The following is a 114274-nucleotide window of genomic DNA, read 5'->3' on the forward strand; positions in this document are numbered from 1 at the left end:
GGGTGGGGCGGGGGCGGGGGCGGGGGGAGGTACGAGGCCCTGACTGGGGAGGGCCGGGGCAGAGCCCTTGGGGTCGCCGCTGCCGTGTCGGTGGCCGGGGTGGGGATTCGCGGGGCTACCCGGGCTGCGAGGGCTGCCGGGCCGGGGCTCTTGCCCATGCTCGACATCCCACCCATGCCCGGCATCCCCTCCATGCCCGGCATCCCTCCGCTGTCGCCGGTGCCAGGGCGTTCGTCGGCGCCCGTGCCGGGGCGGGGGCGGTCGGCGGGATGGAGGCCGGGGGCGACCGGGCCTGCCGCGCGGCCGACCGCGTACGAGAGGGCGAACAGCACGGCCAGGAGCGCGACGAAGCCGAGGACCGGGCGGGACGGCTTCAGTCGCCGGAGCGGGAGGAGGTGGGTCGAGGCACGGGGGCGCGCTGCGCGTTCGGGGGGAGAAGCGGAGATCGCGGGCGTGGTCATCGCGTCATCGTGGCAGGTGGGGAAGGGGGTGAAGGACCGATCAGGGGCCGTGGGGCGCGTGAGGTTTGTCCCGTCCGGCCGGCGGAACTGGGCGCGGTCTCGGACCGACTAACTGGGTTTGCTCGGGCGCCGGTTACCCTTCGGGCATTGTCGGCTCGATGGCCTGCCGTGCCGCAGTGTCGACACTTCCGTCCGCGCCAAGCACCGTTGGCGCTTCCGCGTCCGGCGCCGCCAGGCACCGCCGGTCGTTTGCCGGACCACTGTCGGCGGTGGTTCTCCGTCCCGCGCTGTCGGCGGAGGGAAATTTCTCGCGGCCCGGCGGGAACTGGCGGCATGGTTCGCCCGACCTCTCAGAGACCGTGCTGGACCGGTGCGGTGTGCCGAGGAGAGGAATGGCCGATGCCACGGGACCTGGCGGGGGCGCGCGAGGAGCGGTGGGGGCTGGTGGCCGTCGCCGGGATCTGTTCGTTCCTGGCCATGTTCGACATGAGCGTGGTGACGGTGGCGGCGCCCGGCATCGCTTCCGGTTTCGGCGTCCCGGTGTCCGTCGCGCAATGGGCGGTGCTGGGCTACCAGTTGCCGGTGGTCGCCCTGCTGTTGCCGGCCGGGCGGTGGCTCGACCGGGCCCCGCTGCGGCCGGTGGTGCTCGGGGCGCTGGCCGGTTTCGGGCTGTGTGGAGCGGTCGCGGCCGCTGCCCCGGCCGCGGCCGCGCTGATCGCCGCGCGGCTGTTCCAAGGGGTCTGCGGTGCGGCGCTGTTCGTGCTGATGCCGCTGCTGGCGGTCCGTTCGGTGCGCCCGGAGCACCGAGGGCGGGCGATGAGCGTACCGGCCACGCTGGGGCCGCTCGGGGCCGTCACCGGGCCGGCGTTGGGCGGTGTGCTGCTGGACCAGTGGGGGTGGCGTGCGGTCCTGCTGGTGAAGCTGCCGCTGTGTGCACTCGCCTGGTGGCTGGCCCGGCGCGGGCTCCCTCCCGGCGGTCGGCTGACCGGCGGTCGGCTGACCGCGCCCGGACGGGCGGAGGTCCGGGATGCCGCGCTGGTCGGTACGGCGGTGGCGGCACTGCTGCTGGGCCTGACGTTCGCGGCCGGCGGCTGGGCTGACGGGGTCGTCGGCCCGGTGCTGTGCGGGATCGCGCTGATACCGGGGGCGTTGTGGGCGCGGGGCGCGGGCGGGCGGCGGGTCCGTGCGGCGTTGCGGACGGCGCGGACGGGCGCGGCCCATGGTGCTGTGTTCGCGCTCGCCGCCGCGTTCGCCGCGGTGCATTTGCTGCTGGCGGTCCATCTCCAGCGTGTGGAGGGCGTTTCGGCGTCGGCCACCGGGTTGGCACTGCTCGCCTTCCCTGCCGCGATGGCGGTCGCCGGGCCGGTCGGCGGTCGGCTCGCCGACCGCTTCGGGGCCCGGCCGATAGCGGTGACCGGCGCGGCGCTGGTCGTGCTGGGCTTCGGTCTGCTCGCCATCGCCGGCTCCTGGCCGCCGGTGCAAGTGAGTTGGCGGCTGGCGGTGGCGGGCCTCGGCATGGGCCTGTACGGCGGGCCCGTCCAGCTGATGGTGCTCAACGCGGCGGGGCCGGAGCGGATGGCCACCGCCGGTTCGACCGTGCAGCTCGCCCGGAGTGCCGGGTTCACGTTGGGCCCGGCGGTGGCCACCACCGTGGGAAGCCTGGTCGGCCTGCGCATGGGGCAGGGGTTGGCGGCCGGGGCGGCGCTGCTGGCGGTGCTCCTGCTCCTGGGCCGGCGGCGGCAGCCAGGAGAACGGCAACCGGGAAGGGCACGGCCACCGGCATCGGCACCCCAACCGGCAGGGACACGGCCACCGGCAGGGACACGGCCGCCGGCGTGGTCATGGGCGCGGCCACGGGCACGGGCACGGGCGCGGCGTGTGGAGGTGCCCACGGCGGGGGCGCCGAAGCCGCGGCCCTCAGTTCCGGAGCCGACGCCGTGGGCGAAGCCGGGGGTGTGCGCCCCTCTGCCGGCGTCGCCGCCGCCCCCGGTGACGGCATCGGAGGCTACGGGGGACGTCCCTCCCCCTTCGTCCACGGAGGGTACTCGTCCGGCAGCGCCGCCACCGTCGTCACCACCCGCGACACCGCCGCGCCCGCCACGGGTCGTGCCCTGAAGGGGGGTGGGGCGGCGGTGCTGAGTGAGGCGTTGGGTGAGGCGTGGGCGGCCGGTTGAGTGGTGCGGTGGGGAGCGGCCCGGGTGGCGTCGGGCCCGTTGGGCGACCCATCGAGGGGCCCGTCATCCGACACCCGTCCCCCATCGCCCGACGCCCGTCCCCTCGGTGGGCTCGTCGCCTCCGCCCCGCCGATGCTCTCGGCGCCCGTTTCTCCGCGCGACGCCCGCCCTGTGCCATGGCGACGGCCTGGCCTGGCGGAGCGGCCGGGCCGCCTCCCGCCCTTCCACCGACGCCCCCGAACTCCCTTCCCCCACCACCCCGTTCGGCTACGCATGGCGCCTCCCGAAACTCCACAGCTTAGAGCCCTCACCCCCTCACCCCCTCACTTCCTCCCCTCACCCCTTCCTCACCCCCGAAAGGCAGGCAGCAGATGTGCGGTATCACCGGATGGATCTCGTTCGGCGAGGATCCGGGGCTGCGGCCCCGTGTCATCGAGCGGATGACCGCCGCGCTCGCTCCACGCGGGCCGGACGCCTCGGGCATCTGGTGCGGTCCGCACGCGGCGATCGGGCACCGGCGGCTGACCGTGCTCGATCCGGACGGCGGGGCGCAGCCCATGACGGCGCGCCGCGGTGGCGGGCCGGGCCGCAGACCGGAGCCCTCGGAGGGCTGGTCCCCCGGCCGTCTCCAGACCGCCTCCGAAGGCCCCGGCCACGCCGCCCCACACAGCCCCGCACCCGGCGGCGCACCCGGCCGGGGCCCCCTCCCCGCCCCCACCGACACCGTGCTCACCTACAGCGGCGAGGTCTACAACCACCATCAGCTGCGGGCCGAACTCCGCTCCCGGGGCCACGAGTTCGGGACCCGTAGCGACACCGAGGTGGTGCTGCGGGCCTACCAGGAGTGGGGTGCCGGGCTCGCCGGGCGGCTGGAGGGCATGTACGCGTTCGCCGTGTGGGACGCGGAGGCCCGGCGGCTGCTGCTCGTACGGGACCGGATGGGCGTCAAGCCGCTGTACTACGCGCGGACGCGCGAGGGCGGTCTGGTCTTCGGTTCGGAGCCCAAGGCACTGTTCGCGCACCCGGACTGCGCGCCGCGGGTGGACGCGCAGGGGCTCCGGGAGGCGTACGGCCTGGTGTTCGGGACGGGGGCGACGCTGTGGGCGGGCGTCCGGGAGGTGCCGCCGGGCGGGCTGCTGGTGTTCGACCGCGACGGGCTGACCGAACGGCACTACTGGAAGCTGACGGCTCGTCCGCACGAGGACCACGATGTCGCGGCGGCCACCGAAGAGGTGCGCCACCGTCTGGAGCGCGCGGTCCGCTCCCAGGTGGAGGCGGATGTGCCGCTGTGCAGTCTGCTGTCCGGCGGCCTCGATTCGACGGTCGTCACGGCGCTGCTCGCGGATGAACTCCGGGCCCGCGAGGGGGACGGGGCGCGGCTGCGTTCCTACGCGGTCGACTACAGCGATCAGGCCGAGCGCTTCACCGGTGATGTGTTGCGTACCGGGCATGATGCGCCGTACGCCGTGGAGGCGGGCGCGTACATCGGCACGGAGCACCGGACCGTCGTGCTGGATCCGCGGGCGCTGCTGGATCCCGGGCACCGGGCGGCCGTGGTCGCCGCGCGGGACTCGCCGATCGGCGTCGGTGACATGGACACCTCGCTCTTTCTGCTGTTCGGCCGGATCAAGGAGCAGGCGACGGTGGCGGTGTCGGGGGAGGCCGCGGACGAGGTGTTCGGGGGCTACCCGTGGTTCCACAACCCGGCGGCGCTGGCCGCACCGACCTTCCCCTGGCTGCTGGTGACCAGCGACGAGGCGGCCGTACCGCTCCATCCGGACCTGGCCGGCACGCTGCGGATCGGCGAGTTCCAGCGTGACACGTACCGCGCCGCGCTGGCCGCCGTACCGCGTCTGGACGGTGAGGGTCCGGCGCGGCGCCGGCAGCGGGAGATGCAGCACCTGTCGCTGACCCGCTGGCTGCGGCAGCTGCTGCACCGCAAGGACCGGCTGAGCATGGCGCGGGGCCTGGAGGTGCGGGTGCCGTACTGCGACCACCGGCTGGTCGAGTACGCCTTCAACGCGCCGTGGGAGGTGCAGTGCCACGACGGGCGGGAGAAGAGCCTGCTGCGGGCCGCGGGCGCCCGGCTCGCCCCGCACTCGGTGCTGTGGCGGGCCAAGAACCACTATCCGGCCACCCATCACCCGGATTACAACCGCGGGTTGCAGAAGCTCGCGCGGGAGGCGCTGGGGGCGGCCGGCGGGCGGGTGCGGGACCTGGTCGACGAGCGGGTCATCGGGTCCGTCCTGCGGACCGAGCCGGAGCGGCTGGAGTGGGGCCACCGGCTGCGCCTGGAACGGGTCGTGGACCTGGCGCTGTGGCTCGAACAGTACCGGCCGGAGATCACGGTGTGAGCCGGCCCGCACCCCCGGGCCCTCAGGCCCCTCTGACCCCTGATCCGTGATCCCTGGCCCGTGCTCCCTGGACCCCGATCCCTGACCTCTGGCCCCGGACCCCTGACCCCTGACTCCTGACCGCTGACACCGAGACCCTGCCCCCGGAACCCCCCTGCCCTCTGCACCACTGGCACCGGCCCAAGAGGAGACGACGTGAACCACCTCACCTCACCGCACACCCCCGACGCGTCACCCCACACGCCCGACCGGCCCTGCTCTCAGGCGCCGGCCGGCCCGGAAGGCAGCACGTGCCCGAGAGACGCCGGGCGCCTCAGAGAGGCCGGTGACCCGGTGGAGCTGTACGGCGCGGACTACAAGCGCGACCCCTACCCCCTCTATGACGAACTGCGGGAGCGCGGTCCCGTTCACCGCGTCCGCTTCCCCAGTGGTGTGCTCGCCTGGCTCGTGACGGGCTACGACGCGGCGCAGCAGGCGCTGACCGACCCGCGCCTGGGCAAGCACCACTCGCGCGGCAACGCGGCCTGGCGGGCCCGGGCGTCGATCATGCCCGAACCGCAGCACTCCCAGCTCCAGGTCCATCTGCTGCACCAGGATCCGCCCCGGCACACCGCGATGCGCCGGATGATCACCGAGGCGTTCGCGCCGCAGCGCGTCGAGGCGCTCCGCCCCCGCTTCCAGGAGATGGCCGACGCGCTGGTGGACCGGTTCCCGGGGGCGGGGCGGACCGGGGATGCCGACGGGTCCGGCAGCGCGGGGCCGTCCGGGGGCGTCGGGCGGGCCGACCTGGTGGCGGACTTCGCCGCCCGCTTCCCGTTCCGGGTGCTGGCCGAAGTGATCGGGCTGCCCGAGGAGTTCGCGGTGCGCTTCGACCGCGACTGGGGGAAGGTGGTGCAGCCGGTGGGGCCCGCGGACCCGGGCCGTCCGGCGTACGAGGCGCGGCTGCGCGGGCTCCAGCAGTACATCGCCGATCTGGTCGTCCACAAACGCCGGGTAGCGGATGAGGGCCCGGGTGAGGGCCCGGGTGAGGACCTGCTGGCCCGGTTGGTGGCCGCCCGGGACGCGGGCGAGCTGTCGCCGGCGGAGCTGGACTCGATGATCTTCCAGCTGCTGGTGGCCGGGCAGGAACCGGTCACCAACCAGATCACCACGGCGGTGCTCGCCTTGCTGCGCCACCCCGAGCGGCTCGCCGAGCTGGCCGCCCGTCCCGGGCTGCTGCCGCGCGCGGTGGAGGAACTGCTGCGCCACGACGCCGCGTTCGAGCTGACGACCTGGCGGTTCTTCGCCGAGGACAGTGAGCTGGTGGGGACCCGGATCCCGGCCGGGGACTCGGTGATCGTCTCGCTGTGTGCCGCCAACCGCGACCCGCGGCGGTTCGCCGACGCCGACGCGCTCGACTTCGACCGCTCCCCCAATCCGCACCTCGCGTTCGGCCAGGGCATCCACTTCTGCCCGGGGGCGGCGCTGGCCCGTGTCGAGTTGCAGGTCGCGCTGGGCACCCTGGTGCGGCGGCTGCCCGGCCTCCGCCTGGCCGTCCCGGAGGACGCGCTCCAGTGGATCCCGGCGGTGCTGGCCCGGGGGGTCAACCACGTGCCGGTGGCGTACGGGGCGGACGCCACGGCTCGCTCCCGTTGCCCCATGGCCCCGGTCGCGGATCAGGGCACGGGCCCGGACCCGGTCTCGGCCCCGGGCCCGGCCTCGGTCCCGTCCCCCACCCCGACTACCTCGCCCGAAACCTCCACCCCTCCCCCACCGAACTCACCACCCGCACCCAACGCACCCACCACCACCGCCACGCCCACCACCGCCACGCCCACCACCCCCGACGCACCCACCACCCCCACCACCTCCCCCCGCATACCGGGCGCGGCATGCTGACCCCGCCCGCCGCCACGGGAAGCCGCCCCGGACACCGCGTCCCCGCCCCGCCCCCCGAGGGGGCGGACGTCCCCCTCGGGCCCGCGACGCGCGCCCTGTGCGAGGCGATCCTCCGGGTCCTCCTGCCCTACCGGCGGACCCTGGACGACACCACCCGCAGGGACCGCCCCGATGCGTTCCCCCACCAGGTGCGGCAGGTGGCGCGCTGGGTCGGGGCGGGTGAGCCGGTCCGGTTCACCCTGCCGGGTTTCCCCTGCAAATCCCCCAATCCGGCGAAGGTGCTGGGCCCCCTCCCCGACGAGGGCGAACGGCTCTCGCTGCACTTCCTGCACGGGCTGTGCACCCGGATCGCGGACGTGTACCCGCCGGGCGCCCGGGTGGTCATCTGCTCGGACGGCCATGTCTTCAGCGACCTGATCCGGGTGCCGGACGCCGCCATCGACGCGTACGGGGACGGGTTGCGGGCGCTGATCCGGCAGGAGCGGCTCGGGGACCGGCTGACGGTCTTCGACCTCCGCGCGGCGTACGGGGAGAGGTCGTACGAGGAGAAGCGGGCCGCGGTGGAGGCGGAGTACGCGCCGGCGCTGGAGGTGCTGCGGGCGGAGACCCGGGCGGATGCGTCGGCCCGGCGGCTGTACCAGGGCATCACCCGGTTCCTGTTCGAGGACACCGACACCGGCGCGTACACCGGGACCCGCTCGGCGCTCCAGCGCGAGTGCCGGTCCCGCGCGTACGGCGTGATCCGGCGGAGCCGGGCGTGGGGCGAACTGGTCGGCGTGTACCACCCCGGGGCGGTCCGGCTGTCCATCCATCCGCAGCCCAGGGGTTCGGCGAAGTTCGGCATCCGGCTGCTGGAGACCCCGGACGTGTGGATGACGCCGTGGCACGCCTGCGTACTGGAACGCGCGGGCGGCCGACGGGAGTTGATGCGCCGGGCGGACGCCGAACGGCTCGGCCGGCTGGTGGTGCGCCACGGCAGGCCGAGCCACTTCACCACCCTCGGGGGGTGAGGGTCACCGGGGCGGGGAGGGGCCGGGACGGACCGCCACCCACCCCGCCCCGGCCCCCGGACGGGCACGCCCCTCGGACCGTCCCGGGACACGCCTGCCCCAGGCACGTCCCTCGGACCGTCCCGGGACACGCCTGCCTCAGGCACGTCCCTCGCACGGCCCCCGGACACCCGCCCTCAGGTGCGTCCCCCAGGCAGGCGCAGGCGCCCCCGGTGGTCGAAGGCGATCAGCGGGTCGCCGGTGAGGGGGTGTTCGGTGACCGCGGCGCGGACGCCGAAGACCTCCGCCAGCAGTTCCGGCGTCAGCACCGTGCGGGGCGGGCCGGAGGCGACCAGGTGGCCGGCGTGCAGGACGTGCAGCCGGTCGCAGAGCGAGGCCGCCGCGTTGAGGTCGTGCAGCGAGATCAGCGTGGTGCGGGCCCGGTCGCGGAGCAGGGCGAGCAGCTCGACCTGGTGGCGGACGTCGAGGTGGTTGGTGGGTTCGTCCAGTACCAGCACGTCCGGGTCCTGGGCGAACGCCCGGGCCAGCAGGACGCGTTGCCGCTCCCCTCCGGACAGGGCGGAGAACCGGCGGCCCGCCGCGCCCCTCATGCCGACCGCGGCCAGGGCCCGGGCCACCGTCTCCCGGTCGGCGCGGTCCTCGCCCGCGAAGGCCCGCTTGTACGGGGTGCGGCCCATCGCCACCACCTCGCGGACGGTCAGTTCGAAGGCGGCGGTGCGTTCCTGCGGCAGGGCCGCGATGTGGCGGGCGGTGCGCGCCAGGGGCAGGGTGCGCAGGTCGGTTCCGTCCAGCAGGACCCGGCCGGCGGTGGGCCGCAGATGGCGGTAGACGGTCCGCAGGACGGTGGACTTGCCGCTCCCGTTGGGGCCGACGAGACCGACGATCTCCCCGGCCGCCGCCATCAGGTGGACGCCGGAGACCACCTCGCGCCCGGAGTAGCCGACCCGCAGGTCCTCGATGGCGATCCTCATCGTGCGGCCCCCAGTCGCCGGTCCAGGATGAACAGCAGCGCCGGTGCGCCGATCATGGCCGTGACGACCCCTACGGGAAGTTCCTGACCGTCCATGGCGGTCCGGCAGACAACGTCGACGACGACCAGGAGCAGCGCCCCGGTGAGTGCCGCCACCGGCAGCAGCCGGCGGTGGTCGCCGCCCAGCACCAGGCGGCACAGGTGCGGCACCATGAGGCCGACGAAGGCGATCGCGCCGGAGACCGCGACCAGGACGCCGGTGAGCAGGCTGGTCACCACGAACAGTTCGCGGCGCAGCCGGGTGACGTCCACGCCGAGCCCGGCGGCCGTCTCGTCGCCCATCAGCAGCGCGTTCATGGCGCGGGCCCGGGCCTGGAGCACCAGCAGACCCGCGGCCACCGCGAGCACCGGCAGCCACAGCGTTGCCCAGGTGGCGCCGCTCAGGCTGCCCATGAGCCAGAAGAGCACCCCGCGGGTCTGCTGTTCGTCGCCGGCCTGGAGGACGAGGTAGCTGGTGAAGCCGGAGAGGAACTGGCCGATGCCGACCCCGGCGAGGACCAGCCGCAGGGGCGAGAAGCCGCCGCCGCGGCGGGCCATGCACCACACCAGGGCGAAGGCGAGCAGCGCCCCGGCGAAGGCCGCCGCCGACAGGCCGAGTCCGAGCGCCCCGCCGGCGCCCGCGCCCAGCACGATCGCGGCGACCGCGCCGAGCGAGGCGCCGTTGGAGATGCCCAGGAGGTAGGGGTCGGCGAGCGGGTTGCGGACCAGGGCCTGGGTCGCGGTGCCCACCAGGCCCAGTCCGGCGCCGACCGCGGCCGCCAGCAGGGCTCTGGGGACGCGGAGTTGCCAGACGATGAGGTCGTCGGTCCCGGGCCGGGGCGGCGCCCCGCCGAGCCGGTCCAGGACCACCGACCAGACGTGGCCGGGCGCGATGTCGGTGGCGCCCAGCGCGACCGCGGCGGTCAGGGCCGCCAGCAGCGCGGCGGCGAGCACGAGGGCCGGCGGCCCGGCGCGGACGGCACGCGGACGGCGCCCGGCGGCCGCGGATGCGTCATCGGCCGCAGCTGCGGGGGCGTCCGACGACGTGGAATCGGCCACAGACACCGGGTCAGCCGCAGACGCGGAAACGGCCGCGGCTGCGGAACCGGCCAGGACCGCAGACCCACCCGGAACACCGGTCCCACCCGGGACGCCAGCCTCATCCGCCTCACCGGCCCCACTCGGACCCCCCTCCCCCGCCGGCACACCCCGGCCAACCCCCGTCCCCGCACCCGTCCCCACATCCGCCCCCGCATCCGCATACTCGTCCGCATCCGCATCCGCCCCCCGCACTACCGCGCCCCCTTGAAGCGCGCCGGGTAGAGGGCGTGGGCGATCTCCGCGACGGTGTCGGCGGTGCGGGTGCCGGCGATGGTGGTGCGTTCCGAACCGATCCGCAGGAACTTTCCGTTGCGCACCGCCGCCAGCCCCTTGGTGGCGGGGAAGGTCCGCAGGAACGCGGCGGCCTGGTCGTAGGCCCTGGCGTTGGCCGCCGCGTCGCCGCGGTCGCGGATGCCCAGCTGGATCCAGTCGGGGTTGCGGGCCACCACGTCCTCCCACGAGACGGGTTCGAAGTCGCCGTCGCAGTCGCCGAAGACGTTGCGGGCGCCGGCCTGGGTGAGTACGGCGTTGGCGACCTGCCGGTTGCAGACGGCCATCGGCTGCTTGGTCCCGGCGTCGAAGTCGAAGAAGAAGTAGCCCGGCCGCTGCCCGGCCGGGACGTCCCCGATCGCCTTGCGGACGGCCCCGACCTTGGCCCGCATGTCCGCGACGAGTTCCCGGGCGCGCGGCGCGGTGCCGGTGACGGCGCCCAGCCGGATGAGGTCCCCCTCGACGGCGGACAGGTCCCGCTGCGGGGTCTTGGCCGTCGGGGCGCAGGCGGTGGAGGCCAGGTAGACGTGGCGGATGCCCGCGGCCTTGAACTCCTCGTCGGTGGGGGCGTCGCCCGCGCCGCCCATCGAGCCCATGGCGGCGAAGGTGTCGAGGTAGAGGTCCGCGCCCGAGCCGAGCAGCTTCTCCTTGGGGATGACGGCCGTGCCGAGCACCGGGATCTCGGCGGCGCGCGCGCCCAGCTCTCCGGGGAGCGTGCCCTTGCCGGGCGGGAAGCCGGTGCCGATGACGCGGTCGCCGGCGCCCAGCCGGAGCAGCATCTCCAGTGCCGCCGCGTTGCTGGTCACGATCCTGCGCGGCGGTGCCGTGAACGTGGTCTCCGTGCCCTTGCAGTCGGCGACCCGTACGGGGAAGCCGTCGCGGCCCGGGGGCCCGCCGTCCGCACCCGTGCCGCGCTCACCGCTGCTTCCTCCGCACGCCGTGGCGGTCAGCGCGACGGCCATCGCGAGTCCGCACCACTTCACTGGGCGCATGGGTCTTCTCCCCTACCGCTGGGACGTTCCGGCCGGTCCGCCGGCCGCGGGCCACCCTCGTGGCCCGGCACAGGTAGTCGTGCGGATTCCGCTTGTGGTTCCCGCGGCCGGGCGGTCCGTGGTCACCGGATCGCGGCGCCGTCCGGCGGCCCCGCTTCCGGGCCGCACACCAAACTTTCACGAACATCTCTGTTCGCGGAACGTCCGGCGGCGCTACGTTGGCGTCGCACCGGCACGAACTCCCGTTTCTGCCAAGCCAATTGGAGACGAGGTGCACATGCGAAAGGCCCGATCGGCCCTGGCGTTACTGGTCGCGCTGCCCGTCCTCGGCGTGAGCGCGCCGCCGGCCCTCGCAGCCGCGCCGCAGCCGCCGACCCGGGCCGGCTGCCCGCAGACCATGCTCTTCGAGGTGGGCGGCCACCTCGATCGCGACGCCGGGATCTACGACGCCGCCAACGCCCGGCTCCCGGCGGGCGTGTCGTTCACGAAGATCCACTACTCGGCGTCCATCGCCCCGTACCCCGGCGACACCAAGACGCTGGACGACTCCGTGGCCGAGGGCATCGCGACCCTCGACAAGGCGGTGCGGGACTTCCACCGGGCCTGTGCCGCCAGCCACCTGACGCTCGCCGGCTACTCGCAGGGCGCGCTCGTGGCCGGCGACGAGCTGGCCGCCCTGTCCGCGGGCGACGCCGTCCCGCACGACCGGATCAGCGGTGTGCTCTACGGCGATCCGCGGCGCCCCGGTACGCACGGCGGCCCGGGCGGCATCGAGACGAACCTGCCGACGGTCCTGCCGGGCATGACCATGAAGGGCCCGCGCGGCTTCGGCGACCTGACCGTCAAGGAGATCTGCAACACCAACGACGGCATCTGCTACTCCGAGAACGTGCTCGCCAACCTGGCCTGCTTCGCCAACGGCGTGGTCGGTTACTTCAGCGGCGACCACGGCTACGCCATCGACCCGTACGCCGTCCGGGGCGGCGGCGAGCAGCTCAACCGGCAGCCGCCGAAGCTCCCGGTCTGCGGTCCGGGGCTGCCGCTGCCCGGCACGAAGGCGGCCGGCTGAGGTCCGGGGGCCGGCCGGCGGCGGGGGCCGGCCGGTCAGCCCAGGAGCCGTACCGCGAGGCGGACGAGCGGATCCTCCAGCGCCCGCAGGCCCGCCAGGTCGTCCGCGACCAGGCGCACCGTCACCAGGTGCGCGGCGGCGGCGACCACGGCCTCGCAGGCGAAGCGCCGCTCCTCGGCGCCGTCGCCGGACCCGGACCCGGACCCGGACCCGGACCCGGCCGGGAAGATCTCCGCGATGCCGTCCGCGAACCATCCCTGCCAGCGCATCCGCCGGGCCATCGCCTCGGAGCCCGCGGCATACACCTCGACGAGGAACAGCCGGGCGAACGCGGAGTGTTCGGCGAGGGCGTGGAGGTAGCGGCGGAGCAGGCGACGGAAGGTCTCCTCCGGGCCGGCCGGTCCCGGGGAGCCGTCCGGTGGCTGCCGGGCCGCCGCCAGCAGTGCGGCGAGCTGGTCGGTGGCGGCGTCCAGGGCCTGGACGAAGCAGTCCTCCTTGGAGCGGAACTGCTGGTAGAAGGTCTCGCGCGAGACCCCCGCCCGCCGGATGATGTCGGCGACGGACGTCCCCGCGTAGCCCTTGGCCCGCATCGCGTCCGCGGTGGCGGTCAGCATCCGCAGCCGCTGGGAGGCCACGACCTCTTCCCGGCTGAGGCGGTGCCGCCCGCTGGGCAGCGGCCCGGACCGGGCGGCTCCGGGCTGGGTCCCGGTCACTGTTCCCTCCCCACTCACCGGCGGCAGCCGCCGGCCGCGGCCTGCTGCCGGTCACGACATCGCTCCACTTACGGCATACCGGTGGCCGGTACGGGCCCGGTGCGGGATCGTTGCGCTGCACAGGGTCCGGCAGTTGACCGGGGATCGGGCACCAGGAAACCGACGTTCCATTACTAGCAGCCGCGGGGGGCGGAGATGTACGGGGGAGCACCGGGCACGGGCGGGGAGCGCGGGGACGGGCAGCAGGAGCCGTGGAGCGGGGCCGCGCCGGCGCCGTACGACCCGTGGGCGGCGCCCGCGGCGGGCCCGCAGGCGCCGCCCGCGCCGCCGGCGCCGAAGAGCTGGTGGCGGCGGCCGCCGTGGCTGCTGGCCGCGGGGGCCTGCGTCCTGGTCCTCGCACTCGTCACCGGGACGCTGCTGTGGCGTGCGGCCGGGCCCGAGGAGGACCCCGAGGGCGACCGCGCCCCGTTCTACCTCGCGCTCTACAACCTCGCCGGGGAGCCGATGGCGCACTACACCGGCTCCGCCCCCGGCGGAACGGCGTGGGACGTGACCGTCACCGACGGGGGTGAGGCGCGCGGCCGACTCACCGTGGACGGGCGGCAGTTCGGCGTCCTGCGGGTCGGCGGCAAGACCTACGCCAAGCCGCCGAAGGACCTGCTGACCGACCTCCCGGGCGGCGTGGCGGCGTCGGCGCTGGAGGGCAAGTGGGTCACCGGGGACAGCCGGCTGGCCCGCCACCTCGCGGACGTCCCCGGGTCGCCCGCCGAGCTGGCGTCCCGGCTGTGGACCGGGCTCGACCGGATCAGGACCTTCCCGCAGACACCGGCCGCCCCGGTGCGGCCCGGCGGGCCGATGGCCCGGTCCGTGGTGACGCCGGAGGGGCGGCTGTACGTCTCGGCGGCCGCGCCCTACCGGGTGCTGCGCCTGGAGCCCTTCGGCACCGCGGGCGGCACCGCGCCCGGGGGCGGCACGGCCGGGAGCGGCTCCCCGGTGCGGACGGCGGCCGCCGCACTGCGCCCGGCCGGTGGCGCGGCCGCCGCGCTCCCGGTGGCCGCCGGGACGGGGAGCGGCGGGACGGACCTCACACCGATGTCCGCGGACCAGGTCGGCAGGGCGTACGACGACCTGATCGGCCAGACCCGGACGCTGGGCGGCGCCGTCGACCTCGGGATCCGCTTCTCCTTCAACCAGACCGGCAATCTGAGCTGCGCGCAGTCCTGCACGGTCACCGAGAACGTGGTCACCTCCACCACCGCCGCCCCCGGCGCGCGGCTGTCCGGGACGGTCAACGCGTCCATGACGGCGCAGGTGACCGTCAACGGCGAGTCCGGCGGCGGGTGTTCGGCGACGGCGACCCTGCCGGTCAACGGCGGCGGCACGATGCGCTGCGTCGCCGCGGGGACGGCGCCGATCGTCCAGCGCATCAAGGCGCAGAAGCAGCGGGAGGCGGAGGCCCAGGCCCGGGCGACCCGCCGGCCGGTCCGGATCCCCTACACGATCAGCTTCCGGGCCCAGGTGCAGATCATGGCCATGGCCTTCGCCCTGGCCGAGATCGAACAGCGGGTCAAGGAGCAGCAGGCCGACCGGCGGAGGGCCGTCGAGACCGCGAAGGAGAACGCCGGCCCCTCGCCGGACTGCGCCCGGGACAGCTTCGTGGCCGGGACGCCGGTGCTCACGGCCGGTTCCGGTGCCGCGCCCATCGAACGCCTCCGGGCCGGCGACGGGATCCGCAACGCCGCCCCGGGCAGCGGCGCCCTCCAGCGGCACGGCGTCGCCTCGGTCATCGTCACCGACACCGACCGCGACTTCGTCCGGCTCACCATCGCCGGCCCGCACGGCACCGGCACGATCCGCGCCACCGCGCACCACCTGTTCTACGACGCCGCGGCCGGCAGCTGGCGGCAGGCCGGCGCCCTGCGGCCCGGCGACCGGCTCCAGACGACCGGGCGGGGCACCGCGACCGTCCGGGAGGTGCGCCCGTACCGCGCGGCCGCCCGCACCTACAACCTCAGCGTCGAGGGTGTGCACACCTATTTCGTCCTGGCCGGCGACACCCCGGTCCTGGTGCACAACTGCGCGATGAAGCGCGACGCCAAGAGCCTGAAGGGCGTGCGCGTCCCCCGGCAGTACGAGGGGCTGGACACCGCGCACGTGCGCAGCAACCACTTCCCCGGCGGGGCGGGGGTGACGTCGCGGAAGGACCTCTGGCCGGCGAAGATGACCGACGCTCAGCTGGCGGCGATCGCCCGGCAGGCGCTGGGGAACAACCCGCGGGTGATCGGGTACGACCCGGGGACGGGGATGATCCAGGCGGTGGCGACGGTGCAGGGCAAGATGGTGCAGTTCCAGATCCCGCGCGGTGGTGGCGCCATGCGGTCGATCTACCCGCTCGTCCCCTGGAGTGACTGACATGGCCGCGCTGACCATGACCCTGGCCGGTCCTGAGGTGGCCGCGGGTGAGCCGCGGCAGCTGTCGGGCCGGATCTGGTTCACCCTGGCGGGCACGGACTTCCCCGAGGCGGGCTGGAGCGACGCCCCCCTGCCGGTGCTCGGCTCGCTGTGCGAGGCCGTGGCACGCGCCGGGCGGGGCGAGCCCGGCGAGGTGTACTTCTGCGAGGGGCCGTACTACGTGCGGCTGGTGCCGGCGCCGGCGGGCGGTCCGGACCGGGTCGAGGCCCTGGGGGTCTGCGACCGGGCGGGGCTGGTCTCCGGCACCGGGGAGGGCGCCGTCGAGGCCCGCAGCGGCGGGGTTCCGCTGGCCGCGGTCCGGGCGGAGTGCGCGCGGCTGCTCGGCGAGCTGGCGGACTGGGCGCGGCGGCACGGCCATCCGGACGTGGCCGGGCAGGCGGCCGGGTTGGCGTCCGCGGTGACCGGGCCGGCGGAGGGGGGCCGGTAGGCGGCCGGGGCAGCGCGGCGGGGTGCGGGCGGGCCGGGGCTCAGACGTCGTCGCCGCCGGCTTCCTCGCCGCTGCCCTGGGGGCCGTAGAGGTCGAGGAGGCGGGTGCGGGTGAGGTGCAGGCGTTCGGCGACGGTTTCGGCGACGTAGCGGTAGACGGCGCGGCCCAGGACGGGGTCGTCCTCGCAGAGGGCGCGGACGAGGCCGGCGTCGAACTCCAGGGCCTCCACCGGGCCGACGGTCCGGGCGCCGAGGTGCCAGATGTGCGGCGGGAAGAGCCAGGACCAGCCCAGGACCTCGTCGCGGCCGAGGGTTTCCACGACGACCGCGCGGCGGCCGGGGACGTGCTGGTCCAGGGTGACCTGGCCGGAGCGGATGATCCAGAAGCGGTCGGCCCGGCGGCCTTCCTCGAAGACCCGGGTGGCGCGGGGCAGCGTCACCTCGCGGGCCAGTTCGGCCAGCCGGCGGCGCCGGTCGGGGGGCAGCGCGTCGAACAGGTGCTTGACCGTGGCCATCTCGTCCTCCATCCGGCAGTGCGCGGTGGTCCGTACCTTATGCGGCACAAGGGACGAGGGGCGCAAGGGCCGGTCCGGCCGGGCGGGCTCAGACCCTCTGCCGGCGTACCAGGTCGTGCAGCCGGCCGCCGGTGTCGGCGAGGAGTTCGGCCGGGGTGCCCTGTTCCACGATCCGGCCCTCGGCCATCACGAGGACCCGGTCGGCGTCCAGCACCGTGGACAGGCGGTGCGCGATGACCACCCGGCTGGCGCTGAGCGCGCGGGTGCTGTCGATGACGATCCGCTGGGTCTCGTTGTCCAGGGCGCTGGTGGCCTCGTCGAAGAAGAGGATGCGGGGGCGGCGGACCAGCGCCTGGGCGATCATCAGGCGCTGGCGCTGGCCCCCGGAGATCGCCCCGCCGCCGGCGATCATGGTGTGCAGCCCCATCGGCATCCGCTTGATGTCCTCGGCCAGTCCGGCCATCTCGGCGGCCGCCCAGACCTCTTCCTGGGTGAACTCCGCGGCGCCGCAGATGCACTCCAGGAGGGAGCCGGTGAGCGGCTGGGCGTTCTGGAGCACCACCCCGCACTGGCGGCGGACGGCGGCCTGGTCGAGGGCGGCGAGGTCCTGGCCGTCGTAGAGGACGCTGCCGGAGGTCGGCCGGTCGAAGCCGATGAGCAGGCGGAGCAGGGTGGACTTGCCGCAGCCGCTGGGGCCGACCACGGCCACGAACTCACCGGGCCGGACCTGGAGGGTGACGTCGTCGAGGACGAGCGGGCCGTCCTCGCTGTAGCGGAAGGAGAGTTTGCGGGCCTCGATGGCGCCGGTGAGGACGCCGGGCTGGGAGCTGCCGCCGCGCACCTCGGGCGCCTCCTCCAGCACCGGCTTGATCTGTTCGAACATCGGCAGGGCCGCGGCGGCCGTGACGAAGGCGCCGGTGATCTGGGTGACCGAGGTGAGCAGCATGGTCACCGAGGTGTTGAAGGTCAGGAAGGAGCCGGCGGACATGCTGCCGCGGGCCGGGCCGGCCAGCAGCATGAACAGCGCGAGGGAGCAGAGCGGGAGGTAGACCGCGTTGAGGACGGTGGTGAGATTCTTGATCCGGCCGGCCTTCTGCTGGAGTTCGCGAGAGCGGGCGAACTCCCGGGCCCAGGCCGCGTAGGCGAAGGACTCGGCGGCCGCGACGCGCAGTTTCGGCAGTCCGCGCAGGGTCTGGAACGCCTGGTTGTTGAGCTTGTTGCCGAGCGTCACCAGCCGGCGCTGCCAGCGCAGTTCCCACAGGCCCATGATGAGGAAGACCGCGCCGATGACGAGCAGCATGGCCAGGGCGGCCAGCGCCAGCGGCACGCTGTAGACGAGCAGCAGGACGAGGTTGACCGCGCCGACCGTGGCGGCCTGGACGGCGACCGGTCCGACGCCGGCCAGTACGCGGCGGATGGCGCTGATGCCCATGGCGGCGCCGGCCAGTTCGCCGGTGGAGCGGGCGGCGAAGAACGTGGTGGGCAGGCGCAGCAGCCGGTCCCAGACGGCGGGCTGGAGGGTGCTCTCGATGCGGCCCTCGATGCGCAGCACGGTCAGGTTCTGGAGCAGGGTGAACGCGGCGGCGACCACCCCGGAGATGATCACGGCCAGGGAGACCTGCACGATCGGGCCGCGGGCGGCGGCCGGGACGTAGACGCCGAGGACCTTGCCGGTGGCGATCGGGACGAGTGCGCCCAGGGCGACCGTGACCAGGCCGCTCAGGGCGAGGTTGCGCAGGTCGGTGCGGGTGCCGCGGAGGCTGAAGCGCATCAGCCGCCAGAGGTTCGGCGGGCGTTCCGGCAGCGGCCGGTAGAACATCACGGCCTGTGGTTCGAATTCCCCGGCGTTGTCCTTGCCGATCCGGATCCGCAGCCCGGAGACCGGGTTGACCGCCTCGTAGCGGCCGCGGCGCCAGAGCAGGGCCACCGGGGCGCCGGACTTGGCGCGGTGGCCGACCAGGGGGCCGGCGTCGGTGCGCCACCAGGGGCCGTCGAGGCGGACCGCGCGGGTGCGGATCCGGGAGGCCAGGGCGATCCGTTCGACCGGGCTGACCCGGTCGCCGGCGGCGCCCTTGGGGGGTTCGGTGAGGGTGATGCCGGCGGCCGCGGCGACCTTGCGGCAGACCGCAAAGGTGAGGTCGTCGCCGGCCCGGTCGCGGCCGGCCGCGGTGCGCTGGCCGCGGTCCTTGCCGATGGCGGCCAGCAGGGCCCGGTCGGCGCGTTCCCGGACGGCCTCGCCGGCCTTGATGCCGGCCGCCGCGCGGTCCTCGTGGGCGCGTTCGAGCTGCTCGATCCAGCGGTCGACGGCGGACAGCAGCCGGTACTGCTGGTTGACCATCCGCTGCCACAGGGCCGGGTCGATGAGCAGGTCGGCGGCGGCCTCGGCGCTGTAGGAGGCGCCGTAGCGGACGGTGCCGGGCGGTACCGGCATCCACAGGACGTCGTCGTCGGCCACCGCCTCGTCGGCGGGCCGGCCGTCCAGCGGCGCCTCGAACAGCACGCCCAGGCCGCGGGCGGTGCCGAGGGCGAAGGCGTGCTCCAGCGGGCCGGGCGCGGCGGTGCCGTAGGGGTCGTCGTGGCCGGGGGCGGGCGGGGGGAGTTCGCGCAGCGGGATGCGGCGCAGTCCGCAGTCGGGCGAGGGGCGGCCGACGAGGGTGTGCTGGGGGCCCTGGACGGGGCCGAGCAGCAGGGTGCCGGCTTCGAGGCGGCCGAGGAAGTGCCAGTGGCCTTCCTGGGCGGCGTCCACCGCGAAGAGGTCGAGGGTGCCGCCGGTGACGAGCCAGACGACGTGCGGGCCTTCGAGGGGGAGGTTGCGGTGCCCGGTGGGGTCGGCGGGGGCGCCGAGGCCGCCCAGGGCGTGGGTGACCGGGTCGCCGGGGGGCGGGGCGGGCGCGGCCGGTCCGGTGGCTCCGGTGGCTCCGGCGTCCGGGGACGGGTGTACGGATGCCACGTCAGTGCTCCTTGACCAGCTCGGCGTAGGCGCCCCCGGCGGCGACCAGGTCCGCGTGCCGGCCGCGTTCGACGACCGTGCCGTGGTCCAGGACCACGATCTCGTCGCTGTCGCGGACGGTGCTCAGCCGGTGGGCGATGATGACGCAGGCGCAGCCGCGGCGGCGCAGGTTGTCCATGATGGCGGCCTCGGTCTCGGCGTCCAGGGCGCTGGTGACCTCGTCCAGGACGAGGATGCTGGGGCGCCGGACGAGGGCCCGGGCGATCTCCAGGCGCTGCCGCTGGCCGCCGGAGAAGTTGCGGCCGTCCTGCTCGACGCGGCTGTGGATGCCGTCGGGGCGGCGGGCGATGACGTCGTCGTAGAGGGCGGCGTCCTGGAGGGCGGCGATCACCGCGTCGTCCGGTATGGAGGGGTCCCACAGGGCGACGTTGTCCCGGACGGTGCCCTCGAAGAGGAAGATGTCCTGGTCGACGAAGGAGACCGAGGCGGCGAGCACGCTGCGCGGGATGTCGGCGAGCGGCCGGCCGTCGATCCGGATGGTGCCTTCCCAGGGCGTGTAGAGGCCGGAGAGGAGGCGGGAGACGGTGGACTTGCCGCTGCCGGAGCCGCCGACCAGGGCCACTTGGCGGCCGGGGCCGACGGCCAGGGAGAAGCCGGTGAGCAGGGGCTTGTCGAGCGGGCTGTAGCCGAACGTGACGTGGTCGAGGGTGACGTGGCCCTTGAGGCGGCGGGTGCCGGCGTCCGCGTCCGGGCGGGAGTAGTGGGTGTCGGCGGGGAAGCTCTCGACGTCCTTGAGGCGGGCGACGTCGGCGGCGAAGTCCTGGATCCGGCCGGCGACGCCGTTGAGCCGGGTGATCGGGGCGGTGAAGCGGGTGACCAGGGCCTGGAAGGCGACCAGCAGGCCGATGGAGAGGTGGCCCTCGACGGCGCGCAGCCCGCCGATCCAGAGGATCAGGGCGCTGTTGAGGGTGGCGAGGGTGGGCGCGACGACGGCGAGCCAGGCGGTGGGGATGCCCAGGCGCTGCTGCTCCTCCAGGGTGGTGGCGTGCTGGCCGGCCCAGCGGCGGAAGTAGCCGTTCTCGCCGCCGGTGGCCTTCATGGTCTCGATGAGCGTCAGGCCGGTGTAGGAGGTGTTGGTGAGGCGGGCGGTGTCGGCGCGCAGTTTCTGGGTGTGGGTGGCGCGCAGCCGGACGACGATGCGCATGGCGACGACGTTGAGCAGGGCGATCAGCACGCCGATGACGGTGAGTTGGGGGTCGTAGGTCCACAGCAGCACCGCGTAGAGGACGACGACGACGCCGTCGACGGCGGCCGCGGCCAGGTCGCGGGCGAGGGTTTCGGCGACCGCGTCGTTGGACTGGAGGCGCTGGACGAGGTCGGCGGGTGAGCGCTGGGCGAAGAAGGTGACCGGCAGGCGCAGCAGGTGGCGCAGGAAGCGGGCGCTGCTGAGGGTCGAGGAGATGATCCGGCCGCGCAGCAGGTTGGCCTGCTGGAGGCCGGTGAGGACGGCGGTGAGGGCGACCATCGCGGTCATCGCGGCGAACAGCGGCCCCAGCAGCGAGGTCTGGTTGCCGATCAGGAACATGTCGATGTAGGTGCGGCTGAGCGCGGGCAGCGCGGCGCCGACGCCGACCAGCAGCAGGCTGGCGAGCAGCGCGGCCAGCAGGGTGCCGGTGGTGCCGCGGAGCCGGGCGGGCAGGGCGGCCAGGACGCTGGGCCGGCGTCCGCCCCGGCTGAAGGCTTCGGTGGGTTCGAAGACCAGGACGACGCCGGTGAAGCTGGTGTCGAAGTCCTCCATGGGCACGAACCGGCGGCCCTTGTCGGGGTCGTTGAGGTGGACGCCGCGGCGGCCGAGGCGGCGGCCCATGCCGTCGTAGACGACGTAGTGGTTGAACTCCCAGAAGAGGATGGCCGGGGCCTGGACCTCGGCGAGCGCGGCCGGTTCCATCTGCATGCCCTTGGCCGCCAGGCCGTAACTGCGGGCGGCCTTGAGGAGGTTGCTGGCGCGGGAGCCGTCGCGGGAGACGCCGCAGGCGATCCGGAGTTCCTCCAGCGGGACGTGCCGCCCGTGGTGGGCGAGGACCATCGCCAGGGAGGCGGCGCCGCACTCGACCGCTTCCATCTGGAGGACGGTGGGGGTCCGGACGGCCTTCTTCGCCTTGGGGGCGGGGACCGGCGTCCTCCGTCGGCGGGCGGGCGGTGCGCCGTCGGGGCGGTGGCGGCCGCGGCCGGCGGGCGGGAGGTGCTGCGGGGGCGCGGCGGAGGTGTCGGGGGCGGTCACGAGAGCAGCCAATCGATCGGGTGCTGCGCGGCCAGGCGGACGGTGGCGGTGGCCTGGGTCATGGAGTCCAGGGCGAACGGCGGGCCGTTGGAGGTGGACCAGGCGTAGCCGGAGGCGGTGGGCGCGGGGTCGAGCCGGACCAGTACGGCGACGGGCCGGCCGGCCCGGGAGAACTGCTCGCCGAGTTGGGCGCTGCCGAGGAACGCGGAGATCCGCTGCCGGGACTGGGCGGCGCGGCCGATGGCCGCGACGTGGCCGCGCAGCACGCCGAACCGCTGGGTGGGGGCGGAGGCGACGGTGAGGTCGACGGCGGCGCCGGGCGGGATGGTGGCGGCGCTGTCGGCGGGGACGTAGAGGGTGGCGGTCAGCGGGTCGCGGCGGCCGGTGGTCCGCTCGACGGAGGCGAGGTCGGTGCCGGTGGTGACGACCGAGCCGATGGTGGCGTCCAGTGCGGTGAGCCGGCCGTCGGCGAGCGCGCGCACGACGGTGGTGGTGCCCTGGGCGGTGCGTATCCTCACCAGGGGCGCGTTGGCGGCGACCTGCTTGCCCTCGTCGGCGAGGACCGCGGTCACCTGGCCGGCGACCGGGCTCTGGAGGACGTAGCTGCCGTGGCCGTGGGTGAGGATGCCGGGGGCGGTGAGGGTCGAGGTGACCGTGCCGGTGACCGCCCAGACGGTCGCGGCGACCATGACGAGGACGGTGACGGCGAGCACCAGCCAGCCCTGGGGGCGGGCGAAGCGCACCGGGAGGTCGAGTTCCTCGGGCGATTGCAGCTTGGATAGGGCCTGTTGGCGGAACTGCACGGGGACTCGTCCTCAACTGCACGGGCTGGTACGGGGACACGGCGGAACGCCGCCGGCGCGGGTGTCCGGCGGTGGGTCCCGACGAGGGTACCGGCGGCGGACAGCCGGGTGCCCCGGGGTCCGGTGAAGGAACCGGACACTCCGGGGCACTCGGTGCGGCAGGCCGGCAGGGAGGGGGCGCCGGCTGCCGCTGCGACCGCTCGGTACCGGCGGTGCCGCGCGGCGGCACCGGACCGGTCCGGGTCAGAGACCGGCGGTGAGGTTGCCCGCGACGCCCTGGACGTTCAGGCCGGTGGTCTGCTGGACCAGGCCGGTGGCGGTGTTGAGGACGCCCGAGACCGGGGCGACGGAGTCAACGGTGGTGGTGACGGTGCTGAGCACGCCGCCCACGAGGCCACCGGACACGTTGTCCAGGTCGGCGTCGGAGATTTCCTGGGTCTGCACCTGGGCGTTGTTCATGATGGTTCCTTTCGGATCAATATCAAGAAAAAGCTGCGGTGGGCCGTCCGGTGGGTGACCCGGCCGCGGCCACGGTAGTCGGGCCCCCGATATCGGCAACCCCGGCGACTCCCGCGGTGCGATGGATCAAAGCATGCGGGCGGGTTGCCCTGCTAATCGGATCGGCGTCGATCCGGACGCCGCCGCGCCCCGGAATTACCGGACGTGTACATGCGTCCATCACATGGTCGAAGGTTCTTCACACCTCCCCCGGTTTCCTTTTCGTCGGACCGTCGTTACGGCACCAGCGGAATGGGACATTCCGGCACCAAGTCGCTGCTCAGCGGGGTGCGACCGGAGTGCCAAACCCCACCCCGCGAGGCGGCTGCGCATGCGGTGTGCAGATTTCCTGAAGGCCGCGGGGCTTTCGGTTGCGGGCGGTCGGCCGGCGGACCGGGAAGTCCGGTTCGCGTTTCCGCTGCACAGCCGCGATGTTGCGGACGTTTTAACCGCACATGATTTCCCATGGCGTCCCGTGCGGTAATGACCGGAATTCTCACCACCCGCCCACCGCTATTCCACTGGAAACGGATTCACCGGGCAGAGAACGGACATATTCGCATAACTGCGGTAAGGGCGGTGGCCGGGGCGGCCGGGGTGGCAGCCGGCCGCCGTCCGGTGCACGGTGGTCAGGTGGATCCCGTGGCGGCGCTGGACCGGATCGCGTTCCTGCTGGAGCGGCAGGGGGCGGTGACGTACCGGGTGCAGGCGTTCCGCACGGCCGCGGCGGTGCTCGCCGGACTGCCGGCCGACGAACTGCGCGAGCGGGCCGGGAACGGCACGCTGGGCCGCCTCAAGGGGCTGGGCCCGAAAACCGTCCGGGTCGCCGAGGAGGCGCTGGCCGGGGACCGCCCCGCCTATCTGGCGCGGCTGGAGGAGGAGGCCGCCGCCCCGCTGGTCGGGGACGGGCGCGGCCAGGCCCTGCGGCGGGCGGTGCGCGGCGACTGCCATACGCACTCGGACTGGTCGGACGGCGGCAGCCCGGTGGAGGCGATGGCGCTGGCCGCCCGCGACCTCGGCCACGCCTGGTGCGCGCTGACCGACCACTCCCCCCGGCTCACCATCGCCCGCGGGCTGACCGCCGAGCGGCTGCGCCGGCAGCTGGAGCTGGTCGCGGAGGTCAACGCCCGGCTGGCGCCGTTCCGGCTGCTGACCGGCATCGAGTGCGACATCCTCGACGACGGCGCGCTCGACCAGGAACCGGAGCTGCTGGACGAGCTGGACGTGGTGGTCGCCTCGGTGCACTCCGCACTGCGGATGGACAAGGGGCCGATGACCCGGCGGATGGTGGCCGCGGCGAGCAATCCGCTGGTGGACGTGCTCGGCCACTGCACCGGGCGGCTGGTCGCCGGGCGGGGCCGCCCGGAGTCGGCGTTCGACGCCGCCGAGGTGTTCGCGGCCTGCGCCGAGCACCGCACCGCGGTCGAGATCAACTCCCGGCCGGACCGCCTCGACCCGCCGCGCCGGCTGCTCGGCCAGGCACTGGCGGCCGGCACCCTCTTCGCGATCGACAGCGACGCACACGCGCCCGGCCAGCTGGACTGGCTGGACTACGGCTGCGCCCGGGCGGAGGAGTGCGGCGTCCCGGCGGAGCGGATCATCACCACCTGGACGGCGCGCCAGCTGGCGACCTGGACGCGGACCGGGCGCACCCCCCGCCCGGCCGGCCGCGCAACCGTCACCGGCTGACGGGCCGCCGGCCGGGCGGGCGGCTCACCCCTGGGCGGCCGCCGCCGTACGCAGTGCGGCCAGCACCGGGCGGAACAGCGGGTGGTCCTCCGACCCGCGCCGGACCGCCGCGAAGACCCGGCGGGTGGGCGCCGCCCCGTCCACCGGCCGGACCACCACCCCGCCCAGATCCATCCCGCGCAGCGCCGAGCGCGGCACCAGCGCCACCCCCGCGCCCGCCGAGGCCAGCGCCACCACCGCCCGGAAGTCGTCCGAGGAGTGCGTCAGCCGGGGCCGGAACCCGGCGTGCTCGCAGGCCAGCACCACCACGTCGTGGCAGGGGTTGCCGGAGTAGGGACCGATCCAGTCGTCCTTGGCGAGCCCGGCCAGCGGCACCGCCGCCGCCCCGGCCAGCGGGTGGCGCGGCGGCAGCACCGCGTCGAACGGCTCGGCGTAGAGCGGGACGCGGGTCAGCCTGGGGTCGTCCGCGTCCGGTGCGCCGCGGTACTCGACCGCGACCGCCACGTCGACCTGCCGGTCCAGGACCATCGGCAGGCTCGCGTCGCCCTCGGCGTCCTGGACCCGGACGCGGATCCCGGGCGCGGAGCGGGCGAGTTCGGCCAGGGCCGGGGCGAGCACCAGCCCGATGCCGGTCGCGAAGGCGGCGACGGTCACCGTGCCCGCCTCGCCCTGGTCATAGGCGGCCAGCTCCGCCTCGGCGCGCTCCAGCTGGGCCAGCACCGCGTGGGTGTGGCCGAGCAGGATGTCGCCGGCCGGCGTCAGCCGGACCCCGCGGGCGCCGCGCTCGACGAGCCGGTGGCCGGTCTCCTGCTCCAGCGCGGCGAGCTGCTGGGAGACGGCCGAGGGCGTGAGGTAGAGGGCGGCGGCCGCGGCGGTCACCGTGCGGTGGTCGGCCAGCGCACGGAGGATGTGCAGCCGGCGTGCTTCGATCATGGTTCCAGTTTCGCAGGGTCCGCCCGCTTCCTCCCCGGGGGTGCCCGGTCAGCCGGCCAGCGCGGCCCGGGCCGCCACGAAGGCGTCCACCGCACGGTGCACGTCCTCGGTGGAGTGCGCGGCGGACAGCTGGACGCGGATCCGCGCCTGCCCCTGGGGCACGACCGGGTACGAGAAGCCGATGACGTACACCCCGCGCTCCAGCAGCAGTTCGGCCATCCGGCCCGCCTCGGCGGCGTCGCCGATCATCACCGGTGCGATGGGGTGCTCGCCGGGCAGGATCGCGAAGCCCTCCTCCGTCATCCGGGAGCGGAACAGCGCGGTGTTGGCGTGCAGCCGCTCGCGCAGCTCGCCGGCGGACTCCAGCAGGTCCAGGACTTTCAGCGAGGCGGCGGCGATCACCGGGGCGAGGGAGTTGGAGAAGAGGTAGGGGCGGGAGCGCTGGCGGAGCAGCGCGACGATCTCGGCGCGGGCCGCGACATAGCCGCCGGAGGCGCCGCCGAGTGCCTTGCCGAGCGTGCCGGTGAGGATGTCCACGCGGTCCATCACCCCGCACAGCTCCGGGGTGCCCCGGCCGCCGGGGCCGACGAAGCCGACCGCGTGCGAGTCGTCGACCATGACCAGCGCGCCGTAGCGGTCGGCCAGGTCGCAGATCTCGCGGAGCGGCGCGAGGTAGCCGTCCATGGAGAACACCCCGTCGGTGACGATCAGGGTGCGCCGGGCGCCGGCGGCCTCCTTCAACTGGCGCTCCAGGTCGGCCAGGTCGCGGTTGGCGTAGCGGAACCGGCGGGCCTTGCTCAGCCGGATGCCGTCGATGATGGAGGCGTGGTTGAGGGCGTCGGAGATGACCGCGTCCTCCGGGCCGAGCAGGGTCTCGAAGACACCGCCGTTGGCGTCGAAGCAGGAGGAGTAGAGGATGGTGTCCTCCTGGCCGAGGAATCCGGAGATCCGGCGCTCCAGTTCCTTGTGGACCTCCTGGGTGCCGCAGATGAAGCGGACCGAGGCCAGGCCGTAGCCCCAGCGGTCCAGCGCCTCGTGGGCGGCGGCGACGACCTCGGGGTGGTCGGCCAGGCCCAGGTAGTTGTTGGCGCAGAAGTTGAGGACCTCGCCGGGGCGGCCTCCGGCGGTGACCGCGACGGTCGCGGACTGCGGGGTGCCGATGACCCGCTCGGGCTTGTGCAGTCCGGCCTCGCGGATGCCGTCGAGGGTGGCGCGCAGGTCGTCGCGTACGGCGTCGAGCATCAGGGGTGTCTCCTAGGGGCGGGGCGGTGGGGTGGCGGGGGTCAGGCGGTCCAGTCGAGGATGACCTTGCCGCCCTGGCCGGCGGCCGCGTCGGCGAAGGCTGCGTCGAACTCCCGGTACGGGTAGCGGCCGGTGATCACGGGCGCGAGGTCGAGGCCGCCTTCCAGCAGGACGGACATCGCGTACCAGGTCTCGAACATCTCCCGGCCGTAGATGCCCTTGATCGTGATCATGGAGGTGACGATCCGGGACCAGTCGACCGGGAACTCCTCGGCGGGCAGGCCCAGGACGGCGATCCGGCCGCCGTGCGTCATGTTGCCGATCATGTCGCGCAGCGCCTCGGGGCGGCCGGACATCTCCAGGCCGATGTCGAAGCCCTCGCGCAGGCCCAGTTCGCGCTGGCCGGCCTCGATGGAGGTGCGGGCGACGTTGAGGGCGAGGCTGACGCCGACCTTGCGGGCGAGCTCCAGGCGCTGCTCGCTGACGTCGGTGATCATCACGTTGCGGGCGCCGGCGTGCCGGGCGACCGCCGCCGCCATGATCCCGATCGGCCCGGCGCCGGTGATCAGCACGTCCTCGCCGACCAGCGGGAAGGACAGCGCGGTGTGCACCGCGTTGCCGAACGGGTCGAAGACCGCGGCGATGTCGAGGTCGACCGGGACCCGGTGCACCCAGACGTTGCCGGCCGGCAGCGCGACGTACTCGGCGAACGCGCCGTCCCGGCCGACGCCCAGGCCGACCGTGGCCCGGCACAGGTGGCGGCGGCCGGCCAGGCAGTTGCGGCAGCTGCCGCAGACCAGGTGGCCCTCGCCGCTGACCAGGTCGCCGGCGCTGATGCCGACCACGTCCCGGCCGGTCTCGACGACCTCGCCGACGAATTCGTGACCGACCGTCAGCGGCGCGCTGACCGCCTGCTGCGCCCAGCCGTCCCAGGCGCGGATGTGCAGATCGGTGCCGCAGATCCCGGTGCGCAGCACCTTGATCAGCACATCGCCGGGGCCGGTCACCGGCTCCGGCACGTCCGTCAGCCAGAGTCCCGGCTCCGCCTTCTGCTTGACCAGTGCCTTCACCGCAACGGCTCCCGTGGTGCGTCGAGTGCTGTGACGTACCGGCGGCCGGATGCGGCCCGCCGGTCTCCGGCCAGCAATCTTCCGTACGGCGGGCCCGCGGTCCATCGAGGTTTTCTTAACCGCGCCCTCAGCTCCCCTTTACGCCCCGGGACGCGCGGGCGCGCGGGGCCGGGCGCCGGACGGGAAAGCGGCAGCGGCAGCGGCTCCGGCGGCAGTGCCGCCGGCTGCCGCTGGGCAGGAGGCCGCCGGGTACCGCTGGTCAGGACACCGTTCCGTGCCGACGCATCGGCAGCACCGGCCGTCGGTGCGCGGCCGGGGCCCGGTCCGTTCCGCTCAGGACGGCGGGCCCGGCGCGGTGACGGTGAACAGCCCGCCGTCCGGATCCCGCACCAGGGCCTGGCTACCCTTGCCGTCCTGGGTCGCGGTGACCGGCGTGACGGTCCCCCCGGCGTCCACCGCGGCCTCGGTCACCGCGGCGATGTCCCGCACCCGGAAGTGCACGTGCCACTGCGGCCGCACCCGCGGATCCGGCGCGGCCTCCACCCCGCCGCCGCGCAGCGCCGCCACCACGTGCGTCCCGTCGTGCACGATCACCTGGTCGTGCTCGTACGTCACCTCGCAGCCACCGGGCCGTTCCGACGCCCAGTCGAAGATCCCGGCGTAGAAGATGGCCGCGGCGAACGCGTCCCGGGTGCGCAGTTCCAGGATCGCCGGGGCGCTGCCGGCCCCCACCGACCAGGACGCGGTCCGCCCCTCCCAGAAGCCGAAGGTGGCGCCGTCCGGGTCCGCGGCCAGCGCGGCCCGTCCGGGGCCCAGTTTCAGCGGGCCGACCGCGACGGTGGCGCCGCGCTCCCGGATCCGGGCGGCGGTGTCGTCGGCGTCCGCCACCGCGAAGTACGCCATCCAGGCCACCGGCACCTGGAAGCTGGGTGCCAGCGCGCCGATCCCGGCGACCGGTTCGCCGTCCATCAGCGCGACCGAGAACTCCTCGCCCAGGCTGGCCTGCCGGAACCGCCAGCCCAGCACGGCCCCGTAGAACTTCTGCGCGGACGGCAGGTCGCGGGCCATCAGGCTCACCCAGCAGGGCGCGCCGAGCGCGGGAGCGGGGCGTGGGGACGGCATGGGCATCTGCCTCCTGTTGCTCGGACCGGTCGGGCGGGTGAGCGTGGATCGGCCCGCGCGGGTCGGCGTGGACGCGGCCGGGTCCTCGGCGCCCCCTCCACTGTGCCAGCGACCGCGCGCGCCCGCACGCGCCGCCGGTCCCCCGCTCGGGGCAGGGCCGGTTGTGCCGCCGGTGACCGGGTTCGATGCTGGAGGTACCGATCCGGGCTGGGCTGGGCTGATGCCATGAACGCATGGAACGCGGCGAAGAGCGCCGACTTCCGTGGTCCCCTCGACGTCACCAGGGCGGCCACCGCGGTGCTGGACGCCCGGGGCCTGGTGATCGGCTGGAGCGCGGCGGCCCGGCGGCTGCTGGGGTACGCCGCGGGGGACATCGTCGGGCGGCCGGTCGGCACGTTCCTGCCCGGCGCGGACGGCGAGCGTTCCGCGGACGGCGGGCCGCCGGCGGGCGACCCGGCCACCATCGAGACCCGGACGGCCCGGCACGCGGACGGGCGCACGTTCCCGGTGGCGATCACGATGTGCCCGCTCGCCGACGCGCTGCCCGGCACCGGGGCGGCCCCGGCCCGGGTGCTGGTCGCCACGGCCCTGGGCGAGCTGCGGCACTGGGAGTCCCGGCAGGCGATGCTGCACGGGCTGGCCACCCAGTCGCCGGTCGGCCTGGCCATCTACGACAACCAGTTGCGGCTGAGCTGGTTCAACGCCTCGTACGGGCGGGAGATCGGGCTGCCGCTGCCGGAGCTGATCGGCAAGCGGGCGGACGAGCTGTATCCGGGCACGTTCGTGACGGAGGGCTACCCCCGGTCCCTGGACGCGGTGCTGGGCCACGTGCTGGCGACCGGCGAGCCCTTCGTCGACCTGCACTTCCTGGGCGAACAGCCCACCGACCCCGGTACCGAGCACATCTGGTCCTGCTCGTACTACCGGCTCCAGGACCCGGACGGGCGGGTGCTGGGGGTGTGCGAGGACTCCTTCGACATCACCGACCGCTACCGGACGCAGCGCCGGCTGAACCTCCTGGTGGAGGCCGGCCGGCGGGTCGGCACCACGCTCGACCTCGTCGCCACCGCCCGGGAGGTGACCGAGGTCGCGGTGCCGGACTTCGCGGACACGGTGACCGTCGACCTGCTGCGGCCGGTGCTGGAGGGCGGCGACCCCGGCCCCGGGGAGGGCGCGGTGCCGGAGCTGGTGCGGGTCGCCACCCGGACCGCCGACGGGGCACCGGACCGGCCGCCGCACCCGCCGTACCCGGTGGCGTACCGGCCGGGCACGCTCCAGTACCGGAGCCTGTCGTCGGGCGGGATGATCCGGGCGGAGCGGGCGATGGTGGTGCCGCTGCGGGCCGGCGGTACGCCGCTGGGGCTGGTCACCTTCGAGCGCGGGAACGATCCGGCGGCCTTCGACAGCGGGGAGATCGACCTGGCCGACGAGCTGGTGCTGCGGACCGCGGTGTCGATGGACAACGCCCGCCGGTTCGCCCGGGAGCACGCCGCGGCCCTCACCCTCCAGCGCAATCTGCTGCCCCAGCACCTTCCGCCGCAGTCGGCGCTGGACATGGCCTACCGCTACCTGCCCAGCGACGACCGGGCCGGGGTGGGCGGCGACTGGTTCGACGTGATCGGGCTGTCCTCGACGCGGGTCGGGCTGGTGGTCGGCGATGTCGTCGGGCACGGCCTCCAGGCGGCGGCCACCATGGGCCGGCTGCGGACCACCGTACGGGCCCTGGCCCGGCTGGACCTGGCCCCCGACGAACTGCTGAGCCGGCTCGACGACCTGGTGGGGCAGACCCCGGAGGAGCGGGCGGCGGGCTCCGCCGCCGAGGCCGCGCCGGACGACGTCGCGGCCGGGGTGACCTGCCTGTACGCGGTCTACGACCCGGTCTCGCGGCGTTGCACGATGGCCCGGGCCGGGCATCCGCCGCCCGCGATCGTGGACCCGTGGGGCGGGGTGACGTTCCCGGACCTGCCGGCCGGTCCGCCGCTGGGGCTGGGCGGGCTGCCGTTCGAGTCGTGGGAGACCGTGCTGCCGGCCGGCAGTCTGCTGGCCCTGTTCACCGACGGGCTGCTCCGCGACCGGGACCGCGATGTGGACACCGGCCTGGCCGTCCTGGCCGGGGTGCTGCGGGAGAACCGCCGGCCGCTGGAGGAGCTGTGCGACCGGGCGATGACGGAGCTGCTGCCGCACGGGGCGGCGCCCGACGACGCCGCGCTGCTGCTGGTGCGGACCCGGGAGCTGGACACCCGGCAGATCGCCGCCTGGGAGCTGCCGGCCGAACCGGCCGCGGTGGCCACCGCCCGGGAGCTGGCCACCGGGCAGCTGGCCGCATGGGGCCTGGCCGAGCTGGCGTACGCCGCCGAGCTGGTGGTCAGCGAACTGGTCACCAACGCCGTCCGGCACGCCTCGGGGCCGGTGCACCTGCGGCTGCTGCGGGACCTGGCGCTGGTGACGGAGGTGTCGGACACCGGGCACACCTCGCCGCACCTGCGGCACAGCGCCTCGGACGACGAGGGCGGGCGCGGGCTGTTCATCGTCGCGCAGCTGGTGGAGCGCTGGGGGACGCGCTACACGCCGTCCGGGAAGACGATCTGGACGGAGCAGGAGTTCCCGCCCGACTACCCGGGGGCGCCGCGGCCGGTGGGCTGAGCGGGCGGCGCGGTGTACGCCGTGCGGGTCGCCGGGGCCGGTCCCATGATGGAACCAGCGAGGACCCGGCACTCGGCGGGCGCGGACAGAGGAGGTCCTGTGACGACCAATGGCGCAAAGACCCCGGCCGAGCGGCGGCCGGCGGAGCTGTACACGGGCAGCGAACGGCCCTTCGATCCGGAAGACCTGGTCAAGGCGTCCGGGCGGGAACCCACGCCGGAGAGCCTGGCGTGGGCCAAGCGCCTGATCGAGGAGAAGGGGCGCGCCGCGATCGAGCGGTACCTGCCGTAGCGGGGGCACGCCGGCGCACGCCGGTGCGGTCCGGGTGCGTGGGCGCCCGGACCGCACCGCGCCGTCGCGGCGCCCGCCCCGCACGGCGCCGCCCCGCACGGCGCCCACTAGCCTCTCCGTACATGACAATCGAACGGTTCGATCCGCCCCGGCGCGCCGGGGAGCGCGAGACCCTGCGGGCCTACCTCGACTTCCACCGGGCCACCCTGGCGCTGAAGGCGGAGGGCCTCACCGACGAGCAGCTGCGGCGGCGCTCGATGCCGCCGTCCACGCTGTCGCTGCTCGGCCTGGTCCGGCACCTGGCCGAGGTGGAGCGGGCGTGGTTCCGCCGCACGGTGGCCGGCGAGGACCTGCCGCTGGTCTGGTCCGACGCGGGCGACTTCCAGGCCGCGTTCGACAACGGCGCGGGGACCGGCGCCTCGGCCTTCGCCACCTGGCAGGCGGAGGTGGCGCACGCCCGCCGCATCGAGCGGGCGGCCGCTTCCCTGGACGACACCGTCGACGCACCGCGCTGGGGCGAGCGGGTCTCGCTCCGGGTGGTGATGCTGCACGTGATCCTGGAGTACGCGCGGCACAACGGCCACGCCGACCTGCTCCGCGAGGGGATCGACGGCGCCGTCGGTCCGTGAGTCCCTTCCCGGGCCCGCGCGGGCCCGGGAAGGGGGCGCCTCACTGGTACAGCACGATCGAGTTGACCGGTGTGAGGTCGGTCCACCAGCCGTTCTGCGGGGCCATGTCGTGGTGGCAGGTGCCGGTGCCGTTGTAGCCCGAGCACAGCTTGGCGTGCGCGCCGCCGTATTGGTTGTTGAGCACCCAGTGGAAGCCGTACTGCCCGCTGAGGTTGTGGGCGCCGTAGCTCCAGAAGGTCAGGCTCGGTGTGGCGGCCGGGTTCTGGCCCTCCGGGTAGACGCAGACCGCGCCGTCCGGGCACCCGGCCCAGGGACTGGCGGGTGCGGCGGTGGCGGTGCCGACCGTGAGCACGGCGGCCGCGGCGGTGCCGGCCACCAGCGCGGCGGCCCGGCGGAGCTTCGTTCGCATGAGGTCCCCTCCCCTGATTCGCCGGCCGGACTCGGCCGCCCGGCCGGCACCTCAGCATCGGGGAGCGGGCCCGCCTCCCCCCAGTGCGGAATCAGACATTATTCCGCCAAGTCCGGGCTTCTCCCCTGACATCCGATGCCGCCCGGCCTGCCCTGGTTGACACCCCCGGGGACCAGCGGTGTACGGAAACGCCCGCCCGCCCGGCCGCGCGCCGGCACCGGCGCGGGCGGCCGCGGCATCCGGCCACCGGACCGCGGCCGGGGTCGCGTCCCTGCGCGGACACACGGACCTCGCCCCTGCCCCGCCTGGCCGAAATGCGGCGCGGCGGCCGCGCCCCGCCCGCCCACGCGAACAACGAAAAGCCCCACGAAGCTTCCAGCCGCCTGCTTCTGACGACCAGTCAGCAAACTGCTACCGCTCGGCCCACTGCTGCGCCGTCATCCGCCGGATGACGTCGATGCCGTTCCCGCCGGGGGCCGCGGGGCCGGTATCGGGGGACGGACGGCGCTCGGCCTCGGTGAAGCCGAGGCGGCGGGCGACGGCGCCGCCGGCGGTGTTGGCGGCGTCGTGGTGGATCTCCACCCGGTCCGGGCCGGCCAGGTGGAACGCCTGGTCCACGAGGCCGGCGGCGGTCATGGTCGCCAGTCCCCGGCCCGTCCACCCGGGGTGCAGCCAGTAGCCGGCCTCCAGGCCGCCGGGGCCGATCCGGCGCATGAGCCCGCAACTGCCGATCACCGACCCGGCGGTGGTGACGGCGTAGGAACGGGGGCACCACCGGATGACGCCGGCTGCGGGCGGCGCCCCGCCCGGCCGGGTGGTGCGCCGGGGCCGGGCGGGGTGCGGGCGGTCAGCCGAGTTCGAGGCTGGTCACTCCGAAGGTGCGGTCCGGGTCCGCGGGCGGGACCGGGCCGGTGTACATCCGGACGGTGTGCGAACGCGGGGTCAGGCCCCGGGCGGTGGCGAGGGTGCGGGCCGCCGCCTGGGGCTCGGGGATGTCCAGGCTGACCTCGTCGGCCGGGTCGAGCTGGGCGGTGAGGGCGTCGAAGAGGGCCTCGGCGGTCCCGGGGGTGTCGGCGAAGAGCGGGCCGATGCGGTAGCCGGAGTGCGCCGGGCGGATCACGCCGTAGCCGGTGACCTCACCGTCGCGCAGGTGGACGCGGGCGGTGTGGCCGGGCGCGGTCAGCCAGCGGGCGACGAACTCCCGCCGGTCCGCCGGGAAGCAGCGGCGGTCGTAGGCGGCGATCGCGTCGAGGTGCGCCGCGGTGACCGGGTGGGTGTCCGGGGCGGGCGGGCGGCCGGGGGTCGGGCGGCCGGTGTAGCGGAGCGTGTCGTGGGCGGGCAGGAAGCCCGCGCGCCGGTAGGTGGCCTCCTGCGCCGGGACGGCGTCCAGGCCGATGGTGCGCGCGCCGGCGTGCGGCACGGCGGCGCGCCAGGTGGCCAGGCCCAGACCCTGGCCGCGCAGACCGGGCGCGACGAGGTAGAAGCCCAGGAAGGCGTAGTCGGCGGAGTAGTTGACGACGGAGACGGCCGAGACGGTGCGGTCGCCGAGGCGGCCCGCGAAGAAGCCGGCGGGGTCGGTGGCGTGGAAGCTGGTGATGTCGCCGTCGCCGGGGTTCCAGCCTTCGTCGGCGGTCCAGCCGACGATTTCGTGCCAGTGGTCCAACGGGGCCGCGCTGACCTTCAGTTGGCCCGCCGTGGCGGTGGTGGGGGTCGGTCGCATGGGGGTGGGGCGTCCTTTCCGGTGGGCGGGGGTCAGATCAGGTCCATCGCGGCGACCTCGTCGGGGCTGCCGTAGCTGACCGGCCCCTGGAAGCGGCGGCGGGCGGTGGCGAACCACCAGACCGTGGCGATCACCAGGACCACCGCCAGGGCGATCGGTGCGTAGTTGAAGGACTCCGGGGTGACCGGGTACTGCTGCGGCAGCATGAACAGGACGTTGCTCACGACGATCCACAGCACCGCGACCGCGGCGACCGGCTTGCCGTAGCGGCCGAGGTTCCACGGTCCGGCCCGGAAGTCGTCCAGCCGCAGCCGGAGGAAGATCGGCACACCGTAGGAGAGGAAGAGGCCGACGACGTTGACGCTGACGACGGCGGTGAAGGCGGTGTGCGACCACCAGCCGGGCACGACCAGCACGAACGAGCAGGCGGCGGCCAGCCAGACGGCCTTGACGGGGGTGCGGGTGCGGTCGGAGACCGAGTGCCACCAGCGGGAGCCGGGCATCGCGCCGTCGCGGGAGAAGGCGAAGATCTGCCGGGTGTTGCTGGTCATGTTGGCCAGTCCGCAGAAGAGCATGGCGCCGATGACGATCAGCAGCAGGAACTTCGCGGTGGGCACCCCGAGTGCGTCGATGAGGATCCGCACCGGCGGCGCGTCGGCCTTCGCGGTGGCGCCGTAGTCGCGGACCGCGTAGACCAGGGCGAGCATGAGGACCAGTCCGGCGAGTGCGGAGCAGCCGATCGCCCGCATGATCCCGCGCGGGGCGTTGACCGTCGCCTTGACCGTTTCCTCGGACATGTGGAATGAGCCGTCGAATCCGGTGAACGTCCAGCTGGTCACGAGCAGGCCGAGCATTCCTGCGTAAAGGGCGCTGGTGAAGCCGGTGTTGTTGGCGAAGTGCGTGGCGAACGACGGGGGTTGGTGGTGTGCCGGAATCAGGGTGAGCGCGGCGACGATGACCACCAGGCCGACCAGCAGCCACCACACGGAAATCCGGTTGAGCACCGCGACCAGCCGGACGGTGTAGGTGTTCGCCAGCGCTTGCACCAGCAAAATGGCCGCGGTGATGCCGACGGTCTGCGGCGCGGTGGGGTGGTAGGCGGGCCATTGCATGGCGAGGAACGCCTGGATGAAGGTGGCGGCCGCGAAGTTGGTGGCCGCGGTGCCGCCGACCTGGCCCACGAAGTTCAACCAGCCGGTGTACCACGACCAGGCGCCCTGGTGGCGCTTGGCGAGCTTGCCGGCGGAGAAGTAGAGGGCGCCGCTGGTCGGGTACGCGGAGGCGATCTCGCCCATCGCGGCGCCGACGAACAGCACCATGAGGGAGACCGCGATCCAGCCGAATATCAGGATGCGCGGGCCGCCGGCATTCAGCCCGAAACCGAAGGACGAGAAAATACCGGAAATGATGTTGATGATGGTGAAGGAAATAGCGAAATTGTCGAAGGCGCGGAACCGCCGGGTGAGTTTCCGCGGATAGCCCATCGCATGGAGAGTCGCATCATCATCGAGGGCGTCCGGACCGGGGCCCTCGGAGTTTTCCGACCGGGTCTTCGCGCGAGTGGGGGACGACGTACGCTCGGACACTGCCACAACCTTTCTGTGGGTGGGGGTCAACGGCGGCGGCGGTATCGCGGCCGGGGTCACGGATCGTGCGGCACGGGGAGGCCGCAGGCCCTGCGGGCCTTCGTGAGCTGCTCCTCGGGGTCACCGAAGGCGCTCCACGGCATCCGCGAGGCGTAAGGGCCCATGGCCGTGAGGACCTCGCGGGCCTCGAATTCCTGCCGGGCCATGAACAGTGCGTGGGCGAGGTAGGCGAGGTCGACGACCGGGGTGAAGCGGTAGGCCGCCACGGTCGGGAACCAGGAGCGGTACACACCGGTCGCGGCGGTGACCCACTGGGGCTGCTCCCAGGTGCGGTCGGCCAGCGGCGCACCGGGGTTGTAGTCGTCCACCAGGGCCACCAGGGGGAGCAGCCGGAGCGGTGAGGCGGCCGGGGCACGCTGGCTCAGGAAGGCGGCGACGTCCCAGCTGGCGCTGGCGGAACCGCCGTGGCGGGTGAAGAAGAAGGCCAGGAAGCGGTGGTGCGCCTCGCGGTGCCAGGGGGCGGTCCGCAGGATGTGCGCGAAGAGGTACCAGGGCCCCGTGGGCGCGGTCAGCAGCCCCTGGGGGGCGGGGTCCGCGGGACGGTCGAGGCGGGACAGGGCGAGCTGGGCGACCCAGGGGGTGGGGTCCTCGGGCGCCAGCTTCGCGGCCCGTTCGCAGGCCGTGCGGGCTATCCGCTCCAGGGCGCCGGCCCGCCGGTCGCCGGCGTCGGCCATGCGCAGCGCCCGCAGCATCGCGACCCTGGCCCACAGCAGGGCGGCCTCCGGGCCTGGTTCCTCGTCGAGCCAGCGTTCGGCCAGATCGGTGCCGCCCGCTTCCGAGGCGAGGACCAGGGAGCGGTGCGCGCGCAGTTCGAAATCCCCGCGGGTCTGCGCCAGCACCTCGTGGGCGCTGCGGTAGCGCCCGGCCCGGACGTCCATACAGGCGCGCGCCAGCGCCCGGTCATCGGCTGCTGGACTCCATACGTACTGTCCCTCGAAAGAGCCGGCCGGCATGTTCCCCTCCCGGTGCACGCGGGTGCCGTGCGGCGCCCGCGCATTCCGTCCATGCCGAATTCGGCTGGACCGCCGCCGCTGGTCAGTCGGCAGCGGGCCACACCCTACTCATTTCCTCCGCTTTTCGAAAACAGTCGTCTGGAATATCTGGTTCCGCACCTTTTCACCGGAACGCGGGGGAAAGCCGAACGACCGGGACAGGACATTTCAATGGCATATTCAGCCCTTCTCGCGCGCACCGGCGGGCCGGCGGCCCCCTCCCGGCCGCGGCCGGCACCCGCGCCGTACGGCCGGCCGTCCCCGCCGCCGAAGCCCGCGGGGACCCCGTCCGCAGCCGGGCCACGGACGTCGATTCCCGGCCAGTTGGCGTACGCCGGGCCCCGGCCGCGGCCGGCCGGCATCCCCTCCGCCACCGCGGGGACGCGCACGGACCGGCCGGGCTGCGACCGGAGCACCGGAGGCCGGTCGAACTCGCTTGCGCCTGGCGCGACTTCGGGGGGACGGCCGGCGGCGGCACCGGTCCCCCGGGCGCGGCACGGGAACCCGCGGCACCCGTAAAGAATGCATAAGAAAACGGATGCCGTTTCCCCCCGCCGCACGGCACCGGACCGAGCGGCCCGCGGGCGCCCCACCTGCCCCGGAACACGGCAAACATGAAATCGGCTCAAGAGCAACCGTAATTAGCGGAAGCTACTATCCGGAAGCGCGCGATCACATGTAGCGTTCGTTCCGACCGGTGACGTGACGGTTGTTCACGTCACGGTTGCGTCGGACCTGGGCGCGACCGCCCTCCCGCACAGGGGTGGGAGGGCGATTGCCCCGCCGGCCGCACCCGCACCACCCATGCCGGTGCACCGGTCCGGCTCCGCACCGGTCTGCGCAGCGAATGCGGCGCGGTGAACAGCGCGCCGCACGTCGAGCACCGCCATGTCTGTCCGAACACGCCTGCTTTGCAAGAGGAATGGGCCCAGATCATGTTTATGAACGCGTCGACGACCCCCCTTGCGTTGCGACCGGAGGCCGATTTCGGCCGGCCGGCCCTGGCCGGCCCCGGCGAAGGACCACCCCTGGCGGTCGACCGGCTCCCCGACGGCAAGTGGCAACTCACCCTGCACGATCTGGAGCCGGTCTCGGTGCGCCGGCTGACCTCCGACAAGGTGCACATCATCCTCGCCCCGCCGCACGCGGCCGCGCCGCCCGTGCCCGCCGCGGCCACCGCCGCCCCGCACGCCCCGGCCGGTCCCCCGCCGCCGGCCGGGGAGAGCGCGCCGGCCCCGATCCAGATCGACACCGCGGCCCGCACCGTCACCGTCGACGGCCGCCAGATCGACGTCCCCCGGCTGGAGTTCGACCTGCTCGCCCACCTGGTGCTCAACCCCCGGCGGGCGTTCACCCGGCAGCAGCTGATGGCCGCGGTGTGGCCGGACTGCCGCTCCAGCGCCCGTACGGTCGACGTGCACATCGCCCGGCTGCGCCGGCGGCTGGGGCCGGGCCTGCGGAATTCCATCAGCACGGTCTTCGGCGTCGGGTACAAGTACCTCCCGACGCCGTGAAACGCACCCCGTAGCGGGGCTGGAGAAACGGTCCGGCAGCAGGCACGCCGACAGCAGGCCGCCGGACCGTCCTTCAGCTCCGTCTCACGGGGCCCTTCGGGTTGAGGTGGTCCGGGGTGCCGGCCGGCGGCTCCTTGCGGACGAAGGCCCGGCGCAGCGCGTGGTACGGCGCGGCCGGGTCGAAGAACGTGCGCCGCATACGGGCGAGTTCGTCCGCCCGGTAGGCGGCGAGCGGCCGGTGGGCCTCGTCGCCGTCCCGGCGGGCCTTCTTGGCGGCGATCCGGGCCTGGATCCCGGGCGAGGCGGCGAGCCGGCGGGCCAGTTCACCGGTGCGGCCGCCGAACTCCCCCGCGGCGCAGTCGATGACCCGGTCGACCAGCCCCAGCCGCTGCGCGCTCGCCGCGGTGACCGGCAGCGCGCGGTCCATCAGGTGCGCGGCGGTCTCCGCGCCGACCCGGCGGGGCAGGGTGTACGTCCAGTATTCCGAGCCGTGGAGCCCCATGAGCCGGTAGTGCGGGTTGAGCACGGCGGCCGAGCGGCACCAGACCTCGTCGGCGGCCAGCGCCAGCATCGCGCCGCCGGCCGCCGCGTTCCCGCCGAGCGCGGCGACCACCAGCCGGTCGGTGGTGGTGAGCACCTCGTGCACCAGGTCGTCGATGGCGTTGATGTTGGCCCAGGACTCCGCGGCGGGGTCGGCGGCGGCCTCGATGACGTTGAGGTGGATGCCGTTGGAGAAGAAGTCCCGCTGTCCGCCGAGGACCAGGACCGAGGTGGGCCGGGTGCGGGCGTGGCGGAAGGCGGCGAGCAGCCGCCGGCACTGGTCGGTGCTCATCGCGCCGCCGGGGAAGGAGAAGCGGAGGAATCCGGCCGGTCCGTCCTCGTGGTAGCGGATGTCCGCCCAGGTGCGGGGGGCGTCGCCGGGCTCCAGGGGGGCGGGCAGTTCGGGCAGGGCGGGGAGCCGGTCGCCCAGGGCGAGGGTGGCGGGGAGCTTGACGGGGGTGGGGCCGCCGGGGGTGCGCGCCGCGCGGAGTTCGGGGATCCACACGGCGCCGTCCGCGGTGGCCCGGCAGATCGCGCCGTGGCGGGTGGCCAGGAGCGCGCCGGGGCGGCCGGTGAGGGTGTCCTCGGGGTGGCCGCCGTGCAGGAACCACGTGCCGCCCAGGAGTCGGTCCCGTACGCCGGGGCGGGAGTCGGCGGCGCGGAGGCTGCGCAGCACGGAGTCGGTCGTGGCGGTGGCCCAGTCGATGCGGCGGTCGTCCTGGCGCAGCGGCGGCCGGGGGCGGCCCAGGAGCCGGGCGGCGGGCAGGGTGTGCTGCGGCTCGGGGCGGTAGGTGCCGGAGGCGAAGCGGTCCACGGCGGTGAGCACCGCCTCGATGGCGGCGTCGGCGATCTCGTTGCGGTACAGGTCGCTCTTGCCGATCTCCGGGACGGGGCACTCGGCGGTCGCCCAGATGTCGCCGGCGTCCATCTCGTCGTTCGCCTGGAGGACGGTGACGCCCCAGCGGTCGGCGCCCGTGTGGAGCGCCCAGTCCACCGAGGAGGGGCCGCGGTCGCCGAGCGGGCCGGGGTGGACGATCAGGCAGGGCCGGGCGGACCAGACCTCGCGGGGGACGGCGGTGGTGAGCATCGGCGCCAGGATCAGGTCGGGCGCGTGCCGGGGCACCAGCGCGGCCAGCGGGGCGTCGCGGGTGACCAGTTCGACGCCGAGCTGGTGTCCGCGGTCGGAGAGTTCGGCGTGGACGCGCTGGGTGAGGCTGTTGAACGCGCCGGCGATGAGCAGGATGCGCACAGCGGACTCCCTGGGGTACTGGAACCGATGGACGAGGGGTGATCGTCACCTGTGTGCGGTCGCCGGGCGGCGGACCCGCTGGTGAGGTCACCCGATCGCGGCCGGCGGGGCGGCCGGGCGGCGGACTCCACCCTCATCCGCCCGGTGCCGCGGCGGCTGCCTGATACGCCGTCAGGAAGTTCCGGTCCAGGGCATTCCGGCGGGATCCCGCCAAAGTTGGCGCGCCGGACCGCGTTACCGGCGGCCGGACATTGCCATTCATTGACAGTCGCTTGGCGAGCCTTTTACCTTCGGTGGAGTCGGCATCGGCGCAGCTCAGCCGCGCCTGTCCGGGTGCCGCGCCCCTTCACCCCACTTCGGAGGTCCCCGTGGAGCAGCTCATCAAGAAGATGGCCCAGGACGACGTCTGGCGCAGCTGGGTGGCCGCCAACTCCGCCGGGCAGGACCCGCGGACGGCCAAGAGCGGCTGCATCAGCGCCGCCCCGAAGTCCGGCTGCATCAGCGCCGCGCCCAAGGCCGGCTGCATCTCCTGACGTCCGGCCCCTGACGCCGGAGGGCCGGCGGCGCCGCACCCCGCCGCCGGCCCTCCGGTACGGCACACCCCGCGCCCGGACGGCGCCGCCCGTCCGCGCCCACACCCCGAGGGATTCCATGGAAGGTCAGCCGACCGCCGAGATCATCGAGCAGATCCGCGACATCCCGCTCTACCGCGAGTCGCTGGCGAAGGGCCACTTCCCGGTGCTCGACAAGCCGGATCTCGCCCGCGGCTTCCCGGACAACTGGATGACGCCCCGGCTGGCCGCCGCACTGGAGTCCGGCGAGGCCGAGTTCGTGCTGTCCACCGGCACCAACCACGCCCGGATGCAGCTCATCCGGCCCCCGTACTTCCTGCTGCGCTCCTACTACCGGCTGTGGAGCGAGCACCCGGACATCGCGGCCACCTGGGAGGCCGGGTGCCGCCGGGTCTCCCTGACGACCGTACTGGCCACCGAGCACGTCGCCCGGGTCAACGCCGCCCGGCGCGGCACTCCGCCCGCGCCCGTGCCGGGGCCCGACGAGCGCCGGCTCGACGACCGCACCAGCTACCTCAACCTCCGGCTGGACCCCGCCCTGTGGGACCGCGACGACATCGTCCGGATGCTCGCCGAGATCCGCGCCGCCCAGGAGGCCCACCCGCAGGGCTGGTACCACCTCGACTGCTCCGGCTACCACCTCGCCCACCTGGTGCGCCGGGTCGGCCAGGAGGGGCTGTGGGACGACTTCCCGCCACCCGCCAGCATCATCCACGCCTACGAGTACACGCCGGTGAACGTACGCCGCTTCCTGCACCAGCACTTCGCCTGCCCGATCATCGACCTCTTCGGCAGCACCGAACTGGGCTATCTCTACTCCAGCGACCGCCGCGGCACCTACCGGCCCCATCTGGACGGGATGAGCGTGGAACTCCACCCCGTCGCCCCGGGCAGCACCCTCTACCACCTCATCGTCTCCAGCGTCCGCAACCCGTACATGCCACTGATCCGCTACCGCTCGGGCGACTGCGTCCGCACCACCGACGGCTCCCCCGACCCGGCCGGGATCGCCCAGTTCGCCGGGCGCCACAAGGAGTTGCTGGACACCCGGCACGGCCCGGTGGCCCAGGGCGACCTCGACCGGTGCGTCAGCGCGGCCACCCCGCACGTCTTCGTCCAGCAGCTGCGGCCGGCCGGCCCCACCGAGGCGATCCTGGCGTACACCACCTTCAGCGGCGCGCCGCTGGGACGGGCGGAGACCACCGCCCTGGAAGCGGCCGTCTCCGACCTCACCGGCCGGCACTGCCGCGCCGATCACCGCCCCCACATCCCCATCGGCCGGTCCGGGAAGTACTCCTGGCTCGCGGGAGGAACGGCATGACCACCCGACGGACCGCGCCGGCCCCCGCGGACCGGCCGATATCGGCCGGCGCCCTCCGGGAGCTGCTCGGCGCCCGCCTGCACACCGAAGTGGTCCGCCACGCCGCCGAACGGACCGGCGTGCCGGAGGAGTTCGCGGCCCGCCAGGTCACCGAGTGCCTGCGCTACCTCTACCTCGTCTCCCGCCACCGCGACCGGCTCAGCGGGCTGTTCCTCCCCGTCGAGCAGGACATCGACGAGATCTGGCACTACCTCATCCTCCAGACCCGCGCCTACCGCGCCCTGTGCGCCCGGCTCCCGGGCGGCTTCTTCATCGAGCACCGCAGCATCGGCTACGAGGAATACCAGCGGGAGCCGGGCCGGGAGCAGGCCATCGAAGAGGCGCTGCGCTGGATCCCGCTGTACTGCCGGGAGTTCGGCCCGTTCGACGAGGGCGCGCTGCCGCACTGGACCATCGTGCGCTTCCTGCACCAGCGGATGGGCATGTCGCTGGCGGAGATCGCGGCGCTGGGGCCGCCGGCCGCATGAGCGTCACCGCACCGCGGCGGCTGCTGGCCGTCCTGGTCTTCTCCCAGGTCCTCAGCGGCGCGGGCCTGGCGGCCGGGATCACGGTCGGCGCGCTGCTCGCCGAGGACCTGCTCGGCTCCACCGGCCTGGCCGGGGTGCCCAGCGCCCTCTTCACCGCCGGCTCGGCGCTGGGTGCCGTGGCCATCGGCCGGCTCTCCCGGCGCCGCGGCCGCCGTCCGGGGCTCGCCCTGGGGTACGCCGCCGGGGCGCTCGGCAGCCTGGGCGTGGTGGCCGCCGCCGCGCTGGGCAGTGTCCCGCTGCTCCTCCCGTCCCTGCTGGTCTACGGGGCCGGTACCGCGACGAACCTGATGGCGCGGTACGCGGGCGCCGACCTCGTCCCGCCGGAGCGGCGCGGGCGGGCGGTGAGCACCGTGCTGTTCGCGACCACGCTCGGCGCGGTGGCCGGCCCCAACCTCGTGACGGCGACGGGCGGGCTCGCGGCGGCCTGGGGCCTGCCCCGGCTCACCGGGCCGTTCCTGCTGGCCACCGCGGCGTTCGGGGCGGCGGCCGCCGTCCTGGGGTGCCTGCTGCGGCCGGACCCGCTGCGGCCCGGGGCCGGCGGGCCGCCGCCGCACGGCACCGCGGCCGGCTCCGGCGCGCGGCCTGTGCACCGTCGCCAACTGGGCGCCGGGACCGCGGTGATGGTCCTCACCCAGCTGGTGATGATCGCGCTGATGACCATGACCCCGGTGCACCTGCGGGCCCACGGGCACGGCACCCAGGTGGCCGGAGTGGTGATCGCGCTGCACGTCGGCGCGATGTTCCTGCCGTCGCCGCTGACCGGGCTGCTGGTCGACCGGGCCGGGCCGCACGCGGTGGCCGCGGCCTCCGGGGTGGTGCTGGCGGCGGCGGGGCTGCTCGCCACCACCGCCCCGTCGCACGCGGTGCCGGCGCTCGCGGCGGCGCTCGCACTGCTCGGCCTGGGCTGGAACTTCGGGCTGGTCAGCGGCACCACCCTGGTCACCGGCGCACTGCCGCCGGAGCGCCGCGCCGCCGCGCAGGGGCTGGTGGACACCGGCATCGCGCTGGCCGGTGCGGTGGGCGGGACGGTGTCGGGGCCGGTGCTGGCGGCGGCCGGATTCCCGGTGCTGGCGCTGGTCTGCGGGGCGCTCGCGGCGGCCGTGGTCCCGGTGGCCCTGCTCGCCGCACGGGGTGGCGGCGACGCCCGTTATCCCTGAGAAAGCCCGCAACATGGCGTCATTTCTCGTTTTCATACTGGAAACCTGGATGCTGGACTATGAGAGCGCGGCCCCAGGGGACGCGGCCGGCGCCGAGCGCCCGCGGCCGGGACCGCGTCGCCCCACCCCGACCGTGCGACGGTGCGGCCCGCCGGGCGTGTCCCGGGCGGCGGGCCGGCCCTTTCTGCCGCGTTGCTGCCGAATTCCTGCCGAACGACGGAACGGCCCCGGAGGACCCGGGGCGAAGCGGAGGACGACCATGCGCAAGGACACCGGCATACCGGGGCGCCGCCCCCGGATACCGGCCCTGGGCCGGCTGCCGCTGACCGTGCTCGCCGTCGTCCTGGCGTTCCTGCTCGGCGCGGCGGCGCCCACGGCCGCGGTCAAGCCGGTCCGCGCCGCCGCCTCCGCCGCCACCGGTGCCGCCGGGGCGCCCGCCGCCACCGCCGGCTCGGAGGAGGAGAAGCACTCCAAGCGCGAGACCGAACGCAGCCGTCCCCGGCGCGTGGCCCCGGCCGCGGAGGCGGTGCCGCCCACCGGGCGGCCGCGGCCCGCGGCACCGGGCGCGGCGGCCGACGGCCTCGCCGCGGGGCGGATTCCGGCCGCCTACGGGATGCCCCCGGCCGCCGGGCCCGCCGAACTCCCCGTTCTCCACTGCGTGTTCCGCTGCTGACCGGCCCCGTGGCCCGCGGCCCCGCGCCGCACCACCCGAGCGCCGGACGTTCCCGCCACCCCTCGGTGGCCCACCTTCAGCAGGAGACCTCCTCGTGGAGACCTTCATCCAGCATGCCCGCGGCCTGACGGCCCGTATTGCCCAGCGCAGGGAAGAACAGGAGAGCTACGGCCGGCTCGCGGCCGGCCAGTCGCCCCTCGCCCTGTTCATCACCTGCTCCGACTCCCGCGTCGTCCCGTCCCTGATCACCGGGGCCCGGCCCGGCGACCTCTTCGAACTCCGCACGGCCGGCAACGCCGTGCCCGTCCACCGGGACGGCATGGCCAGCGCCGAGGCCGCCACCATCGAGTACGCCATGCGGGTCCTGCGGGTCGGCGACATCGTCGTCTGCGGCCACTCGCACTGCGGCGCGGTCGGCGCCCGGGCCCGCGGCGAGGACCTGACCGGGGCGCCCGCCGTGCGCGACTGGCTGGCGCTCCAGCTCTCCGACGAACTGCCCGGCGACGACGGGCCGGCCGTCACCGCGGCGGTGCAGCACCACGTGTGCCGGCAACTGGACCGGCTCCGCGGCTACCCGTGCGTCCGGGAACGGCTGGCGGCCGGCGAGGTCCGGCTGCACGGCTGGTTCTACGAGGTGCACACCGGCGCGGTGTCCGTGCACCGGCCGGCCGCCGACGCGTTCCTCCCTCTGTGAAGGCGGGCTGTCCGACATGAAGCGATTCCCTTTCCTCCGGGCGGACTTCACCGCCTCCCTCGTGGTCTTCCTGGTCGCCGTCCCGCTGTGTGTCGGGGTGGCGGTGGCCTCCGGTGTACCGGCCGAACTGGGCCTGGTCACCGGTATCGTCGGCGGGCTGGTCACCGGGCTGCTGCCCGGCAGCAGCCTCCAGGTCAGCGGCCCGGCCGCCGGGCTGACGGTACTGGTCTTCGAGGCCGTCAAGGCGTACGGCCTGGGGGCGCTCGGCGCGCTGGTGCTGACCGCGGGCCTGCTGCAACTGGCCATGGGCGCCCTGAAGCTGGGGCGCTGGTTCCGGGCGATCTCGGTCGCCGTGGTGCAGGGCATGCTGGCCGGCATCGGCCTGGTCCTGATCGCCGGGCAGCTCTACGCGCTGGCGGACGCCAAGGCGCCGGGCAGCGGGCTGGCGAACCTCGGGTCGCTGCCGCGGCTGGTGCTGGACACCGCGCGGTCCGGCACCGCGCTCGCCGCGTTCGCGGTCGGCGCCGGCACCATCGCCGTCCTGGTGCTGTGGCCCCGGTGGCGGCGCGCCGCACGGGTCCTGCCGGCGCCGCTGGCGGCCGTCGCGCTGGCCACCACCGCGGTCTGGGCGCTCGACCTGCCGGTGGCCCGGGTCCGGGTCAGCGGGCTGCTGGACGCGATCCAGCCGCCCGGGCTGGCCGACATCGGCCGGCTGACCGAACTGGGCGTGCTGGGCACGGTGCTGGCGTTCACCCTGATCGCGTCGGCTGAGTCGCTGTTCAGCGCGGCGGCGGTGGACCGGCTGCACGACGGGCCGCGGACCGACTACGACAAGGAGCTGATGGCCCAGGGTGCCGGGAACACGGTGTGCGGGGTGCTCGGCGCGCTGCCGATGACCGCGGTGATCGTGCGCAGTGCCGCCAATGTCCAGGCGGGCGCGCGGACGAAGGCGTCCCGGGTGCTGCACGGGGTGTGGCTGCTGCTGTTCGCGGCGGCCTTCCCGGCGGCGCTGGGCGTGGTGCCGGTCGCCGCGCTGGCCGGGGTGCTGGTGCACGCGGGCTGGAAGCTGATCCCGCTGCGGGAGCTGGGGCCGCTGTGGCGGACGCACCGCGGTGAGGCGGTGGTGCTGTGCGTCACCGCGCTGGCCATCGTGACGGTGAACATGTTCGAGGGCGTGCTGATCGGCCTGCTGCTGGCGGTGGCCAAGACCGCCTGGGAGACCTCGCAGGCCCATCTGGAGGTGCACGTGCCCAGCGTCCCCGGGCCGGTGCGGGTCCGGGCGGTCGGCAACGCCACGTTCCTGCGGCTGCCCAAGCTGCTGGACCAGTTGGAGGCGCTGCCCGCCGACCGGGACGTGGAACTGGACCTGAGCGGCCTGCGCCACGTCGACCACGCCTGCGAGGCGGCGCTGGCGAACTGGGCCGAGCAGCACCGCCGCGGCCGGAGCCGGGCGGTGGAACTGGTCTCCTGAGCCGCGGCCCGGGCCACCGCCGCCACCGTCGCGGGGCGGGGCGGGGCGGCCCGGGCGGCGGGCCCGGCGAACCGGTGCGGCGGAGCCGGAATGATTCCGGCGGCCGGGTCGTTGAACGGATACGAAGAGTGACGACGGATGGCCGGGAGCGAGGAAAGGACGGACGCCATGCCACTGCGGGGAGAGTACGAGCCGAGCCCGACCCAGTGGGTCCGCGAGCAGGTCGCGCTGTACGAGGGATCCGGCGGCACGGAGGGCACCACCCTGCGCGGGCTGCCGGTGATCGTGCTGACCACGCGCGGTGCGCGGACCGGCAAGCTCCGCAAGAGCCCGCTGATGCGGGTCGAGCACGAGGGGAGCTACGCCGCGGTGGCCTCGGTGGGCGGTGCGCCCAGCAATCCGGTCTGGTATCACAACCTGCGCGCCGATCCGCGGGCGGAGCTCCAGGACGGCCCGGTCCGGCAGGACATGACGGCCCGTGAGGTCACTGGCGAGGAGAAGGCGCGGTGGTGGGCGCGGGCGGTCGACGCGTTTCCCGACTACGCCGCGTACCAGGAGCGGACGGACCGCGAGATACCGGTCTTCGTGCTGGAGCCGGCGGCCGCCCCGCACTGAGGCGGCGCCGACGTCCGGTCCGCGGGCTCAGAGCGGCACCAGGGTGACCTCGGTGGCCTTGACACCGGTCCAGACGGGGACGCCGTCGGTCAGGCCGAGTTCCAGGGCCGCCGCCGGCGTGATCTCGGCGACGAGATCGGGGGTCTCGGGCGAGGTGACCAGGACCCGCAGCCGGCTGCCGGCGGCGGTGATCTCCCGTACGGTGCCGGGCCAGGCGTTGCGCGCACTGCCCGCGGGCCGGTCGAGGTGCAGCGAGACCGCCTCGGGCGCGATGATCGCCAACGCCCGCGTGCCGAGGGGCAGTTGGTCGGCGGCGATCAGTCGGCCGCCGTCGGCGAGCACCAGCCCGTCGCCGTCCGCCGTGCCCGGCCAGGCGTTGCGGCCGAGCATCCGGGCCACCCACGGTGAGCGCGGGTGGCGGGTGACCTCGGCCGGCGGGGCGTCCTGCACCGCCCGGCCGTCGTCGAGGACGAGCACCCGGTCGGCCAGCGACACCGCTTCGACCGGGTCGTGGGTGACGATCAGGCACACTCCGCCGAAGCCCGCCAGGTGGGTGCGCAGGGTGTGCCGGACGTGGGCGCGGGTGGTCTGGTCGAGGGCGGCCAGCGGTTCGTCGAGCAGCAGCAGCCGGGGCCGGGCGGCCAGCGCCCGGGCCAGGGCGACGCGCTGCGCCTGGCCGCCGGAGAGCTGGGCGGGCCGGCGGTGGGCGAGGTGCCCGACGCCGAGCCGGTCCAGCCACTGCTGGGCGGCGCGCCGGGCCGCGGCGCGCGGGACGCCCTGGGCGCGCAGTCCGTAGGCGGTGTTGGCCAGCGCCGTCAGGTGCGGGAAGAGCGCCCCGTCCTGGGGCACCCAGGCGACGCCCCGGCGGTGCGGGGGCAGCGCGGTGGCGTCGGTCTCCCCCAGGCGCAAGGCGGCGCGGGCCCTCGGGGTGAGACCGAGCAGTGCGCGCAGCAGGGTGGTCTTCCCCGCGCCGTTGGGACCCACGACGGCGATGGTCGTGCCCGGCCCGGCCCGCAGACCGAGTTCGGTGAATCCGGTGACATCCGCGCACAACGGCCACCGCGCCCCGCCCCCCGCGGTCTCCCCCACCACACCGGAACCACCGGCCGCCGGACCGACAACAACGCCCGCCTCCCCCGCCGGGGGCTCCCCGGAGACGGCCCCCTTACCCACGGCGGACCGGTCGCCCGCGGTGAGCTGTCCGCCGTGGGTGAGCTGTTCACCGTCGGCGGGCAGGTCGCTCCTCAGCCGCCCACCAACGGCATCCGCCTGACCTGGCGCAGCGGGCCTCCGAGCGGTGGACACGTCGTCGGCGGAGGCGTCATCGGCGGTAGGCGCCTCATCGGCAGCGCGGGCCCCACCGGCGGCAAGCAGTTCACCGGCAGTGGGCAACTCACCCCCCACGAGCCCCCCAACAGCAACCGACCCACCAGCGGCAGCCGACCGGGCGGCCGGGGCGGGCCCCCCGGCGGCAGCCGACTCGCCCACCGCAGCGGGCCCCCCGGCGGCGGGGGACACCTCGCCGCCCGCGGACACGCCACCGCCAGCAGGCAGTTGATCGCCGACAGGCAGTTCACCGCCGACAGGCGGTTCACCAGCGGCAGGGGCCCCGGCGGCGGGGACCTCGGCGGCGGCGGAAAGCCCGCCGGTGGCGTCCGTCTTTCCAGCAAGGGGCTCGCCAGCGGCGAGCGGCTCCCCGGCGGCGGTCGCCTCACCAGCCGTGGCCAACCGCCCGGCGCCGGAAGCCCCGTTGGTGGGCGGCGCGTCCTCGCCGGCCGCCCGGTCCGCCGGTCGTCCGGCCCGGCCCGGCCGACCGCTGAGGACCCGCCAACCGGCCCGGTCCGGGCGGCCGGGCCCGCCGGACCGGCCCGGGCGGCGGGGGCCGTCCGCGGGGCCGCCCAGCCACCGCCCGCGCAGGCCGACCAGGACGGCCATGGCGATGACCAGGAGCAGCAGGGAGACCGAGGTGGCGGCCTCCGGGGAGTCCTGGAGGAGCAGGTAGACCTGGAGCGGAAGGGTCTGGGTGGTGCCGGGCAGATTGCCGGCGAAGGTGATCGTCGCGCCGAATTCGCCGAGCGCGCGGGCCCAGGTCAGCGCGGCGCCGGCGGCCAGGCCGGGGGCGACCATGGGCAGGGTGACGGTGGCGAAGACCCGGAAGGGCGAGGCGCCGAGGGAGGCCGCGGTCTCCTCGTAGCTGGGGCGGAGGCCGGCCAGCGTGCCCTCCAGGCTGATGACCAGGAAGGGCATCGCCACGAAGGTGGCCGCGACCACCGCACCGGAGGTGTGGAACGGCAGCACGATGCCGAAGGTGTTCTCCAGCCACGGGCCGAGCAGGCCGCGGCGGCCGAAGCCGAGCAGCAGGGCGACACCGCCGACGGTCGGCGGCAGCACCATCGGCAGCAGCACCAGCGAGCGCACCAGCGCCTTGCCGGGGAAGTCGACCCGGGCCAGCAGCCAGGCCAGCGGAACGCCGAGCAGCAGCGACAGGCCCAGCGCCCAGCAGGACACCAGCAGCGACAGCCGGAGCGCCTGGAGCACTCCGGGGCTGGTCAGGTGGGTGCCGAGCGCGGACCAGTCGGTGCGGGCGAGGATGCCGAGCAGCGGCATCAGCAGGAACGCGACGGCCAGCAGCGCGGGGACGGCCAGTGCGGCGGGGGTGCGGGCACCGGGCGTGCGGTGCCGGCCGGGGCGGGCCGGGGCGGGGGTGCTGGTGCGGCTCATCGGGAGTCCTGGGATCGGGGCGGGGTGCGGGGCCGGGCGGGCCGGGGACGGTGGCGGGGTGCGGGGCTGTCCGCTCCCCGAGCCGGACAGTCCCGCACCCCGCTGCGGTCACGGCTTCTGGAAGCCCGCGTCCTGGAGCAGCTTCTGCGCCTCCGGGGTGCTCAGCCACTTCACGAACGCGGCGGCCGCGGCGGAGTGCTGGGAGGACTTCAGCGTGGCCGCCGGGTAGGAGGCGACCGCGTTCTGGGCGTCGGGGATGTCGATGGCGTCGACCTTGGTGGGCGCGGTGGCGGCGTCCGTCTTGTAGACGAGGCCGGCGTCCGCCTCGCCCAGTTCGACCTTGCTCAGCACCGCACGGACGTTGGGCTCCTGCGAGACCGGCTTGACGGTGAGCTGCTGGGCGTCCAGGACCTTCTTGCTGTAGCGGCCGACCGGCACCTCGGGGGCGGCCAGCACTACCTTGAGCTTGCTGTCGGCGAGGTCCTTCAGCGCGCCGATCTTCTTGGGGTTGCCCTTGCCGGTGGCGATGACCAGGCGGTTCTTGGCGATGACGGTGGGCGTGCCGGTGTCCGCCTGGAGGCCGTCCATGGTCTTGGTGTCGGCGGTGACCAGGGCGTCGGCGGGGGCGCCCTGCTTGACCTGGGCGGCGAGTTCCTGGGAGCCGGCGAAGGAGAAGGTGACCTTGGTGCCCGGGTGCTCCTTCTCGTAGAGTGCGCCGGCCTTCTTGAAGACGTCGGTGAGCGAGGAGGCGGCGAGCACCGTGAGGTCGGCCGCGTCGGCGGAGGCGCCGCCGTCCTTCTTCTTGGCGCCGTCGCCGCTGTCACCGCTGCCGCCGGAGCAGGCGGCGAGCGGGACGAGGAGCGCGGCGGTGACGAGCGCGGCGGCGGCGCGGCGGCGGGTGAGGAAGGGGGACATGGTGCGGGACTCCTTGGTACGCGGGCGAGCGGTCGCCGGGGCGGAGGGGGACACAGCCGCGCCGTGGACGGGCGACGCCGCTGGAGGGGCGGGTCCGGTGGGGACGTGGGGTCGGACCGCCGGGGTCGCGTGGGGGGAGCGGGTCAGGTGCGGTCGATGTGCACGCTGGTGGATTTCACCCGTGCGACGGCCTGCATCCCGACCTCCAGTCCGAGCTCTTCCACCGCTTCGCGGGTGAGCAGGGACACCAGGCGGTGCGGGCCGGCCTGGATCTCGACCTGGGCGGCGACGTCGCCGAGTGTGACGGCGGTGACGATGCCCGGGAAGGCGTTGCGGACGGAGGTGTAGGCGTCGTCCTCCTCGCCGCCGGCGGACTGGCCGACCTCGATCGAGAAGGCGGCGAGGTCCCGGCCGTCGATGAGGCGGCGGCCGCTCTCGTCGCGGTGGGTGGCGACCCGTCCGGCGTCCGCCCAGCGGCGGGCGGTGTCCGGGCTGACGCCCAGCAGACGTGCTGCCTGGCCGATTGTGTACGACTGCATGTGCCACAAGGTATGGGGCGACCCCTCGCATTTACAAGCCTTTTGGCTTTTCTCTCCAGCAGATGCGAGGGCGGTTGGAGGAAGTGCCAAGCGCTGGTTCCGGCCACCGCCCTCGGGGCCCAGGCGCCGGGGCCGCTACCCGAGGGGCGGTATCCGGCGAGGAGTCCGCGGCCCGACGCCCTTACAGTGCGAAGACCGGCCGGCGCCCCGGGCCCGACGGCCGGCCGTTCGCCGCCCGCCGGACGACCCCGGCCGCCCGCCCCGTCGCCTCCCCACCCGAGGAGTGGTCTCCATGAGCCTGAGCATCCGCAACCAGCTGCCCGGGACGGTGCTCGCCGTCACCTCGGGGGAGGTGATGTCGACGGTGGTGGTGCGGCTGGACGGCGGCCGGGAGCTCACCGCCGCGATCACCGTGGACGCCGTCAACGACCTGGGGCTGACGGCTGGTTCACCGGTGCGCGCCCTGGTGAAGTCCACCGAGGTGGCGCTGGCCACCGGCCCGGTCGACGGGCTGAGCATCCGCAACCGGCTCCCGGGGACGGTGGTGGACGTGGCCACCGGCGGCGCGATGGCCGGGGTCCGGGTGGCGGTGGCCGGCGGCGAGCTGACCGCCGCGATCACCAAGGACGCGGCGGCCGACCTGGGCCTCTCCGCGGGCACCGAGGTGACCGCGCTGATCAAGTCCACCGAGGTCGCGCTGGCCGCCGCCGACTGAGCCGCAGGGCGGGTCGCCGGACCGCGGGCACCGGCGGGCGTCCGCGACGTCCCGTCCGCCGTCCGGCACTCCCCCAGCTGCCGCGCGGAGGTGCACCCGGGCACGCACTCCCGCCACACCGGCCACCGCCCCGCCCGCCGGGCGGACGGCGGGACTGTGCGGGCGCCCCTAGCGGCTGCCCCCGGGCGGCGGGCAGGTGCCCACCCAGATCCCGGTGATGGCGCTGATGTAGCGGGCGCCGCAGCGGTCGGAGGGCACCACCAGCTGACTGCCGTCGGTGTCCAGCGGCCGGCCGTCCATGGCGGTGGCCAGCAGGATCGGGGCATCGCCGAAGTCGGCGTCGATCTCCGCCCAGGACAGCACGGCGTGGTGCCCGTCCCCGCCGGAGACGGAGAGCAGGTAGCGGGAGCGGTCCTTGCGCCGCCGGACGTCGAAGGCCGGGCCGGCCTCGTCGAGCACCTCCCGGAGCAGCGGGCCGTCGAAGGTGTGGTGCTGCGGGCCGTTGGTGGCGCAGTCGAAGACCACCGGGGCGTGCCGCTGCGGCCAGCGCCGCCGCAGGTCGGCGACGGTCAGCGCGAGGGGGCGGCGCAGCTGGCCGCTGATCAGGAAGCGCGGGGGCGCGGCGGAGGTGTCCGGGGACGTCCCGCGGACGGCGGTCGGGCGGAGCGGCGGGCTGAGTGGGCTCATGGGTGTCTCCCGGAGACGATGCGCGCGGCGGCTGCCTCCCTGTGATGCCCCGGCGCCGTATGGCTCAATCACATATGCCACCCGACTGCGGAGATTTCCCTCGCGTAAGTGAGGTAAAAGGGGTCAAGAGGGTAGCGGGTCCGGGTCCGTACCCCGCGCGGTCCCGGACCCGCCGGCCTCATACCGACCCCTCCCGCGACGGGTGCGCCCGGGCCGGCCGGCCGTCTTCGGCACCCGCGGCGCGGTGCTCCTCCAGGGCCAGCCACACCGTGTCGCGCAGGAACGGCACCTCGGTGAAGCGGATCCCGGTGGCGTCCCGCAGGGCGTTGCCGAAGGCGGGGGCGACCGGGTTGAACGGGCTCTCGCTCATCGACTTGGCGCCCAGCGGGCCGATGGCGTCCGAGGTCTCCATGAAGTGCACCTCGGTGCGCGGGACGTCGGCGTGGGCGGGCAGCCGGTAGCGGCGGAAGGCGGGGGTGAGCACCTTGCCGCCGGCGTCGATCAGGATCTGTTCGAAGAGGGTGGCGCCGAGCGCCTGGGCCACCCCGCCCTCGACCTGGCCGCGGCACTGCATCGGGTTCATGACCTTGCCCGCGTCGGCGGCGTGGACGCTGCGCAGGATCCGGATCTCGCCGGTGCCGGGGTCGACGGCGATCCGGAACCACTGGGCGTTGAAGGCCACCGAGCGCGGCGAGCCGCCCCAGTGCCCGTCCGCGGCCAGCTCCACGCCGTGTTCGCGGGCGGCCTCGTGCAGTTCCTTGAGGGACACCGTCCGCCCGGCGCACTCCACCGCGTCGGCCAGCAGACGGCACTGGCTCCGCGGGGTGCGGGCGTATTCGGCGGCGAACGACAGGATCCGCTCGGCCAGTCCGTCGGCGGCCCGCATCACGGCCTTGCCGGCGACGACGGTGCCGGCCGAGCCGAAGGCGCCGGTGTCGTGGCGGACCACGTCGGTGTCGGACTGCCGGATGGCGATCCGGTCGACGGTGGTGCCCAGCGCCCCGGCGGTGATCTGCTGGTGGACGGTGGTGGTGCCGTTGCCGAACTCCGCGGTGCCGACGGCGATGTCGTAGCGGCCGTCCTCCAGCAGGGTCACCGTGGCGTCGGCGTAGTGGCCGCCGGGCGGGCCGGTGGCGATCATCGACATCGCGGTGCCCTGGCCGACCAGCCAGCCCTCGGGGGCGTCCGCGGCGCTGCGGTCCTCGGCGATGGCGTCGCGGACGGCCTTCAGGCACCGGTCCAGGCCGTAGCTGGCGATGTGCAGGTCCTCCTCCTCCCCGCCGGGGCTGAGCATGGGCTCGCCGGGGCCGATGATGTTGCGTTCCCGGAAGACCAGCGGATCGATGCCCAGGCGGCGGGCCAGTTCGTCCATCACCGACTCGACGGCGAAGGTCACCTGGCCCAGGCCGTAACCGCGGAAGGCGCCGGCCGGGACGCAATTGGTGTAGACGGAGTAGGCGTTGACCTTCTTGTGCGGGGCGCGGTAGACGGCCATCGACTCGCCGACGCTGTGGAACATCACGGCCGGGCCGTGGTTGCCGTACGCGCCGGTGTTGGCGACGACCCTCAGCTGGAGGGCGGTCAGGGTGCCGTCCCGGGTGGCGCCGGCCTTGACGCCGATGCTGAACGGGTGCCGGGTGGTGGCGCCGAAGAACTGCTCGGCGCGGGTGAACTCCAGCTTCACCGGCCGGTGCAGCCGCATCGCGGCGAGCACCACGATGTCCTCGGTCAGCATCTCCTGCTTGCCGCCGAAGCCGCCGCCGACCCGGCCGGCGACCACCCGGACCCCGTCCTCCGGCAGGTCGTGGAGGGCGCACAGCGCGCGCCGGGTCAGGAACGGGACCTGGGTGCTGGAGCGGACCACGATCCGCTCGCCGTCGCCGTCCTCCTTCTCCTCGAAGTAGGCCAGGGCGCCGTGGGTCTCCAGGCTGGCGTGCTGGACGCGCTGGGTGCGGAAGGTCTCCTCGTAGACCAGGTCGGCCTCGGCGAAGCCCTGCTCGACGCTGCCGATCTCGCCGTGCACCTCGCCGACGACGTTGTCCTGCGGGCGGGCGATGCGGGAGGTGGCGGGGTCCTTGGGGTGCAGCACCGGGGCGCCGGGCCGCATCGCCTCCTCGGCGTCGAGGACGTACGGCAGCACCTCGTACTCCACGGCGATCCGGCGGCAGCCCTCCTCGGCGGCGCCCTCGCTGTCGGCGACCACGGCCGCCACCCGCTGGCCGGCGAAGCGCACCACGTCGTCCAGCACCCGGGTGTCGTCGGGGTCCTCGGTGGGGTGCTCGTGGCGGGCGGAGGAGAACAGCCGCTCGGGGGCGTCGTGGTGGGTGAGGACGAGGCGGACGCCGGGCACCCGCAGCGCTTCGGAGGTGTCGAGGGAGACGATCCGGGCGTGCGGGTGGGGGGAGCGCAGCAGCTTCATGTGCAGCAGGCCGGGGACGTCGATGTCGAAGGTGTAGCGGGCGGTGCCGGTGACCACCTGGGGGCCGGCCGGGGCGCCGAGGCTGCGGCCGACGGATTCGCCGGGCCGGGGCTCCTCGACATGGGTGACGCCGCGGATCGCGTCCTCGATGGCGCGGTAGCCGGTGCAGCGGCAGAGGTTGCCCTTCAACGCCCTTGGCAGGTCGGAGAGTTGGCCCTCGCCGAGCGTTGCGGTGGTCATCAGGAAGCCGGCGGTGCAGAAGCCGCACTGGAAGCCCTGGGCGGCGAGGAACTTCTTCTGGACGGGGTGGAGTTCCCCGTCCGGTTCGGCCAGGCCCTCGACGGTGGTGACCCGGCGGCCGTCGGCGCGGACGGCCGGGTAGAGGCAGCTGTGCACCGGCTCGCCGTCGACGTGGACGGTGCAGGCGCCGCAGTCGCCGGCGTCGCAGCCCTTCTTCACCCCGAACCAGCCGCGCTCGCGCAGGTAGGTGCGCAGGCACTGGCCGGGCCGCGGTGCGGCGTCGAAGTCCCGGCCGTTGACGTGGAGGGCGTAGCTCATCGGGTGGCCTCCTTCGGGGACGGCGGGCGGGTGGTGAGTTCGGTGCGGATCTCCTCGGCGAGGCGGAGCGCCATGTGCCGCCGCCAGGCGGGGAGGCCGTGGATGTCGTCGAACCACTCGTGGTCGGCGACGGCCCCGTCGAGCGCGCTGCGCAGGGTGTCGGCGCCGGGCGGCAGGGGGAACCACAGGCGGAACGGGCGGACGGTGGCGGCGGTGACGGTGACGGCCAGGGAGCCGTCCAGCGGATCGAGGGCGCCGATGACCAGGGCGCCGGACCGGCCGAGTCCGTAGAGGGAGACCTGGCGGAAGGCGGTGCGGCAGGTCAGCGCGCGGGCGGACAGGGTGACCGAGCGCAGCAGTTCGCCCTCGCCGAGGTCCTTGCGGCCGGCGCCGGTGATGAAGTCGGTGACCTTGACCCGGCGCCGGGAGCCGTCCTGGGCCTGGAGCAGGCAGCTGCCGTCGAGGGCGGCGATGAGCGAGATCATCGGGCCGGCGGGCAGCCCGTTGCAGAGGTTGCCGCCGACGGTGGCCATGTTCCAGATCTTGAACGAGGCCAGGAAGGCGCGGCAGCACTGCTCGAAGAGCGGTGCGGCCGGGGCGGAGTGGTCGGCCGCGAAGCGGGAGAGCTGGGCGATGGTGCAGGTGGCGGCGATCTCCAGGGAGCCGTCCGGCAGCCGGGTGACCGGTTCCCAGCCCATCCGGCCGAGGTCCACCAGGCGGCGCAGGTGCGGCTGGGGTTCGGAGAAGAGGTAGGTGCCGCCGCCCAGGTAGGCGTCGCCGGTCTGCCAGGGGACGCGCTGCCGGGCGTCGCGCACCTCCAGCACGGTGTTCAGGTCCATGCCGCCGAGTGAAGCAACCGGGCGGCACCGGGCACGACTGGTCCGCAGCATGGAAAACGCACCAAGGCCCGGGCCCGGGACTGGATGATCAACCAAGAGGGATATCCGGGGGAACGGCTGGCATTTACGATGCCAGGACCCACATTCGCCTGGTGAATGTGAGATGCCGGGCCGTCCGCTCGGCAGCCGTCCAAGGAGCCACCACATGCACGTCCACGACCTCCTCCAGCTCGATGCGCTCGACCTGACCCTCCTGTGGGGCGAGGACCCCCTGCTCGGCCGAGAGGTCAGCGGGGTCACCGCCACCGACCTGGAGGACCCGGCGCGGTTCCTCCAGCCGGGGGAGCTGGTGCTGAGCGGGCTGGTGTGGTGGGCCCCGGACGACGGCCGGGAGAAGGTGGACCGCTTCGTGGCGGCGCTGGCGGACGCCGGGGCGGCCGCCCTGCTGGCCGGCGAGGAGACCCACGGCGCCATCCCGGAGGTACTGGTCGAGTCCTGCCGGGCGCACCGCGTCGCGCTGCTCGCGGTCCCCGCGCACACCTCCTTCCGGGCCATCACCGAGGCGGTGTACCTGCGCCGCTGGGGGGATCTCAGCCGCCGCCCCACCGGCCACTTCGCGCTGCCGGAGAACGTCCGCGCCGAACTGACCGCCCTGCTGGCCGCGGACGCCGGGCCGGACGCCCTGCTGGACCGGGCGTTCGCGCACCTGGGCGGCCCGGCCTGCGCGCTGCTGACCGCCGCCGGCCGGATGGTGGCCCGCACGCCCGGCACCCCACACCTGACGCCCCGTCAGGCCAGGGCGGCACTCGCCGCGGGCACCGGCAGCACCCTGCGGATCGAGGGCGAGCCCGGACCGTACGACGCGTGGTTCCTGCACCTGCGCGGTGCCGACGACGCCCCGCCGCGGGTGCTGCACGAGATCGCCGAGGTCGTCGCGCAGTACCGGCATCTGCACGAGGCGCGGGAGCGGGCGGCGCGGCGGGCGGCGGACGAGCTGCTGGCGCTGGCCGCCGCGGGCCCCGCCGAGGGGCCGGCGCTGGACGCGGCGCTGCACGCCTGCGGGCTGCCCGCGCAGGGGCCGTTTCGGGTGGTGGTGGCGACGCTGGACGGCGGCGAGCCCGGAGCGGCGGTGCGGGCGCTGGCCGAGGGGCTGCGGCACTCCCCCGGCACGCCCTTCGCGGCCGGGCTGCTGCCGGGCGGGGAGGCGGCCGCGGTGGTCGCCGCCGGGTCCGGCGGGGAGACGGCCGCGCCGCTGGCCGCCGTCTGGCCGGCGCTGCACGCGTGCCGTCCGCAGGCGCCGCTGCACGCCGGGGTGAGCGGTCCGGCGGCCACCGCGCAGGGCCTGGAACCGGCGCTGGACCAGGCGCGGTACGCCCTGGCCGCGGCCCGTTCGGCGACGCCGGAGGGCGCCGGGGTGACCTCCGTGGACGACCTGAGCACGCTGGGCGCGCTGCTGTCCGGGGTGCCGGCGGAGGTGCGGGCGGCGTTCAGCAGCCGGGTGCTCGGGCCGCTGGCGCGGGGCGGCAGCGCCTCGCACCGGATGCTGCTGGAGACCCTGGAGATCTTCCTCGCCCAGCACGGTTCCTGGGCCCGGACCGCCGAGGCCCTGCACCTGCACGTCAACACCGTGCACTACCGCATCCAGCGGATAGAGACCCTCACCGGCCGCGATCTGTCCCGGCTCGACCACAAGCTCGATCTGCACGCGGCGCTGCTCTGCCGCTGACGGCGCCGGCCCCGCCCGGGCCGCCGGTGCGGGGCGGGCGTCAGCCGCGTTCGTCGGGCCGGTCGACGTGCACGTGGGTGGACTTGATCCGGGCGGTGGCCTCCACGCCGACCTCGATGCCCAGTTCGTCGACGGCCTCCCGGCTGACCACCGCCACCACCCGGTGCGGTCCGGACTGGATCTCGACCTGGGCGATGACGTCGTCGAGGGTGACGGCGGTGACGATCCCGGCGAAGGCGTTGCGGACCGAGGTGCGGGCCTCCCCCGGCACCGGGTGCAGGCCCGCGGCCCGCTCCTTGGCGAACGCGGCCAGACCCACCCCGTCGATCGCGCGGTTGCCGGCGCCGTCCCGGTCCATCCGCAACTGCCCGCCGTCGGCCCAGCGACGGACGGTCTCCGAACTCACACCCAGCAGCCGGGCTGCCTGGCCAATGCTGTACGAGGGCACGTGCGCACTCTAGGGCCTGACCCGCGGGTCGGTTCCGGAGCCCCTCCGCGCGGCCCGACCGGGTGAACGCCACCGATCGGAGCAGCCCCCGCGCGCACCGGCCGCACCGGGCCCGCACCGGGCCCGTACCGGACGTACGGGGACCGGTCACGCTCCACGGCGCCGACCAACTCCGGCCCACATACGGCAACTTGGCGCGGGTGGGGCCGGAGGGCGGGGCAACGGCGCCCCGACGGGGCGCCGGCGACGGTCACTCACCATCGGTTTAGTCCGGATTGCGGCGGTTTGTGCCGAATGTAAGCCTGGTACCCCATTCGTCGAAGGAGTTGATCGCATGATTACGGATCGCACAGCGCCGGTCGAGACGGCTGCCCTCGCCGCCGAGGTCGAGGGTCTGCTCACCCCCGCCGAGCCCGACGGTGTCTACCGCGATACCCGCGAGTGCGGGGGCGGGCTGCTGCTGCTCGGCCTGCTGCTGATCTCGCCCCCCACCCCTCGCCCGAAGACCGGCCTTCGCTGAGGGGATTCGCGTTGGCTGAACAGACGCAGGGAGCAGTCCCGCTCAGCGCTGTGATCGCCGATGCCGCAACCGGGGTCGCCCTCGCCCTCCAGGGTGGGGGCGACCCCTATGCCCTCTCCCGGATCCTGCGCCAGGGCGACCCGCTCGCCGCGGCCGCGGTCCGGGTGCTGGGCGCCGACGCGCTGGCGCCGTACGCGCTGGAGCACCGGGCGGTGCCGGCGGGCGCGGACGACGAAGCGGTGGTGCGGCAGACGCTGGCGGCCTACCCCCCGGGCGCGGACGCCTCCGCGGTGTCGGCCTGGAGCTACCGGGGCCTGGTGGAGGCCACCCACGCCTACCTCCCCTCCGGGGCGCAGCCCTGGCCGCGGCCGCCCGAGGCCGCTGCCGAGTGGACCGGCACCGACCCCTGGCCCCGGCTCGCGCACCGGGTCTCCCAGCTCGCGGCGCTGGCCCTGCCGGACCTGGCCGGCGAGCTGGCGGAGCAACTGGGCGCGCGCACCGACGACCTGGCCCGCGGCTTCGTCCGGGCGGTGCGCCGCCGGGACTGGCTCCAGGCCGCCGGGGTGGGCCGCTGGCTGGCCCGGCTCCCCGGGGTACCGGCCACCCTGGGGCTGGACGCCGGGCTGGCGTTCGTCCGCCAGATGGGCGGCGGGGACCCCCGGGTGGCGCTGCACGTGGTGGCCGCCCAGCGGTTCTTCGGGCGGGGCTGGTGAGCGCCGGCCGGGGCGACCCGGAGCTGCTGGACCGGCTGGTCGGGGGCAGCCTCGGCTGGCTGGAAAAGCGGCGGGACCACTTCCGCCTCCCCCCGGACGCCACCACCGACGCCGACCCCAACCTCACCCTCAAACCCCTCGGCGAACTGGCCGAACTCACCCAGTTCATCGGCTCCGCGCACCCGCTGCCCGAGGTGCGGGCCACCGCGGCGGCGCTGTTCGCGTTCGCCTGGCGGGAGGCGCGCGAGGGCGAACTGTTCGCCGAGCTGATCCGCGGCGAGCCGTACGCCACCTACCCGGTGGAGATCTACGGCGCGTTCGCGCAGGCCGGGCTGCGGCACCCGGCCGTCGAGGAGCTGGTGCTGACCACCACCGGCCTGCGCGGCTGGCGGGTGGCCCGCGAGGACCACACCCGCACGCTGGGGGTGCTCAACGCCGAGCGGCGGATCGGGCTGGCCCAGCACGCCGACTTCGACGCCGCGTTCGCGCGGACCGGGCTCGGGCTGCGGCCCGAGCCCTGGGCGCTGGACCGCAGGGCGGCGTACGGGCTGACCCACGACGTCTTCCACCTCACCGACTGGGGCCGCAATCCGCGCCGGCTGTCCCCCGAGGCGGCCGGCTACCTGCGGCTGTGGCTGCCCTCCTGGCTGGAGAACTGGCTGGAGGAGCAACTGTGGGACCTGGTCGGGGAGTTGCTGGCGGTCGCCGCCTGCCTGCCCGGCGCCCCGTACGACGCGGCGGCCTGGCAGCGGCTGGCCGCGGCGCAGGCCGCCGACGGCGGCGTACCGGAGACCGGTGCGGTGCCGCGGCCCGCCGACCCGGCCGAGGACTTCCTGGCCTGCTACCACTCCACCCTGGTGACCGCGTTCGCCGGCACCCTCGCCCGTATCGCCTCGGACGAGGCGGGGGCCGGGACCGGCCCGGTGCCGGCCGGCGACGCGGCGGTGGCCGGGCGGACCCCCTGCGAAAGCGAGGCTGCGCTGTGACCGTGACGGCTGCGTCCCTGGCCTCCCCGGCCTCCCCGGCACTGCTGCACCGGGTCGGCGACCGGGCCCTGAGCTGGCTCGACGCACACCGCGACCACTTCCGGCTGACGGCGGAGGACCGGGCCACCGGCAGCGCGCTGATCGAACGGCTCAAGCCGATCGGCGAGCTGGCGATCAACATGCAGGTGCTGTTCCGGGAGGGCGTGGCCGGCTCCCGGCAGCGCACCCGGGCCGGTGCGCTGCTGGACTTCGCCTGGCGGGAGCTGCTGGACGGCGGCAATGTGCTGGCCGCCCTCCAGCAGGACGAACCGCTCTCCCCCGTGCCGCTGGAGGTCTACGCCCCGTTCCACGAGCTGGGCCGCCGCCACCCGGGCCTGGAGGCGCTGCTGTCGGTGTGCCGGCGGACCGGCACCTGGACGGCGCTGGAGATGGTGCCCAACCGGCGGCTCGGCGTGCTCAACGCCGAACGCAAGATCGGGCTGGCGCCCAGCGCCGACTTCGGGCAGGCGGTGGCCCGCACCTGGCTGGGCCGGCTGCCCGAGCCCTGGACGGTGCAGCTGCACATCGCCTACGACGTCACCCACACCGTCTTCCACCTCACCAACTGGGGCGAGGACCCCGGCCGCATCCCGCCGGAGATCGCCGACTACCTCACCCGCTACCTGCCGGCCTGGCTGGATGACTGGGCGGACCTGGAGCACTGGGACCTGCTCGGCGAACTCCTCGTCGTGGACGCCTGCCTGCCCCGCCCCACCCTGGACGCCCGGCTGTGGGAGCGGTACGCCGCCGCGCAGGCCGAGTCCGGCGCGATGCCGATCCAGCGCGCGATGCCCGAGGGCACCGCGGACGCGGTCTTCGACCAGGTCCACCACCCCACCCTGGTGGCGGCGTTCGCCTCCGCGATGGCCACGTCCCGCGCGCTGACCACCGACGCCGGCTGATGCGGACGGCACCCGGCGGACCGGCGCTCGCGGACCGGCTGGCGGACGCGCTCACCAGGATCGACGCGCCGGACGCGGTCCTCGCCGTCACCCGGCAGGGCCACCGGACCGTGGTCACCGGCGGCAGCGCGCTGGCACCGCCCACCCCCCGCCGGGAGCTGCGCTACGAACTGGGCTCGCTGTCCAAGACGTTCACCGTGCTGCTGCTGGCGGACCTCGCGGTGAACGGGGTGCTCTCCCTGGACGACCCGCTCACCGCCCGGCTGCCCCGGCTGCCGCTGCGCCACCCGCGCTCCGGCCGGATCACCCTGCGCCACCTGGCCACCCACACCTCCGGGCTGCCGCGGATCCCCACCGACCTGCTGGCCGGCGCGCTGGTGCGCCCGTACGACAACGGCTACGCCGGCTATGACACCGGGCGGCTGCTGGACACCTTCGCCCGGACCCGGCCGCGGCACCGCCCCGGGACCCGCTGGCACTACTCCAACTTCGGGCTGGCGCTGCTCGGCCCGGCGATGAGCCACACCACCGGCACGCCCTTCCCGCGGCTGCTCGCCGACCGGGTGCTGACCCCGCTCGGCCTGACCGGCACCACCCTGGCGCCCGGGGCGACCGGCACCGACGCGGTCGGCCACCGGACCAACGGCACCACCCCGGTGCGCAGCGCCGACATGGGGGCGTTCGCCGCGGCCGGGGCGGTCCGCGCCACCCCGGACGACCTGCTCGGCTACGTCGAGGCGCACCTGCACCCGGAGGGCAGCCCGCTGGCCGCCGCGCTGCGCGAGGTGCGGGTCCCGCTGCTGCGGCGCGGCTGGCGGCACCGCAACACCCACACCCTGACGTGGTACCAGCACCCGGCGGCGCGCGGGCCGCTGCTCTTCCACGTCGGGGCGACGTTCGGGCAGCAGGCGTTCGTCGGCTACCACCCGGCGTCCGGGACCGGGCTGGTGGCGCTGGCCACCCGCCGCGGCCGGCACTGCGGGATGGTGACCACCGCCTACGAGCTGCTGTACCGGCTGGCCGGCGAGGACTGAGCCGGGCCGGGCGCCGGCCGCCTCACAGCTCTCCGGCCAGGATGCGGGCGAGCAGCGGCCCGGGGTCCTGCTCGGCGGCCCGGTCGAAGGCCGCGGTGTACGCCCGGTCGCCGATCGCCGCCCGGGCCCGCCGCTCGCACTCCTCGCGGACCGCGCGGAGTTCGGGGGTGCCGCGCTGCGGGTGGCCGACCGTGCGCCAGATGGCCTGCCCGCCGCCGTAGACCTGGGCGGCGGCCGCGCCCCGGCCCTGGGCGGCGACCGCGGCGGCGAGCAGGTCCAGGCCGAGCGCGATGCCGAAGTTGTCGCCGATCCGCCGCTTGGCGGCGAGCATCGCACGGGCGTGTTCCGCGGACTCCTCGGCCCTCCCCTGGAAGAGGGACACCAGGGCGAGCTGGTAGTCGGTGTAGGAGCGGGACCAGTACTCGCCGCGCCGCACGCAGCCCAGCCGCAGCGCGGTGGCGTTGTCCCGGGCCTCCTCGAAGCGGCCCAGGGCGGTGAGCGCGAAGAGCCGGACGAGGTGGCAGCGGAGCCGGGCGGCGGAGCCGAAGGGGTCGTCCGGCGGTGGGCCGAGCACCTGGCCGGCGACGGTGTGGGCGGTCAGCGGGCGGCCGGCCATGAGGTGGGTGAGGCCGATGAGGTAGCCGGCGGCGAGTACCGCGTCCTGGTCGCCGGCCTCCCGGGCGGCCCGCGCGCACTGCCGGCCCAGGGACTCGGCGGTGTGCAGTTCGCCCTGGAGGAGGATCGCCACGCCGAGCGCCCACAGCGCCCGGGTGCGGGCCGGGCCGGGGCCCTCGTGGGCGGCCAGGGCGCGGTCGAGGTAGTCCCGGGCCTCGTGCAGGTGGCCGCAGCAGGTCCAGAAGAAGCCGATGGCCGCGGCGAGTTCCTGGGCGCGGGCCGGGTCGGTGCCCAGCAGGTGGTCCAGCGCGGTGCACAGGTCGACGTACGCCTCGGCGACCCGGCCGTACCAGGTGACCTGCTCCGGACCGAGCCAGCCCAGCTCGGCGCGGCGGCCGAAGCCGACGAAGTGGTCGGCGTGCCGGTCGGCGACCACGGCCGTCTCGTCGAGTTCGGCCAGCCACATCCGGCCGTACTCGCGCAGGGTGTCCAGCATCCGGAAGCGGGTGCCCTCGCGGGCGACGACGGATTTGGCGGCCAGGCCGGCCAGCGCGGTGCGCACGCCGTCGGCGGAGAGCGGGCCGCCGGCGCAGACCGCGGCCGCCGACCCGGGGTCGAAGGTGCCGCGGAAGACCGAGAGCCGGGCCCACAGCAGCCGCTCCAGCGGTGCGCACAGCTCGTGGCTCCAGCCGATGGCGGTGCGCAGGGTGCGGTGGCGCGGGGTCCAGGGCAGGCCGGTGCCGTCGAGGGCGTCGAGGCGGGAGCCGAGCCGTTCGGCGACCTGGGCGAGCGGGCGGTGGGCCAGCTGGGCGCCGGCCAGCTCCAGGGCGAGCGGGATGCCTTCCAGGCGGCGGCAGATGAGGTCGGCGGCGGCGGCGTTGGCCGGTTCGGTGAGCCGGAGGCCGGGGGCGGCGGCGCCGGCCCGGTCGGTGAACAGCGCCAGCGCGTCGTTGTCGCCGGTGCACGGCAGCGGCCCGATCTCGGTGACCCGCTCGCCGGGGACCTCCAGCGGCTGCCGGCTGGTGACCAGGACGGTGACGCCGGGCGCGGCGGCCAGCAGTGCGCCGACCAGCTCCCGGCAGGCCGCGACGAGGTGTTCGCAGGAGTCCAGCACCAGCAGCAGCCGTTTGCCGGCGAGCCATTCGCAGAGCGCGGCCACGGGGGTGCGGGCGGAGTGGTCGGCGAGTCCGGCGGCGTCGCAGACCGTGGCGACCAGCAGCTGGTCGCCCTGCAACGGCCACAGCGGGGCCCAGCGGACCCCGTCGGGGAAGCGGGCGGCGGCGGCCTGCGCGGCCCGTACCGCGATCCGGGTCTTGCCCACCCCGCCGGGGCCGGTCAGGGTGATCAGCCGGTGCCGGTCCAACTCGGCGTCCAGCTGCCGGAGTTCGGACCGGCGGCCGATGAAGCTCGTCGACTCCTCGGGAATGTTGCTCGCCACCGGCCCAGTTTGCCCCACGCCGGAGGGCGCCGGAGTCCGCCGCGGGCACCGCCGGTCAGGGGGTGACGATGGAGAAGTTGGGGTCCGGGGTGCTGAGCAGGCCGAGGAGTTCGCGGAGGGCCGCACCGGGCTCACCCTCCTGAGTGACGGCGGTCGGGACGCGGCCGGCCAGCACCTCGCGGAGCTGGGGTTTGGTGAGGGTGAGGGTCAGGTCCGGCCGGCTGTCGGCGGTGGGGGCGCCGCGGGTGCTGAGGTGGGTGAGCGCCCCGTGCGAGAGGGTCAGGTGCCAGGTGCGGTCCTCGTCGGCGAAGTAGAGGTCGAGGGTGAGGTGCTTGTGCCAGGCACGGGGCCCGTCGACGCGGATGGCGAGCGAGTCCAGCAGCTGGTCAACGGAGCGGGCCCGGACCACGTCGGGGGCGGGGGCGTCCGGGCCGGTGGTGTCGGCGCGGGCGGCGGCCGGGGTACCGCGCAGTTCCATGGCGGCGGTGAGGTAGTAGTTGCGCCAGGTGCCGTTCTCGCAGCCGTGGCCGAGCCGTTCGTAGACCGCGGCCAGCTGACGGCGGGCGCGCGGGTCGCCGGGGGCGGCGAAGACCGCGTGGTTGAGGAGGGTGGCGGCGAACCGCAGGTCCCCGGCGGCGGCGTAGCGCTTGCCGGCGTCCACCGTGGCCGCCAGGCCGCCCAGGGCCTCCACGTAGCGGCGGGCCTCTTCGGCGGGCGGGTGCTCCCACAGGTGGGCCGGGTTGCCGTCGAACCATCCGAGGTAGCGCTGGTAGATCGCCTTGACGTTGTGGCTCAGCGAACCGTAGTAGCCGTGGTGCGCCCACAGGCGGGCCAGGCCCGGCGGCAGCCGCAGTTCCTCGGCGATCTCGGGGCCGGTGCGGCCCTCGTTGAGCAGCCGCAGGGTCTGGTCGTGGAGGTAGGCGTACAGGTCGCGCTGGTTGGCCAGCAGGCGGCGGATCCGGGCGTTGCCCCAGGTGGGCCAGTGGTGGGAGGCGAACGCGACCTCGGTGCCGTCGCCGAAGAGGGCGAGCGCCTCGTTGAGGTAGTGGGCCCAGCGGCGGGTGTCGCGGACCACCGCGCCGCGCAGGGTGAGGACGCTGTGCATGGTGTGCACGGCGTTCTCGGCGGTGCACAGGGCCCGGTGGGTGGGGGCGGCGAAGTTCATCGCGGCGGGGGCGTCGGCGCCGGGGGTGAGCTGGAAGACCAGGCGGACCCCGTCGACGATCTCCTCCTGGCCGGTGCGGGTGATGTCGACGGTCGGCGGGACGAAACTGCGGGTGCCGGTGGACGGCAGGGTGCCCAGGCCGCAGCCGATCTGGCCCTCCGGGCCGGCGGGCAGCTGCGTGCCGTACATGTAGACGGCGCGCCGGGCCATCGCCGGGCCGGTGTAGAGCTGCTCGCCGACCACGCTCTCCCGGAAGCCGGCGGGCGCCAGCACCGGTACGGGGTGGTGGCCGGCGGGCAGGACGCCGCGGGCGCCGCCGAAGTGGTCGGGGTGGGCGTGGGTGTAGATCAGGCCGGTGACCGGCCGGTCGCCGCGGTGCGTGCGGTAGAGCTCCAGCCCGGCGGCGGCGGTCTCGGTGGACAGCAGCGGGTCGATGACGAGGACCCCGTGGTCGCCCTCGACGAGCGTCATGTTGGCCAGGTCCAGGCCGCGGGCCTGGTAGATGCCGTCGGTGACCTCGTACAGGCCGTGGCGGCTGACCAGGCGGCCCTGGCGCCACAGGCTGGGGTGGGCGGTGTCCGGGCAGTTGCCGGCCAGGAAGGCGTGGCGGTCGGCGTCCCAGACCACCCGGCCGTCCGGCGCGGTGATCCGGGGCGGGTCGAGGGCGGCGATGAAGCCGCGGTCGGCGTCGGCGAAGTCCTCGTGGTCGTCGGCGGGCCGGGCGTCCTCCGCGGGCACAGCGGTCACGGCGTGCCACCTCTCCGGGACGGCGGGCCATCACGGGCGGGAGGCCCACACGTTCGATTTAACCGAAGATGCCCGGCTGCCGCACGTGTGGGCCGCGCGCCGCGCGCCGGTGCGCCGGCGGGAGCCGCCCGGTGGTGCGGGCCTGCCCGCGGGGGTGCGGCGGCTGGGGCTGGTGCGGCGGGCGGTGCCGCTGCGACCGGTCGTACGGCGCGGACGCTCCCGCTCCGGTGATGTCCGGTCAACGGCGTTACGCACGGGGCGCGGCAGGGCACAACAACGCCTGTGTGACGTCGCGCAGCACACCGGGGCCCGTGCGTGGTCGGGTGCCCCGAGTCCGGCCGGTCTGCCCGGCCCCGCCCCATCCGCCCCTGCCCCGTACGGCGCCGCCGGCAGCACCTCCCGGGAGAGGAGGGACGCCCCCTGTCCCCCGACGACGACCTCCGGCTCCGCGGCCTCGCGGAGCACTTCCCGCCCGACCCCGCCCCCTGTCCGCCTTGTCCGCCGGTGCGCATACCGGCGGCCCCGGCCGCGCCGTTCCGGCGGCTCGCGGTCCGGCTGGTCCTGGCCACCGCGCTCGTGGCGCTGGCCGCCGGGGTGGTCCTGCCGCACGGGCTGGTCCTGGCCGGCGGGCTGGTGCTGGCCGGGGTCGCCGGCCACCTGGTCGGGCCGGCCCGGCCCGGCGCCCGCGACCGCCGCCGGTAGCCTCCCGGGCCTCGTGCCGGGCCCCCGGACGTGCCCGGCCCGCTTGCCGTCGCTGTGAGGACTCCGAAGGGCAAGCGGGCCGGTGGTCTTCCCCGCGCTCCGCGGGAGCGCGCTCACGTGACGCGGCGGCTCCTCGATGCCACGGCGACGCAGAGCGCGCCCAGCAGGAACGTCAGGGCGCCGATGACGACGTTGTTCCAGATGACTCCCGCGTCGGGACCGCGCCCGACGACCCAGGGCGACACGATCAGCCAGACGCCGATCGCGCACATCGCGCCGCTCAGCCCGTACATCCGCTCCGGGGTGACGGTGAAGCCGATCGCCAGCAGGGCGATGGCGATGCCGACGATGAGGTTGTGGGTCATCAGCGCGGGCTGCGAGGCCGTGAAGTGCACGACCCACGCCGAAACCGCGCAGTACAGACCGACCAGGAAGACCGGTCCGTCGACGAGCACCACATCCCGCCCGCCGAGCATCCGCTCGTAGCGCTCCCTCATCTCGGTGACGTCAGGGTGACCAGCGAGATCTCCCCTGTGGTGTGAGACATCGGCCATCCGACTCGCCTCCTTCGCTCACCAGCCGGGCCGCATCGCGTGGCATCGGGCCGCGCACCTTTATTTTGCGCTTATACGGCCTTTATGTGTAGATGCTGGGCCAGGCGAATTTCACGAACGAGACGAACCGGGCAGATCCGGAGCGAACCGGGCACGGCCGAGGGGCAGACCGGCTCAGCGGCGGTCCGGCAGCGCCAGCAGATCGGCGTGGTGCACCGCGACGCCCAGCTCCCCCGCCGCGCACGCCTCCAGCCGGCGCCGCAGGTACCGGTCCGCCGCGCGCCCCAGCCGCGGGCGCCGGGCCCGCGCGGCAGCCACCCAGCCGCGCAGCCACCGCTCGGTCAGCGCGCACTCCGGACTGCCCAGCCGCCAGGGGCTGGGCCGGGTCGCCACCCGTGCCCCGTACCGGGCGAACGCCTCGGCGGCCGCCTCGACCGCGTCCGGGCCCAGCAGCCGGCGGCCGCCCTCGGTCCGGCGCTGGTACGCGGAGAACGCGTCGGCGATCTCCGCGTCGAAGGGGTCGGCGGGGGTGAGGTCCACCCGGCCGGTGACCGACAGCGTCAGCAGCGCCGGGCAGCCGGCGCCCGCGCAGGCCGCGGCCACCTTCTCCAGCTCCGTGCGGGTCAGCAGGTCGAGCAGCGCGGAGGCGGTCACCAGGGACGTGCCGGCCAGGGCGGCCGGGGTCAGACCGGCCAGGTCGCCGTAGCGCGTACCGGCGGTGACGGGGCGTCCGTCGGCCGCGGTGGACGGCATTCCGCGCCCGGCCCGGGCGAGCAGCACCGCGTCGTGGTCCTGGAGGACCCAGTGCTGCGGGCCCGGCAGCCGGACCGCGAGCCAGCGCCCCATCGCGCCCGTACCGCAGCCCAGGTCGTGGATCACCAGGCCGCCGCCGCCGAGGAGTTCCGGCCCCGGGGCCGCGGCGAGCCACGCACGCAGCGGGCCGAGGAGTTCGGGGGCGCGGGCCGCGGCGTCCGCCCGCTCCCGCAGTTCCAGCCACCGGGGGCAGAACCGCGGTCTGCCGATCGTTCCCCGCAGGGGCTCCGCGGTGCGCTGCGCGCCCGTGCCGGCGCTCCGGCCGGAGTGTGCGACGTCGTCTCCCACCCCTCAAGGATGGCACGGCCGGCGGGCTCCGGGATCACTGTTCGGTGCGGTCCGCCACCGCCCGACCAGGCGTGTCCGTCTCACAGTGCACGTTCGTAACTCGCCCACGCCACCGGGGAGTCGTGCAGGGTGACGGTGATCCCGGCCAGGCCGCGGGCGCCCGCGCCGAGGTGGCCGGCGCCGACCCGGTCGGCCAGCCGGTCGGCGATGACCTTGGCCAGCGCCTCGGCGGAGGTGTTGGTGCCGGCGAAGGCCGGTTCGTGTTCGAGGTTGCGGTAGTTGAGCTCGGCGATCACGGCGCCCAGCTCCTGGGCCGCCAGGGCCAGGTCGACGACCACGTTGTCATCGTCGAGCGCGGGCCGGCGGAAGGTGGCGTCCACGATGAACGTCGCGCCGTGCAGGCGCTGCGCGGCCCCGGAGCCCGTGCCGCGGAAGCTGTGCGCGACCATCAGGTGGTCGCGGACGGTGATGCTGAACACGGGGGTTCCTCCCAGGATGTGCGGACGGCTTCGGTCACGGGCGGGGTGTGGAGGGGCGGCACGGCGGGCGGCGGATGCGCGGACGCGGTACCGGGGCGCGGCGGCGGGCGGTGCGCGGGCCGGCTGCGCGCCGCGGCGGGGGGCGCCGGTCCGGCAGGCCCGGGGGCGGCACGGCATCCTCCTGGACGGTACGGCCCGGCGTCCGGACGCCGGGGAGCGCATGCCGGGGATCTTGGCGACCCGGTCACGATACGCGGGGTCCCCGGGCTCCGCCACAGATTCGGTGCGGCCTACCGGCCGGGCAACGACGGGGCGGTGCGGGGCCGTTCGCGGCGGGCGGCGCGGGCCGGGCGGGTCAGGTGCCCGCGTGCCGTCCCAGGTAGACGACGAGGGCCAGGAAGACCAGGACGAGGTGGGTCACGGCGATGTAGAGCAGCACCCGTATCCACAGGCTGCGGCGGGCCGCCTCGTGGGCCGCGGCGCGGTGGGTCACCAGGACGGTGGCGGGCAGCCGGGCCAGCCGGGTGCCGGGGCGGACGGCGGTGACGCGGGCCCGGCGGACCCCGCAGCGGGGCGACGTCCGGTGCCGGGCGGCGGCCTCCGGGCAGGCGCGGCCGTGCCCGCGGGCCGGGCGCAGCGGGCCGCGCCCGGCATGGCGGCGGCCCCGGCAGGCCCGGGCGGAGCGGTGGGGTATGCAGGTGCGGGAGCGGACCGCGCGCCACGGCGGCGGCCCCTTGCGTCGCGGTGCGCCGGACACGGCGGTCACCCGGCTCCGGTGGCGCCGGACGCGGCGGCCGCCCGGCGCGGTGCCGCGCCGCTCATTCCGGCGCCCCGCCCCGGGAGGCATCGTCCCCGCTGCCGCGGTCGGGGTCCACGCCGACGGCCCGCGCGATCCGCAGCGCGTCGTCCAGTTCGTCCTCCGCGACGGCCAGCGCGTACGCGTCGTCGGCGGCCCGCGCCGCCTCGACCGCGGCCCGCGCCGCGCGCACCCGTTCCCGTACCGACTCGGCGAAACCGCCCACGCATGCCCTCCGCGTTCAGGCCGACCGGCCATCGCGTTCATCCGTTGAACAGGGGAATTCCTCAACTGTAGACGACGGGCCCGCGGACGTGAACGGGTGGGCGTGCCCGGGCGGGTCAGCCGGCCTCCCCCGCCGCCGCGAGCCGCTCCCGGGCCTCGGCGAGGTCCTCCTCGGTCGGGGCGTCGTCCTGGCTGAGGCTGCGCCGCCAGTAGCCGGTGAAGTCGATCCGGTGCGTGTCCAGGCCGCGGTCGGTGAGCAGGTGGCGGCGCAGTGCGCGGACCGCGCCGGCCTCGCCGGCCAGCCAGGCGAAGGCCGGGGTTGCGGGGAGGCGGGCCGCGCGGACGGCGGTCACCAGCGGGCCGCCGGGTCCGGCCGGCGCGCGGTCGCGGTGCACCCAGTGGACGGTCAGGCCGGCCCGGGTGGCCAGCGGCTGCTCCTCCTCGGCCGCGGCGACCTCGACGTACGCGACCGCGCGGGCGGTGGCGGGCAGCGCCTCGGCCAGGGAGGCCAGGGCCGGCAGCGCGGTCTCGTCACCGGCGAACAGCAGCAGACCCGGGGTGTCGAGCGGCAGCGGGCGGGCGTAGGCCGCGGCCGGGCCGTAGCGGGCGAGGGTGTCGCCGACGGCGGCGGTGGCCGCCCAGCGGGTCGCCGGTCCGGCCGCCCCGGACTGCCCGGCCAGGGCGTCCCCGTGCAGGACGAAGTCGACGGTGAGCCGGTGCCGGACGGGGTCGTGGGCGCGCACCGTGTAGCTGCGCATCCAGGGCCGTTCGTCCTCGGGGAGGGCCAGGAACGCCTGGTACCAGCGCATCCCGTCGTCGTCCGCGGGCGCCTCGGGGAGCCGGGGGGCGGACTGGCCCGGCCGCGGGAAGAGGAGTTTGAGCTGCTGGTCGGGCCAGGTGGGGAAGGTGTCGAGGCCGTCCCCGGCGAAGGTGACCCGCACCGTGCGCGGGGTGATCCGGCGGACGCCGGTGACGTGGAGGAGGGCGACGGGCGGCGGGGTGGACATGGGGGCTCCTCGGGGTGTGGGGCGTACGGGGCGGGAGGGCGGCTGGGCGGCGTACGGGGCCCGGCCGGGGTGCGCGCGGGGGTGGCGGACCGTCAGGGTGGCGGCGGTCCCGACCCGTTCGCGGGGCGTGCCGGTGAGGGCGACCGGGCCGCGCCGGGGTCCGGGCCGACGGTCCCCGGCCGCCTGGACCCGGCGGCCACGGCACCGGAGACGAGAGGGGTTTTCCCGGCTTCGGAATTTCCGGTGAGGACCACCGGCCGGCGTCCGGGAAGAGCGGCGCAGCCCCCGTCGGGAGCGTTCTCCCGGGCGCCCGGCACCTTGCCCCCCTCGTGGCCGTCCGCCCTGGTCCGCTGCCCCGCGCCCGTCCCCGACCCGCCACCCCATTCGGACTCCATGACCCTCTCCCCTGATAACCTTACGCCATAAAGAGTTCGCGCGGAGACAATAACTTTACACCCTAAGGAGAAGCAAGTTGGTGGTATTCGCGGGCCAGGGCGACCCCCGCCGTTCGCTGTCCCTGCTGTGGCGCGCCCCGGAGGGCACCGAGGAGCGCCCGCCCCGGCCGGCGCGCGGCCCCAAGCCCGCGCTGAGCGTCGCGGCGATCGTGGACGCCGGTATCGCGGTGGCCGACGCCGAGGGCATGGCGGCACTGTCCATGCGCACGGTCGGCGAGCGGCTGGGCCGTACGGCGATGGCGCTCTACACCTACGTCCCCGGCAAGACCGAGCTGGTGGACCTGATGTACGACCGCGCGCTGGGTGAACTCCCCACCGGCTACGACCCGGCGGACGGCTGGCGGACCGCGGTGGTGTCCTGGGCCGCCGACACCTGGGAGTTCTGCCTGCGCCACCCCTGGGTGCTCCAGGTCTCCCAGGCCCGTCCGGTGCTGGGCCCGAACGAGTACACCTCGATGGAGACCCTGCTGCGGGTGCTGGACGCCACCGGGCTGGAGCCGGCCGCGCTGCGCCGGATCGTCGGCCTGCTCGTCCACTTCGTCCGCGGCGCCGCGCGGACCGCCGCCGAGTCCCGGCAGGCGGCCGCCGCCACCGGCGTGGGCGACGAGGAGTGGTGGCAGGCCCGCGCCGGGCTGCTGGCCGAGGTGGTCCCGGACTTCGCCGAGCGCTTCCCGCTGCTGGTCCGCCTGGAGACCGAGGGCGCCACCCCGCCGCCCGGGGACGGCGAGGACGCGCACGGCTCCTATCTGGAGCGCGAGGCCCGGCGGACCTTCGAAGCCGGATTGGCGGTCATCCTGGACGGCGTCGAGGCGGCCATCGCCCGGCAGGCGGCCGGGCCGTGCGCGCGGGGGCCGTTGGAGTGATGAAGCGGGCCGGAGCGCCCCGGACCGGTGTCGTCGGGGGGGCGGTGGCGTTGAGCATCCGTGACCGTCCCCCGCCTCCGCCCGTGGTTCCTGCCCGCCAGCCTGGCGGCCCTGCTGGCGGAGGCCGCGCCGGACGCCCCGGCTGACGTCCCGTCGGATCCCGGGCCCGGTACGGCGGCTGATCCCGGGTCGGACGCCGGGGCGCCGCCGGCCGCCGCGGACCGGCCGCCCGGTCCGGCCGCGGAACGCTGACGTCCGCACGCACCGCGATCAACGGGCTACCCCATGTGGCGAGCCCCGGTGATCGCCCATAGCTTCGCCTCATGGCGCTACGACAGGTGATGTGCGGGGCACGGCGGATGACTTCCCCGGTCTGCGCGGCGGTGGTACTGGCCGGCGTTCTGGGCGCGGCGCCGCCGTCCCGGGCCGCACCGGACCGGGACGGCGGAGTGCTGCTGGTCCGGCCCGGCGAATCGGTTCAGCAGGCGGTGGACGCGGCCCGGCCGGGCGACACGGTGATCCTGGCGCCCGGGGTCTTCCGCGAGAGCGTCCTGATCAACAAGTCGCATCTGATGCTGCGCGGCAGCGGCGCGCGCACCGTGCTGGCACCGCCCGCCACCCGGGCGGAGAACGCCTGCGGGCAGCGCGGCGACGGGATCTGCGTCACCGCCGGGCCCGGCGGCCCGCTCACCGACGTCCACCTGCGGTCGCTGACCGTGGAGGGGTTCCGGCGGAACGGCGTCTGGGCCTCGGGCACCGAGGGACTGACGGTGCGCCGCGTCCGCGCGCGGCACAACGGGCAGTGGGGCATCGGGCTGGAGAAGTCGGTGCACAGCTCGGTGCGCGACAACGACGCCACCGACAACGGCGACGCCGGGATCTTCGTGGCGAACATGGTCGAGGAGGAGGGCGGGGCGCTCGACACCCGGGGCACCCTGCTGCTGCGCAACCGCCTCGCCGGGAACCGCATCGGCCTCACCGCCCGGCGCGTACGGAACCTCCTGATCGGCCACAACACCGCGACCGGGAACTGCGCCGGGGTGTTCGTGGTCGGCGACGAGGGCCACCCCCGGGCCGGGGCGCTGACGGTGCGGGACAACGAGGTCTCCCGGAACAACAAGTCCTGTCCCAAGACCAATCGGCTGCCGTTCCTCCAGGGCATCGGCGTGGTCCTCACCGGCACCGAGGACTCCCTCGTGCAGCACAACCTCGTCCGCGACAACATCGGCACCTCGCCGCTGTCCGGCGGGATCGTGCTCTTCCGCAGCTTCGTCAAGGCCACCGACGACCGCAATCTCATCCGCGACAACGTCGTGCTGCGCAACGCCCCGGCGGATCTGGTCAACGCCGACCCCGACGGCCGGGGCAACGTCTTCATCCGCAACACCTGCCGGACCTCCACGCCGCCCGGCCTGTGCGGCTGACCGCGCCCCGCGACAGCCCGGACCGGAACGCAGGCCCGCACGCAAAGCCGGAACACAGCCGGAACCGCAAGCCAGAACGCAAGCCAGAACGCAACGGGAGAATAGAGGCGGAATGACCACCGTGAGCCCCACCCCCCAGCCGGCCATGCGGCTGCGTGAACTCATCTTCGGCGCCGCGTGCGCCGCGGCGGTCCGGGCGGCCGCCCGGCTCCGGCTGGCGGACGCGCTGGGCGAGCAGCCCACCACCGTCGAGGAGCTGGCCGCCTCGGTGGGCACCGAACCGCGGCCGCTGCACCGGCTGCTGCGGGCGCTGTCCTGCTACGGGATCTTCGAGGAGACCGAGGACGGCAAGGTCTCGCACACCGAGATGTCCAAGCTGCTGCGGGAGGACGCGCCGAACAGCCTGCGCTACATCTCGCTGTGGTGCACCGAGCCGTGGACCTGGGAGGCGTGGCCGCGGCTGGAGGACGCGGTGCGCTCCGGCCGCAGCGTCTTCGACGACCTGTACGGCAAGGGCTTCTTCGACTACCTCCACGAGGACGCCCCGGAGTCCGCCCGGGTCTTCGACCGGGCGATGACCACCTCCAGCAAGCAGTCGGCCCGTGACATCGCCGAACTCCTCGACCTCACCGGCGTCTCGTCGGTGGCCGACATCGGCGGCGGGCAGGGCCACGTGCTGGCCCGGCTGCTGGAGAAGTACCCGTCACTGCGGGGCACCCTGCTGGACCTGCCGTCGGTGGTGGCCGCGCCCGACCCGCGGCTGCGCAAGGACGGCCCGCTCGCCGGACGGGCCCGGATCGTGGCCGGCGACTGCCGGGAGGACATCCCGGTCCGAGCCGACCTCTACATCATCAAGAACATCCTGGAGTGGGACGACGACAGCACCCGCCGCACCTTGCGGAACGTCGTCGGGGCCGCCCGGCCCGGCGCCCGGGTGGTGGTGATCGAGAACCTCGTCGACGACAGCCCGTCGATGAAGTTCACCACCGCCATGGACCTCCTGCTGCTGATGAACGTCGGCGGCGCCAAGCACACCAAGGAGAGCCTGGTCCGCCGGATCTCCGACGCCGGGCTGATGGTGCACGACATCCGCGTGGTCAACCCGTACCTGCACGCCTTCGAGTGCACCGTCCCCGCCGGGTGAGCGGGCGCGGATGAACCGGACCGGCCCGGCGGCGGCCTCCCCGCAGGACATGACGGGGAGGCCGGTCACCGGGCGCCGGGCCGGATCAGCCGGCGCCGTCCCGCTCCCAGCGGTAGAACTCCTGGGCCATGGCGTCCTTGGGACTGCGCCAGGTCTCCGGGTCGTACGCGCTGACGTAGGACGTCAGCCGCCGGCTGATGGCCTGGAACTCGGGGTGCTGGTGCACCTTGGCGATCTCCGGGCCGGGCGGGACGTCGGACTCGATGAGGTGCAGGTAGACGTCACCGAACTGGAACAGGGTCCGCCGGTTGACGCCCACCAGGTGAGGCAGTTCGGTCCGGTCCGACTCCGCGAAGACCTTCGCGATGTCGGGGGCCGAGCCGGGCTTCATCCGGGCGACGATCAGAGCGTGGTGCATCGGGGAGGTTCCCTTCGTTGCCGGCCGGGCGGTCAGCCGGCCGGGGCGGCGGCGCGCAGCTCGCGGTCGCGCTGCTCGATCCGGTCCCGGATGAGCTCCATCTGGATCCGGGAGTTGCGGTTGATGTGCTCGGTCATGCCCTTGTCGTCGACCGGGGCCTCGGGCTTCATCGCGAAGTCCTGGGTCCAGTGCATCGACGTGCCGCCGGGGATCTCCTTGTACTTCCAGAAGATGTCCATGAACTTGAACGGGCCGGTCTCGACCCGGCGGGCGCGGACGGTCAGCGCGCCGCGGTCCGGGGTGCGCTCGGAGATCCAGCTCCACACCTGGCCGTTCTCGTCCGGGTGCATGGTCAGCCGGAAGGTGGTGGTGTCGCCCTCCCGGGACAGCACCTCCACCGAGGCGTACTCGCTGAAGAGGTTGGGCCAGTTCTCCAGGTCGTTGGTCATGTCCCAGACGAGGGAGAGCGGGGCGGCGATGGTGATCTCGTTCTCGGTGTGGCCGGGCATGTCAGGCTCCTGTCGTGGTGACGGTGTCGGATGCGGCGCGGGCCGTGCCCCGGCCCGGGCCGCTGCTGTCGCTGTTGCCGTTGACGAGGTCGAGGAAGTCGCGGGGGGTCTTGGCGCGCTCGGCGTCGGTGGGCAGCGGCCGCCCGAAGCGGTTCTCCAGCTCGCCCACGATGCCGAGCAGGCCCAGCGAGTCCAGGCCGTACTCGGCGAAGGTGGTGTCGGGCCGGTCCGCCATCTCCGCGGGGTCGACGGTGAGGCCGGCGGCGGACTTCATCAGCGCGGCCAGTTCGTCCAGGGTCAGTCGGTCGGTCATGGGAATCTCCTCTCAGGAGGGGGACTTGTCGCACCGGCGCAGCACCATCGCCGCGTTGGAGCCCATCAGCCCCCGGCTCAGCACCAGCGCGGTCCGCAGCTCGGCGGCCCGGGACCTGCCGGTCACCACGTCGAGGTCCACGCTGACGTCGATGACGTTGGGGGTCGGCGGCACGACGGAGCTCTCCATGGCGAGCACCGCGGCCGCGATGTCCAGGACGGGGGCGCCGCAGTACGCCCGGCCGATGCCGGTCTTGGGCGCGGTCACCGGGATCCGGCCGGCGCGCCCGCCCAGGGCGTCGGTGAGGGCCAGCGCCTCGGCCCGGTCGGCCGCGGCCACCCCGAGGGCGTCCGCGAAGACCACGTCGATCTCCTCGGGCGCGCACCCGGCGTCCGCCAGCGCGCCCTCGATCGCGTGGGCCAGCCCCTGCCGGGACTCCTCCCACAGGGCGGCGCCGGTGAAGGTGGCGGCGTGCCCGGCCAGCACGGCCCGGGGCCGGGCACCCCGCTCCTCGGCGGCCGACCGCTCCTCGACGACCAGCATCGCGCCGCCCTCGGCGGGTACGAAGCCGCACGCCGCGTCGGTGAACGGGCGGTAGGCGCGGGCCGGGTCGGCGCAGCGGCTGAGGTCCTCGTAGCCGAGCTGGCAGACCACCGAGTACGGGGCCAGCGGGGCCTCGGCGGCGCCCACCACCACGGCGTCGGTGCCGCGGCGGATGGTGCGGGCGGCGTGCGCCAGGGCGTCCAGACCGCCCGCCTCGTCACTGGCCACCACCCCGCACGGCCCCTTGAAGCCGCCGCGGATGGAGATCTGGCCGGTGCTGGCCGCGTAGAACCACGCGATGGACTGGTACGGGCCGACGTAGCGCGAGCCCTGGCCCCACAGCCGTTGCAGCTCCCGCTGGCCGAACTCGCCGCCGCCGGAGCCGGCCGCGGTCACCACCCCCACCGCGAACGGTGAGCGGTTGTAGTCGGCCCGGCCCAGCAGGGCGTCGTCCAGCGCGAGGTTGGCCGCGGCCATCGCGAAGTGCGTGAACCGGTCGGTCTGGACGAGGAAGCGCTCCTCGATCAGCTCGCCCGGATCGAAGTCGCGGACCTCGCCGGCGACCTTCAGGGGCAGGTCACCGCAGCCTTCGCGGGTGACCGCGTCCAGGACGCTGATGCCCTCCTTGGTCGCCTTCCAGAACGCTTCGGTGTTGGCCCCGTTGGGGGCGATCACACCGATGCCGGTGACGACGGAATGTCGGTGCTCGTGCGGGGAGTTCATGTCGTCCTCCCACCCGGCCTGGTCATGACCACGGCTGACTGGAAACCGCCGAATCCGCTGCCCACGGACAGCACCGACCGCAGCGGCAGTTCCCGCGCGGTCTTCGGCACGTAGTCGAGGTCGCACTCCGGGTCCGGGTTCTCGTAGTTGGCGGTCGGCGGGACCACCTGGTGGGTCAGCGCCAGGACGCAGGCGACGATCTCGATCGCGCCGATCGCGCCCAGCGAGTGCCCCACCATCGACTTGATCGAGCTCATCGGCACCTTGAAGGCGTGCGCGCCCAGCGACTTCTTGACCGCGGCGGTCTCGTGGCGGTCGTTCTGCTGGGTGCCCGAGCCGTGCGCGTTGACGTAGTCGACCTGGGTGCTGTCGAGCCGCGCGTGGGCCAGTGAGCGGTTGATCGCCTCGGCCATCTCCAGTCCTTCCTGGGTCAGGCCGGTCATGTGGTAGGCGTTGCCGAAGGTGGCGTAGCCGCGGATCTCGCAGTGCACGGTGGCACCGCGGGCCCGGGCGTGCTCCAGCTCCTCCAGGACCAGGACGGCACCGCCCTCGCCCATGACGAACCCGTCGCGCCGGGCGTCGAAGGGCCGCGAGGCGTGGGCGGGGTCGTCGTTGTTGGCGGAGGTCGCCTTGATGGCGTCGAAGCAGGCGACGGTGATCGGCGAGATCGGCGAGTCGGAGGCGCCCGCCACGCAGACGTCGACCCGGCCCTCCTCGATGGAGTGGAAGGCGTAGCCGATCGCGTCCAGGCCGGAGGTGCAGCCGGTCGAGACGGTCTGCACCGGGCCGTGCGCGCCGATCCGCTCCGCCACCGCGGACGCCAGCGAACTGGGCGAGAACGCCCGGTGCAGATGCGGCCCGGCGGGCCGCGGGTCCACGTCCCAGCGGCGGCCGGACTCGCTGACCGCCACGTAGTCGTGCTCCAGGCGCGTGGTGCCGCCGACCGCGGTTCCCAGGGACACCCCGACCCGCCAGGGGTCCTCCCGGTCCATGTCCAGCCCGGCCTCGCGCAGCGCCTCCGCCGCGGCGACCAGGGCGAACTGGATGTACCGGTCCTGCTGTGCCACCTGCTCCCCGGTCAGGCCGTGCGCGGCCGGATCGAAGTCGCATTCGGCGGCGATCCGGGACCGGAAGCCGGCCGGGTCGAAGAGGGTGATGCCACGGGTGGCCGTCCGCCCGCTGGAGAGCAGGTCCCAGAACGCGGGGACCCCCACACCGCCCGGGGCGACGATGCCGACGCCGGTGACCGCCACGCGGCGGGTCATGACACCGGCTCCGCGCGTTCGGGCGGCGCGGCCGGTGTGCCCTCCTCGGTGCCCTCGGTGTCGACGTGGCCGAGCTCGGGGCGCGGGGCCAGCGGGCCGAGGTGGAAGACCATCCGGGCCTCGGTGCTCCCGACGTTGCGGAACCGGTGCCGCATGTACGGCGGGATCATCAGGCCCTGGTCCGGGCGGAGCGGGAGGGTCTCGCCGTCCAGATCGACCTCCAGGTCGCCCTGGACGACGTAGACGAACTCCTCGGAGTAGGGGTGGTAGTGCTCACCGATGCGCTCGCCGGGCTGGACGAGTGCCATGCCCATGAAGCCGCTCGTGGATCCCACCGCGCTGGGTGTCAGCATGGCGCGCAGGTCACCTCCGCGCCGGCGGTTGGGCTGGGTCTCGCTGAGGTCCACGATGCGTGGGCGGTGCGTGGTCATGGCTGATTCCTCCAGGGCGTGGTGCCGGTGGATGGGGGGTGGGAGGGACGGCCGGTCCGGCCGGGGGCCGCCCGGCGGCGGGCGGCCGGCGCGGTCAGGCGCCCGGGGCCCGGCGGTCGGTGATGAGGTCCATGTCGGCGCGGGACAGGAAGCGGGCCAGCTCGCGGTCGGTGGTCAGACCGCCGGCCACGTCGCTGTCGAGCAGCCGCCGCAGCACGGCGAGCTTGCGGGGGCCGCGGGCGCCCAGGGAGACCAGCGGGTCCTGGTCGATGGGGACCTTGAGGTCGATGAGGCGGACGACGATGTCGTCGCGCTGGAAGATCGTGCTGCCGTAGACCGGGCACGCCGGGTCGTCGGCGGCCTCCTCGTCCTGCCGGGCCAGCATCTTGGCCAGCGTCATCCCGAAACCGGGCTTGGCCGGGTAGAACAGCGCGTGCCGGGCGACGTCCTCGGGCTCCCGGCCGCCGGCCGCGACGTGGTGCACCGCGGGCAGCGCGGCGCGGGTGAAGAACACCCGGGCCGAGTTGGGGTCGTTGAGGTCCCGGTCCTGCTCCAGGTAGGGGTTGATGGCCTCCTCGACGGCCCGGACCTCGGGCTGCCGGGAGACGTGCCGCAGCGCGGCGACCAGGTCGCCCTGCACCTCGATGGCCCGCACGACGCGGTTGCCGTACATGAACAGGGAGGTGCGGCGCAGCTGGGTGGTGTCGTCCACCCGGGCGGCCGGGGAGGTGTAGCCGGAGAGGATGTCGGCGACCATCGGCTCGCTGCCCGGCTTCACGGTGAAGGTGAGGGCGTGCCGGACCACGCCGTCCCCGACGCGGGGGTTCGCCTGGAGCCGGCCCTTGGGGGGCTCGGGGGCCAGGGCGGCGACGTTGGAGGTCTCGCGCAGGACGCTGAAGCGCAGGGAGCGGGTGTCACGTACACAGCTGTGCAGCGGCTGCACCATCTTGACGTGCTCCTCGCTGTTGACCCAGGCGAGGAACGGCGGGGCGCTCTCCCACTCGCTGGTGATCAGCCACTGGGAGGGGTTCTCGATGGACTGGCACAGCTGGTCGGTGATGTGCCCGGGGACCGAGGCCACCTGGTTCCGCAGCTGCTCGTAGGCTTCGAGGAAGCGCTGCTGGGCGCCTTCCTGGAGGTCCAGCAGCAGTACGACCCGGAGCCTGGAGCCGTCGAAGGCGGACTGCGATATTCGTTCCGACAGCGTTGTCATCGTCTACGCATCTCCTCCGGGGCGCGAGGCCCCTGTGGTGCGTCGTCAGTTCCGGCGCGGTCCGGGTTTCCGGTGCCTGTCCGGACTCCCGGTGCGATCCGGGCGACTGAGCCGGATGGGGGGACAGCCGGCCCGGCGTGTCGCGGGGGGCGGTCCGGATTCGATCGTGGCCAAGACCCACGGTCGGCGCGAGATCTGTGAGCCATGCAGGTGAACCGTGATCGAAGGTGCCGCGGGCCGGGCATGCGTTGCTCCATCTCCCGTACGCGCCGCTGGAGCTGGAGCCACGACATGAATCCCAAGGCCGAAGACCGCGTGCCGGTCCTCATCGTCGGCGGGTCCCTGGTGGGCCTGTCCGCCTCGCTGTTCCTGGGACGCCTGGGCGTCCCGCACCTCCTGGTCGAGAAGCACGCGGACACCTCGCGGCACCCCCGCGGACGGGGGAACAACGTCCGCACGATGGAGCTGTACCGGGTCGCCGGTGCCGAACGGCGGATCCGCGAGGCGGCCTCGGTGCTCGCCGACAACCACGGGATCCTCCAGGCCCGTTCGCTGACCGGCGACGACGCGGAGTGGCTGTTCCGGGAGATCGACCCGGGCGGCGGGCTGGCGCGGTTCAGCCCCAGCGGCTGGTGCCTGTGCAGCCAGAACGACCTGGAGCCGGTGCTGGTGCGGTGCGCCCGCGAACTCGGCGGCGACCTGCGGTTCGGCACCGAGCTGGAGTCGTTCGAGCAGGACGGCGACGGGGTGACCGCGGTGGTGCGGAACCGGGAGTCCGGGGAGCGCGGGACCGTCCGCGCCGACTACCTCATCGCCGCGGACGGTCCGCGCAGCCCGGTGCGGGAGCGGCTGGGCATCGGCCAGACGGGCCCCGGCGATCTCTTCCACAACGTCAGCATCACCTTCCGGGCGCCGGAGCTGGCCGACGCGGTCGGCGACCGCCGCTTCATCGCCTGCTACCTGACCAACCCGGAGGCCGACGGGGCGCTGCTGCCGGTCGACAACCGCGTGGAGTGGGTCTTCCACGCCCCCTGGCACCCCGACCGCGGCGAGACCCTGGAGGACTTCACCGACGAGCGGTGCATCGACCACATCCGGCGGGCAACGGGCTTGCCCGGCATGGCCGTTGAGATCACCGGCAAGGCGCCGTGGCACGCCGCGGAGCGGGTCGCCGAACGGTACTCCGCCGGGCGGGTCTTCCTGGCCGGCGACTCCGCCCACGAGATGTCGCCCACGGGGGCGTTCGGTTCCAACACCGGCATCCAGGACGCGCACAACCTCGCCTGGAAACTGGCCGCCGTCCTGGACGGGGCCGCGGACCCGGCGCTGCTGGACAGCTACGAGGAGGAGCGCCGCCCGGTGGCCGAGGCGACCAGCGCCCGCGCCTCGGCCCGGTCCGCCGAGCACAGCCACCCCGGCTACGTCCCGGCGCCCGGTGCCGGCGGCCGGCAGCGCGGGGTGCTGACCGTCGCCCTGGGCTACTGCTACCCGCGCGGCGCGGTCCTCGGCACCGACCCGGACCTGCCGGTGGTGCCCGAGCAGATGCGGCTGACCGGCGAGCCGGGCACCCGCGCCCCGCACCTGTGGCTGCGCGCGGAGGACGGCCGCCGCTCCACCCTGGACCTGTACGAGCGGTCGTTCGTCCTGCTGACCGGCACCGAGGAGGGCAAGTCCTGGCGGGCCGCGGCGGAGGCGGCGGCCGCCCACTGGTCGGCGCGGCTGGACCACTACCGCCTCGGCACCGGCGCGGACGCGGACCTGGTGCCCGAGGAGGGCGCCGACTGGGCGGAGGCGCACGGGACCGGGCCCGAGGGCGCGGTGCTGGTGCGGCCGGACGGTTTCGTGGCCTGGCGCGCGGAGGGCCGGGTGGCCGATCCGGAGGGCGCGCTGCGGGAGGTGCTGGGCGGTCTGCTGCGCCGCGCCTGACAGCGGCGGCCACCGGGTTCCGGGGCCGGCCGGGCGGAGTGCCGCCCGGCCGGCCCTGGAACGTATCTTCTGACCTTCACCGCCGCAGGGGGCATCTGGCGCCCGCACCGGCCCGGTCGGCGGCCCTGGGGCGGCGTTCTGGTGTTGAGTCCGGGCATGGACGCCAAGAAGACCCCGGGCCACGCCTTCCAGCGCATCTCGCTGCCGCACCAGCCGCCCCGGCTGCCGCCGCCCGTCGCGCGCCGCCGCATCGAGGAGGACACGCCGATCTTCGACCAGCTGCTCAAGGAGTGGCGGGCCGGGGCGCTGCGGCCGACGGTCACCTGGCCGGTCGACGAGCCCGGGAAGAGCAGACCGGGCGCGGTTGTTGGGGCCGATGACGGCCGTTCGCGGCCACGTACCCGTACCGAGGAGCCCGAGCATGAGTCTGTACGACATTCCGCTGCGCACCCTGACCGGTGAGCCCGCCTCCCTCGCCGACCACCGCGGCAAGGCCCTGCTGGTGGTCAACGTGGCGTCCAAGTGCGGGCTGACCCCGCAGTACGCCGGTCTGGAGCGGCTCCAGCAGCGGTACGCCGGCCGCGGGTTCAGCGTGCTGGGCTTCCCCAGCAACCAGTTCGCGGGCCAGGAGCCGGGCACGGCCGAGGAGATCGCCGCGTTCTGCTCGGCGACGTACGGCGTGAGCTTCCCGCTCTTCGAGAAGACCGACGTCAACGGCGAGCGGCAGCACCCGCTGTACGCCGAGCTGACCACGGTGCCGGACGCCGAGGGCACGGCCGGCGAGGTGCAGTGGAACTTCGAGAAATTCCTGCTGGGGCCCGACGGCGCGGTGGTCGGCCGGTTCCGGCCGCGTACCGAGCCGGAGGCCGCGGAGCTGATCGCGGCGATCGAGGCGGCGCTGCCGGCCTGACCCGCGGCGCCCCGGCGCGGATCGGGCCGGCGGGCGCCGCCGGCCCGGTCGGGCGGCAGCCGGGGGCCGCGGCCGGGCACGCGGCCGGGTGGTCAGCGGGCACGGTGGGGTGACGGGACCGGAATCCCTTGACCTGAAGATTGGTTTAGGTTCTAGGTTCTTTCGTGTCGCCGGCCCCTCACGGCGATCCCGTGATGACGACCCGGCACTCAGGAGGCCGCGATGGACATGGAAGTCACCGCCTGGCACGCGCTGCACAGTTCGATGACCGCCCAGCAGGGGAAGCGGCGCTTCTCCCGGGGCACACTGCGGCGGATAGCGGCCTTCGCCCGGCCGCACCGCCGGATGCTGGTGTGGTTCCTGCTGCTGAGCACCGTCACCGCGCTGCTCGCGGTGGCCACCCCGCTGCTCGCCGGGCGGGTGGTGGACGCGATCGTGGGCGGCCGCGCGGTCGCGCCGGTGCTGTGGCTGTCCGGGCTGATCGCCGCGATCGCGCTGGCCGAGGCGGGGCTGGGGCTGGTGACCCGCTGGCTGTCGGCGAGCATCGGCGAGGGGCTCATCCTCGACCTGCGCACCACCGTCTACGACCACGTGCAGCGGATGCCGATCGCCTTCTTCACCCGCACCCGCACCGGCGCCCTGGTCAGCCGGCTCAACAACGACGTGATCGGCGCCCAGCGGGCGTTCAGCGACACCCTGTCCGGGGTGGTCAGCAACATCGTCACACTGCTGCTCACGCTCGGTGTGATGCTCAGCCTGTCCTGGCAGATCACGCTGATCGCGCTGGTGCTGCTGCCGCTGTTCGTCCTGCCCGCCCGGATGGTGGGGCGGCGGCTGGCGGCGCTGCGGCGGGAGGGTGCGGACCACAACGCCGCGATGGGCACCCAGATGACCGAGCGGTTCTCGGCCCCCGGCGCCACCCTCGTCAAGCTGATGGGGCGGCCGTCCCGGGAGTCCGCGGAGTTCGCCGCCCGGGCCCGCCGGGTGCGCGACATCGGCGTCCGCTCGGCGATGGTGCAGACGTACTTCGTCACCGCGCTCACCCTGGTCTCCGCGCTGGCGCTGGCCGTGGTCTACGGGCTGGGCGGGTTCCTGGCGCTGCGCCACCAGCTGGAGGCCGGCGCGATCGTCTCCCTGGCCCTGCTGCTGACCCGGCTCTACGCCCCGCTGACCGCGCTGTCCGGTGCCCACATCGAGGTGATGAGCGCGCTGGTCAGCTTCGAGCGGGTCTTCGAGGTGCTGGATCTGGAACCGCTGATCACCGAGCAGCCGGACGCCCGGCCGGTCCCCGAGGGCCCGGTGACGGTGGAGTTCGACGACGTCCGCTTCGGTTATCCGGCCGCCGACAAGGTCTCGCTGGCCTCCCTGGAAGAGGTCGCCACCCTCGACACCCGGGGCGGTGAGGAGGTCCTGCACGGCATCTCGTTCCGCGCCGAGCCGGGCCAGATGGTCGCCCTGGTCGGTTCCTCGGGCGCCGGCAAGTCCACCATCGCCCAGCTGCTGCCGCGGCTGTACGACGCGGACGCCGGCGCGGTGCGGCTGTCCGGCGTGGACGTCCGCGAGCTGACCGCCGCCTCGCTGCGGGACACCCTGGGCATGGTCACCCAGGACGGCCACCTCTTCCACGACTCCATTCGGGAGAACCTCCTGCTGGCCCGCCCCGAGGCCGGGGACGACGAGCTGTGGGACGCACTGCGCCGGGCCCGGCTGGACGCGCTGATCGCCTCGCTGCCGGACGGGCTGGACACCGTCGTCGGCGAACGGGGCTACCGCCTCTCCGGCGGCGAGCGGCAGCGGCTGACCATCGCCCGGCTGCTGCTGGCCCACCCCCGGGTGGTGATCCTGGACGAGGCCACCGCCCACCTGGACAACACCTCGGAGGCGGCCGTCCAGGAAGCGCTCACCGAGGCGCTGGAAGGCCGGACCGCGCTGGTGATCGCACACCGGCTGTCGACCGTGCGGGCGGCCGACCTGATCCTCGTCCTCGAAGGCGGGCGGATCGTCGAGCGGGGCACGCACGAGACGCTGCTGGCGGCCGGCGGCCGGTACGCCGAGCTGTACCGCACGCAGTTCGCCGCCGCCCCGTCCGGTGCCGCGGACGCGGCGGACCCCGCGGCCGCCGAACCGACCCTGGTGAACTGAACCGCGCCCCTCGGCCGGCAGCACCGCTGCGGGTGCACGAGAAGTGGCGGGAGCCGGGCACGCCTGACCACCCTTGAGCGTGGCAAGAGATACCAGCGGGACAGGCCCGCACTCCGCGGCGCCGGCTCGACGGCAGGGAGCCCGCATGGACATACCGCTCGGCCACCGGACCCGGTGGACCGATTCCGCCTGGGCCCGCGGGCCGGCGGCCGCGCTCGCCGGCGCGCTGCCCGCCCTGGCCTTCCCCGCACCGTCCTGGTGGTGGCTGGCGTACGCCGCGCTGGTGCCGTGGCTGCTGCTGGTGCGGACGGCGGCCACCCCGCGCCGGGCGGCGCTGTACGGCTGGCTGGGCGGCGCCGGGTTCATGCTCGCGGTGCACCACTGGCTGCTGCCGAGCCTGCACGTCTTCATCCTGGTGCTGGCGCTGCTGCTGGGGGCGCTCTGGGCGCCGTGGGGAATGCTGGTGCGGGCGCTGCTGGGCGGGACGCCCGGTCCGGGGCGGGCCGCCGCCGCGCTGGTGCTGGTGCCGTCCGGCTGGCTGATGGTCGAACTGGTCCGGTCCTGGGAGTACTTGGGCGGTCCGTGGGGGCTGCTGGGGGCCAGCCAGTGGCCGGTGCCGCCCGCGCTGCGGCTGGCGTCGCTGGGCGGGGTGTGGCTGCTGAGCCTGCTGATCGTCGCGGTGAACACCGCGCTGGCCGGGCTGCTGGCCGTGCCCACCGCCCGCCGCCCCGCCGTCGCCGGGCTGCTGGTGTGCGCGCTGGCCGGTACCGCGGCCTGGCTGTGGGCACCGCTCCCCCGGCCCGCCGGATCGGTGCGGATCGCGGTCGTCCAGCCGGGCCCCGGCGGTACCCCGAGCGCCCGGCTGGCCCGCAGCGAGGCGCTGACGGCCGGCCTGGCGGGCCGCGGGGTGCGGCTGGTGGTCTGGGGCGAGAGCAGTCTCACCCAGGACCCGGCGGACCATCCGGCGCTCGCCGCCAGGATGGCCGCGCTGTCCCGGCGGACCGGCGCCGACCTGCTGGTCAACACCGACGCCCCGCGCTCCGACGGGTCGGGCATCTCCAAGAGCGCGGTGCTGATCGGCCCGCAGGGGCCGACCGGCCAGCGCTACGCCAAGATGCGGCTGGTGCCGTTCGGCGAGTACATACCGGCCCGGTCCGTCCTGGGCTGGGCGACGAAGGTGGGCAAGGCCGCCGCCAGCGACCGGCGGCGCGGCACCCGCCAGGTGGTGCTGCCGGTCCCCGCCGCGGGCGGGCTGCGGATCGGGCCGCTGGTGTGCTTCGAGACCGCGTTCCCGGACATGAGCCGCCATCTGGCCGGCGACGGCGCGCGGCTGCTGGTCGCCCAGTCCTCGACCGCGACGTTCCAGGACAGCTGGGCGCCCGCGCAGCACGCCTCGCTGGCCGCGCTGCGCGCCGCCGAGACCTGGCGCCCGATGGTGCACGCCACGCTCACCGGGATCAGCGCGGTCTACGGCCCGCGCGGCGAACCGGTCGGGCAGCGGCTGGGCACCGACCGCAGCGCGGCCGCCCTCTACGACGTGCCGCTGGCCCGCGGCACCAGCCCGTACACCCGGTGGGGCGACTGGGCGGTGTACGGGGCGGTCGCCGCGCTGGTCGCAGCCGGGTCGGTGGCGGCGGGGCGGGCCGTCACCTCGCGGCCTGCGCGAGGGCGTCGGTGACCACCCGTTCGCACAGCTCGTGGGTGCGCAGCGCGTCCCGCGCCGACGGCCGCCGCCCGGCCCGGACGTCGTCCAGGAAGGCCAGGACGACCTGCTCGATGCCGCGCTGGCGGGCCACCGGCTCCCAGTCGCCGCGGCGGCGGATGCGGGGGCCGCCGTCGTGGTCGATGACCTCGGCGAGGTTGACGACCTGGCGCCGGGCGTCCTGGCCGGAGACGTCCAGCAGCTCCTCCACGGAGCCGCTGCGGCGGTTCATGGTGCCCAGGGCGGTGAAGCCGTCGCCGGCCAGCTGGAGGACGACGTGGTCCATCAGCCCGTCCCGGACCCGGGCCCGCACGGCCACGTGCTCGATCTCGCCCGGCGCGAGGAACCGCAGGGTGTCCACGACGTGGATGAAGTCGTCCAGCACCATCGTGCGCGGGTCCTCGGGCAGCCCGGTGCGGTTCTTCTGCATCAGGATCAGCTCGCGCGGGTGCTCCCGGCACGCGGCGTACCCGGGCGCGTACCGGCGGTTGAAGCCGACGGCCAGGCCCACTCCGCGGTGCTCGGCGAGGTCGACGATGCGCTGGGTGTCGGCGAGTTCGTAGGCGATCGGCTTGTCCACGTAGGTGGGCACCCCGGCCTCGACGAGCCGGGTGACGATCTCCGGGTGGGCGACGGTGGCGGCATGCACGAAGGCGGCGTCCGGGCGGGCGGCGAGCAGCGCGTCCAGGTCGGCGTGGAGCTGCCGGGCGGGCAGCCGGCAGCTGGCCCCGGCCGCCCGCAGCCGCTCCGGGTCGCGGGTCTGGAGGTGCAGCTCGATCCCCGGGAGCGCGCCCAGGACGGGCAGGTACGCCTTCCGCGCGATGTCTCCGAGTCCGATGCAGCCGATCTTCACCCGACGCCTCCCCTGGCTCCGCGGTCCCGGCGCCCGCGTTCCGGGGCACCGTGACCGCAGCCTACGGGGCGCGGCGCGGCCGGCGGCCGGGGAGGGCGGGCGGGGGACGGCCTGCGGGCCGGGCACCGGGCGTCCGGGATGGGTGGACGGCCGGGCCGCGCGGGTGCCCGCTAGCGGAACGGCCCCGCCGCCCCCTCGATCCGGAGTTCCAGGCGCTCGATGGCGTCGGTGAGGCGGCGGCGGTACTCGCCGTCGGCGAGGGCGCGGATCGAGGCGCGGGCCCGCCGGAGCTGGGCGCGGGCATCGGCCGGGCGGTCGAGTCCGGCGTAGTCGGCGGCGAGGTCGAGGTGGAGGGCGGGGAAGAAGGCCCGCAGCGCGGCGAGCGGCTGGCGGGCGCCGGGACCGCCGGCGGGCGGCGCGGCGGCCGGACCGCCGCCCGGGGCGCCGGAGCGCGCGGGCCGGTCCGTGACGAAGCGCTCCGCCGCCTCCAGAGCGCGCAGGTCCCAGTACAGCTCGTCGCGCGGATCGTCCTGGGTGTCGGCCATGTAGTGCGCGAGGGCGCAGCGGTGGAAGGCGTCCCCGCGCGGGCCGATCTCCTGCCACAGCGCGGCGAGGCGGTTGCGGGCCTCCTCGCGGTCCCCCGCGCGGTGCAGCATGATCGCCTGGCCGATCCGGGTCAGCACCCCGTCCTCGTGCTCCGCCTGCCGGACCTGCTCCGCCACCGCGCACTCCCCGTTCTCACCGACACCACACTGGCTCCTCCCGACGCTAACCGCCGGGGGGACGCCGCGCGCGGTGTGCGCGGCGCGCCGGGCACGGCCGGTCAGCCCAGGTCGGGGATGCGCCAGTCGATCGGGGTGTGGCCCTGGGCGGCGATCGCCTCGTTTATCCGGGTGAAGGGGCGGGAGCCGAAGAACTTCTTCGCGGACAGCGGGGAGGGGTGCGCACCCTGGACCACCGCGTGCCGCTCGGTGTCGATCAGCGGCAGCTTCTTCTTGGCGTAGTTGCCCCAGAGGACGAAGACGGCCGGGTCGGGGCGCTCGGCGACCGCGCGGATCACCGCGTCGGTGACCTTCTCCCAGCCCTTGCCCTTGTGGGAGTTGGCCTCGCCGCCGCGGACGGTGAGCACGGCGTTGAGCAGCAGGACGCCCTGCTGCGCCCACGGCATGAGGTAGCCGTTGTCGGGGACCGGGTGGCCCAGCTCCTCCTTCATCTCCTTGTAGATGTTGCGCAGCGACGGCGGGGTCTTGACGCCGGGCTGGACCGAGAAGCACAGGCCGTGGCCCTGGCCGGGGCCGTGGTACGGGTCCTGGCCGAGGATGAGGACCTTGACCTGCTCGTACGGCGTGGCCTCCAGCGCCGCGAAGACCTGCTCCCGGGGCGGGTAGACCGGACCGGCGGCCCGCTCCTGCTCGACGAAGTCGATCAGCTCCGTGAAGTACGGCTTCGCCAGCTCCTCGCCCAGGACCCCGCGCCAGGACTCGGGCAGCATGTCGGTGACCACGTCAACAACCTCCGGTGTGCGTTGCGTTCTCCTCAAGAACCTACCGGCGACCACTGACAGTCCCCGCCACGGGCCGTCCCCGGCCCCCGCCGGAGCGCTCCCGGCCCGCGCACCGCGCCCGTACGCGGCCGCCCCGCCCCTCACGCGGTGTCGCCCCGCCCCCTCACGCGGTGTCCAGCCGCGCCCGCTGGTACGGGTCCAGGACGACGTCCAGCGCGGCCAGGCACTCGTCGAGCTGGGCCACGGAGCTGACCCCGAGCACCGGCACCACCGGCACCTCGCCCCCCATCATCCAGGCCAGCACCACCTGGTTCGCGGTCGCCCCGCACTCCGCGGCGACCTCCGCCAGCACCCGCATCCGGATCACCGAGCCCGGGTGGTCGTAGCGCTCGGGGAGCGGCCGGTCCGGACGGGCGTAGCCGCCCGCCATCAGGGGCGAGTGGCCGAGCAGGGTCAGCTCGGGGTGCGCGGCCGCGTAGTCGAGCAGTTCCTCGTCGGCGTCCCGCTGGAGGCCGGCCGGCGGCTCCGGGCGCGGCCGCAGGTAGGTGTGCCGCTGCTGGACGGCGCGGAAGCCGGGCAGGCCGAGGCAGGCGGCGGTCTGCCGGGCCTCGGCCAGCCGCCAGGTCGCGTGGTTGCTCAGCCCGAGCGCCCCCACCCGGCCGTCCCGGACGAAGCCGGCCAGCGTCCCGACGGTCTCCGCGAGCGGCACGGTGCGGTCCTCGGCGTGCGCGGAGTACAGGTCCACCCGCTCCGTGCCCAGCCGCCGCAGACTGCCCTCCAGGGCGGTGCGCAGGGCGCGGGCGCCCAGGCCCTCGGCGTTCGCCGGCCAGTGGGGGCCGCGGGCCGGATCGGGCCGGGCGCCGCCCTTGGTGGCGACCACCGTGCGGTCCGCGGCGCGGCGGCTGCGCAGCCAGCGCCCGACCACCCGCTCGCTCTCCCCGCCGGTCGCGCCGGGCACCCAGCAGGCGAAGTTGTCGGCGGTGTCGAGGAAGGTGCCGCCGGCCTCGGCGAAGCGGTCCAGGACGGCGCATGCGGTCCGCTCGTCCACGGTGGTGCCGAACGTCATCGTGCCCAGGCAGACGGCGCTGATCCGCGGCCCGTCGCCGCCGAGCGTCCGGTAGTGCATGGCTTCTCCCCTGGCAGGTCCGCGGACGCGGAACGGTGCCGGCCCCCGGCGGGACCGGCACCGCGGACTCTGCCTCTTGAAGCGCACACGAAGGCAAATCCGGGGGCCGCCGGAACCGGCCGCCCCCGGTGCCGTCACACCCCGGCTTTGAGGAACAGCCCCCCGTCCACGACGAGCGTCTGCCCGGTCACCCAGCCGGCCGCGTCGGACAGCAGGAACGCCGCGGCCCCGCCGATGTCCTCCGGGACGCCCAGCCGCGCCATCGGGTAACCGGCCGCCGCCTCCGCCTCGCGGTTCTCGTAGAGCGCGGCGGCGAACTTGGTCTTGACGACCGCGGGCGCGATGGAGTTCACCCGCACCACCGGCGCGAACTCGTGCGCCAGCTGGAGCGAGAGGTTGACCATCGCGGCCTTGCTCATCCCGTAGGCGCCGATGAACGGCGAGGGGGCGACCCCGGCGATCGAGGCGATGTTGACGATCGCGCCGCCGTTGTCCTTCTGCCAGGCGTGCCAGACCTTCTGCGCGAAGCCCAGCGCGGAGACGACGTTGGTCTCGAAGACCTTGCGCGCCACGTTGAGGTCGAGGTCGGCCATCGGTCCGAACACCGGGTTGGTCCCGGCGTTGTTGACGAGGTAGTCGATCCGCCCGAAGGTCTCCATCGCCCGCTCGACGGTGGCGGCCTGCTGCGCCTCGTCGTGGGCCTTGCCGGCGACGGTGAGCACCCGGTCGGGGCCCAGTGCCGCGGCGGCCTCCTTGAGGGCGTCCTCGTTGCGGCCGGTGATGACGACCCGGTCGCCGCGGGCGATCAGCGCCTCGGCGATGCCGTAGCCGATCCCGCGGCTGGCGCCGGTGATCAGCGCCACCTTGCCGGAGAGCGCCGGCCGGCCGCCGTCCTGCCCGGCTGCGCCGCGGTCCGTCCCGTCCTGCTCGGTCATGTCCCGTTCTCCTGCTCGTCGGTTCCTGCGGTGCACGTGCCCGCGGCGGGCCCCGGCGGAGTGCCGGGGCCGGTGGCCGGTCCTCCGGCGGTCAGCAGAGCGGGCCGCCGGCCACGTACAGGACCTGGCCGGAGACGAAGCCGGCCGCCTCGCCGGTGAAGAAGGCGATGGCGTTGGCGATGTCGTCGGGGTTGCCGACGCGCTGGACCGGGATCTGGGTGGCGGCCGCCGCCTTGAAGTCCTCGAACTCCATCCCGACCCGGGCGGCGGTGGCGGCGGTCATGTCGGTGGCGATGAAGCCCGGCGCGACGGCGTTCGCGGTGATGCCGAACTTGCCGAGCTCGATGGCGAGGGTCTTGGTGAAGCCCTGCAAACCGGCCTTGGCGGCCGCGTAGTTGACCTGGCCGCGGTTGCCCAGCGCCGAGCTGGAGGAGAGGTTGACGATGCGCCCGAACGCGGCGTCCACCATGTGCTTCTGACAGGCCCGGGACATCAGGAACGCGCCGCGCAGGTGCACGTTCATGACCGTGTCCCAGTCACTGTCGCTCATCTTGAACAGCAGGTTGTCGCGGAGCACCCCGGCGTTGTTGACGAGCACGGTCGGCGCGCCCAGTTCGCGCGCGACCCGCTCGACCGCGGCCGCCACCTGGTCGCTGTCGGAGACGTCGCAGCCGATCGCGACGGCCTTGCCGCCGGCCGCGGTGATCTTCTCGACGGTGTCCTTGCAGGCCGTCTCGTCGAGGTCGAGTACGGCGACGGCGCGGCCCTCGGCGGCCAGGCGGACGGCGGTGGCCGCGCCGATGCCGCGAGCGGCACCGGTCACGATGGCGACACGCTGCTCGGTGGTGGACATGCGGGTTCTCCTCACCCTCGATCGTCGAAACCTCGGACCCACGTCTGGCGGCCGCTCCCGATCCAGGTGAGCAACCGCTTAGTAGCCTCAGCAGCCCAGACGCTAGAAGCCCAGCCACCCCCTGTCAACGCCCCACCACACCCCGGCACGCCACTCTCCCGCTCCTCCAACGGGACGGCAGCGGAACGGGAAGGGGGCGGGCCCCGCAGAACCCGCCCCGACCGCTACCGCGCACACCGACGCCCCAGCCGCCCCCTCGGAGCACACCCTCCTGGGGCCGACCCCGCCCCGCGCCCCTCCCCTCCCGCTCAGCGGACCAGCAGCTCCAGCAGCCGCTCCGCCTCAACCGTCGGGTCGGCGGTCAGCCCCGTGTGGACCGGGCCCGGCTGGACGATGGTGCTGCGCGGCGCGATCAGCCACCGGAACCGCTGCCCCGGGTCCTCCCCCGCCGCCTGGCCGGCGCTCGCACCGCCCTCGCAGATGCCCTCCACGGCGCGCAGGGCCGCCCGCACGCCCGCCACGTCCACCGCGGGGTCCAGCGCCAGCAGCCGCGCCTCGTCCAGATACGTCCGGGCCTCCACGAACCGCCGCGCGCGGCAGTAGACCACCACGCCCGCATTGATCATCTCGCCGCGCTCGACCCGCGGTACGACCTTCAGGAGCGCGTACTCGAAGACGTCGCGCCCGTTGTGCAGTCCGCTCACTTCACGGCCCTCCGCGGCAGCTTGGCGGCCAGCCACGCCGGCGCCTGGGAAGGCTTGTCCTTCGTCGGCTCCCCCAGGATGACCTGGTCGCTGATGGTCCGCGCCCGCGCCAGCAGCGTCCGCACGTACGCCTGGCGCAGCGCGTCCGGCGAGTCGAAACCGGGCTCGTCGGCCAGCCACGCGTCCGGCACCAGGGCCGCGACCTCCGCCAGCAGCTCCTCGGTGATCCGCGGCGCGAGCTCCTCCGCCGCGGCCGCGACATCCGGTCCGAACGTCGCCAGCGCGTGGTCGGAGGCGTTGTACGGCCGGGCCGCGGACTTCTCCGCGGTGGGCCAGTTGTGGTGCCAGATCATCGCCGCGCCGTGGTCGATCAGCCACAACTCCCCGTGCCAGACCAGCAGGTTGGGGTTGCGCCAGGACCGGTCCACGTTGTTGATCAACGCGTCGAACCACACCACCCGGCCCGCCTCCCGGGCACCCACCTCGAAGGCGAGCGGGTCGAACCCCAGCGACCCCGGCAGGTAGTCCATCCCGAGGTTGAGACCGCCGCTGGCCTTGAGCAGCTCCTGCACCTCCTGGTCCGGCTCGCTCAGCCCGATGACCGGATCCAGCTGCATCCGCACCAGCTCCGGCACCCGCAACCCGAGCCGGCGCCCCAGCTCCCCGCAGATCACCTCCGCGACCAGCGTCTTCCGGCCCTGCCCCGCACCGGTGAACTTCATGATGTACGTCCCGAGATCGTCCCCCTCGACGATCCCCGGCAGCGACCCACCCTCACGCAACGGCGTGACATAGCGGGTCGCAATCACCTCTCTCAACACTTTCCCAGCCTCCACGGGCCACTTTCCTTAGTTTCGCAGGTCGGGCAGAAATCGGTGTTCCCCGGGGAATCCCCTGTTCATTCCCCCGGGGGAATCCGGGGAGAGCCTGCCGGCACTCAGCCTCGCCCCACGCCCCCCAGAAGCCCGTCAAGGGCGCTTCAGCCCTTGCTCCCGGGCTTCCGGCATGAAGTGAGCATAGTAACCGAGAGTGATCGCCGGAGAGGAGTGTCCGAGCCACTGGGCGACGGTCACCGCAGACTCTCCTGCCTCCAGCAAGACGGAGGCATAGCCAAGACGGAGGCATAGCTGGGACGCAGCACGTGGAAGCCGTCCTTCGGCGCCGCCTCCCACTGCCACCGCTTCGCCCCCTCGGCACGCGGCGGAATGATGCCGGCCTCGGGCTCCCCCCAGGGAAGCTCCACCTCCACCGGAGGGAACTCCTCGAAGTGACGCTTCCACTCGTCAGCAACCGACGAAGGCATGTCGACGACGCGGGTCTTCGAAGTTGAGCGGAGTCTGACTGCAAGCGGCCTGCCGCATCGTCACGGGCGGTGAGGCTTGGGCGAGTTGGGTCTGGGGCCCCTGGATGCAGGAAGCCCGTGGTCGTGGGCGATCATGACTGTTCTCTACGCAGCTTGATCACCTGGACACACGAGCTCGGACAACAATACGACGTTGCTGCTCGACCTCGACGGCCTGGCCGTTGCGAAGGTCGAGCGGCTCACGGACGGCACCCGGCGGGTGCACCTGACCACCGCGGACGAGGCCGCGCGGGCCTGCCCCTCCTGCGGGGTGTTCGCCGTACGCGTCAAGGGCTTCGTGCAGACCCGGCCACGGGATCTGCCCTACGGCGAGCGGAAGCTGGAGTTGGTGTGGCGCAAGCGCCGCTGGTACTGCACCGAGCCGACCTGCCCGCGCCGGACCTTCACCGAGCGGGTGCGCCAGGTCCCGGCCGGGGCCCGGATCACCACCCGGCTGCGGTGGCGGCCGGGCGGCGGGTGCGCGACGCGGGTTCCACGGTCGTCCAGGCGGCCCGGGACCTGTGCCTGTCCTGGCCCACGGTGATGGACGCCGTCCGCGCCGCCGGAAAGGAAGTCACCGCAGCGGCACCGAAGCCCGTCGAGGTGCTCGGCATCGACGAGACCCGCCGGGGCCGCATGCAGTGGCGCCAGAACGCGGAGACCGGCCGGTGGGAACCCGTGGCAGACCGGCTGGCACACCGGCTTCGTGGACGCCTTCGGCACCCAGGGCCTGCTCGGGCAGGTCGAGGGCCGCGCTCCCTCGGACGTGCTGGCCTGGCTCGCCACCACCCCGCTGGAATGGCGCCGGCAGATCCGCTGCGTCGCGATCGACATGTCCCCCGGCTACCGAGCCGCGATCCGCACCGGGCTGCCCCACGCCACGATCGTGGTCGATCACTTCCACGTGGTCCAGCTCGCCGACAAGATGCTCAACACCGTCCGCAGGCGGATCACCGCCACCCTGCGGGGCCGGCGTGGACGGGCCTGCGACCCAGAGTGGAAGGCCAGGCGCCGACTGCTGCGCAACCGCGAGGACCTCACCGACGCCCGGTTCAGCACGATGTGGAACGCGCTGCTCGACGCCGGGACCGTCGGGATGACGCTGCTGACCGCCTGGATCGCCAAGGAGGAGCTGCGGGATCTGCTCGCCTGCACCGACGCCGGCCACCACCACGTCGGCCACCTGCGGTGGAAGTTCCTGACCTGGTGCGCCGACTCCGAGATCCCCTAAGTCCGCCAACTGGCCACCACAGTGGACCGCTGGTGGCCGGAGATCGCCGCGTTCATCGCCACCGGTCACAGCAATGCCAAGAGCGAAGGGATCAAACGCGTGATCAAGCTCGTCGCCCGCGCCGCCCACGGCTTCCGCAATTCCACCAACCAACGCCTACGCACACGCTGCGTCACTACCCGCCGAGCCCGCGGGCACCTCCACCCCGCCTAAATTCGAAGACCCCCTTTGACAGGGCCCCTTGAATTCCCCAGTTGTATTTGGCTTCCCCTGCCGATTCAGCAGCCAGCTCTGGTGCCGTGAAGGCGAGAGCCATGCCTGGCGAGGGCCAACACCGCGGCGGTGCAGGAGAAGCCGATCAGTGCGCCGAGGGTGTTGTTGGTGAGGTCATTGATGTCGGCGGTGCGTCCTGATCGGGTCAGGTACTGGGTGACCTCGATGGCGAGGGAGCCGAGGAACCCGAAGAGAGCGGCCTGGTACCAGCGCACCGGGAGCAGAGCGAGCAGGAGGCCGCCGGGGGCAAACATGAGCACGTTCAGCACGGCGTCCTTGATGTCTGCCGCGTTGGTCAGGTCCAGTGGCTTCAGATTGAGGGCCTGGCCGCCGCCGGAGGGGGTTCCGAAGGTGCCGTAGACGACGCCGGCTGCCCAGAACCACAGCAGCCCGAGCGCGACCCGCTGCGACATCTGCCGAGGAGTTCTGCGCCAGGTGGTGACCATATAGAGGGCTACACCACCCAGAACGCCGATGAGGAAAGCGACCAGGAAGAACATGGCGGGATGCTAGCAGCCGGTCATAAGAAATCTGTTTACCCGACGAAGGGGCGGCCGAAGCCTTCCTTGATGTCGCTTTGGACGGGCTGCCGTGCGGGGAATCAGAGCGAGCGTGTCCGTCCCCGCCCAAGCAGAGGTGGGGAGATTCGCGGCTCTGGTCGACATTGCGTGAGGGCCGTGATCGCAGCAGGACGCGGGTGCGGAGGAGCTGGATCGTACCGGGGCCGCACATCTGTCGTTTGATCGCCTTACACGGTTGATGTGGCCTTCGACTGCGCCGGAGTCGGCAAGCTCCAGCGCTGCACCACACGACGACGCGCCTGCGCGGAGTTCTTTCTCCAGCTCGCCACCGCCGTCATCACCGTCCGCAGCTCATCCGTCGGGCCTGGTACACCCATCACTGGGACACCCGTCCCCGCTCGCCCCGTATCCAATGACCTCCTGGGGCTGGGCACAGCGGAAACCGCTGTCTCGTCACCGGGCCCACCGCGTCGTCTACGCGGGCAGGCGGACGTTGCTGGCGCGCACGGCCCACGGATCGCCGTCCGCGCTCAGTTTCCCGGTTTCCACCAGGGTCGCCACCCGCCAGAACAGGGGGAGGTCCGCAACATTGTTCTCGGACATCACGTCGCCGACCACGCGGTGGATGGGCTGCCACCCGGGCGAGGCCGCCTGTAGCAGCTGGGCATCGAAGTGTTGGGCGGGCGCCGAGGCCAGGCCAGCGGCGGTGACGACACGGAAGACCGCATCCTCTTCCCTCAGCCGCTGCCAGCGCTGCCTGCTGCTCGCGCGCCGCTCCTCGTTGCACGGCTGCGCGGTCTCCAGACGGGACTTCAGCTCGTTGGGGTCAAGGGCAGAAACCGCCGGCACCGGCGGGTATGCGACTTCGACGATGTCAAAGGGCCGCTCACCCAGCCGTTCGGCCACTGCCAGAAAGAAGGCTGACTCACTGGCCGAATGCGAGCCGAACCACACCACGATGCGGTCGTCGGCGGCATCCAACGCGTGCCAGAACTCTGCGCCGCCGTCATCGTCACCGACGTCGGGCCACCCCGTCATGGCCAGGAGTGTCTCCCACCACTGCCTCCGGCCCGCCGGATCAGCGGAAGCGATCGGTCCCCAGCTGAGGTCGTCCGGAAACGCCAGAACCCGGGCACCGGCATCTTCACCGAGTCGCAGAGCCACACGCAGCGACCCCGCCGCGGAAACACCAGGAACCACATGCAGTACGGACATGAAGGAAGTATCGCAGCAACACGAAACCGGCAGCCACCTTCATGATCAATGCGGAACGCCCGTCAAGCGCCAGAATCACCGTGCTCATTGGCCTACTGGCGGACGCTCTAATTCAGTGTGTCGTTACTGAGTTTGTAGGCGTGGTGTCGCGGGGGCTGACAGGTGGTGGTCGTCGCGGTACTTCATGTTCATGGGGTATCCGCAGGGTGGGGCCTGACTGCTGAACGGCGCGCGTTTCGCGAGTGTCTCCGCATGGAGGCGGCCGAGAGGTTCGCCGGTGGGCGGAGCAATGGTGTGATCGCCGACGAGTTACGGGTCGGCGTGCGGTCGGTGCCGCGATGGTGCCGTTCGTGGTGGGACGGCGGGCGGGCCGCCTTGCAGTCGAAGGGCTCTGCGAGCCGTCCGAAGCTGAGCGAGGCACTGTTCGCCGTGCGGGAGCAGGAGTTGGCCAAAGGGCCTGTTGCCCACGGCTGGCCGGACCAGATCTGGACTCTGGAGCGAATCAGAACGCTCATCGGCCGGTGGTTCCACACGACCCTCACCCTTTCAGGCATCGCCCAGATGCTTCGGCGGCACGGGTGGAGCCACCAGGTCCCCTCCCGGCGCGCGGCCGAACGCGAGGGGCAGGCGGTGGCCGGCTGGGTGAAGGAGACCTGGCCAACCGCAAGAAGACCGCGGCGGCGAGGGGGGCCTGGCTGGTCTTCGAAGACAAAGCCGGGTTCTCCATGACGCCGCCGACCTCCCGCACCTGGTCCAAACGCGGACACACACCTGTCGTCCGGGCGCGAGGGCGTTCTCAGCGTCGCTTCTCGGTCGTGGGGCCCGGTGGAGGGGGAGGTGATCTCGTTTCTCGGGGTGAGTGAGGGTGAGTCGGCCGAAGCCGTGGGAGATCAGTGACGAGCTGTGGGCGGTGATTGAACCGTTGTTGCCCGGGCACGAACGTCGCTACCGGTATCCGGGCCGGAAACGGATCGACGACCGCAGGACGCTGCACGGTGTGCTGTTCGTGCTCTACACAGGGATCCAGTGGGCGGGCCTGGGCCGCGTCCGCCGGGTCGCCGAATCCGCCATCGCCCACCTCCACGGCCCCGCCGCCTACGCATCCGCCGGGAAGCACGCGACGACATCCACGATGCCTTCCTCCCACTCGCCCACAGCATGACGCTCGCACGCAGACTCCCAGCTTCCTGAAAGGACTTCTTAGAGCTGGCTTGTGCAGAGTCAAGCGGTACAGGACAGACGGAACCAGACGCAGCAGGCCCGCGATCCGCGCAGGTCCCCATCGGCGCAGCACACGGACCTTGATGATCCGCCGCTCGGTGCGGGTCGGGGTCCGCCGTGGGCTGGCATGCGGGCGGCTGGACCGGTCGGCCATGCCCGCCTCGCCGTGCTGCCGGTAGCGGTCGGTCCATCGCCTGGCCGTGCTCACGGAGACCTGGAAGCGTTCCGCGGCCCGCCGCAGGGGCCAGTGGTCGTCCACGACGCAGCGAGCCAGCCGCGGTCGTCCGGTCTCGGCCAGAGGCGCATTACGGTGGGGCACGAGGGCCTTTCTGGTCGCCGGTGCAGATCTCGCAATCCACACCGAGTCAGAAGGCCCTCACCCATTTCAAGATCACACGTCAGTGATCGCTGTCACCAACCTCCGTGGACAGCACACCTAGTCAGCTCCGTGACCAGCAGTTACCGGCTCTCAGCCGATGACGACTTCCTCCTCGGAGATGATGCGTCCAAAGGCGTTCACGTCGATGAAGTTCTCGTGATCTGGGTCGACATTCTTCAGGAAGTTCTCGCAGAAGTAGAACGCGTTGAGGTCGTCCATCGTGTCGAACCACGCCTCAACCACCGAGTCATAGTCCGGCTCGGGATAGTTCGGGGCGGGGACGGGATAAGACACCACGAATCGGCGGATGTACTGCTCCGCCTCCGGGATGGACATGAGCAGCGGCCGGTGAATGTTCCGCTGATAGTGGGTGAACTCGTCATGAGTCATACCCTCGCGACGCTTCAATGCGATGACCATTTTGATCATGACGCCTATCTCTTTCTGGTTGATAAGGTGCAATTCGTCGGCCCGATATCACGGGCCGCGGGATGCTGTGCGCGCCGGGACCGGTTGGATGCGCGCCACCGTTAACAGCAGGCCCACGCCGGCGGGCATGGAGGTGTGGGTGATCCGTGCGTTGTTCGTGGCAGCAAGCCTGCGCTCGGCCGCGGAGCCGATCCAGGCACCAGCGGTGCCTGGATCGGCTCCGCGGCCGGACGCACACTGGAGGTATGGACAGACGAGAGCTGGCTGGCTTCCTGCGCAGCAGGCGCGAGCGCATCGCGCCCGCCGACGTGGGCCTGCCCGCCGGGCCGCGCCGCCGCACACCGGGGCTGCGCCGCGAAGAGGTGGCGCATCTGGCGTTCATCTCAACCGAGTACTACACGCGGCTGGAGCAGGCCCGCGGCCCGCGTCCGTCGCGCGAGGTACTCGCTGGCCTAGCCCGAGCTCTGCGCCTGTCGGACGCCGAGCGCGACCACCTGCACCACCTCGCCGGCGCGCCGCCCGGCCCGCCGGCCGGGCCCTCACGTGAAGTGCCGCGGAGCATCCTCGACCTGCTACGGCGGCTGCCGCACACCGCGGCGATCGTGCTCTCCGCGACCTACGAGGTGATCGCCTGGAACGACCTGGCCGCCGCCCTCCTAGAGGACTTCTCCCCTCTGCCCCGGCACGAGCGCAACCTCGTGCGCCGTGCCTACCTCGCACCGCCATCGCGGGAGCGGCTGCTGTACGACCCGTTCGACGCGGAGGCGTTCGCCCGCGCGGCAGCCCGGCGTCTGCGGGCCACCGCCGCCCGCTACCCCGACGACCCCGAGGTGGCCCAGCTGGTTGGTGCCCTCCTCTCCGGCAGTGCGGAGTTCGCCCGGTTGTGGGCCGCCCACGACGTGCACCCCGAGCCCACCCTGCGCAAGACCGTCAACCACCCACTGATCGGCCCCATTGCCCTCACCTGTGACCTCCTCGACATCACCGACCAGGACCAACAGCTCGTGCTCTATACGGTCGAGCCGGGTTCTCCCGCAGAGGAGGCGCTACGGCTACTTTCCGTGATTGGCACGCAGCGTATGGACGTGCCCGGTTGAGGAGTCCGGCCTCGCGACTGGTTGGACTGGTGAGCTCGCGTGTGCAGGGGTCGCGTGGCGTCGCCGACCGCTCCGCGTCCCGCAGGGTCGGGGTGTCCTCGTGGAAGGCGTCGGCGGGCAGCTGGGAGAGCACCCGGGCCATCGCCGCCTCCACCTGTTCGCGCAGATACGCCTCGTGGTCGTTGACGGCGAGCAGCGCCCGCGCGGTGTCCTTGATCCGCCACACCACCAGGACGACGACCTGGAGCTGGATGCCCTCCGCATCCACGGCGGCCATCGGTTCGCTGCGCCAGTGCCGCAGCCGGACGTCCACCCGGCGGCGCAGCACGGGCCCGCGCCCCGTGCTGCGGCCGGGAAGCCGCGCCGTCCCATCGGGTTGATCCAGACAAGTCCGGTGCGCCGCACGCTGCCCCGGTACTGTCCGAACAGACTGAGCACCCAGGCACTGCCGGCCCGTCCCCGGGCGATCCCGCCGACCGCGAGCAGGGCCACGGCTCCGCCGCCTCCGACCAGCGCCCACTCCCACAGCCGCACGGGGCCGTGGTCCGGGGCGAGCGGCAGGCCCACGGCGCGTACCGCCCGGGCGGGGAGGAGGCCGTGCCACCAGAGCACGGCCGCGCAGCAGGCCAGAACCAGGACGGCGAGGAGGGGGGCCGCCCAGCCGGAGAACGAGCGCCCGCGCCGTTCCACCAGACCGGGGTCGGCGGAGGGGACGCGGCGCTGCGCGGGGTTCTCGCCGGCGCGGTGGGGGCGGGGGCGGGGAGGGGGCGCGGCCGCCGGGCGCTTCTTCGGGCGGCGGGCGGCCGGAGCGATTCCGGCGTCGGCGGGGGCCGGTGGCGGAGCGGACGGAGCGGGACGGGCCTGAGCCAGGGCGGACGGGGCCACGGCCGATGATCTTGCGCCTTCCACGAGATCCTCACAGATCACCGCGCGCGCCGGACCCGCTGAAGGTCCGCAACCGCCGGGACTTCCGGCCCCTCGGGCCGCCGCGGCCGGCGGCGCACGGCAACGGGCGGCGGCAGGCCCCGGTGGGGTCCGCCGCCGCCCGTGACGGCGGTTGGTGGGTGGGTTCAGCTGTCGGCGTGGGCCGGCCACAGGTCGGGGCCGAAGACCTCGTAGCGGATGCGGCGGGCGGGCACGCCGGCGCAGCGGGCGCTGAGCGGGCCCGTCGCGGGGTGACGGGACGATGCCCCGTCCTTGCCTCACCGTCCTCAGCCGCGAAAGCCGACAGGACCGAACACCTCTATCACGCCACATCCCGAACAGCCCGATATGCCCAGCGGTTTGGCGGGAGAAAAAGAACTACGCCGTACCCCTTTCCAACAGACTTCCACAAGTTCTAACGTAAGCACCCATCAGTGACAGGTGCACGTCCCCACCCCCTCTCACGAAGACGGAGGACGCGAACCATGCGCGTTCAGTTACACACCACCCGCCGGCGGAACCAACCGAGAATCGTCGGGGCGCTGTCCGCCGCGCTGCTGTGTACGGCCGGGGTGACCGCCCTTCCCGCCTCGGCGAGCACGCCCCCCGTCCCGGGCGCCGGCGGACCCGTTCACACCAGCGCCACCGCGGACGCCGGCCGCGCACCCCGGCTCCCCAACGGGCTCGCCAAGACGCCCCCGATGGGCTTCAACAACTGGAACTCCACGCACTGCCGGGCGGACTTCAACGAGGACATGGTCAAAGGCATCGCCGATCTGTTCCTGTCCAAGGGACTCAAGGGCGCCGGCTACCGGTACGTCAATCTCGACGACTGCTGGGCGAGGCCCGCGCGCGACGAAAACGGCAAGCTCGTACCGGATCCGCAGCGCTTCCCGCACGGCATCAAGGCGGTCGCCGACTATGTGCACTCCAAGGGCCTGAAATTCGGCATCTACACCAGCGCCGGCACCAAGACCTGCGACCGGGAAGGATTCCCCGGCGGCCTCGGCCATGAGCGGTCCGACGCCCAGCAGTTCGCCGACTGGGGCGTGGACTACCTCAAGTACGACAACTGCAACAACCAGGGCGTGGACGCCCAGCAGCGGTACCGCACCATGAGGGACGCCCTGAAGGCCACCGGGCGGCCAATCGTCTACAGCATCTGCGAATGGGGCGAGAACAAACCCTGGGAGTGGGCGTCGGCGGTAGGACATCTGTGGCGTACCACCGGGGACATCAGCGACTCCTGGTCGAGCATGCTCGCTATCGCCAAGCAGAACCTGCCGCTGGCGCAGTACGCCGGCCCCGGACACTGGAACGACCCGGACATGCTGGAGGTCGGCAACGGCGGGATGACCGACACCGAGTACCGCAGTCACTTCTCCCTGTGGTCGATGATGTCCGCGCCGCTGCTGATCGGTACGGATCTGCGCAAGGCCACCCCGGAAACCTTCCAGATCCTGACCAACAACGACGTCATCGCGCTCGACCAGGACCCCCTGGGCAAGCAGGCCACCGTTCTCAAGTCCGAGGCCGGCCGCTGGATTCTGGTCAAGCAACTGGCCGACGGCTCCCGGGCGGTGGCGCTGTTCAACGAGACCGACGAGCCGCAGCAGATCTCCACCACCGCCCAGGACGCGGGCCTCCCGCAGGCCGGCAACTACCGGCTGCGCGACCTGTGGCAGCACCACAACACGCACACCACCGGCACCATATCCGCGACCGTGCCCGCTCATGGCACCGCTGTCTACCGGGTCACCGCCCTCAAGGGCGGCCGCTGAGTCAGACCGAAGTGCCGGGCGGGTGTGCGGGCCTGCCCGGCACCGGGTTGGGGGGAACCATGCTCAGCTGTCCGCGCGGAGGTCGAGAGCGGTCGTACGGTCGTCCGCGCGGCCGGTGCCGATCAGAGCAGGGCGGCGGCCGTGACGTGGTCGCTGCCGGCCGGCAGCGGGGCGAGGTTGCGGGCCTCCACGATGCGGGCGTGCCGATGGCGTGAGGTCAGGATGCGGGGGCGCGAGGCAGCAGCTCCTCAGGGAGGGTGAACGGACCTCGATAGCGTCCGTGATGACGAGGACGCCGGCCACTGCCGCACCGGTATCGCCGGGGCGGGAGGTCTCTCTGTCCGTCGGTAGAGGCGGGGTCGTCCGTAAGGCGCAGGGGATCTCCGTACGAAGCCGTCGATAATCGACGCCATGACGTCCAGTGCACCACCAGCTGTCGAAAAACGCCCGGCCCGCAGTCCCTTCGCGGGGCCCGATGAGCGGGGACGGCAGCTGTGGCGGGCGGGGGGCGAGGCAGTTCTGGCAGCGGCGGTGGTGCTGCTCACCTACCTGGGCGAGTCGGAGATCGAGGCCAGGCTGGCGGGCCGGGTCCCGGCCCTGGCGGCCATCGGCATCGCGCTGGTGCTGGTGCGGCGCCGCTTTCCGGTGGTCGGTGTGGTCGGGCTCGCGGCGCTGATGGCGGTGGCGCCTGCGGCGGCGTTGTTGACCGCGGTGGCGGCCTATACCGCGGCCCGGCAGTGGGAGACGACGCAGCGGCGGGTGGGGCTGCTGCTCGGGGCGGCCGGAGTGGCGATGGTGACGGGTGCGGCATCCGCGCCCGCGCTGGACGTGGGCAACTGGGTGTTCGGCCTGGCGCTGGGTGCGGTGCTCGCGGTGACCACGGTCGTGGTGCCTGGGCTGGTGGGCACTGCTGCGGGGCAGCAGGACCGGCTGTTGGGGGCGTTGCGGGAGCGTGCGGCGGCCGCGGAGGAGGCGCGGCTTCTGGCGGACAGCGAGGCGCGGGTGCGCGAGCGGACGCGGATCGCCGCGGAGATGCACGATCTGGTCGGGCACCGGCTGAGCGTGGTTTCGCTGTACTCGGACGGGCTGGAGATGGTGCTGCGCAAGGAGGCGCCCGGGCTGCGGGACGAGGCCGCTGTGGTGGGCCGTGCCGCCCGCGAGGCGATGCGGGAGCTGCGGGAGGTGCTGGGAGTGCTGGGCCCGGTGGGGCAGACCACTGGCGGTGAGGCGCTGACGGACGCGACGGGTACGCGCGCAGACATCGAGGCGCTGGTCGAGGAGTCTCGCGGCGCCGGCATCCCTCTTGAGCTGGACTGGGACGGACCTGATCTCGATGCGCGGCCGGCCAGGGTGCGGCGGGCGGTGCACCGGGTGGTGCGCGAGGCGCTGACCAATGTCCACCGGTACGCGGCCGGAGCCCATGTGACCGTTTCCGTCCGCCACGCCGGCGAGCGGGTGGAAGTGCAGGTACGGAATGGTGTGCCGCCGGTGCCGCCCGTCGCCGTGACGGGGCTGGGCACCGGGCGTGGACTGATCGGGCTGCGGGAGCGGGTGGCGCTGCTCGGTGGTTGTCTGGAGGCTGGGCGGACGCCTGGTGGCGGCTTCACCGTGACCGCCGGCATCCCTGCCGAGCCCGGACCCGGCGCGGAGTCGCCGGAGGCCGCGCCGTACGAGGAGGTGCCGGGCGCTGCGGTCGAGGAGTCCGGCCGCGGGCTCTCCGCCTTCCATCGGCGCCTCGGCGGTGCCGTCGTCGGGCTGGTCGGCCTGGTGGGGGTGAGCGTGATGATGCTGTTCGGGGTGGCGCTGGTGGACCGTTCACGGTACGACCTCGCGTATCAGAGCCCCGAAAAGCCCCGGTTGGGGATGGAACGGGAGCAGGTGGAGCGTGCCGTGGGCCCGGACAATGTCGTGGTGCGGGCGGCTGCTGCCGGGCGGGAGCCGCCCCGGCCGCGTTCGGCTACGCACTGCCTGTATCCGTACGCGGGCGGGCAGGGCGAGGACGGGAAGCTGGATATCGTCCGCTACTGCTTCCGGGCCGACACTCTGATCGCGATCGACCGATTCACCGTTCCGACAGTGACCGAACCGCCGCATGGGAGAAGGACACATGACTGACCAGGCCAACTCTGCGAGGGCTGGGGCTGGGGCTGGGGCTGGTTCCACGATCCGGGTGCTGCTCGCCGATGACGAGGAGATGATCCGGCACGGCATCCGGCTGATCCTCCGGCACACGGACGGCATCGACGTGGTGGGCGAGGCGGTCAACGGCGCGGAGGCCGTCGAGCTCGCCGCCGAGTGCCGGCCCGATGTGGTGCTCCTCGACATCCGTATGCCCGTCCTCGATGGGCTGGCAGCCATCGAACCGCTGATCGCGCTCGCCCCCAAGCCGCAGGTCGTCATGCTCACCACCTTCGGCGACGAGGAGAACGTCACCCGGGCCCTTCGGGCGGGTGCCACCGGATTCCTGCTCAAGGACGAAGGGGCACAGGAGCTGATCCGCGCGGTGCGGGCTGCGGCCGCGGGGGATGCCGTGCTCTCGCCGGGGGTCACCGGGGCCGTCATCCGGAGGATGCTGAGCGGCGGCGGGACCACTGCCCCGGAAAGCAGGGTGGCGGGGCTGACCAGCCGGGAACGGGAGGTACTGATCATGCTGGGGGAAGGCAGCTCGAACCCGGAGATCGGCAGGCGGCTCGGCATCGGCGTGGGGACGGTCAAGAGCCACGTCCGGTCGATCCTGGAGAAGACGGGCTGTGGCAGCCGGGTACAGGCGGGGCTGCTGGCACACCAGGCCGGGCTCATGGGCTGAAGCGCCCGGCTGGGGTCGCCTGCTCTGTCTCCGGGTAGGACTGCGACTCCACCTGTTGGCAGAGGGGACGTGGTCCGTAAGGGCGACGCGGCAGCAGCCGATCTGCCCTGTTGGCAGTCGGCGTATTCGCTACCTGAGGGCGACGGATCCGGGGGTGGGCCGCGGCCACGATGGTCGGGAGCTTCAACAACCCTTCCAGGAGCACCTGTGCCGCTGCATGTCACTGCCCCGACCCGCCTCCGCGCCCCCTCCATTGCCGCCCGCGCGACGGATCTGACCAAGGTCTACGGCGCGGGCGAGACCCGCGTCGTCGCCCTTGACTCGGTGACGGTGGAGTTCGGGCGCGGCCGGTTCACCGCGATCATGGGCCCGTCCGGCTCGGGCAAATCGACGCTGATGCACTGCATGGCGGGGCTCGACACCATCTCCGGCGGGTCTGCTCGGATTGGTGACACCGAGCTGTCCGGACTGACCGACCGTCAACTCACGAAGCTCCGCCGGGAGAAGATCGGCTTCGTCTTCCAGTCGTTCAACCTGCTGCCCACGCTCAACGCCCTGGAGAACATCACACTGCCGCTGGATATCGCCGGCCGTAAGCCCGACCAGGAGTGGCTGGAGCTGATCGTGGGGACGGTCGGCCTGGCCGGGCGATTGCGGCACCGCCCCTCGCAGCTGTCCGGTGGCCAGCAGCAGAGGGTCGCCGTGGCCCGCGCGCTGGCCGGGCGTCCAGAGATCGTCTTCGCGGACGAGCCGACGGGCAACCTCGACTCCCGCTCCGGCGCGGAGGTCCTGGGCTTTCTGCGGGACTCCGTAAGGGAGTTGGGGCGGACGGTGGTGATGGTCACCCACGATCCGGTGGCCGCCTCCTACGCGGACCGGGTGGTCTTCCTCGCCGACGGAAGCGTCACCGACGAGCTGTCCGCCCCCACGCCCGAGGCCGTACTGGACCGTATGCGGCTCTTCGACGCCAAGGGACGGACGAGCTGACGCATCTCTGCCTCCCTCCGGACCCCCGCTCCCCCGCTCCCCCGCACACTTCCAGGACTGACACACACCACCATGCTGCGTACCGCCCTGCGCAACGTCCTTGCGCACAAAGCCCGTTTGATCATGACCGCGCTCGCGGTCCTGCTGGGCGTCGCCTTCGTCTCGGGCACTCTCGTCTTCGCCGACACCACCGCGAACGCCTTCCGCAACGCCTCGGCCCGGAGCCTCCAGGGCGTGGCCGTCTCCGTGCGGGCGGATCAGGCCAGCACCGCTCCCGATAGTGCGGGCGGCGTGGCCGGTAAGACCACCGGCGCCCTCGACACCGCCCTGGTGCGGAAGATCAGCCGACTGCCAGGCGTCGACGCGGTGCGCCCCACCGTCCACGGTCAGGCCACCCTGGCCGGTAGGGACGGTCGCCCGGTCAACGCCGACGCCACCGGGCAGAACCTGGCCACCAACTACCTGCCGGGCAAGGACGGCAAGGACAGCCATTTCCCGATGAAGGAAGGGCGCGGCCCCGCCTCCGAGGACGAGCTGGCGCTGGACTCCAAGACCGCCGCGAAGGCCGGCTACCGCATCGGCGACACCGTCCGTCTCGCCACCGACGGCCCCACCCTGTCCAAGAAGCTGGTCGGCATCGTCGCCCTTGACGACCCCTGGGGCGCCGCCGGCGGCACCCTCGTCCTCTTCGACACCCGGACCGCGCAGAAACTGTTCCACCACCCCGGACAGTTCGACGAGATCACGGTCGCGGCCCGTACGGGGACCGACGAGTCCTCGCTGACCGCCCAGGTGCAGGCGCTGCTCCCCAAGGAAGGGGCCCGGGCCACCAGCGGGGCCGAACTGGCCGCCGAGCAGTCCGCCCAGATCGCCGAGAGCACGGGATACCTCACCAAGACACTGCTGGTCTTCGCCGGTATCGCGCTGTTCGTCGGCGTGTTCCTCATCGCCAACACCTTCACCATGCTGATCGCCCAGCGCAGCCGGGAGATCGCGCTGCTGCGGGCGATCGGCGCCTCACGCCGCCAGGTAATCCGCTCCGTCCTCATCGAGGCCGCCCTCCTCGGACTCGTGGCCTCGGCCGGCGGATTCGCGCTCGGCCTGGGCATCGCGACCGCGATGCGCCCGCTGCTCAACACGACCGGTGCCGAACTGCCCGAGGGACCGCTGGTCATCACACCCTCGGCCCCGCTGGCCTCGCTCGCAGTCGGCGTCGCCATCACCGTTCTGGCGGCCTGGCTGCCGTCCCGCAAAGCCGCGAAGATCGCCCCCGTGGCGGCGCTCACCAGTGTCGACCTGGCCCCACCTGCCCGCGCCCTGAGAGTCCGCAACGTGCTCGGCACCCTGCTCGCCGGGGCCGGGGTACTCGTGATGCTCCACGTCTCCACGCTCAAGGGCACCAAGGAGTCGAACCTGTTGGCCGCGATGCTCGGCGGCGTGCTGACCCTCGGCGGCGTGATCGTCCTGGCGCCGCTGCTCTCCCGGCCGCTGATCACGCTCGCCGGCAAGGTCACCACCCGCTTCTTCGGTGTCAGCGGCAAGCTGGCCAAGGAGAACGCGCTGCGCAACCCACGCCGCACCGCCGCCACGGCATCCGCCCTGATGATCGGGCTCGCCCTGATCACCGGTCTGACGGTCGGCGCCCACTCCGCCCAGCACGCCGTGGCCAAGGAAGCCACCGCGGGCCTGACCGCCGACTACAAGGTCAACTACAGCTCCGCCCGCGGGCTCGACGCGGACTCTGTCGACAAGGTCGCCCGGGTACCCGGGGTCGCCGCGGCCGCCCCCATCACCATGGCGCAACTCAACACCCGCGGCCGGTCCGCCGTCATCACCGGCACCGACCCGAAGGCGTTCGGCAAGGTGGCACGGCTCGACTTCCGCGCCGGCTCCCTGCACGACATCGGCCCCGGCAGGATCGCCGTCTCCGACGAGTTCGCACGGCGAGCCGGGCTTCAGATCGGCGCCACGCTCGACGCCGAGCTGGGCGGCGGCATGGCCGGCAGCAAGGCCGCGAAGCGAAAGCTGACGGTCGTCGGCATCTACGCCAAGGCCCCCACCGTCGACCAGGCCCTGGGCACGCGCGCCGACGTGCTCCCGTACTCCGTGACCAAACAGTTCGACAACCTGTTGATCAAGGCCGACCGCGGCAGGACCGGCGGCGTTGAGCGCGCGATCCGCGCCTCGCTCGACGACAGCCCGCTGCTCCAGGTGCGCTCCCAGGAGCAACTCGTCAAGGACAACAACGAGAAGGTCAACACGGTCCTCAGCATGACCTATGGGCTGCTCGGCATGGCCGTCGTCATCGCGGTCCTCGGCGTCGTCAATACCCTGGCCATGTCGGTCTTCGACCGTACCCGCGAGATCGGGATGCTGCGCGCCATCGGGCTCGACCGCTCCGGCATCCGGCAGATGGTCCGGTTGGAGTCGGTGGTCATCGCACTGTTCGGCGCGGTCCTCGGGATCGGCACGGGCATCTTCCTGGCCTGGGCCGCAGGCGGACTGACGAGGACCTCGATGCGCGAATACGAGACGGTCCTGCCGTGGGACAGGCTCGGCACCTTCCTGGTACTGGCGCTGATGACCGGCGTCCTGGCCGCCATCTGGCCCGCCCGTCGAGCCGCCCGCCTGAACATGCTGCGCTCCATTCAGCCGAGTTGAGTCAGGTGGACCCCACGCCGGCCGGGCCCCCTCGGATGCCCGCGGTAGAGGGCGCGGGCACGTGTCAAGTCGGCAGGCCCGTCCTGGCCGAGGTTGAGGAAGTAGTTCACCTGCCATGCCTGGGTGCTGCGGGCCTGCCGGCTGGTCGTGGTCACCCACGGCGGATAGACCCGGAATCCGCGCTTTCCGCCAGAGCCGTTTTCGGAGACGATGTTGCGCTCGCACAAGACCCCGCGCGGGAAGACGAACTGTCCGAAGCCAGCGTCGTCGCGGCTGCTGATGACGAAGAGGTCCACCCCGTCGCCGGCGTCGAAAGGCCGGATCGGTCCTTCCTTGGACCGCTGCCACACGGTGACGAACTGGCCGACCTTCGTCGGGGTGGTCTTGGCCACGCGGAACCGAACCGAGCGGCCATCGAGCGTGAACGCGCAAGCCGCGTACTCCGCACTCTCCGGTTCGGGCACCGGCAGCGAGCAGGCGAAACCGCTCCGGTCGTACACCAACGTCTTCGCCGCCAGCAGGTCCCCGTGAAGCCCCGTCCACGGTTGATCGGTCACCATGCCGTCATCCTGCCATCACGCCCGTGCGCACCGCTGTGAACCTCCTGTCGTCAGCCGTGCAACCGGCGCCCCGGGATCCGCACCACATCCGCTGCACAAAACCCGCGGCCGGCCGGTGACCCCGACCGACGCGTCGGACCCGCTCCAGCAGCCGGCCCGGCCTGGCATGAGGGCGGGGCGCGGGTGCCGCCGGGCCGGCGTTTGCGTGCGGACCGTCGTCCCCCGTCAGGCGCTACCGAGCTTGATCGCCTCGATGAGGAGCAGGAGGGCGCGCAGGATCAGGTATCCGCGCCGGGCCATCATGGCGGCCGAGGGCTTCAACCGTCCACGGCGCACGAACGGCCCGCGCCCCCGGGCGGAACGTGCGTGACCGATCAACGGCTCGAAGGACTTCCCGTCCCGCCCCTGCGGCCGCCCGGCGCGGCCCCGCCCCAGCCGGGAACGCGGCGGCCTGCGGGTGTCCGGGCAGGTCAGCACCCACCCCTCGGGCCGCTGTTCCAGCTCGATGTCGTACGCCCGTACCGACTCGATATCGACCACATCGATCACCCGATGACCCGGCACATCGGCGCGCGGCAGCACCTCGCCCTCGCGCCGTTCGAAATGACGCAGGTCCACCCACCACCTCACCGTGGCCCCCTACCACCGGCCGATGGAGAAGCTGGTCAAGACGTACGACGCGATCCACAGCTTCCCGCTGGACATATCCGCACCACTCGGCCCAGAAGGCGCGGTCTACCGGAGGAAACCCGAGCGATCCTCCCCCGAGGGGCTCACACCCCTCTCTGCCACGCACACGACCACCTGCCGAGCCCCTGCCTCACGGTCCACCGTGGAGAAGGGACTCACGACGACCGCGCCGCGCCGGTGGGATGCCGAGATCCTGACCGCGGCGGCCGCGCCGGCCGTGTGCTGCGGCGAAATACTACGGCACCCGGCTCAGGCGGCCTCGCCGCAGGCGGTGGCCGATCCGGTCGGACGGCTGCGGGATGACCGCGCGGATTCCCCGGCGGCGCAGATGGCTGGGCATGGCCTGGGACGAGTACGCGCGATCGGCCGGAACGGCCAAGGGCCGGGTCCGGAGCCCGCGCCTGCACGCGGGCCGGCGCCACCCGGTCCCGGTACAGGTCTCAGACCGGTCTGACCTCAGACGTTCTCCGGGTGTCAATGAACTGAAACGTGCCCGATCCCTTGCACAATCCCCTCATGCAGCCCCTGCCGGTTCCCTGTCCCGCGCACCTCATCCCGGACGCCAGCGGCACCAACGCTTTCCACACCGCATACAGGCAAGCCATGGCGCATCACGCCGTGTTCGTCGCCATCGAATCGGACGGTCCGCGGTGGACCGTGAAGGCCGACACGCTCACCGCCGGCCCCGAATTCTCCCTCGACGACGCCGTGAACGACGCCGTCCGGGACGCGATCACCCGACTGGTCCGCATTCGAGAGGTCGGCTTGGACGCCTACACGGGTCCCGTCTACTTCATGATGCACGGCCTGAGCACTGAAGACCGCGCTCGCGAACTCGCCGCCGCGCTCCACGCCGCCTTGCACGGGGACCTGGAACCACTCCACCGGGCCGCCCCTCCCCCGCCCTGAACCGAACGTCACCCCGCTCCGCAACCTCCGCCCTCGCCCGGTCTTTCACAAAGGGCCGTACCGGCCGATCGGCGAGTGCGGCCAGCCCCAGGGCCGCGTGACGACCACCTCCCGGCCGCCGGCCTCCCGCCTCGCCCACCACTGGTCGACCGCCTTCAGCGCCCCCGAAGACGGCCGCCACGTCCTCACGGTCCCGCCCCCCACCAACGCGGCAACCGCCCGCAGCCGTAGGGCCTCCTGCGCCGACGGCGACAGATGCCGCGCGTCCCCGAGCAGATCGCTCACACACCGCCGGCGACCCAGAGCCCGAACCGTTTCGGATCAGTGCACCACGGTGACGTCCGCGTCCGGTCTTCCGGGACGCTGTTGCATGACCACGATCTCACGTTTGAGGATCTTGCCCGTGGGCCCCTTGGGCAGAGCGTCGGCGAACGTGACGATCCTTGGGTACTTGTAGGCGGCCACCTGCTGTTTGACGTAGTCACGCACCTGCTCGTCGCCGACCTGAACGAGGGCGAACGGATTCTCGATCTGGGCTCCGGCGGCGGCATCGACGTCCTGCTGTCCGCCCGGCGCGTCGGCCCCACCGGCAAGGCTTACGGCCTGGACATGACTCCTGGACATGACTGAGGAGATGCTCGCCCTCGCCCTCGCCCGTACGAAGAAAGCCGGCGCCACGAACGTCGAGTTCCTCAAGGGCACCATCGAGGCCATCCCCCTGCCCGCGAACACCATCGACGTCGTCATCTCCAACTGCGTGATCAACCTTTCCACCGACAAGCCCGCTGTCTTCGCCGAGATGTTCCGGGTCCTGGCGCCCGGCGGCCGGATCGGTGTCTCGGACGTCGTCGCCAACGACAGCCTCACACCTGAGCAGCGGGCCGAACGCGGCGACTACGTCGGTTGCATCGCCGGGTGCCTGCGGGCCCAGCGGGCGGTCGTGTCGT

Annotated in this window: 98 protein-coding genes and 7 pseudogenes; 48 read left to right on the forward strand and 57 right to left on the reverse strand. The window is 74.0% G+C overall.

Annotation, left to right across the window (positions count from 1 at the left end):
* Positions 1–860: 860 nt before the first annotated feature.
* The 4 genes from MUU72_RS18630 to MUU72_RS18645 all read left to right on the forward strand — a co-directional run bounded on the left by MUU72_RS18630 (position 861) and on the right by MUU72_RS18645 (position 7877).
* Complete coding sequence (locus tag MUU72_RS18630) at positions 861–2576, forward strand: MFS transporter (RefSeq protein ID WP_248014442.1); 1716 nt, start codon at positions 861–863, stop codon at positions 2574–2576.
* A gap of 430 nt (positions 2577–3006) precedes the next feature.
* Positions 3007–4989, forward strand: a complete 1983-nt coding sequence (gene asnB, locus MUU72_RS18635) for an asparagine synthase (glutamine-hydrolyzing) (RefSeq protein ID WP_248014443.1) — start codon at positions 3007–3009, stop codon at positions 4987–4989.
* Between the two features lie 333 nt (positions 4990–5322).
* Positions 5323–6867 carry a cytochrome P450 family protein gene (locus tag MUU72_RS18640; RefSeq protein WP_372503189.1) on the forward strand — a complete coding sequence of 515 codons (1545 nt, stop codon included), beginning with the start codon at positions 5323–5325 and terminating at the stop codon, positions 6865–6867.
* Positions 6861–7877, forward strand: coding sequence for an L-tyrosine/L-tryptophan isonitrile synthase family protein (locus MUU72_RS18645; protein WP_248014444.1), 1017 nt, complete (start codon positions 6861–6863; stop codon positions 7875–7877). The genes MUU72_RS18640 and MUU72_RS18645 overlap by 7 nt, the downstream gene beginning before the upstream one ends.
* 176 nt (positions 7878–8053) lie before the next feature.
* Here the strand turns inward: MUU72_RS18645 and MUU72_RS18650 are convergent, their stop codons facing one another.
* The 3 genes from MUU72_RS18650 to MUU72_RS18660 form a co-directional block, all read right to left on the reverse strand.
* Positions 8054–8848, reverse strand: a complete 795-nt coding sequence (locus MUU72_RS18650) for an ABC transporter ATP-binding protein (RefSeq protein WP_248014445.1) — start codon at positions 8846–8848, stop codon at positions 8054–8056.
* Positions 8845–9840 (reverse strand): FecCD family ABC transporter permease, encoded by a 996-nt coding sequence (locus tag MUU72_RS18655; RefSeq protein WP_248014538.1) that lies wholly within the window; start codon positions 9838–9840, stop codon positions 8845–8847. Before MUU72_RS18655 ends, MUU72_RS18650 begins: the two co-directional genes overlap by 4 nt.
* A 338-nt stretch (positions 9841–10178) precedes the next feature.
* The gene (locus MUU72_RS18660) at positions 10179–11249 is read right to left on the reverse strand and encodes an ABC transporter substrate-binding protein (RefSeq protein ID WP_248014446.1); all 1071 of its coding nucleotides are present in this window, start codon (positions 11247–11249) and stop codon (positions 10179–10181) included.
* A gap of 277 nt (positions 11250–11526) precedes the next feature.
* Here MUU72_RS18660 and MUU72_RS18665 point away from each other — a divergent pair, with 277 nt between their 5' ends.
* Positions 11527–12318: a cutinase family protein gene (locus MUU72_RS18665; protein ID WP_248014447.1), complete on the forward strand. Its 792-nt coding sequence runs from the start codon at positions 11527–11529 to the stop codon at positions 12316–12318.
* A 35-nt stretch (positions 12319–12353) separates the two neighbouring features.
* On the opposite strand, the gene MUU72_RS18670 is transcribed toward MUU72_RS18665, so the two are convergent.
* Positions 12354–13031, reverse strand: a complete 678-nt coding sequence (locus tag MUU72_RS18670; RefSeq protein ID WP_248014448.1) for a TetR/AcrR family transcriptional regulator — start codon at positions 13029–13031, stop codon at positions 12354–12356.
* Between the two features lie 195 nt (positions 13032–13226).
* Here MUU72_RS18670 and MUU72_RS18675 point away from each other — a divergent pair, with 195 nt between their 5' ends.
* Both MUU72_RS18675 and MUU72_RS18680 read left to right on the forward strand, forming a co-directional pair.
* Entirely contained in the window at positions 13227–15443 is a 2217-nt protein-coding gene (locus MUU72_RS18675; RefSeq protein ID WP_248014449.1) for a polymorphic toxin-type HINT domain-containing protein, read from the forward strand.
* Between the two features lies 1 nt (position 15444).
* Positions 15445–15930 carry a hypothetical protein gene (locus MUU72_RS18680; RefSeq protein WP_248014450.1) on the forward strand — a complete coding sequence of 162 codons (486 nt, stop codon included), beginning with the start codon at positions 15445–15447 and terminating at the stop codon, positions 15928–15930.
* Between the two features lie 40 nt (positions 15931–15970).
* On the opposite strand, the gene MUU72_RS18685 is transcribed toward MUU72_RS18680, so the two are convergent.
* From MUU72_RS18685 to MUU72_RS18705, 5 genes are all read right to left on the reverse strand, one after another.
* Positions 15971–16444, reverse strand: coding sequence for a cyclic nucleotide-binding domain-containing protein (locus MUU72_RS18685; protein ID WP_248014451.1), 474 nt, complete (start codon positions 16442–16444; stop codon positions 15971–15973).
* Between the two features lie 88 nt (positions 16445–16532).
* Complete coding sequence (locus MUU72_RS18690) at positions 16533–19394, reverse strand: NHLP bacteriocin export ABC transporter permease/ATPase subunit (RefSeq protein WP_372503190.1); 2862 nt, start codon at positions 19392–19394, stop codon at positions 16533–16535.
* A gap of 1 nt (position 19395) precedes the next feature.
* Positions 19396–21675, reverse strand: a complete 2280-nt coding sequence (locus MUU72_RS18695; RefSeq protein ID WP_248014452.1) for an NHLP family bacteriocin export ABC transporter peptidase/permease/ATPase subunit — start codon at positions 21673–21675, stop codon at positions 19396–19398.
* Positions 21672–22478 (reverse strand): HlyD family efflux transporter periplasmic adaptor subunit, encoded by an 807-nt coding sequence (locus tag MUU72_RS18700; RefSeq protein WP_248014453.1) that lies wholly within the window; start codon positions 22476–22478, stop codon positions 21672–21674. The genes MUU72_RS18695 and MUU72_RS18700 overlap by 4 nt, the downstream gene beginning before the upstream one ends.
* Before the next feature lie 243 nt (positions 22479–22721).
* The gene (locus MUU72_RS18705; RefSeq protein ID WP_248014454.1) at positions 22722–22937 is read right to left on the reverse strand and encodes a type A2 lanthipeptide; all 216 of its coding nucleotides are present in this window, start codon (positions 22935–22937) and stop codon (positions 22722–22724) included.
* A gap of 672 nt (positions 22938–23609) precedes the next feature.
* Here MUU72_RS18705 and MUU72_RS18710 point away from each other — a divergent pair.
* The gene (locus tag MUU72_RS18710) at positions 23610–24665 is read left to right on the forward strand and encodes a PHP domain-containing protein (RefSeq protein WP_248014455.1); all 1056 of its coding nucleotides are present in this window, start codon (positions 23610–23612) and stop codon (positions 24663–24665) included.
* A gap of 24 nt (positions 24666–24689) precedes the next feature.
* On the opposite strand, the gene MUU72_RS18715 is transcribed toward MUU72_RS18710, so the two are convergent.
* The 4 genes from MUU72_RS18715 to MUU72_RS18730 all read right to left on the reverse strand — a co-directional run bounded on the left by MUU72_RS18715 (position 24690) and on the right by MUU72_RS18730 (position 29038).
* Entirely contained in the window at positions 24690–25598 is a 909-nt protein-coding gene (locus MUU72_RS18715) for a LysR family transcriptional regulator (RefSeq protein ID WP_248014456.1), read from the reverse strand.
* 48 nt (positions 25599–25646) lie between these two features.
* The gene (locus tag MUU72_RS18720) at positions 25647–26840 is read right to left on the reverse strand and encodes a glycine C-acetyltransferase (RefSeq protein WP_248014457.1); all 1194 of its coding nucleotides are present in this window, start codon (positions 26838–26840) and stop codon (positions 25647–25649) included.
* A gap of 41 nt (positions 26841–26881) precedes the next feature.
* Positions 26882–27910, reverse strand: coding sequence for an L-threonine 3-dehydrogenase (gene tdh / locus MUU72_RS18725; RefSeq protein ID WP_248014458.1), 1029 nt, complete (start codon positions 27908–27910; stop codon positions 26882–26884).
* A 333-nt stretch (positions 27911–28243) separates the two neighbouring features.
* Positions 28244–29038: a VOC family protein gene (locus MUU72_RS18730; RefSeq protein WP_248014459.1), complete on the reverse strand. Its 795-nt coding sequence runs from the start codon at positions 29036–29038 to the stop codon at positions 28244–28246.
* A gap of 219 nt (positions 29039–29257) precedes the next feature.
* Between MUU72_RS18730 and MUU72_RS18735 the strand changes: the two genes are divergently transcribed.
* The 3 genes from MUU72_RS18735 (at position 29258) to MUU72_RS18745 (ending at position 32595) form a co-directional block, all read left to right on the forward strand.
* A complete protein-coding gene (locus tag MUU72_RS18735) occupies positions 29258–31675 on the forward strand; it encodes a SpoIIE family protein phosphatase (protein ID WP_248014460.1) in 2418 nt (805 codons plus the stop codon).
* Between the two features lie 99 nt (positions 31676–31774).
* Positions 31775–31966, forward strand: coding sequence for a hypothetical protein (locus MUU72_RS18740; RefSeq protein WP_248014461.1), 192 nt, complete (start codon positions 31775–31777; stop codon positions 31964–31966).
* Positions 31967–32088: 122 nt separating this feature from the next.
* Positions 32089–32595, forward strand: a complete 507-nt coding sequence (locus MUU72_RS18745) for a DinB family protein (protein ID WP_248014462.1) — start codon at positions 32089–32091, stop codon at positions 32593–32595.
* Between the two features lie 40 nt (positions 32596–32635).
* Here MUU72_RS18745 and MUU72_RS18750 read toward each other — a convergent pair whose 3' ends face one another.
* The 5 genes from MUU72_RS18750 to MUU72_RS18770 form a co-directional block, all read right to left on the reverse strand.
* Entirely contained in the window at positions 32636–33004 is a 369-nt protein-coding gene (locus MUU72_RS18750) for a hypothetical protein (RefSeq protein ID WP_248014463.1), read from the reverse strand.
* Positions 33005–33415: 411 nt separating this feature from the next.
* Complete coding sequence (locus tag MUU72_RS18755) at positions 33416–33784, reverse strand: GNAT family N-acetyltransferase (RefSeq protein WP_308403836.1); 369 nt, start codon at positions 33782–33784, stop codon at positions 33416–33418.
* Between the two features lie 67 nt (positions 33785–33851).
* Positions 33852–34724, reverse strand: a complete 873-nt coding sequence (locus MUU72_RS18760) for a GNAT family N-acetyltransferase (protein ID WP_248014465.1) — start codon at positions 34722–34724, stop codon at positions 33852–33854.
* A 32-nt stretch (positions 34725–34756) separates the two neighbouring features.
* Positions 34757–36208, reverse strand: a complete 1452-nt coding sequence (locus MUU72_RS18765) for an amino acid permease (protein WP_282504283.1) — start codon at positions 36206–36208, stop codon at positions 34757–34759.
* A gap of 158 nt (positions 36209–36366) precedes the next feature.
* Positions 36367–37323 (reverse strand): serine/threonine-protein kinase, encoded by a 957-nt coding sequence (locus tag MUU72_RS18770; RefSeq protein WP_248014467.1) that lies wholly within the window; start codon positions 37321–37323, stop codon positions 36367–36369.
* 980 nt (positions 37324–38303) lie between these two features.
* Here MUU72_RS18770 and MUU72_RS18775 point away from each other — a divergent pair.
* Positions 38304–38876: a winged helix-turn-helix domain-containing protein gene (locus MUU72_RS18775; protein WP_248014468.1), complete on the forward strand. Its 573-nt coding sequence runs from the start codon at positions 38304–38306 to the stop codon at positions 38874–38876.
* Between the two features lie 73 nt (positions 38877–38949).
* Here the strand turns inward: MUU72_RS18775 and MUU72_RS18780 are convergent, their stop codons facing one another.
* Entirely contained in the window at positions 38950–40665 is a 1716-nt protein-coding gene (locus tag MUU72_RS18780) for an enoyl-CoA hydratase-related protein (protein WP_248014469.1), read from the reverse strand.
* A 368-nt stretch (positions 40666–41033) separates the two neighbouring features.
* Here MUU72_RS18780 and MUU72_RS18785 point away from each other — a divergent pair, with 368 nt between their 5' ends.
* The 8 genes from MUU72_RS18785 to MUU72_RS18820 all read left to right on the forward strand — a co-directional run bounded on the left by MUU72_RS18785 (position 41034) and on the right by MUU72_RS18820 (position 47755).
* Positions 41034–41198, forward strand: a complete 165-nt coding sequence (locus MUU72_RS18785) for a hypothetical protein (RefSeq protein ID WP_248014470.1) — start codon at positions 41034–41036, stop codon at positions 41196–41198.
* A 118-nt stretch (positions 41199–41316) separates the two neighbouring features.
* A complete protein-coding gene (locus tag MUU72_RS18790) occupies positions 41317–42558 on the forward strand; it encodes a phenylacetate--CoA ligase family protein (protein ID WP_248014471.1) in 1242 nt (413 codons plus the stop codon).
* Complete coding sequence (locus MUU72_RS18795) at positions 42555–43085, forward strand: glycine-rich domain-containing protein (protein ID WP_248014472.1); 531 nt, start codon at positions 42555–42557, stop codon at positions 43083–43085. The genes MUU72_RS18790 and MUU72_RS18795 overlap by 4 nt, the downstream gene beginning before the upstream one ends.
* The gene (locus MUU72_RS18800) at positions 43082–44302 is read left to right on the forward strand and encodes an MFS transporter (RefSeq protein WP_248014473.1); all 1221 of its coding nucleotides are present in this window, start codon (positions 43082–43084) and stop codon (positions 44300–44302) included. The genes MUU72_RS18795 and MUU72_RS18800 overlap by 4 nt, the downstream gene beginning before the upstream one ends.
* 259 nt (positions 44303–44561) lie before the next feature.
* Positions 44562–44975 (forward strand): hypothetical protein, encoded by a 414-nt coding sequence (locus MUU72_RS18805; RefSeq protein ID WP_248014474.1) that lies wholly within the window; start codon positions 44562–44564, stop codon positions 44973–44975.
* Positions 44976–45069: 94 nt separating this feature from the next.
* On the forward strand, positions 45070–45669 hold the full coding sequence (locus tag MUU72_RS18810) for a carbonic anhydrase (protein WP_248014475.1): 600 nt from the start codon (positions 45070–45072) through the stop codon (positions 45667–45669).
* Positions 45670–45685: 16 nt separating this feature from the next.
* Positions 45686–47140 carry a SulP family inorganic anion transporter gene (locus MUU72_RS18815; RefSeq protein WP_248014476.1) on the forward strand — a complete coding sequence of 485 codons (1455 nt, stop codon included), beginning with the start codon at positions 45686–45688 and terminating at the stop codon, positions 47138–47140.
* 168 nt (positions 47141–47308) lie between these two features.
* A complete protein-coding gene (locus MUU72_RS18820; RefSeq protein ID WP_248014477.1) occupies positions 47309–47755 on the forward strand; it encodes a nitroreductase family deazaflavin-dependent oxidoreductase in 447 nt (148 codons plus the stop codon).
* A 27-nt stretch (positions 47756–47782) separates the two neighbouring features.
* Here the strand turns inward: MUU72_RS18820 and MUU72_RS18825 are convergent, their stop codons facing one another.
* The 3 genes from MUU72_RS18825 to MUU72_RS18835 form a co-directional block, all read right to left on the reverse strand.
* Complete coding sequence (locus MUU72_RS18825) at positions 47783–50476, reverse strand: ABC transporter permease (protein WP_248014478.1); 2694 nt, start codon at positions 50474–50476, stop codon at positions 47783–47785.
* Between the two features lie 108 nt (positions 50477–50584).
* Complete coding sequence (gene modA, locus MUU72_RS18830; protein ID WP_248014479.1) at positions 50585–51391, reverse strand: molybdate ABC transporter substrate-binding protein; 807 nt, start codon at positions 51389–51391, stop codon at positions 50585–50587.
* A gap of 143 nt (positions 51392–51534) precedes the next feature.
* Positions 51535–51930, reverse strand: coding sequence for a TOBE domain-containing protein (locus tag MUU72_RS18835; protein ID WP_248014480.1), 396 nt, complete (start codon positions 51928–51930; stop codon positions 51535–51537).
* Positions 51931–52222: 292 nt separating this feature from the next.
* Between MUU72_RS18835 and MUU72_RS18840 the strand changes: the two genes are divergently transcribed.
* On the forward strand, positions 52223–52645 hold the full coding sequence (locus MUU72_RS18840) for a TOBE domain-containing protein (RefSeq protein ID WP_248014481.1): 423 nt from the start codon (positions 52223–52225) through the stop codon (positions 52643–52645).
* Positions 52646–52813: 168 nt separating this feature from the next.
* Here MUU72_RS18840 and MUU72_RS18845 read toward each other — a convergent pair whose 3' ends face one another.
* From MUU72_RS18845 to MUU72_RS18855, 3 genes are all read right to left on the reverse strand, one after another.
* On the reverse strand, positions 52814–53332 hold the full coding sequence (locus tag MUU72_RS18845) for a molybdopterin-dependent oxidoreductase (protein ID WP_248014482.1): 519 nt from the start codon (positions 53330–53332) through the stop codon (positions 52814–52816).
* 178 nt (positions 53333–53510) lie between these two features.
* On the reverse strand, positions 53511–56309 hold the full coding sequence (locus tag MUU72_RS18850; protein ID WP_248014483.1) for a molybdopterin-dependent oxidoreductase: 2799 nt from the start codon (positions 56307–56309) through the stop codon (positions 53511–53513).
* On the reverse strand, positions 56306–57148 hold the full coding sequence (locus MUU72_RS18855; protein ID WP_248014484.1) for an FAD binding domain-containing protein: 843 nt from the start codon (positions 57146–57148) through the stop codon (positions 56306–56308). The genes MUU72_RS18850 and MUU72_RS18855 overlap by 4 nt, the downstream gene beginning before the upstream one ends.
* A 205-nt stretch (positions 57149–57353) precedes the next feature.
* Between MUU72_RS18855 and MUU72_RS18860 the strand changes: the two genes are divergently transcribed.
* Positions 57354–58874, forward strand: a complete 1521-nt coding sequence (locus tag MUU72_RS18860) for a helix-turn-helix domain-containing protein (RefSeq protein WP_248014485.1) — start codon at positions 57354–57356, stop codon at positions 58872–58874.
* A 40-nt stretch (positions 58875–58914) separates the two neighbouring features.
* Here MUU72_RS18860 and MUU72_RS18865 read toward each other — a convergent pair whose 3' ends face one another.
* Complete coding sequence (locus tag MUU72_RS18865) at positions 58915–59322, reverse strand: TOBE domain-containing protein (protein ID WP_248014486.1); 408 nt, start codon at positions 59320–59322, stop codon at positions 58915–58917.
* Positions 59323–59656: 334 nt separating this feature from the next.
* Between MUU72_RS18865 and MUU72_RS18870 the strand changes: the two genes are divergently transcribed.
* Genes MUU72_RS18870 through MUU72_RS18890 form a run of 5 tightly spaced genes read left to right on the forward strand, consistent with a single transcriptional unit; the run spans position 59657 to position 63516 of the window.
* On the forward strand, positions 59657–59842 hold the full coding sequence (locus MUU72_RS18870) for a hypothetical protein (RefSeq protein WP_248014487.1): 186 nt from the start codon (positions 59657–59659) through the stop codon (positions 59840–59842).
* 11 nt (positions 59843–59853) lie between these two features.
* Positions 59854–60555 (forward strand): hypothetical protein, encoded by a 702-nt coding sequence (locus tag MUU72_RS18875; protein WP_248014488.1) that lies wholly within the window; start codon positions 59854–59856, stop codon positions 60553–60555.
* On the forward strand, positions 60552–61541 hold the full coding sequence (locus MUU72_RS18880; RefSeq protein ID WP_248014489.1) for a DUF6895 family protein: 990 nt from the start codon (positions 60552–60554) through the stop codon (positions 61539–61541). The genes MUU72_RS18875 and MUU72_RS18880 overlap by 4 nt, the downstream gene beginning before the upstream one ends.
* Positions 61538–62482: a DUF6895 family protein gene (locus MUU72_RS18885; RefSeq protein WP_248014490.1), complete on the forward strand. Its 945-nt coding sequence runs from the start codon at positions 61538–61540 to the stop codon at positions 62480–62482. The genes MUU72_RS18880 and MUU72_RS18885 overlap by 4 nt, the downstream gene beginning before the upstream one ends.
* Entirely contained in the window at positions 62482–63516 is a 1035-nt protein-coding gene (locus MUU72_RS18890; RefSeq protein ID WP_248014491.1) for a serine hydrolase domain-containing protein, read from the forward strand. Before MUU72_RS18885 ends, MUU72_RS18890 begins: the two co-directional genes overlap by 1 nt.
* 22 nt (positions 63517–63538) lie before the next feature.
* On the opposite strand, the gene MUU72_RS18895 is transcribed toward MUU72_RS18890, so the two are convergent.
* Positions 63539–65569, reverse strand: coding sequence for an ATP-binding protein (locus tag MUU72_RS18895; protein WP_248014492.1), 2031 nt, complete (start codon positions 65567–65569; stop codon positions 63539–63541).
* A 55-nt stretch (positions 65570–65624) separates the two neighbouring features.
* Positions 65625–67481, reverse strand: coding sequence for an alkyl/aryl-sulfatase (locus MUU72_RS18900; protein WP_248014493.1), 1857 nt, complete (start codon positions 67479–67481; stop codon positions 65625–65627).
* Between the two features lie 504 nt (positions 67482–67985).
* Here MUU72_RS18900 and MUU72_RS18905 point away from each other — a divergent pair.
* Positions 67986–68183 (forward strand): hypothetical protein, encoded by a 198-nt coding sequence (locus MUU72_RS18905; protein ID WP_248014494.1) that lies wholly within the window; start codon positions 67986–67988, stop codon positions 68181–68183.
* A gap of 113 nt (positions 68184–68296) precedes the next feature.
* Here the strand turns inward: MUU72_RS18905 and MUU72_RS18910 are convergent, their stop codons facing one another.
* The 6 genes from MUU72_RS18910 to MUU72_RS18935 all read right to left on the reverse strand — a co-directional run bounded on the left by MUU72_RS18910 (position 68297) and on the right by MUU72_RS18935 (position 72345).
* Entirely contained in the window at positions 68297–68737 is a 441-nt protein-coding gene (locus MUU72_RS18910; protein WP_248014495.1) for an SPW repeat protein, read from the reverse strand.
* 174 nt (positions 68738–68911) lie between these two features.
* Positions 68912–69838 (reverse strand): SAM-dependent methyltransferase, encoded by a 927-nt coding sequence (locus MUU72_RS18915; protein ID WP_372503199.1) that lies wholly within the window; start codon positions 69836–69838, stop codon positions 68912–68914.
* A gap of 80 nt (positions 69839–69918) precedes the next feature.
* Positions 69919–70317, reverse strand: a complete 399-nt coding sequence (locus tag MUU72_RS18920) for a 6-pyruvoyl trahydropterin synthase family protein (RefSeq protein WP_248014496.1) — start codon at positions 70315–70317, stop codon at positions 69919–69921.
* 355 nt (positions 70318–70672) lie between these two features.
* Positions 70673–71074: a DUF6126 family protein gene (locus MUU72_RS18925; protein ID WP_248014497.1), complete on the reverse strand. Its 402-nt coding sequence runs from the start codon at positions 71072–71074 to the stop codon at positions 70673–70675.
* A 61-nt stretch (positions 71075–71135) separates the two neighbouring features.
* Positions 71136–71339 (reverse strand): hypothetical protein, encoded by a 204-nt coding sequence (locus MUU72_RS18930; RefSeq protein WP_248014498.1) that lies wholly within the window; start codon positions 71337–71339, stop codon positions 71136–71138.
* A gap of 115 nt (positions 71340–71454) precedes the next feature.
* On the reverse strand, positions 71455–72345 hold the full coding sequence (locus MUU72_RS18935) for a siderophore-interacting protein (RefSeq protein ID WP_248014499.1): 891 nt from the start codon (positions 72343–72345) through the stop codon (positions 71455–71457).
* A gap of 472 nt (positions 72346–72817) precedes the next feature.
* On the opposite strand from MUU72_RS18935, the gene MUU72_RS18940 reads away from it, so the two are divergent.
* The 3 genes from MUU72_RS18940 (at position 72818) to MUU72_RS18950 (ending at position 76231) form a co-directional block, all read left to right on the forward strand.
* Positions 72818–73663, forward strand: coding sequence for a TetR/AcrR family transcriptional regulator (locus tag MUU72_RS18940; protein WP_248014500.1), 846 nt, complete (start codon positions 72818–72820; stop codon positions 73661–73663).
* A 323-nt stretch (positions 73664–73986) separates the two neighbouring features.
* Complete coding sequence (locus MUU72_RS18945; protein WP_248014501.1) at positions 73987–75087, forward strand: right-handed parallel beta-helix repeat-containing protein; 1101 nt, start codon at positions 73987–73989, stop codon at positions 75085–75087.
* Positions 75088–75199: 112 nt separating this feature from the next.
* Positions 75200–76231, forward strand: coding sequence for a methyltransferase (locus MUU72_RS18950; protein WP_248014502.1), 1032 nt, complete (start codon positions 75200–75202; stop codon positions 76229–76231).
* A gap of 85 nt (positions 76232–76316) precedes the next feature.
* On the opposite strand, the gene MUU72_RS18955 is transcribed toward MUU72_RS18950, so the two are convergent.
* From MUU72_RS18955 to MUU72_RS18985, 7 genes are all read right to left on the reverse strand, one after another.
* Positions 76317–76649: a TcmI family type II polyketide cyclase gene (locus MUU72_RS18955; protein ID WP_248014503.1), complete on the reverse strand. Its 333-nt coding sequence runs from the start codon at positions 76647–76649 to the stop codon at positions 76317–76319.
* Between the two features lie 32 nt (positions 76650–76681).
* On the reverse strand, positions 76682–77158 hold the full coding sequence (locus MUU72_RS18960; protein WP_248014504.1) for an SRPBCC family protein: 477 nt from the start codon (positions 77156–77158) through the stop codon (positions 76682–76684).
* Position 77159: 1 nt separating this feature from the next.
* Complete coding sequence (locus MUU72_RS18965) at positions 77160–77471, reverse strand: acyl carrier protein (RefSeq protein WP_248014505.1); 312 nt, start codon at positions 77469–77471, stop codon at positions 77160–77162.
* Between the two features lie 12 nt (positions 77472–77483).
* The gene (locus MUU72_RS18970; RefSeq protein WP_248014506.1) at positions 77484–78737 is read right to left on the reverse strand and encodes a beta-ketoacyl synthase N-terminal-like domain-containing protein; all 1254 of its coding nucleotides are present in this window, start codon (positions 78735–78737) and stop codon (positions 77484–77486) included.
* On the reverse strand, positions 78734–80002 hold the full coding sequence (locus MUU72_RS18975) for a beta-ketoacyl-[acyl-carrier-protein] synthase family protein (protein WP_248014507.1): 1269 nt from the start codon (positions 80000–80002) through the stop codon (positions 78734–78736). The genes MUU72_RS18970 and MUU72_RS18975 overlap by 4 nt, the downstream gene beginning before the upstream one ends.
* Positions 79999–80433, reverse strand: a complete 435-nt coding sequence (locus MUU72_RS18980; RefSeq protein ID WP_248014508.1) for a cupin domain-containing protein — start codon at positions 80431–80433, stop codon at positions 79999–80001. Before MUU72_RS18980 ends, MUU72_RS18975 begins: the two co-directional genes overlap by 4 nt.
* 94 nt (positions 80434–80527) lie before the next feature.
* Positions 80528–81646 carry a SchA/CurD-like domain-containing protein gene (locus MUU72_RS18985; protein WP_248014509.1) on the reverse strand — a complete coding sequence of 373 codons (1119 nt, stop codon included), beginning with the start codon at positions 81644–81646 and terminating at the stop codon, positions 80528–80530.
* 291 nt (positions 81647–81937) lie between these two features.
* Here MUU72_RS18985 and MUU72_RS18990 point away from each other — a divergent pair, with 291 nt between their 5' ends.
* From MUU72_RS18990 to lnt, 5 genes are all read left to right on the forward strand, one after another.
* Positions 81938–83572: an FAD-dependent oxidoreductase gene (locus MUU72_RS18990; RefSeq protein WP_248014510.1), complete on the forward strand. Its 1635-nt coding sequence runs from the start codon at positions 81938–81940 to the stop codon at positions 83570–83572.
* 156 nt (positions 83573–83728) lie between these two features.
* Complete coding sequence (locus tag MUU72_RS18995; protein ID WP_248014511.1) at positions 83729–84034, forward strand: hypothetical protein; 306 nt, start codon at positions 83729–83731, stop codon at positions 84032–84034.
* A complete protein-coding gene (locus MUU72_RS19000) occupies positions 83994–84482 on the forward strand; it encodes a glutathione peroxidase (RefSeq protein ID WP_248014512.1) in 489 nt (162 codons plus the stop codon). The genes MUU72_RS18995 and MUU72_RS19000 overlap by 41 nt, the downstream gene beginning before the upstream one ends.
* A 222-nt stretch (positions 84483–84704) precedes the next feature.
* The gene (locus MUU72_RS19005; RefSeq protein WP_248014513.1) at positions 84705–86624 is read left to right on the forward strand and encodes an ABC transporter ATP-binding protein; all 1920 of its coding nucleotides are present in this window, start codon (positions 84705–84707) and stop codon (positions 86622–86624) included.
* Positions 86625–86769: 145 nt separating this feature from the next.
* The gene (gene lnt, locus MUU72_RS19010; RefSeq protein WP_248014514.1) at positions 86770–88302 is read left to right on the forward strand and encodes an apolipoprotein N-acyltransferase; all 1533 of its coding nucleotides are present in this window, start codon (positions 86770–86772) and stop codon (positions 88300–88302) included.
* On the opposite strand, the gene MUU72_RS19015 is transcribed toward lnt, so the two are convergent.
* The 8 genes from MUU72_RS19015 to MUU72_RS19050 form a co-directional block, all read right to left on the reverse strand.
* On the reverse strand, positions 88271–89179 hold the full coding sequence (locus tag MUU72_RS19015; protein ID WP_248014515.1) for a Gfo/Idh/MocA family protein: 909 nt from the start codon (positions 89177–89179) through the stop codon (positions 88271–88273). The two genes, lnt and MUU72_RS19015, sit on opposite strands and share 32 nt — an antisense overlap.
* Positions 89180–89349: 170 nt before the next feature.
* Positions 89350–89901: a hypothetical protein gene (locus MUU72_RS19020; protein ID WP_372503202.1), complete on the reverse strand. Its 552-nt coding sequence runs from the start codon at positions 89899–89901 to the stop codon at positions 89350–89352.
* Positions 89902–90002: 101 nt separating this feature from the next.
* Positions 90003–90671, reverse strand: coding sequence for a uracil-DNA glycosylase (locus MUU72_RS19025; protein ID WP_248014542.1), 669 nt, complete (start codon positions 90669–90671; stop codon positions 90003–90005).
* A gap of 175 nt (positions 90672–90846) precedes the next feature.
* Complete coding sequence (locus MUU72_RS19030) at positions 90847–91809, reverse strand: aldo/keto reductase (RefSeq protein ID WP_248014516.1); 963 nt, start codon at positions 91807–91809, stop codon at positions 90847–90849.
* Positions 91810–91943: 134 nt separating this feature from the next.
* The gene (locus MUU72_RS19035; RefSeq protein ID WP_248014517.1) at positions 91944–92744 is read right to left on the reverse strand and encodes an SDR family oxidoreductase; all 801 of its coding nucleotides are present in this window, start codon (positions 92742–92744) and stop codon (positions 91944–91946) included.
* Between the two features lie 91 nt (positions 92745–92835).
* On the reverse strand, positions 92836–93597 hold the full coding sequence (fabG, locus tag MUU72_RS19040; protein WP_248014518.1) for a 3-oxoacyl-ACP reductase FabG: 762 nt from the start codon (positions 93595–93597) through the stop codon (positions 92836–92838).
* 308 nt (positions 93598–93905) lie between these two features.
* On the reverse strand, positions 93906–94301 hold the full coding sequence (locus MUU72_RS19045; protein WP_248014519.1) for a DUF3037 domain-containing protein: 396 nt from the start codon (positions 94299–94301) through the stop codon (positions 93906–93908).
* Complete coding sequence (locus tag MUU72_RS19050) at positions 94298–95122, reverse strand: HipA family kinase (RefSeq protein WP_248014520.1); 825 nt, start codon at positions 95120–95122, stop codon at positions 94298–94300. Before MUU72_RS19050 ends, MUU72_RS19045 begins: the two co-directional genes overlap by 4 nt.
* A gap of 675 nt (positions 95123–95797) precedes the next feature.
* Here MUU72_RS19050 and MUU72_RS19055 point away from each other — a divergent pair.
* Positions 95798–96187, forward strand: a complete 390-nt coding sequence (locus MUU72_RS19055; protein WP_248014521.1) for a transposase family protein — start codon at positions 95798–95800, stop codon at positions 96185–96187.
* A 162-nt stretch (positions 96188–96349) separates the two neighbouring features.
* Positions 96350–97087, forward strand: a pseudogene (locus tag MUU72_RS19060) (ISL3 family transposase).
* A 65-nt stretch (positions 97088–97152) separates the two neighbouring features.
* Here MUU72_RS19060 and MUU72_RS19065 read toward each other — a convergent pair.
* Entirely contained in the window at positions 97153–97647 is a 495-nt protein-coding gene (locus MUU72_RS19065; protein ID WP_248014522.1) for a VanZ family protein, read from the reverse strand.
* Between the two features lie 495 nt (positions 97648–98142).
* Positions 98143–98883 carry a DUF1835 domain-containing protein gene (locus MUU72_RS19075; RefSeq protein WP_248014523.1) on the reverse strand — a complete coding sequence of 247 codons (741 nt, stop codon included), beginning with the start codon at positions 98881–98883 and terminating at the stop codon, positions 98143–98145.
* 190 nt (positions 98884–99073) lie between these two features.
* On the opposite strand from MUU72_RS19075, the pseudogene MUU72_RS19080 reads away from it, so the two are divergent.
* Both MUU72_RS19080 and MUU72_RS35890 read left to right on the forward strand, forming a co-directional pair.
* Positions 99074–99698 (forward strand): annotated as a pseudogene (locus MUU72_RS19080) (helix-turn-helix domain-containing protein); the annotation flags it as partial.
* A gap of 50 nt (positions 99699–99748) precedes the next feature.
* A pseudogene (locus MUU72_RS35890) lies at positions 99749–99913 on the forward strand (transposase); the annotation flags it as partial.
* 192 nt (positions 99914–100105) lie between these two features.
* On the opposite strand, the pseudogene MUU72_RS19095 reads toward MUU72_RS35890, so the two are convergent.
* Positions 100106–100423 (reverse strand): annotated as a pseudogene (locus tag MUU72_RS19095) (leucine zipper domain-containing protein); the annotation flags it as partial.
* Positions 100424–100573: 150 nt separating this feature from the next.
* Complete coding sequence (locus MUU72_RS19100) at positions 100574–100912, reverse strand: EthD domain-containing protein (protein WP_248014525.1); 339 nt, start codon at positions 100910–100912, stop codon at positions 100574–100576.
* Positions 100913–101157: 245 nt separating this feature from the next.
* Between MUU72_RS19100 and MUU72_RS19105 the strand changes: the two genes are divergently transcribed.
* Positions 101158–102009, forward strand: coding sequence for a helix-turn-helix transcriptional regulator (locus MUU72_RS19105; protein WP_248014526.1), 852 nt, complete (start codon positions 101158–101160; stop codon positions 102007–102009).
* Here the strand turns inward: MUU72_RS19105 and MUU72_RS35895 are convergent.
* Complete coding sequence (locus tag MUU72_RS35895; RefSeq protein WP_372503205.1) at positions 101894–102286, reverse strand: SPFH domain-containing protein; 393 nt, start codon at positions 102284–102286, stop codon at positions 101894–101896. The two genes, MUU72_RS19105 and MUU72_RS35895, sit on opposite strands and share 116 nt — an antisense overlap.
* Positions 102287–103418: 1132 nt before the next feature.
* Between MUU72_RS35895 and MUU72_RS19115 the strand changes: the two are divergent.
* The 5 genes and pseudogenes from MUU72_RS19115 to MUU72_RS19135 all read left to right on the forward strand — a co-directional run.
* Positions 103419–104696 (forward strand): annotated as a pseudogene (locus MUU72_RS19115) (glycoside hydrolase family 27 protein); the annotation flags it as partial.
* A 429-nt stretch (positions 104697–105125) separates the two neighbouring features.
* Positions 105126–106829, forward strand: a complete 1704-nt coding sequence (locus MUU72_RS19120; protein ID WP_248014527.1) for a sensor histidine kinase — start codon at positions 105126–105128, stop codon at positions 106827–106829.
* Positions 106822–107520, forward strand: coding sequence for a response regulator (locus MUU72_RS19125; protein WP_248014528.1), 699 nt, complete (start codon positions 106822–106824; stop codon positions 107518–107520). The genes MUU72_RS19120 and MUU72_RS19125 overlap by 8 nt, the downstream gene beginning before the upstream one ends.
* A gap of 207 nt (positions 107521–107727) precedes the next feature.
* Positions 107728–108507, forward strand: coding sequence for an ABC transporter ATP-binding protein (locus MUU72_RS19130; RefSeq protein ID WP_248014529.1), 780 nt, complete (start codon positions 107728–107730; stop codon positions 108505–108507).
* Between the two features lie 72 nt (positions 108508–108579).
* Complete coding sequence (locus MUU72_RS19135) at positions 108580–111168, forward strand: ABC transporter permease (protein WP_248014530.1); 2589 nt, start codon at positions 108580–108582, stop codon at positions 111166–111168.
* Here MUU72_RS19135 and MUU72_RS19140 read toward each other — a convergent pair.
* The 3 genes and pseudogenes from MUU72_RS19140 to MUU72_RS19150 all read right to left on the reverse strand — a co-directional run.
* On the reverse strand, positions 111156–111728 hold the full coding sequence (locus MUU72_RS19140) for a MepB family protein (protein ID WP_248014531.1): 573 nt from the start codon (positions 111726–111728) through the stop codon (positions 111156–111158). The two genes, MUU72_RS19135 and MUU72_RS19140, sit on opposite strands and share 13 nt — an antisense overlap.
* Positions 111729–111953: 225 nt before the next feature.
* Positions 111954–112346, reverse strand: a complete 393-nt coding sequence (locus MUU72_RS19145) for a hypothetical protein (protein WP_248014532.1) — start codon at positions 112344–112346, stop codon at positions 111954–111956.
* A 310-nt stretch (positions 112347–112656) separates the two neighbouring features.
* Positions 112657–112809: pseudogene (locus MUU72_RS19150) on the reverse strand (IS5/IS1182 family transposase); the annotation flags it as partial.
* Between the two features lie 125 nt (positions 112810–112934).
* Here MUU72_RS19150 and MUU72_RS19155 point away from each other — a divergent pair.
* Together MUU72_RS19155 and MUU72_RS19160 are read left to right on the forward strand one after the other, a co-directional pair.
* A complete protein-coding gene (locus tag MUU72_RS19155; protein ID WP_248014533.1) occupies positions 112935–113327 on the forward strand; it encodes a hypothetical protein in 393 nt (130 codons plus the stop codon).
* A 495-nt stretch (positions 113328–113822) separates the two neighbouring features.
* Positions 113823–114249 (forward strand): annotated as a pseudogene (locus MUU72_RS19160) (methyltransferase domain-containing protein); the annotation flags it as partial.
* Positions 114250–114274 lie beyond the last annotated feature (25 nt).

It is taken from the genome of Streptomyces rhizoryzae (genome assembly GCF_023155275.1).
GTDB classification, from domain to species: domain Bacteria; phylum Actinomycetota; class Actinomycetes; order Streptomycetales; family Streptomycetaceae; genus Streptomyces; species Streptomyces rhizoryzae.

What these genes read in the sequence shown, in the direction of transcription:
- MUU72_RS18630 (WP_248014442.1), top strand. Translation starts at nt 861, where the DNA reads ATGCCACGGGACCTGGCGGGGGCGCGCGAGGAGCGGTGGGGGCTGGTG.
- asnB (WP_248014443.1), top strand. Translation starts at nt 3,007, where the DNA reads ATGTGCGGTATCACCGGATGGATCTCGTTCGGCGAGGATCCGGGGCTG.
- MUU72_RS18645 (WP_248014444.1), top strand. Translation starts at nt 6,861, where the DNA reads ATGCTGACCCCGCCCGCCGCCACGGGAAGCCGCCCCGGACACCGCGTC.
- MUU72_RS18650 (WP_248014445.1), bottom strand. Translation starts at nt 8,848, where the DNA reads ATGAGGATCGCCATCGAGGACCTGCGGGTCGGCTACTCCGGGCGCGAG.
- MUU72_RS18660 (WP_248014446.1), bottom strand. Translation starts at nt 11,249, where the DNA reads ATGCGCCCAGTGAAGTGGTGCGGACTCGCGATGGCCGTCGCGCTGACC.
- MUU72_RS18665 (WP_248014447.1), top strand. Translation starts at nt 11,527, where the DNA reads ATGCGAAAGGCCCGATCGGCCCTGGCGTTACTGGTCGCGCTGCCCGTC.
- MUU72_RS18675 (WP_248014449.1), top strand. Translation starts at nt 13,227, where the DNA reads ATGTACGGGGGAGCACCGGGCACGGGCGGGGAGCGCGGGGACGGGCAG.
- MUU72_RS18680 (WP_248014450.1), top strand. Translation starts at nt 15,445, where the DNA reads ATGGCCGCGCTGACCATGACCCTGGCCGGTCCTGAGGTGGCCGCGGGT.
- MUU72_RS18685 (WP_248014451.1), bottom strand. Translation starts at nt 16,444, where the DNA reads ATGGCCACGGTCAAGCACCTGTTCGACGCGCTGCCCCCCGACCGGCGC.
- MUU72_RS18705 (WP_248014454.1), bottom strand. Translation starts at nt 22,937, where the DNA reads ATGAACAACGCCCAGGTGCAGACCCAGGAAATCTCCGACGCCGACCTG.
- MUU72_RS18715 (WP_248014456.1), bottom strand. Translation starts at nt 25,598, where the DNA reads ATGATCGAAGCACGCCGGCTGCACATCCTCCGTGCGCTGGCCGACCAC.
- MUU72_RS18720 (WP_248014457.1), bottom strand. Translation starts at nt 26,840, where the DNA reads ATGCTCGACGCCGTACGCGACGACCTGCGCGCCACCCTCGACGGCATC.
- MUU72_RS18730 (WP_248014459.1), bottom strand. Translation starts at nt 29,038, where the DNA reads ATGCCCATGCCGTCCCCACGCCCCGCTCCCGCGCTCGGCGCGCCCTGC.
- MUU72_RS18735 (WP_248014460.1), top strand. Translation starts at nt 29,258, where the DNA reads ATGAACGCATGGAACGCGGCGAAGAGCGCCGACTTCCGTGGTCCCCTC.
- MUU72_RS18745 (WP_248014462.1), top strand. Translation starts at nt 32,089, where the DNA reads ATGACAATCGAACGGTTCGATCCGCCCCGGCGCGCCGGGGAGCGCGAG.
- MUU72_RS18750 (WP_248014463.1), bottom strand. Translation starts at nt 33,004, where the DNA reads ATGCGAACGAAGCTCCGCCGGGCCGCCGCGCTGGTGGCCGGCACCGCC.
- MUU72_RS18760 (WP_248014465.1), bottom strand. Translation starts at nt 34,724, where the DNA reads ATGCGACCGACCCCCACCACCGCCACGGCGGGCCAACTGAAGGTCAGC.
- MUU72_RS18765 (WP_282504283.1), bottom strand. Translation starts at nt 36,208, where the DNA reads ATGGGCTATCCGCGGAAACTCACCCGGCGGTTCCGCGCCTTCGACAAT.
- MUU72_RS18770 (WP_248014467.1), bottom strand. Translation starts at nt 37,323, where the DNA reads ATGCCGGCCGGCTCTTTCGAGGGACAGTACGTATGGAGTCCAGCAGCC.
- MUU72_RS18775 (WP_248014468.1), top strand. Translation starts at nt 38,304, where the DNA reads ATGAACGCGTCGACGACCCCCCTTGCGTTGCGACCGGAGGCCGATTTC.
- MUU72_RS18790 (WP_248014471.1), top strand. Translation starts at nt 41,317, where the DNA reads ATGGAAGGTCAGCCGACCGCCGAGATCATCGAGCAGATCCGCGACATC.
- MUU72_RS18795 (WP_248014472.1), top strand. Translation starts at nt 42,555, where the DNA reads ATGACCACCCGACGGACCGCGCCGGCCCCCGCGGACCGGCCGATATCG.
- MUU72_RS18800 (WP_248014473.1), top strand. Translation starts at nt 43,082, where the DNA reads ATGAGCGTCACCGCACCGCGGCGGCTGCTGGCCGTCCTGGTCTTCTCC.
- MUU72_RS18805 (WP_248014474.1), top strand. Translation starts at nt 44,562, where the DNA reads ATGCGCAAGGACACCGGCATACCGGGGCGCCGCCCCCGGATACCGGCC.
- MUU72_RS18815 (WP_248014476.1), top strand. Translation starts at nt 45,686, where the DNA reads ATGAAGCGATTCCCTTTCCTCCGGGCGGACTTCACCGCCTCCCTCGTG.
- MUU72_RS18820 (WP_248014477.1), top strand. Translation starts at nt 47,309, where the DNA reads ATGCCACTGCGGGGAGAGTACGAGCCGAGCCCGACCCAGTGGGTCCGC.
- MUU72_RS18825 (WP_248014478.1), bottom strand. Translation starts at nt 50,476, where the DNA reads ATGAGCCGCACCAGCACCCCCGCCCCGGCCCGCCCCGGCCGGCACCGC.
- modA (WP_248014479.1), bottom strand. Translation starts at nt 51,391, where the DNA reads ATGTCCCCCTTCCTCACCCGCCGCCGCGCCGCCGCCGCGCTCGTCACC.
- MUU72_RS18835 (WP_248014480.1), bottom strand. Translation starts at nt 51,930, where the DNA reads ATGCAGTCGTACACAATCGGCCAGGCAGCACGTCTGCTGGGCGTCAGC.
- MUU72_RS18840 (WP_248014481.1), top strand. Translation starts at nt 52,223, where the DNA reads ATGAGCCTGAGCATCCGCAACCAGCTGCCCGGGACGGTGCTCGCCGTC.
- MUU72_RS18845 (WP_248014482.1), bottom strand. Translation starts at nt 53,332, where the DNA reads ATGAGCCCACTCAGCCCGCCGCTCCGCCCGACCGCCGTCCGCGGGACG.
- MUU72_RS18850 (WP_248014483.1), bottom strand. Translation starts at nt 56,309, where the DNA reads ATGAGCTACGCCCTCCACGTCAACGGCCGGGACTTCGACGCCGCACCG.
- MUU72_RS18855 (WP_248014484.1), bottom strand. Translation starts at nt 57,148, where the DNA reads ATGGACCTGAACACCGTGCTGGAGGTGCGCGACGCCCGGCAGCGCGTC.
- MUU72_RS18860 (WP_248014485.1), top strand. Translation starts at nt 57,354, where the DNA reads ATGCACGTCCACGACCTCCTCCAGCTCGATGCGCTCGACCTGACCCTC.
- MUU72_RS18870 (WP_248014487.1), top strand. Translation starts at nt 59,657, where the DNA reads ATGATTACGGATCGCACAGCGCCGGTCGAGACGGCTGCCCTCGCCGCC.
- MUU72_RS18890 (WP_248014491.1), top strand. Translation starts at nt 62,482, where the DNA reads ATGCGGACGGCACCCGGCGGACCGGCGCTCGCGGACCGGCTGGCGGAC.
- MUU72_RS18910 (WP_248014495.1), bottom strand. Translation starts at nt 68,737, where the DNA reads ATGGCCGATGTCTCACACCACAGGGGAGATCTCGCTGGTCACCCTGAC.
- MUU72_RS18935 (WP_248014499.1), bottom strand. Translation starts at nt 72,345, where the DNA reads ATGTCCACCCCGCCGCCCGTCGCCCTCCTCCACGTCACCGGCGTCCGC.
- MUU72_RS18945 (WP_248014501.1), top strand. Translation starts at nt 73,987, where the DNA reads ATGGCGCTACGACAGGTGATGTGCGGGGCACGGCGGATGACTTCCCCG.
- MUU72_RS18950 (WP_248014502.1), top strand. Translation starts at nt 75,200, where the DNA reads ATGACCACCGTGAGCCCCACCCCCCAGCCGGCCATGCGGCTGCGTGAA.
- MUU72_RS18955 (WP_248014503.1), bottom strand. Translation starts at nt 76,649, where the DNA reads ATGCACCACGCTCTGATCGTCGCCCGGATGAAGCCCGGCTCGGCCCCC.
- MUU72_RS18960 (WP_248014504.1), bottom strand. Translation starts at nt 77,158, where the DNA reads ATGCCCGGCCACACCGAGAACGAGATCACCATCGCCGCCCCGCTCTCC.
- MUU72_RS18965 (WP_248014505.1), bottom strand. Translation starts at nt 77,471, where the DNA reads ATGACCGACCGACTGACCCTGGACGAACTGGCCGCGCTGATGAAGTCC.
- MUU72_RS18970 (WP_248014506.1), bottom strand. Translation starts at nt 78,737, where the DNA reads ATGAACTCCCCGCACGAGCACCGACATTCCGTCGTCACCGGCATCGGT.
- MUU72_RS18975 (WP_248014507.1), bottom strand. Translation starts at nt 80,002, where the DNA reads ATGACCCGCCGCGTGGCGGTCACCGGCGTCGGCATCGTCGCCCCGGGC.
- MUU72_RS18980 (WP_248014508.1), bottom strand. Translation starts at nt 80,433, where the DNA reads ATGACCACGCACCGCCCACGCATCGTGGACCTCAGCGAGACCCAGCCC.
- MUU72_RS18985 (WP_248014509.1), bottom strand. Translation starts at nt 81,646, where the DNA reads ATGACAACGCTGTCGGAACGAATATCGCAGTCCGCCTTCGACGGCTCC.
- MUU72_RS18990 (WP_248014510.1), top strand. Translation starts at nt 81,938, where the DNA reads ATGAATCCCAAGGCCGAAGACCGCGTGCCGGTCCTCATCGTCGGCGGG.
- MUU72_RS18995 (WP_248014511.1), top strand. Translation starts at nt 83,729, where the DNA reads ATGGACGCCAAGAAGACCCCGGGCCACGCCTTCCAGCGCATCTCGCTG.
- MUU72_RS19000 (WP_248014512.1), top strand. Translation starts at nt 83,994, where the DNA reads ATGAGTCTGTACGACATTCCGCTGCGCACCCTGACCGGTGAGCCCGCC.
- MUU72_RS19005 (WP_248014513.1), top strand. Translation starts at nt 84,705, where the DNA reads ATGGACATGGAAGTCACCGCCTGGCACGCGCTGCACAGTTCGATGACC.
- lnt (WP_248014514.1), top strand. Translation starts at nt 86,770, where the DNA reads ATGGACATACCGCTCGGCCACCGGACCCGGTGGACCGATTCCGCCTGG.
- MUU72_RS19025 (WP_248014542.1), bottom strand. Translation starts at nt 90,671, where the DNA reads ATGCTGCCCGAGTCCTGGCGCGGGGTCCTGGGCGAGGAGCTGGCGAAG.
- MUU72_RS19030 (WP_248014516.1), bottom strand. Translation starts at nt 91,809, where the DNA reads ATGCACTACCGGACGCTCGGCGGCGACGGGCCGCGGATCAGCGCCGTC.
- MUU72_RS19035 (WP_248014517.1), bottom strand. Translation starts at nt 92,744, where the DNA reads ATGACCGAGCAGGACGGGACGGACCGCGGCGCAGCCGGGCAGGACGGC.
- fabG (WP_248014518.1), bottom strand. Translation starts at nt 93,597, where the DNA reads ATGTCCACCACCGAGCAGCGTGTCGCCATCGTGACCGGTGCCGCTCGC.
- MUU72_RS19065 (WP_248014522.1), bottom strand. Translation starts at nt 97,647, where the DNA reads ATGTTCTTCCTGGTCGCTTTCCTCATCGGCGTTCTGGGTGGTGTAGCC.
- MUU72_RS19075 (WP_248014523.1), bottom strand. Translation starts at nt 98,883, where the DNA reads ATGTCCGTACTGCATGTGGTTCCTGGTGTTTCCGCGGCGGGGTCGCTG.
- MUU72_RS19100 (WP_248014525.1), bottom strand. Translation starts at nt 100,912, where the DNA reads ATGATCAAAATGGTCATCGCATTGAAGCGTCGCGAGGGTATGACTCAT.
- MUU72_RS19105 (WP_248014526.1), top strand. Translation starts at nt 101,158, where the DNA reads ATGGACAGACGAGAGCTGGCTGGCTTCCTGCGCAGCAGGCGCGAGCGC.
- MUU72_RS35895 (WP_372503205.1), bottom strand. Translation starts at nt 102,286, where the DNA reads ATGGCCGCCGTGGATGCGGAGGGCATCCAGCTCCAGGTCGTCGTCCTG.
- MUU72_RS19120 (WP_248014527.1), top strand. Translation starts at nt 105,126, where the DNA reads ATGACGTCCAGTGCACCACCAGCTGTCGAAAAACGCCCGGCCCGCAGT.
- MUU72_RS19125 (WP_248014528.1), top strand. Translation starts at nt 106,822, where the DNA reads ATGACTGACCAGGCCAACTCTGCGAGGGCTGGGGCTGGGGCTGGGGCT.
- MUU72_RS19135 (WP_248014530.1), top strand. Translation starts at nt 108,580, where the DNA reads ATGCTGCGTACCGCCCTGCGCAACGTCCTTGCGCACAAAGCCCGTTTG.
- MUU72_RS19140 (WP_248014531.1), bottom strand. Translation starts at nt 111,728, where the DNA reads ATGGTGACCGATCAACCGTGGACGGGGCTTCACGGGGACCTGCTGGCG.
- MUU72_RS19155 (WP_248014533.1), top strand. Translation starts at nt 112,935, where the DNA reads ATGCAGCCCCTGCCGGTTCCCTGTCCCGCGCACCTCATCCCGGACGCC.